This is a genomic window from Paenibacillus tyrphae (assembly GCF_000722545.1).
GTDB lineage: Bacteria > Bacillota > Bacilli > Paenibacillales > NBRC-103111 > Paenibacillus_G > Paenibacillus_G tyrfis.
Genome location: NZ_JNVM01000005.1, coordinates 115,344 through 230,686, shown reverse-complemented (window position 1 = coordinate 230,686; position 115,343 = coordinate 115,344). Strand labels below are relative to the sequence as shown.

Here is a 115,343-nt window from a genome sequence, read left to right as displayed (position 1 = left end):
GGGTCATGCCGCACCGCCGTTCCCGATACCGGAAACGCCTCCCGCCTCGGGTCAACCTGCCGGTTCACGGCATTCAACGCTTCGCTCATATGCTCGCCGTACGGCTCGCTGGAATAAAAATGTGTCACTCTCCGCCCGCCAAGCAGGCCGAGGATATAATCCTCCTGCGCCTTCTTGATCTCCGGCGTATAGCCCGTTTCCGTCGGCCCGTCCCAAGCCTCGATCACCTCGACCTCGGGATACAGGGCGCGAATCCAGTCCGCCCGCACCGTCAGCGGAATGTCCGTTGTTTCGGGACAATCGTAGATGACGACGATTATGTGATCCGTCTCCGCGAGAGCCGTTTCGATCATATATTGGTGCCCCCGATGCAGGGGCGCGAATTTGCCGAGCGTCAGCCCGACCGTTAATCGCTTGTCGCTCATAAGCCCACCCCCATGCGGCCCGACCGCTTCGCCGACCGATATTCGCTGCGCCACTGGATCAGTCCGCTTGTTGCGATCCCGAGGAAAATAACGTACAACAACGCAAAAGTATACAGCTCTTTATACGCATACATCCCGATCGACAGCACGTCGACCACAATCCAGAAATGCCAGTTTTCCAGCACCTTGTTCGACAGCAGCAGCTGCGCGAGAATGCTCAGCGTCGCAATAAACGCGTCCACATAAGGGATCGACGCGTCCGTGAAGCGGGCGAGCACGTAGCCCCAGCCAGCCGTCACGATGACGAGCATCAGCGCCAGCCCCAAGCCGAGCTGCGGCGTCATCCGCCGTGTCGGCCGCACCTTCGCCTGACCGCGTTTGGTCAGCCAGACGATCCATCCTTGAATGCTCAAGACGAAAAACACGACCTGCAGCGTCATATCCGCATACAGCTTCGCATCGTAGAACGTGACGAAAAAGCACGCCACGTTCACCAGCCCGACGGGAAAGCACCAAATGTTTTGCCGCGCCGTCAGCCATACGCTGAGCAGTCCGCTCGTGGTCGCCGCAATCTCCAGCGGCGTCGATGATGTGAAATAAGCGACCAGCAGCATGCAGGCGAGCAGCCCGACCATCGTATACCATCTGTCCATGAATCTCATCCTCCCGATGTGGTTCTACGTTGACAACACAATTTCAATACTTTCAAAACGACTATATTGGAACCTAAAAAAATTAGCTGTACAACGACAGCTTCGGCAGATTGCCGGTAAAACGGTACAACTGTGCGGCGCGCTGCGAGTAGCGGTTCGATTTCTTCGGTTCCCCGTTCACGTCGCGAATCTCCTCCAATACTCCGCTGCGGCTCTGGGTCGATTTCATTTTGCGGATGAAATTCGCTTCCTCGAAGTCCGGCACCACCGTCCGGATGACCTGATACAGCTCGCCGAGCGTGAACTCATCCGGCAGAAACTCTCCGGCAATCGGGGTGACCAGCATGCTCTGCTTGACCCGCTCCAGCGCATCCGAGAGAATCCGCCTGTGGTCGAAGGCCAGCTCCAGCCGGGTCAGCGCCTCGGACACCGGGAACAGCGCCACCTCCGCCGCATCGTCGGCGGCAGCCCGCGCGGCCAAATATTTCTCATGCACCAGCGCGAAAAAAGCATGGGAGATAATCCATCCCCGCGGGTCCCGGCCCGGGCCGCTGTAGACGTTGAAGTATTCCATATGAACGCCGTCCACGCCGGTCTCCTCCTGCAGTTCGCGCCTCGCGGTCTCGTACATCGACTCCGTCTCCCGGGAGAAGCCTCCGGGCAGCGCCCACATGCCTTCGTACGGCCATACCTTCCGCTTGATGAGCAGCACCTGCAGCTCCCGCTTCGGCAGCGATTTCGTCGCCGTCGGCTGCGGCTCGGACGTAATGGTGAAGATGACGATATCCGCCGGCGCCCCGTCCGGCGTCCGGTATTTGCTTGCCGTATAGTTCGAACCGTTTTCCATAGTCATGCCGCCGCTCCTCCTTTTATTTTCCGTTTCAATAATATCATTATGACATTTTTGATTCATTTGTCAAGACCGAACAAAAAAACTGCCGCTCGCAAAGGAACGGCAGGAACAACATTGGAAATCCGCTTATTCGATTTAACACGATCCGTCAGATCAAATCCATCGTCGGCAGCTCGCTCAAAGTCGTCTTCGTCATGTCTTGAACGTGCAGGCCGTTGGCGCGAACCAAGGTGTAATATTCGTAGTTTCGGATCACCGTGAAGTCGTCTTCCATCACGCCGGGATAGGCGCGGTTCACCGAGTAAACCTGGCTCCGGTAAGCCTGCAGAGCCCGCCCCTTGTGCTGACGGTAGTCGCTGATATCGACCCGCGCCGTAATCGGGCACGTATCCTTCGGTCCCGAATCTTGGCAGTGATCGTAATAATGAGGAATCGAGGTGTAATAAAAAGATGGCCGTCGCCCCTCCGGGTACTGCGCCTCCGCCAGTACGACTGCCTTCTCCGTCGCTTCGGAAATCGCGATATGATCGGGATGCCCCGTTACCCCGTCCGGCGGGAACGTAAGAACCGCATCCGGCTTCAGCTCCACAATGGTCGAGCGAATCCGCTCCGCCAACGCTTCCGGATCGATCGACTTTAATTCGCCGTCCCGATAACGGTACAGAATCAGCTCGGCAACGCCGAGCACGGAGCACGCGCTGCGCAGCTCCTCTTCCCGGTGCCGGGCCAGCTCTTCGCGGGTGGCGAATTGAAACTCGCCCGACTTCCCCTTGCATCCCGATGTGGCGCACGCCAGAACGACCTCGTGGCCCGTACTGCTAAGCTTGGCGATCGTCCCGCCGGCTGCAAAGGATTCGTCGTCGGGATGGGCGAAAACGAATAACCATCTTTTCTTCATTCCCCTTCAGCCCCCTGTTGTTCGTATTTCACTACGCCTCTGTAGACGTTTTCGTTTGCAAATAGGAGAGCCCCATGGCCGTTACGCCGTAAATCGGCTCCTTCCGGGCCTCGTCCAGTTGAACCTGCGGAGCGTACGCTTTGATCTTGCGCATCAGCAGTTCCCGAACGTGCCCTTCGTTCTGCAGCACGCCGCCCTGCAGTATCATTGTAAACGGTTTGTCTAGGAACGACAAGTGCCGGACGACCGCAGCGACGCCGATAAACAACTCGTGGGCGGCCGCCTCCAGAATCCGCTGCGCTTCCCGATCCCCGGCCGAAGCCGCCTGGCCGACCACACGGGACAGCTCGCTCAATTTCTCGACCGAGTAGTCCGGACCGTACATCCAGTTGAACAAGTCCTCTTCCTGATCCATGCCCAAATGCGGCAGCACCCATTCTCCAATCCGGGTGCCCTCCTCCCTGCCGTCATAGGCCTTGAGAATCGCCATGACCGCCTGCTTGCCGATCCAGTAGCCGCTGCCTTCGTCTCCGACGCGGTGACCCCAGCCTCCGGCTCTGGCCGTCTGCCCCCGCTCGTTGACCCCGAAGATGATGGAGCCCGTGCCGGCAATGGCCAGAATTCCCGGCTGGCCGCCGGTGGCGCCGAGCAATGCGGCGTAGCCGTCATTTTCCACGATCAGATGTTGGACCCTAATCGGCAGCCGCTCCAGCACCTCCTGCACCAGCCCGGTAATCACGCGTCGGTCGTATTCCGTATCCAGCCCCGCAAGGGCGAACACGGCGCACTCCACCTCGATTTCCGCCTGCGGCAGAGCGCTATCGTCCTTTTGTCGCAAGTCCGCAATCGCTTCTTCGATACCGAACACCAATTCTCGGATCACACCGTCTTTCCCGATGCCCTGGTAATTGGACGAACCGCCTTTTCCTTGCCCGAGTACGTTGCCCTGCCGATCCATGAAGACGACATGGCATTTGGTCCCTCCGCCGTCAATCGCCAGCAGAGGGATGCTGCATTTTGCCATCAGGAACCACTCCACTCCGTCATGACTTGGTCCAGATGCTCCAGCGCCCGCTGAATTTTGCCCTGCGCTTGTCCCAGCCAATTCAGATGTGCTTGGTGCTGATACATTCGGAGGTCGACTATGCGGTTGATTTCCTTCGGACTCGGTCCTCCCGGCAGCGAGCGGATTTCCACAAAATGCACGGGGTCGAGCGCCTGACGCAGCGTTTCTTCGGTAAGCGACGTATCCCGCCCGATGTGGCGGCGTGCGCTTTCGTTAACGATGGACAGCGTAATTTCGTTGGCCGCCAAGCCTTGCGCCAAAGACAGCTTAACGACATCGCTGACGATATGATGGGCTTTTCTGAACGATAAGCCGTCCGTCCGCACGAGCGTGTCCGCCAGTTCGGTCACCGTGGCGAAGCTTCCCTTCGTCCGTTCGCGCAGCACCTCTTTATTCACTTCCATCGTGCCGACAACGGCGGCGAACAAACGGTACATTTTGTCCATAATGTCGAGGCTTCTCCAGGCATAAGGCTGCATATCGTCCTCGGTGTCCACAATGTCCCCGAACGGCGTATTGTGAATCATCGACAGCACCGTGTTCGTATTGCCTACGCAGCTCGACAGCAAGGCGCGCATGTGCTCGAACGAGACGGGATTGCGCTTCTGCGGCATGATCGAGCTAATCTGTACATACGGAGCCGCCACCTTCAGCGCACCGAACTCCTGCGTGCACCACAGCAGCATGTCTTGCACGACCCGGCCCAGGTTGATCGCCGCCAATTGCACGGCCGTCGCCACTTCGCCCAAGTAATCGGCCCCGCCGATCGCGTCGTACGAATTGTCGATCAGCTCGTCGAAGGCAAGCAGCTCCATCATGTGCTCCCGGCTGATTGCAAAGCCCGATGTCGTGAGCGCCGCCGCCCCCATGCTGCTCCGGTTGCAGTTCGCATAAGACGCCATAATCCGGCGGATATCCCGGTTGAGCGAATCGACGACCGCCATAAAATAATGCGCAAGCGTCGTCGGCTGAGCCTGCTGCGTATGCGTGTAACCGATCATCAGCGTATCGGCGTGGTCTCTGGCGAACAGCAGCAACTGCTCATTGAGCTTCAGCGCGGAGGTCAGCGTCACGATCAGCTTCTCCCGCAGCACCATCCGGTAGATGGAAATGCCCATGTCGTTGCGGCTCCGCGCCAGATGCAAATTGCCGGCGATATCGCCCGCATGCTCCAGCATTTGATGCTCGACCTGGAAGAACAAATCCTCGAACTGCCCTGTGTAGCTCGCTTGGCGGAGCGCCTCCGGGTCGATTGATCGGATCGCTTTGGCAATCTGCTTCGCTTCGTCGGTCGTCACCAGCTTTTGCTTCTCCAGCATGATCAAGTGAGCCTTGTTGATCGCCATCATCGGGCCTAGCAAATGGGTCTTGGCTTCGTTAAAAGCCGGCTCCAGCACAACCTCCGTATACGTTTTGCCGGGAAACGTCGTCCCTTCGGTCTCCATCCATTGTTCGCGATATCCCATAGCGTTACTTGGCCTCCCTATTGTTTCCTTTTCTCATATCCAGCCATTCTTTAATGAGCAAGTTCATATTGCGGCTTGCTTCTTCGACGATACTCTGTCCCGCCTCCAAGGAGCACTGCCGGATGCGGCCCGTATAGCCGTCCCAGCCTTGGGGGGTTCCTTCCACCAATACGTAAGGCAAAGGAGATAAAGGAGGACATGAATCTAATTCCAAGTCCGATTCCTGCACGATCACCATTTCCGGGCGAAACGCCTTCACGGCCGACATCTCGTACGGACCGCCGTGTCCTCTTCCCGCCATCCCTTGGAACAGCCCCAACCGCTGCGTAAAATCGACGGTCGCCATCTGCCACCAGTTGATCAGCAGAAAGCTGGCGTCGGGATAGCTGCCGGTCACCGCCTCGGCGACGGTCCGGGACGGGCCCATATTGGCGTCGTGGGCGTTCAGCAGCACGATATTGCGGATGCCGAGCCGGCAGATCCCTTCGACCACATCGGTGAGATAGTCGATAAAAATCGAGGGCCGGATCGAGATCGTTCCGGGATAATGCTGCGTTTTGCCCGGGCAGGCCGAGTACGGAACCGTCGGATAGATCAAAGGATGCAGCGAGGCATCGATCCGTTCGGCGAAGCCGTCCGCCAAGATCGTATCGGTCCCGAGTGGGGAATGCAGACCGTGGTATTCCACCGAACCCAGAGGGACGACGGCGAATTGCGCGCGCTCCGTCACTTGACCGATTTCCCGCCCGTGAACTCCGATTACATTCATATGCTCCTTAAACCTCCGCTTCTTCATCGTATGGGGGAGGGACCCCGAAGGGTCCCCGCCCACTGCTGTAATGTTTGCTTGCGCGACGCAATTATTGCTTTTGACTTATCATATTCACAAACATGCGGATCGAGCCCGGAACCAGAGCCGGAATCTCGCGGTACCACACTAACGAGCTGTAAGTATATACCCCTTTGCCGTAATGCGCAGTGAGGAATGTGCCGGTAAACTCCTTCTCGCCCGGGTCCCCGTTCGAAATGAGCTCCGTATACTCCTTGCCCCATTCCGACGGATTGTAGGCGGAGCGGTCTTGAATCCAGTTGTTCCAATCCTGGTCCGTAATCTTGTTCGGCGAATTGAACATCGGATGATCCGGAGCCAGCATCGTGACTTTGGAATTCTCGTCCGTTACGCGCCACTGGATAAGCGGGGAGCCGATTTTGATCGGGTACGGAGCAAGCTCCGGCGACCATTTGTCTTCCGGCTTATGATATTGGACGACGAGATTGCCGCCATTTTGAACGTAATTCAGCAAGCGCTGGTTGCTCGGAATCAATTCCGGACGGAACGCGTAAGCGCGAATGCCCAGCACGATCGTGTCATATTGGGAAAGATCCCCGTATTGGATGTCCTTCGCTTCCAGCTTCACGACATCGACACCCACCTGACGCAAGTATTGATCGATGTTGTCGAAGCCGCTGGAGACGTAGCCTACCTTCAATTTATCCGGAACCTTCAGGTCGAAGGCCTGGATTTTGAGCTCGGCCGGCTGAACCATGTACGTCTTGCCGATATGCGGATACTCGATGACCTGCGCGCCCTGCGTGCTCTGCACATCGCCATTCTTTGCAACGGCCGTCACGGTGAATTTACCTGGTACGACGTTTGAAGCGGCCTTGACCGTGAACGCCACGGACTTCGTCTCGCCTTTGATCGCAAAGTTCAGCTCTTCGGCTGCCGGCTCCGCCGTCCAGCCCTCCGGCACGTTCAGCGACACCGTCGCTTTGGAAGCGCCTGGCGTGTAGTTGCGCACGGTGACCTTCACCGGAATCGGCTCTTGCGACTTGAGCGTATTCAGAATCGTTGCGCTCGGGCTGAGCGACATCGAATACGGAGGCAGCACGGCTACGGCGTTTTGCGGCGTGACCTTCAGCGTCGTTGCCGTATCGTACGCCTGGTATTCCACCTTCGCGTTGAACACCGAAGGATCGTAAGGCTTGAACAGCTGTGCGTCTGCCGGAATCGTCACCTCGAAGGTGGCCGATGCCGTCTCGTTGTAGCCTAACTGCTCGAAGCTGGTCGCTCCGGCCGGCTTCGCCGTCCAACCATTGGGCACGTTCAGGCTCAGGTTGATTTTGTTCAATTTGACGGAACCGCCGTTGAAGGCCGACACGGTGACCTTCGTTGTCTGACCGGCAACCAGCTCGCTTGCAGCCGGCTTGACCTTCGCTACGACGGACGCCGATTCCATGCTCGCTTTATTCAACTGCTCCTCTTTGAGATGGAGCCGGTGGAGCAGATCCTCCTTGGTCGCCGCCTCCAGTCCAGATGCTTTGACATCGGCCAGCGTCGTCTGGACATCCGCTTTCATGGCATGGACTTCCTTCAGCACCTTGGCAAAGCTCGGGTAAGCGGCAACGACTTCGTCCGCATCCTTTTGCAGATCGCGCAGATGCTTGACGATCTTGTTGTCTTTGCCCTTCGCGTCGATTTCTTTTGCCAAATCCTCGAAGGTAAAGGCAATGCCGTCGAAGAAGTCTTTTTCTTTGTCCGCCGATTTCACCGTGCTTTGATCCAGCTTGTAGTAATTGCTGAACAAATCGCCTTGTACGGGGCCTTCGTCATATACCTTCCCCATGCCCTGGCTCTTGTGCATAAAGCGGGATTCTTCCCCAAGCTGGAGATAAGACGCCCCATAGATTTCGTTGTAATCCCCGATCGGCGCGTTCACCGTGTAATCCTTGGAGCTGGCTGGCAGATACAGCTTCTTGATCTGCCAAGGCTGAAGCCCTTGTTTCAGATGTTCAGGGAAAATCTCCGGATTCGCGGCATCTTTGAACGCCCGAACGGTAAGGACGTTGATCGTTCTGTGATGCCCGTGCGTGGAGGCTTCGTTCAAAAACGAAGGAATGATTACATCCGGACGCAGCTCGCGAATTTTGCGGATCAATCGTTCGTAAGCGACCGAGTCGCCCCATTTCTCCAGCGTTTCCTCAACGCTCTTGGAAAACCCGAAATCGTAGATTGGATCGTCCAGCTGCTCGCCCAGCATGCCCAACGTCACATTGGTGATTTTGGACGCTTCCTGCAGCTCGCGAGTCCGAATGATGCCGAGGGCTTGCCCCAGCTCGCTCCCGATTTCGTTCTGTCCCCCTTCTCCCCGGACAGCGATAACGCTGGAGGTGTTAACCCCTCTCCCCAAGGAAAGATACGCCAAGGTCGCGCTGTGTTCATCGTCCGGGTGAGCCCCTGTGTTCATCGCGCTGGCAATCGTGGTCAGCGGTTTAATCGACTTCCACAAATCGACGACGCCCCGGTCCGCATATGCGGGCTGAGCTTGAGCGGGCAGCAGTATGCCGCCCACCAGTATGGCGCTCATGACAATGGAACAAAACTTTGAGGTCGACTTACCCTTGATCATCTAACTCCTCCTCTGATGGTGGAATGTTCCTCAGCCGGAAATGGCCATTTTCCCGCTGTATATCATAACGTGGATGATGAACTTTGAAGTCCGGTGAATCATAGACGCTGCGTGAGCGGATCATTCTTCCGATCGGCTGTTGTCCCCGGATTCTTTGATTATTTAACCCATTAAGTGGTGAGTATCCGGGGACAAAGGCGACCGCTTACGCTTCTCCAGAACGATTCCGCTCCCTCCGCTTCAAAATTCACCGAACTTTCAGGTGTTCCCCCACGAGATGACCGTCATTTATACGGCTGTGCTGTCGCCCGTCATTTTGCGCGAAACGAACAGCACGATAATGATCAAAGTAATTTGCAGCACGCCGTATGCGCACGCCGTACCGAATTCAAACGAGTACATCCGCTGGAAAATCTCCACGGAAAGCGGCGTGCTTTTTGCGGTGAAGAGCAGAATGGAGGAAACGAATTCCCCGATGCCCTGCACGAACGCGAGCAATGTGCCCGCAAGTATCCCGCTCAGCGCCATCGGAAAGACGACCCGCCTGAAGCTGTACCACCAGGAGGCGCCCAAGTTGCGCGCCGCTTCTTCGACCGAAGCATCCATCTGGACCAGCGTCGCCGACGTAGAGCGGAACACAAGCGGCAAATGGCGGACGAAATACGCCAAAGGCAAAATCCAGAAGCTGCCGATCAGCACTTGATTGAAGCTGAATACGGTAGGCTCGCTGAAAGCGGCGATCAGGTTGACCGCGACGACCGTTCCCGGCAGCGCCCACGGCAGCATGATCAGCACGTCCAGCAGCGTTTTGCCTTTGAATCTCAAGCGGACCATCGCATACGCTGCCGCCACGCCGAAGATGATATTGCCGATCGTCGCCACGAAGCTCATCTGGAAGCTGTTCGCAATCGGCCGCCACGTTTTGCTGTCGGTAAACAGCTTCACATAGTGCTTCGCCGTATATTCTGGAGGAAGAATCTGCGTCGTCCACGTGCCGTCCGTCGAGAACGAAATCAAGACCAGCACGAGAATCGGAAGCAGCAGGATGATGACGCCGATAATCGACAGAATCATCGCGATATACTTGCCTGCGGCGCTCTTCACTTCCGTACGATGCACGCTGACGCCTTTGCTCATATTCTGGTAATTGCGCAGCCCTTGGTACCAGCGCATCACGAGCAGGAACAGGATGGACACGACGGACAGGATCGTGGACTGTGCCGCAGCCATATCCAGATTGCCGTTCGTCCGGGACAAATAAATCTGCATCGTCATCGTCCGCTCGATTCCGAAGATGAGCGGAGCCGTATAGGACGCCATCGCGATCATGAAGACGAGCAGCGAAGAAGCGACCAGCGCCGGCGTCAGCATCGGCAGAATGACGCGCCGCCATATATAGAGCCGTCCTGCGCCGAGACTCGCCGCCGCCTCTTCCAGCGACGGATCGAGACCGCGGATCGCCGAGGAGGCTGTCATGTAAAAGTAAGTGTACATCGTGAACGTATGCACCACGAGCACGCCCCAAATGCCCTTCAAAGAAAACGGCACCTGGTCGAGATGAAGCAGCGCTTTAAGCGCCCTTGGGATAATGCCGCTTTCACCGTACAAGAATGTAAACGACAGCACGCCGACAAGGGGCGGCAAAGCCATCGGCACGAGCACAAGGACGGCCAAAATTTTCCGGCCGGGGAACTCGTAGCGCTCCAGCAGGAACGCCATGGCGACGCCGACGATTGCGCAGGTGATGACGCTTAAGACGGAAATATAAATGCTGGTCCAGAGTGCCTCCAGGTTGGACGTATGCTCCAGGCTGAAAAACTTGGCATAGTTTTTCAGCGACATCTGATCCTCTACCCGGATACTTTGCACGAACGTCTGGAACAACGGATACACGACATAAGCCAGGAGCACCAAAAACAGGGGCGCGACCAGGACATAGACGAAATAAGGCGAGTGCGTGAAGGAGCCCAGCTTGGATGAACTTGTTCCCGGTTTAGATCTCATAGATTCATCCCCTCGCTATCCCAAGAAATAGATGCTTTCTTTTGGAATGAACAGGGCGATCTCTTCCCCGCGTCCGCGCACCCGGTGCCCTTGATTGACAAACATCGCTTTCAATTGCTGGCCCGCCACTTGCGATACGTAGTTCACGCTGACTCCCGTAAATTCGGAAATGACCACGTTTCCTTTGACCACATTGTCCTGCTGCTCCCCTTGCAGCGCTTCGCGGACCGCTTCCGGACGGATGGACATCGTCACGGTCTTGCCCGCTTCCAGCTTGCAGTCCGGCGAAGCGTTGGCGGTCAAGCCTCTCAGGCTGAGGCCCGGAGCGAAACGTACGACCGCTTCGCCGCCCTCGACTCGCTCCACGGTTCCTTCCCACAGATTGGACTCTCCGATAAAGGAAGCGACAAACCGGTTGACCGGGCGGTTATATATTTCTTCTGGACTTCCGATCTGCTGGACGACTCCGCCCTGCATGACCATAATCCGGTCGGACATCGCCATCGCCTCGGCCTGATCGTGCGTGACGTAGATCGTCGTAATTCCCAGCTCCAGTTGAAGTCTCTTGATTTCGATTCTCGTTTCTTCTCTAAGCTTCGCATCGAGGTTCGATAACGGCTCATCCAAGAGCAAAATTTGCGGCTCGATGACAAGCGCGCGAGCCAAGGCAACCCGCTGCTGCTGGCCGCCGGACAATTGATCGATACGGCGGTTGCCGTAGCCTTCCAAATGAACTTGCTTCTGTGCGCGTTCGACGCGCTGAACGATTTCGGATTTCGAAACCTTTCTTACTTGCAGACCGAATGCGATATTCTCAAACACCGTCATGTGCGGAAACAAAGCATAGTTTTGGAACACCATTCCCGTGTTTCTTTTGTTTGGGGGAAGGTTCGTGACATCTTGATCGCCGAATACGATACGGCCCTCGCTCGGATAGTAAAACCCTGCAATCATCCGCAACGTCGTTGTTTTGCCGCAGCCGCTCGGCCCGAGAAAGGTGAAGAACTCCCCCGGTTGAATCCGAATATTGACATCTGTAACTCCCTTAACGTTTCCGAATTGTTTGCTTACGTGATCCAGTACGACCTCTATCAAGCAGGTTTCCTCCTTTGGTAAAATGATCAGGCGGAGGAGCTCCTCCGCCCGAATGCATTATTTGGAACCTTTCCCTTTGATGTTCTCATCCCAATGCTGCATCCATTCTTTCTCTTTTTGCGCCATGACGGCCCAATCGATATTAAGCGGTTTCAGTTCCAGCCCTTTTAACCATGCCGGAAGCGTATCTTTGTTAATGTCCGTACGCGTTGGAATCTGGTACAGCTTCTCCGCAAGCTCAACACGCAGCTTCGAATCGAAGAGGAACTCGTAAAATTTCTTCGCCGCTTCCATGTTTTTCGCGCCTTTGACCACCCCGACACCGTCAACCAGAATCGGCGCTCCGCTCGCAGGGTAAATGAAGTCGAACGGCTGCTTTTGCAGCTCCTTCTGGATCATAATATCCTGCAGGTTCCACAGCGACAGCGAGCCTTCCTCGCGCGCCAGCTTCAGGTACAGGTTGGTCGGATCCTGAGCGTATTCCTTCGTATTGGCGTCAAGCTTTTTCAGCCAGTCGTACCCTTTCTTCGGATCGTTCGCGTCTTGACGGAAAATCAAGGAAGAGTAGATCGTTCTCATCGTTCCGGAAGCAAGCACGCCGCGAATGATGATTTTGCCCTTGTACTTGGCATCCAGCAGGTCGTCCCAATCTTTGGGAGCGTCTTCTTTTTTCAGCGCTTTGGAGTTGTACATGATGACTTCCGGCAGCAGCATTTCACCGTACCAGCGATCTTTGCTGTCTTTGTACATCGCCGGGATTTTGTCGGCGAAGCTCGGCTTGACGCTTTCGAGCAGGCCTTCGTCCGCCGCCGTCATCAGCGCCGATTGCGTGCCGCCCCACCAGAAGTCGGCCTGCGGGTTCGCCTTCTCCCCGCGCACGCGCTCCAGCACCTGCTGCGCCCCCATGGTAAGAACCTCGACGTCCATCCCCGGGTTTTGCTCTTTGAATTTCGGGATAATTTCTTCGACGACGTTTTTGTCCCTGGCCGTATAAATGACCAGCTTCTGCTTCTCGCCAGGCTTCGAGGCGTCGGATGACTTGTCTCCCGGCTTCTGAGCACCGTCGGAAGCGCTTCCTCCGCAGGCCGTCACCGTCAGCATCGCCATGCTGAGCACGGCCCCCGTCAACCAGGTTGTTGCTTTTTTCTTTGTCATGTTTTGACCTCCTGTACTTTATGTATAATGTAAGCGTCTTCACTTGAGCCAAACAGCATCGGTAGCGACAAAGCCGCTTACCGCTGCAGTTTGGAAGTGGACGGAAAAGCCTCCAGCGCGCAATGAATGGCTCCGATGAGTCCCGCCTGATCGCCGAGCGAAGCCATCTCGATTCGGGGAACGGACGGAACCCAGTCGGTTAACCATTGTTGTATTTTATGAACCCCTTCGTCCCCGATATGCAGCATTTCTCCGCTGAGGATCAGAAGCGCCGGGTCCATCACGCTCGTTAGATTGGCGATGCCGTAGGTCCAGTGCCGGCAGATGTCGTCGAGAAGCGTCTGCGCCGCTTCGGCCCCGCTTTTCGCTTGATCGACGATTTGCTTGACAATACTCTCGCCATCGTCCATCGAAGGGAGGACGGCTTTGGCCTTCTCGCGAATGGCCCGTACGGAATAGTTGCGCTCGAATACGCCGTATTCTCCCTTGGTCTGGTTCCCGACCGGACCGATGACCATATAGCCGATCTCCCCGCTCGCCTCTTTGGCTCCGCGGTATAATTGCCCGTCGATCATAATGCCGGCGCCGATCCCCGTTCCCGCATACATATATACCAGATTAGAATGCCCGACGCCGATGCCCTTGTGAAATTCGCCGAGCGTCATCAAGTTAACGTCATTTTCGATGACCACAGGCAGCCCTAAGGCCGCTTCGATCTCCTTCCGCACGGGCAGTCCCATCCACCCCGTACTGGGGGCGTAGCTGACCGTACCTTCGCTGCGCTGGGTAATCCCCGGCAAGCCGAGCCCCATGCCAAGCAGCCTTGCTTTATCGAATCCGCTTTCATCCAGCAGCGCCGCGAGCCCTTGCTCGATGCTCTGAATGGCCGTCTCTCCGTTCATCGGATGCGGCAGGCACGTCGTGCGCTGAACCAGCAGCTCCCCCTTCAGGTTGGCGATGGCCAGCTGCAAGGTACTACCTTCGAATACCGCGCCGATGACGCCATAGGCTTGAAAATTATATTCCAGAAGGATGGGCTTCCTGCCGCCCTTCGATTCTCCGAACCCGACTTCGCTGATCAAGCCTTCCACGATCATCTCGTCCACCAAGGCCGATACGCACGGACGGCTGAGCTCCGTTAATTTCGCCAAATCGGCTCTCGATACCCGGGGGTTTTCTCTCAATTGATGAAGAATGCCTTCGCGGTTAATGTGCTTCACCAGCTTGGCGTTTCCCGTTTGGCCTCTGCCAATCAATATGCTGTCCCCCTTTCCGATTAAGTTAGTTAAGATGACTAACAAAGTTTTCTTGTCATCATTTTATTGTATTCGCTTACAAATTGTCAACTACAAATTTCTACATTTTTCTACATCTTTTCATCGTCATGAAAACCACCGTGGACACCGCTTTTTACCGCTAGCCTTGCGCTTTCGCGGATTTTGGTACCGACCCTCCCCTGCTAACTTGGCCATTAAGCGTTTCCAAAAAATTCTTTATAAAAATTTTCGAAATTTGGTGTAGAACAACACAGAAATCCCTGACATTATCCATTATTATTAGATACATGGTAAGCGATGATTTCGAATCTGTATCTGGGCACTTGGATTCGACGGAGCTAGTAGTGCAACCGGACCACCCTTCAGTTGGAGGGTGTTTTTTGCCGTTCCAACAAAAACTGATGGAGGTGGTAAATAGGTAATGGCAAAGAAGAAAATCAGTACGCTGCTCGTTGCTCTATTGATCATGATGCAGTGGCTGTATGCATTCGGCTTATCGCCGCAAGTCAACGCAGCCCCGATTTCCAGCAGCATTATCGATAGCGTAACGATGGCGGTGTACGACAAGTCCGGGAACGTGGTAACGGATGACGTTTATGAGCCGGGCTCGAAGGTGAAATTGGACTACACTTGGTCCCTGCCTAACGGCCACGGTTACAAGAACGGAGATACTTACACGTTCAAGCTTCCGGAGCAATTCAAGCTTTACAACGATATCCCTGATCAACCGCTTATCTCAGGCGGCGAAGCGATTGGGAAATTCAAGGTCTACAGGGATAGCCACGAGGTTGTCATGACCTTGGAGACGATCGAGAACCTGTCGGATGTCAGAGGAACTTTGACTTTCCAGACGGCGTTCGATATGCAGGTGATCAATGGCAGCACGACGCAGATTATTAAAATTCCGGTGAAAGGCGGCGAGCAGGTCTTTACGCTGCACTTTAAGCCGAACGTGACTTCAACCATCGGGAAAAGCGGCGTGGCGAAAGGCTACAATGCAAAAAGCATCGACTGGACGGTAGATGTGAACAAAGAGCTGGCCGCTGTGCAGAACGCGGTCGTGACCGATCCGATTCCAGCCGGGCTGGGCGCTCCGGTCACCGTCGCCGTATACGAGCTAAGCGTAAGCTTGGACGGCAACGTCGTTCAGGGTGCGCCGGTGGACGGCAGCAAGTACAGCATGAGCACGAACGGCAATGTATTGAAGCTCAGCTTTAATGAAAGTCCTATTCGGACGGCATACCGAATTCAGTACACGACGCCGGTTACCAACGAGGACCAAACTTCCTTCGTGAACAAGGCGACATTTGAAGGAAGCAACAAGCCGCCGGCCAGCGCTACGGCTACTGTTACGGTACAGCGCGGCACGGCTCTGGACAAATCGTCGACGAAGTACGATCCCAACACGCAAACGATCGACTGGGAAATCAAGTACAATTACAACGAGAAGACGATCGCCCAAGCCAATGCTTTCTTGACGGATTTGTTCAACGATACGCAGGATTTGGTAGCGGGCTCCCTCCATGTCTATCAAGTGACGATCGACTCGAAGGGAAGCGAGATCCTCGGAGCTGAGCTGCCTGCAGCAAGCTACAAGGTAACCCCGGAGACTGCGACCAAAAGCAACGGCTTTAAACTGCAGTTCCTGCAGGACATCTCGTCCGCTTACAAAATCAAATATCAAACCAAAGCCAATCATCGCGTGTTCGACGGCGCTACGATTACGAATAAGGTGACTTCCGGCAGCGGTGATAGCAAAACGGCTACGCGCGGCATCAATCAGGTGATTATTACCAAAGGTGTCGGGGCGGTGAATTACCAAGCCAAAACGGCAGACTGGAGCATCACGCTAAACAAGGACAGCGAGCCGATGACCAACGTGGTCGTGACGGACAGCTTCCCTAACAAGGGTATGCGTCTCATCCCGGGATCGCTGACCGTTAAGGAAAGCAACAAGCCGATGGACGCAGCGGATTACACCGTGGACGCTTCCGTACCGGCGGATCAAGGCTTTAAAATTACGTTTAACCGGGCGTTGTACGGACAGGTGACGATTACTTACAGCACCGAGTTCAACATGGATTGGCTCGGAAACAACGCGACGAATTTTCTGAACCAAGCTTCGATCGCATGGGTCGACGGCAATTCCAAGGCGCAGACGAAGACGGTATCCGCCACGTTCGATCCACGGATCGAAGTAAAGAACAACGGGTTTAAGAACGGCGTCTATGACGCTTCGCTGAAGCAGATTACATGGACGGTCGGCGTGAACTATAACGGCAAGACGCTTGCCGGGGCAGTCGTTCAAGATACGCTCGAGTCCGGCCAGAAGCTTGTCGACAATTCGCTTGCCGTATACAACATGAACATCGCGGCCAACGGCACTCCGTCGCTGGGGAGCGTTGTGGACAGCACGTATTACAACTATACGGTTGACAAAGATAACAAGCTAACCGTGACGTTCCTGAAGCCTATTTCGGCTCCGTACACGATTGTCTTTAAAACCAGCCTCGAAGGAAAGCTGATTGACAATAAAGTAAACAACACGGCAACCCTCTTCGATGGAACAACGCCGGTATCGAAAAATTTGACGGCTTCCGTCAACATTCCTTTCGGTGGCGAATACTTGAACAAGAGTGGTACCCAAAACGGCGATAAAATCAATTGGGCGATTCTCATCAACCGCGGACAATCCACGGTAACCAATGCCAAAATCGTCGATACGCCGTCCGAAAACCAGCTTCTGCTGCCAGGTACGTTCAAATTGTTTACGACTAAAGTAGACGCTGGCGGTAAGGTCTCCAAGGGAACCGAACTGGTCAAGGACGTGGATTATTCACTGGAAATCAAGACCGACGACGACGGGAAACAGAGCTTTGAATTAAGCTTCCTGAAAAAACTGTCTACCGCCGCAATTCTGGAGTATCAATCTTTAATCGTTGCGAAAGATCAGGATAAGGTCTCTAACAAAATCGCATTTACAGGCAATAACGAAACTACGGTAACCAAGGATACATCCACCAGCATCGTCGTTGGAGTCAGCAGCGGCTCTGGTACGATCGGCGGGGTCAGAGGATCGCTTACCGTCGTGAAAGTGGACGCAGCGGACAATAAGACCCGTCTTGGCGGGGCAACCTTTGAGCTTTACCGGAAATCCGGCTCGGATAAGGTGCTTGTCGGCACGCTGACAACCGATGCGAGCGGGACTGCATTATTCAAGAAATTGCTCGCCGGGGAATACTACGTGAAGGAAACGGCGGCTCCGGACGGCTATGTGCTCGATTCCAAAGAATATCCGGTCTCGATCAATAGCGCAGACGGCTTTCAATTAACCGTCGCCAACGCCAAGCCTGTCACACCGAAGCCTCCGGTCATCAAAGGCTCGTTGACGGTGAAAAAAGTAGATTCGGCGAAAACCGATCTGCTGCTCAGCGGCGCAACCTTCGAGCTGTATGAGAAAAAAGGCGCGAGCCTGACGCTCATCGGCACGAAAACGACGGATGTAAGCGGAACGGTTTCTTTCGATAAGCTGCCCGTAGGAGACTACGTGGTGAAGGAAACATCGGCTCCGGACGGTTATGTGCTTGATACCAAAGAGCATCCGGTCTCGATTCAAACCGCAGACAACGTGAAGCTCACCGTCACAAACAATAAAGTTACGCCTAAGCCGCCAATTCCGCCGGTCATTCAAGGCTCGCTGACGGTGAAAAAGGTAGATTCGGTGCAAAACGATTTGCTGCTCAGCGGCGCAACCTTCGAGCTGTATGAGAAAAAAGGCGCGAGCTTGACGCTGATCGACACGAAAACGACGGATGCGAGCGGAACGGTCGTTTTCGATAAGCTGCCCGCAGGAGACTACGTCGTGCAGGAAACGGCGGCTCCGACAGGCTATGTGCTCGATTCCAAAGAGCGTCCGGTCTCGATTGTGACCGCAGACAACGTGAAGCTCACCGTCACAAACGATAAGGCTAGCACGCCTAAGCCGCCAATTCCGCCGGTCATCCAAGGTTCGTTGACGGTGAAAAAGGTAGATTCGGCGCAAAACGATCTGCTGCTCAGCGGCGCGACCTTCGAGCTGTACGAGAAGAAAGGCGCAAGCTTGAACCTGATTGGCACGAAAACGACAGACGCGAGCGGAACAGTCGTTTTCGATAAGCTGCCCGCAGGAGATTATGTCGTGAAAGAAACGGCGGCTCCGACAGGCTATGTGCTCGATTCCAAGGAGCGTCCGGTTTCGATTGCAACCGCGGAAGGCTTTTCGTTAACGGTAACTAACGCGAAATCGTCGTCTTCGTCGGATTCTTCGGATTCGTCGGGTTCTACATCGCCGACGACACCAGCAACACCAACAACGCCGACGACAAACACATCGACAACGACGCCGAATAATCCGGCACCCGGGGGAGTTCAACCGGATGGCAACAAACCGAACGGCCAAGAAACGATCGATAGCGACACCAAGGTGCCATTAGGCCCGCCGACGGTTGACCGGCCGGAGAATGGGGATAAAACAACCCCGCCGGATCAGTCGAAAAATCCGGAAAAACCGGACGGTAACGAAACGATCGACCTTGTCAATCGGGAAGTGCCGCTAGGCAACCCGCCGAGCGACAAAACCAAAAAAGAAACGCTGCCGAAAACGGGAGAATCCAGCCCTGTTTACATTCAACTGGCTGGTGCTGCCTTGATCCTTCTTGGATTTATGCTGCGTCGGAAATTTATGAAGAACACCTAATAAAAACTCATCCTAACGCGCGCCTCTCCCGGCGCGCGTTAGGCCGCTTGCTAGGTCGAAGGAGGGAGCTCGGATGATCAAAAGAACGCTGCCGATCCTGTGTATTTTACTGGGAATCGCGATTTTTCTTTACCCTGCGGTCATGGATCGCTATGAGATCTACCGGCAGCAGCAAATGATGGACCAGTGGACGGAAGCCTTGAAGCGTATCGATCAAGCGACCGAAACCGCGGTTCCAAAGCAGAATACGCTGAATCCCGTTCCGGTATCGGCAGTCGTCGCTCCCGATCCCGCTCCTGCGGATAGTCCTCCGCAGCCTTCGAATGCTGACCCGGACCCTTTGGAGGGAAAACCCATCGAGGGAATTTTAATCATCGACAAGATTAAACTGAAGCTGCCGATTATAACGGACGCTACCGTGAACAATCTGAAGCTTTCCGTTGCGAGCATCGCAGGTACCGCGAAGGCCGGCGCCGTGGGGAATTATGCCATTGCCGGACATCGCAACTTCACGTACGGGAAAAATTTCAACCGGCTGGATGAGGTCGACAAAGGAGATATCATCGAAGTCGATACGGGAAAACAGCAGTACCGGTACCAGGTTCAAGAGAAGCAGTACGTTCTCCCCGAGGACGTCTGGGTGTTGAAAGGCAACGGCAAAGACAAGGAAATTACGTTAATCACCTGTCATCCTATGGAAAACCCGACACACCGTCTCATTGTGAAAGGGAAATTGATAGAGAAACAATAATATGGTATGCTAGAGACATAAGAAAAGCTTTTTATCGAAGTCTTTTCGAAGAAGATACATTCGTGTTTAAGCGGTAGCTTTTCTTGAAATGATAGAATGGTTCAGCTCCGCTGAAAACTTATACATTCTATCATTATAAAATAAAAAAATATTTTCGGTGCTTTCAACCGATAAAGGCAAACCTAACGAAAGTTGGGGACGCAAAGCTACAGGGCCTTCCTTAGTTAACTAAGATGGCAGCCAGTTACCGAAAGGAGAGCTTTTTTATGTTCAAAAAGCTTTTGGCGATGACATTCATCACAACTTTGCTGCTCACAGCACCAAAAGGAACATACGCCGCAACCGAAAACTACCAAATCGACCGAACCGCTCTGGATAAAGGTCTCATCGCGGTGAATTATACTCCAGATACCGATACGAAAACGATTGTTCGAATCTCGAAGGGCAATGATAACTACGACTATACCCTGACGAACGGGGCGCACTATCCGCTGCAGCGAGGCAATGGCACGTACAGCGTCCTGATCGCGCAGTTAATGAGCGATAATAAATATAAAGTCGTTTCGAAAGAAAGCATCGAGCTGAAATTGGATAACGAAAATGCGGTTTTTGTTCAATCGATTCCGCTTATTAACTGGAACAGCAATACGAAAGCCGTCGTCCAAATGAACAAGCTGACGAACGCCGCCATGACGGATATGGAAAAAACGGCCGCCATTTATGCTTACATCACGAAAAACATCCAATACGATTACGAGAAGGCTCAATCGGTCAAAGCCGGATATATTCCTAACCTGGACGCCATTTACGATTCGTCGAAAGGCATTTGCTACGATTACGCGGCATTGTTTGCGGCGATGGCCAGAAGCCAAAATATCCCGACCCGTCTGATGATGGGATATGAAGCCTCGGCTCCGACGACGTACCATGCGTGGAATCAAGTTTTCTTAAATGGGCAATGGGTCACGATCGACACGACGTACGACGCAGTCCGCGTGCAAAACGGCGAGAACACCCCGATGATCAAAAATGCGGCCGATTACACGATTACTCAGGTCTATTAGTTCGTTATTAAGAACAAAATTGAACGCTATTACGAACGATAACCGTATTCACTTGAATACGGTTTTTCTTTTTTTATTTTTGTAAACCGATATTGACAGCGATAACCCGAGGAGGTATGATCCAAATACAAGTTTTTCTATTGGAATTAACAACATAGAGGAGGCTTTTCGCCATGCATCGTTCCGTTAACAAAAAGAAAAGGTTATTCCCGCTCGCAGCCCTCAGCTTATCGGCGGCTCTGCTCTACTCCGGACTGTACGGCGGTACCGCGGTTCGTGCGGAAGCGGCCACCGCTCCTGCGGCATCGTCTTCCGCGAATGCCTATAAAGCCTTTTTGCAGAGCCAGTACAAGATCGAGCTGCCGACTGCGCCTACGAAGGGTGAATTTATCCAGGACGTGGCGAAGGCACTGAAGCTCGGAGGCACCTCTGCCGGGGAGAACCGGTTTAACGATCTGAAGCCCGAAGACCCTGCGTATGCAGCTGCTCAGGCTTTGGCCGAGAAAGGCGTTTTGTCCGGCGGAACGCTGCAGGCGGCGGCTCCCCTCACGGAAGATGCGGCGGTCTATATTGCGTTGAAAGCCGCCGATTTGAAGGAGCTCGCCTATACATACCCCGAAGCGAAAATCAAACCGGCGCTGCGCAAGCTCGGCATCAACTACCCGGGCAATCCGAAGCTGTCGCAGCAAGCGGCACAGGAGCTGGCGGCGGCCGTGGATACGGGCCTACTCCCTGCCGCATGGCACAGCTCGTTCGGACTCGGCGACGCGGCATCCGGCGATTTTGCCGCCGACCTGCTCGGCAGCGTCCTGTCGTTCAAAGGCGCTTACAAGCACACGATCGGCTCCATGGCCGACGCGGATATTTTCGCCAAGCTGTACCAAGCGTATCAAACGCAGGATTTGATTCAAGTGAAAGAGCTGCAAGCCGTCGTCGACGAAGCGCTGAAGCAGAACTTGATCACCGGCTACAATCTGAAGGACTCCCGCTACAGCGCGAACTTCGATCCGAAGCTGTCGCTCACCTACGGGCACGACGATATTACGCACGCCGTGCAGCTGATCGGACTGCTGCGCAGCGAGGGCTTGAACGCCAAAGTGCAGCTGGAGCCGAAAACGTCGGCCTTCGTCTACTTGAAGGAGTGGGGCGAGCCGAAGCAAACGGACAGCTACAAGGTCGTGCAGATCGAGAACGACAACTACATCGCCTATGCGAAGGAATATGACATTGCCTTCGAATTCGACACGGCGGAGCAAAAAGCGAAGTTTCAGGACGTAATTTCCCAATACGCCAAAAAGAACAGCGAAGACGCCAAAGGCCTGATCGCCAGCTCTTGGTGGCAGCCGCTCTACTATTCGCTCACCCCGATTGACGCGTACAAGGAAATCTCGAACAATAAGCTGACCGAAGGCCACTATTATGCGCAGACGTTCTCCTTGTCGGACAAAACCGCAGAGATCGCATCCGGCCTGCAAAAGATCCGTCCCGACGCCAAAGTGGAGTCTTATCGCTTCTGGGTCGACGAGCCGTTCTACAACTATTTGCTCGGCGGCTATAAATAAATCAGTGTTAATCGCGCTTTAGAGGAAGGGGCATGAAGGGCTTCGCAGCCCCGCCATGCCCCTACGCTTTACCTGTTCCCGGTCGCCTGTGGCTTCGAGCCGTCTTCGTGCGGCAGCCCCTCTTCCCGCCAGCGGATATACCCGCCGCTCAAGTTGATCACATCTTTGATCCCGCCGGCCTGCAGCACGCTTGCGGCGATGGCCGAACGCGCGCCTGAACGGCATTGCAGCAAGACCGGCTTATCCCGCGGAATTTCGCTCAGGCGGCCGGGCAAAGTGCCCAGCATGAGATGCTGCGCACCGGGAATGCGTCCCTCCTGCCATTCGCTTAAGCTTCGCACATCCACCAGATGCACGTCCCCCGCTTCCACCTTCCCGGCCATCTCGGACGGGGTCGCTTCGGCATACGACTCCAGGTGCGAGGAACCGTCCGCACGAAGCTTGCCTGCATCCATATAGCCAGCCACGTTGTCGATGCCGATGGATCGAAGCGCGGTCAAGATGTCCGGCCACTGGTCCGGCTTCGCCAATACCGCCAGCGGGCGCTCGTAATCGACTAGCCAGCCGGCCCAGTTCGGGAACGATTTGTTATAGGGTATATTGATCGTCCCTTCCAGGTGTCCTTTCGCGAACTCCTGGGCAGGACGGGTGTCGATCACCGCTGCGCCCGCCTCACGCAAGGCGGTTAACGCTTCCAGCGATCCCAATTCCGCCACCGCCGCGAGGCGGATCAGCAGCTCCGGCCCCTTCCGGTTCACCTGCTTCATCACGGCAAAATAGCGCGGCGGTTCGGGCTGTCCGTCCAGCAGCGCCTGAACGAACGCCTCTTCGTCCGTATAGGACAGCGCCGGGTTAAACCGCTTCTCGTAGCCGACGGTCGAGGACGGCACCGCGCCGAGCGACTTGCCGCACGCGCTGCCTGCCCCGTGAGCCGGCCATACCTGCAGGTAATCGGGCAGCCGCTTGAATTGCTGGAGAGAGCGGAACATCGCCCGGGCTCCGGCCTCGGACGTGCCACGAAGTCCGGCCGCTTTTTCCAGCAGGTCCGGCCTGCCGACATCGCCCACAAAGACGAAATCCCCCGTGAAAATGCCCATCGGTTCGTCGGCGCCCCCGCCGAGATCCGTCAGCAGCAGCGAGATACTCTCCGGGGTATGGCCCGGCGTATGCAGAACCTCGAACGACAGGTTGCCGACCGTAAACCGGTCCCCGTGCTTTACAAGCCGGCAATCCGTCTCTTCCGCGTATCGGTAACGCCAGTCGTCGCCGCCCTCGTCCGACAGATAAAGCTTTGCTCCATGCGCAACGCCGAGCTCACGGGCCCCCGAGACGAAGTCGGCGTGAATATGAGTTTCCGTAGCGGCCACAATGCGCAGCCCTTCCGCTTCGGCGGTTCGCAAGTAAGGCGCCGGATGGCGGCCGGGGTCGATCACGATCGCTTCGCCCGTCCGTTGGCAGCCGACCAGATAAGAGGCGTGAGCCAGTTTTTCATCGTAAAAATACCGCAGCAGCATATTTCTTCCCCCTTTGAAAATTTGCTTATTGGGATTTGCCTCGCTACATCCGTCCTTTTAGCATGCCGTTCCAGTACATGACGGGCAGCAGATTTTTTTTCAACAAGTACATGCTGAGCCGCTCCTTCGATTGATCGAACGGGAACGTTTCCTGCGGCGTCAGGCTATAATCGAACTCGGCCAGCACCAGCCGGTTGTACCCGGTGACCAGCGGGCAGGACGTGTAGCCGTCGTAGCTCGCGGCCAGCGGCTCGCCTTGCAGGAACGCCAGCACGTTCCGCTCGACGACCGGAGCCTGCTTGCGGATGGCGGCGCCGGTTTTGGACGTCGGCAAATTCGAGCAATCCCCCAGGCCGAACACATTCGGATACGCCTTATGCTGCAAAGTGGAAGGATCGACGTCGACCCAGCCTCCCTTGTCGGCGAGTGGGCTTTCGCGGATAAACGCCGGCGCTTGCATCGGCGGCGTAACGTGAATCATGTCGTAGGAGAGGACTTCCTGCTCCTTCGTCCCCAAATGCTCGAACACCGCTTGCTTGGCCCCCGGACGCAGCTCGATCAGATGGGTCCGGTACTTCGTCTCGATCTTTTTCCGCCGGATGACTTGGTCCAGCGTACGCGCGTATTTGGGAACGTCGAAGATAACGTCCTTGGCCGAGGCGAATATCACGTTCGACCGGTCGCGCACCCCCGATTTGCGGAAATAGTCGTCCGCCAAATACATGATTTTTTGCGGCGCGCCGCCGCACTTGACCGGCGTATTCGGATGCGTGAAGATCGCGGTCCCGCCTTGAAAATTCCGGATCGCGTCCCACGTGCTATCTACCGTCTCATATGCATAGTTGCTGCATACGCCGTCAAGGCCCAACGCTTCCTTCAAGCCTTTGATCCGCCCCCAGTCGATTTCCAGACCTACCGCCACCACGAGGCAATCGTAGCTGATAGCCCTTCCCGGCTGCGTCAGCAGCCGGTTGTCCTCCGGGGCAAACGACACGACCGCCTCTTGAATCCAGTCGACGCCGTCCGGAATTAGCGAGGCCATATCCCGCTCCGTTTCTTCCTTTTTCGCCGCGCCTGCACCGACCAAAGTCCACAAAGGCTGGTAATAATGCTTCGCCGCCGGATCGATCAGCGCGATTCGTCCCCGGAGCGCCCGGGAAGCCCGGGCTAAGCGCGCCGCCACGGAAATACCGGCGGTACCGCCCCCTGCGATCACAACGGAATAATGCTCTGGAGCTGTCATAATCATCCTCCCGCTTACGTGTTAGGGTTGCCCCCGAATGCCGAATGCTGTTCTTGCGGTGCGATTTCCGTCAACGCCAGTGTACTGCCGGGCCGCTCCTTGCGCCATAGGGGAACTCCCCTACGGACGCCGTTCAAAGCGCCAACTCCAAATAGTTGTTTTTGATCGCATATTGGATTAATTCGTGCTTCGTATCCAGCTCCAGCTTTTGCATGATGTTCGTTTTGTGGTTTTCCACCGTTTTGACGCTGATGGACAATTGCTCGGCGATTTCTTTGTTGGCGTAGCCCAGAACGGTCAGGCGGACGATCTGCTTCTGGCGGGTCGTAAGAGGAGACGGCTGCCGCTCCTCATCGGCATTGATCCACTGCCTGATGATATCGTCCGAAACGGAGGTTTTATAAAAGCGTTTGCCCTGAACGACTTCGACAATCGCCTGATGCAGCAGTTCGCCGTGACTGTTCTTCAAAATGTAACCGTCGGCCTCCACCTGAACGGACTGCCGGACGAAAATCTCTTCGTCATGCATGGTCAGAATGACCGTCTTGACGGAAGGATGCCGCCTGCGGATTTCCCGGCAAGCGGCGAAGCCGTCCAGCCCGCTGGGCATCGACAAATCCATTACGACGACATCCGGCTGCAGCCGGCCCATCATGTCGACGGCTTCATAGCCGTCTTGGCTTTCGCCGACGATTTCCAGCTCAGGGTAGCCTTCCAGCAGCATGCGAAGTCCCTTGCGGACCATCGTGTGGTCGTCGACCAACAGTACGCGTATCATGCTCCTCCGCCTCCTTATACGGTACTCTCACTTGGATGGCGGTCCCTTCCCCGGGGAGGGACCGGATGTGCAGCCGCCCTTCCATTTGGCCGGCCCGCTCTTCCATATGCTTCAGTCCGAGTCCTTCCTCCACCCGATCGCGGATAAATCCGAGGCCGTTATCCTGTACGGTTAAGACGAGATCGGCCCCTTCGCGGTACAAAATCACTTCCATGAGTGCGGCTTGCGAATACTTCAAAGCATTGTGCAGCGCCTCTTGAATGATCCGGTATAGATGGATTTCCAGAGCCGGCTTCAGCCGGGGGCCAACTTGGCTGCGGCTGAACGTCAGCTGCCGGTCGGGATGCGCTTTGTTCAAGGTGAAGACGAGATGGTTCACCGTCGGAATGAGGCCGAGCCGGTCCAGACTGTGGGGACGAAGCTGGAGCGAATAGAGCTTGACGTCCCGGATGACCTTTTCCAATTCGTCCACGATCTCCTGCATATAGCTCCCCCATGCCTCCTCCTGGTGCTTCGTTCGAGAGCGGATCGCCTGTAGGCCCACCGACACGGAATACAACGATTGCCCGACGCCGTCGTGCAGCTCCTGAGCGAGCCGTTTGCGCTCGTTTTCCTGGGCTTCCAGCGTCTTTTGCAGCACCATTTTGGAAATTCTCGCTTCTTCCTCCTTCCGTTTGGCGGTCAAGTCCTTCAGAACCAGCAGCACTTCCTGCCGCTTCTGCGCCGCATTCTCATAAATGACGGCCGTGCTCATTTCCATTTCCACCAGACCGCCTTCATACGTCGGCATCGAGGACAGAAAGTACGGGACCTCCCGTTTGGCCAACAGATAACAGCGTTCTTCCCCCGGCTCAAGCGCTCTGGTTTGACAATAGGAGCAGTACGGCACGTGCCCGCCTTCGCTCCAGCCGGTAATTCGTTCGGCCGACGGATTCATCATCACAATCCTTCGCTCTTGATCCATCACAATGATCCCGTCCTGCAAATGCGTGTAAATTTGCTTTAAATAATCGTTTTGATCCATCAGAGCAACCTCGCAAAATATGGAAATAATATTATTTATTTTCCTTTTTTATGTGCGATGCGTCAAATTGGCGGCAAAAAAAAAGCAGCAAGCCTTTCCCAGAGACGTTCTCTTGAGAAAGACTTGCTGCATAAAGACAAGCGGTAAATTTTGGGGTCAGGTCATTCTGGCAAAGCGAGCTTGCCCATGACGGCCGGTCGCGAAGCGCCGGTCGCGGACGGCAGTTGGTTCGGAATCCCGTGCAGGAAATTGTTCGCAAACAAGGCGAACGCGATCGCTTCCTTGGCATCGCCGGAGATGCCGAACGCATCCGACGTAAGCACCCGCTGCTCCGGCAGCAGCTCGGCCAGCATGCGCAGCAGCGTGCGATTGTGCGCCCCGCCGCCGGACACGATCACTTCGTCCGCTCGGCAGGCGGGGAAGACGAAGTCGCGGTAGCCTGCGGCAATGGAACGCGCGGTGAAGGCCGTGAACGTGGCGACGATGTCCGCGTCCGCGAGCCCCAACCGCCGAGCTTCGCCGATCCACTCTGCCGCGTACGGCTTGCCGAACATTTCGCGGCCCGTCGTCTTCACGGGCTTCAGCGTGAAATACGGATGGCTCAGCATCCGGTCTACGAGCGAGTCGTCCGCCCGCCCTCGTGCCGCCCAAGCGCCTCCATCGTCATAGCTCTTCGCCCCGCCGGACAGCTGATACACAGCTTCGTCGATCAGCATGTTGCCCGGCCCCGTATCGAAAGCGATGACGTCCTCCGGCAGACCGCCCGCCGGGATGGCGGTGCAGTTGCCGATGCCGCCGATATTTTGCGTAATGCGGCCCTTGTCCGCATCCCGGAACAGGATGAAATCGGCGTACGGCACGAGCGGCGCGCCTTGCCCGCCGACCGCCATATCGGCGGTCCGGTAGTCGCCGACGACCGGCTTTCCGGTATGTTTGGCGATCACCGACAGATCGCCGATTTGCAACGTCGAACGGACCTGGTGCCACTCGCTCGGATCGGCTTCGGGAATATGCCACACCGTCTGGCCGTGCGAGCTGACGAGGTCGATCTCGTCCATCGGCAGTCCCGCTTCTGCAGCAGCTAGCCATACCGCCTCCGCGAAGATGCGGCCGAGATAAAAGTTCATGCCGCACACCATCGCCACGTTCGACCGGTCCAGGCTGCACAGCTCCTTCAGCTTCTCGCGGAGCGTATCGTCGTAAGGAACCGCGGTGTAATGAACGAGCTCGACCTTCGTATCGAGCCCCTGCCCCTCGATGCGGACGATCGCGGCATCGACACCGTCGAGCGACGTGCCGGACATCAGGCCGACGACCAGTCGCTGCGGTTTGCGGAAATAGGACGCTAGCATGACCTGTCCGCCCCCCATCCCGCCGGATAAGCTTCGCTGATCGTAACCGGCAGCCTGCCCTGCATCGGAATCGCGCCGGTCAGTCCCTTGGCCGCGCTCTCCAGCGCATGCGGCCTCGATTCGTACACAGCCGCATAGGTCGATACGTCCGGGAATTCGCGCAAATCGTACGGATTGCGCAGCGCGACCACTACCGGACGCTTGCCCAGCGATTGCAGCGCTTCGATCAATCGGACCTGCCCGGGATAAAAGGACGCGTTGTATGTGCCCACGACGACCTGCCCGAACGGCTCGGCCTGCGCCAGCAGCGCTTGCAGCGCCTCGTCGTCTGGAGACACGGGAACGATCCGTTCGATAACGTCCAGCCCTTGCGCGGCCAGCGCTTTTCCGAACGTATGCGGCATATCGACGGCTTCGTCAGCAATCGAGGTCGCGACAGCCGACGTATGGATCACCAGCGTCGGAACGCGCCGCAGGGGCAGCAGCCGCTCCTCGTCCTTGACCAGCGTCACGCTGGCCTCGCTGATCCGCTGGGCCGTCTGCCGGTGCGCCTCGCAGCCGACGAGGCGGAGCGCCGCATCATGCGGCTCCGTCCCGGCGGCCAGCCGCTTCCGCTTCAGCGCAAGCAGCCTGCGGACCGACGCGTCGATCCGCTCCTCGCTGATCCGCCCGGAGCGAACCGCCTCCAGCAGGGCGTCGAGGGCGCCTTCCTGCAACTCGCGGCTGTGGCTGATCAAGACGATGTCCGCGCCCGCCTCCACGGCCATGACTGCCGCCTGCACCGTGCCGTAATGGGCGGCAATCGCCTGCATCTCCATGCAATCCGTCACGATGACGCCGTCGAAGCCAAGCTCCTCCCGCAACAGTCCCGTCAGCACGCGGCGGGATAAGGTCGCGGGCAGCCGCTCCGGCTCGAACGCCGGAAACACGATGTGCGACGACATGACCGCATCGACGCCTTCGGCAACGGCGCGCCGGAACGGCACCAGCTCGACCGTTTCGATGCGCTCGCGCGAATGCAGGATCGTCGGCAGATCGAGATGGGAATCCGTCGCAGTGTCGCCATGGCCCGGAAAATGCTTCGCCGTCGCCGACACGCCCGCGACCTGAAAGCCGCGGATCGAAGCCGCTCCGTACTCCGCCACGGCCTCCGGGGCTTCGCCAAAGGACCGCACCCCGATCACCGGATTGGCCGGATTGTTGTTGATATCCAGGTCCGGCGCAAAATTCATGTTGACGCCAAGCGCCCGCAGCTCTCGGCCCGCAACCTGAGCCGCTTCGTAAGCCGCCTCCACCGAGCCCCCGGCGGCAATCGCCATCGCTCCCGGCATCAGCGCGACGCCTTCCGTTATACGCGCCACCATGCCGCCTTCCTGATCGATGGAAACCCACAGCGGAGCCGTCCCCGCCCGCTGCGCCGCCTCCTGCAGCTTCCCGGTCAAAGCCGCCACCTGCGCCGGGTCCTGCACATTGCGCGCGAACAATATCACGCCGCCGATCCGCCGCCGTTCGATCAGGTCCAAAATATGCCCGTCCGGCTCCAAACTGTGGAAGCCTGCCTGGATAAGCTGTCCGACCTTTTCCTCCAACGTCATGCCTGCAAGCTCCATCATGCTTCCCCTCCGTACAACAAATAAGGCCGCCTCGCGTCGTTCCATGCCTTCGCTTGCGCGTCCCATAACGATAAAATCCGGTTCAGCCCCGTCTCCGTATGAATCGAAGTCCGGACCAGATCGCTGCCAGACAAATAGTCGATAAAAGGCTTCTGCCCTTCCTTAAACGGCGGTGTCCATTGAAACTGTGCCGGGTAAAGCGCCGCAACCGTATGCAGCAGATGCAGCGCCGTCGCCACGGAGCGGTATGCCGTCGGATCGGTCACGAACAGCTGCACGCCGCTGCACAGCTCGCCCTGATACTTCGAGAACGTCGGCGTAAAATGAACCGGCTGCGCGTGCACGCCCGGCAGCCCCAAGCGGTTCACCGCTTCGCCGACCGCGCGTCCGTCCATCCAGGGCGCGCCAAACAGCTCGAACGGCCGCGTCGTCCCCCGTCCTTCGGACACATTCGTGCCTTCGAACAGGCAGTTTCCCGCATATACCCGCACCGTGTCCATCGTCGGTATATTGGGCGAAGGCATGATCCATGGCAGTCCCGTCGCGAGATATTCCATGTCCCGTTTCCAGCCGAGCAGCGGCACGACCTGCAAACTGCACCGCACAGGCATGTGGCTGTTCACGTACTCTGCAAACTCGCCGATGGTCAGCCCCGTGCGGAACGGCACCGCCCACACGCCGACCATCGATTCGTAGCCCGCCTCCAGCATTCCGCCCTCGCTGACGATCCCGCCTAGCGGATTCGGCCGGTCGAGCACGATCAGCCGTTTTCCGTAGGCCGCGCACGCTTCCATCATGTAAACCAGCGTACTTAAATAGGTGTAAAAGCGTACGCCCAAGTCCTGAATGTCGAAAACGACGGCATCCACACCGTCCATCATCTCTTCCGTGGGCCGCTTGTGGTCCCCATATAAACTAAAGACGGGGATCCCCGTCTTGTCGTCCTTCTCGTCGCCGAAGCGTATCCCCGCCTGCCGCTCGCCGCGAATGCCGTGCTCGCAGGCGAACAGCGCCGTCAAAACCGCCGACTTGAACCCGGCGCACCCGTCGATCACGGATTCGAACCGCCGGTTGATGCCCGTCGGGTTCGTCAGCAGCCCGAAGCGCTGTCCGCGAAGCTCAGATTCCAGCAGCGAAAGACGGTCTGCTCCGGTCTGTACCATCCTCTCCATCGCTCAGCTCTCCCTGCCTGCAAGATGAAAGTCGCCGGATACGGCGGTCGATTTCGTCCGCCCCGCGACCGGACGGGGATGCCTCCTCATCCTTCCGCAGCACGTTCGCCGTCACCAGATTCGCAAAAAATCCGATCATGCCCATATACAAGCAGGCAAAGCCGACGACCGTCACGCCCAGCAGAACGGCGAAGCACAACATCTGGAAGCAAGCGCCGATCGTATACATCGGACGGGCGACGAACAGTTTAACGCTGCGGCCCATGGCGCTGAAGATGCCGAGCCGTTCCTGAACGACCAGAGACAGCGTATACGTCTGCGATATGAAAAAGAGCGCCACGAAGTAGGTCTGAAACACAGCCAGCGCCAAAGACATCATTCCGCTCCGGCTGCCGTAGTACCACCAAGAGGAGACAAGGATCAGCACGAACAAGGCGCAGACGAGCCCGAAGACGAGGGAAGAGCCGTAATGGGCCAGCGTTCCCTTGAGCATGGTCCGAACGCTCCCCTTCTCCCCCTGCAGGATGCGGTGACACGCGTAGAGCGTGCCCGCCGCCAAAGGCACGTACAGCAGCACCAGCAGTATCAGGGCCAGCGGCACAGGCAGGAAGAGCAGCACCGGAAACAAGACGAGCGAGCTGACGATGCTGAATAAGGCGACATGAATGATTTCGCGGTACGTTTGCAATCCCGCCCGCACCATGATTTCACTAAGCTTCCGCATCGGACATACCTCCTTTTTGTGGAAAAGTCCGGTGAATAGCAGGCGCTGCGCATCCGAAACGCTCTTCCGATCGCTCTTGTTCCCGGATTTCATTATCATACTACCCCTTAAAAGGTTGAAATCCGGAAACAAAGGCGAACACTTCGTTTCTACAGAGCGCTTTCGGCTGCTCCGCTCATATTCACCGGACTGCTTCTTTTATGCCTATGCCTCCAGCGCGATGCGCTCTTCCGTAGCCGGATCGAAGAAATTCAGCTTGCCGCCGTCGAAGGCGAACAGCTTTGACTGCCCCACCTGCGCCATCGTCTCCGGATGGACGCGGGCCGTCACCATCCGCTGGCCAACTCGGAAGTAGACGAGGTTCTCCGCTCCCAGATTTTCCACGACCTGCACGACGGCATTCAGCCGGTACGCCGATGCGGCCGGCGGCGCGAACTCCTCACCGTATATATGCTCCGGGCGCACGCCCAGAATGATGCTTTTGCCCTCGTACGCCTTCAGTCCCCGAACCGCGGCGTCCGTCAAGGCGAAGGAGGCCCCTTCCACATGCACGTGTCCCCGCTCGATGCGCGCGTCCATAAAGTTCATGGCCGGCGACCCGATAAATCCGGCGACAAACATATTGCTCGGCCGGTTATACAGCTCCGTCGGCGACGCAATCTGCTGGATGCGCCCCTGGTTCATGACGACGATCCGTTCACCGAGCGTCATCGCTTCGACCTGATCGTGGGTTACGTAGACGATGGTCGCGCCGAGCCGCTTGTGCAGCTCCGCCAGCTCCACCCGCATCTGAATGCGCAGCTTCGCGTCGAGGTTCGAGAGCGGCTCGTCGAACAGGAACACCTGCGGATCGCGCACGATCGCGCGTCCGACCGCCACCCGCTGGCGCTGCCCGCCGCTGAGCTCCCGCGGCTTGCGGTCCAGCATGTTGGTCAGCCCCAGAATCGCCGACGCCTCCTTTACCTTGCGCTGGATTTCCTCCTTCGGGCGCTTCAGGTTTTTGAGGCCGAAGGACAAGTTCTCTTCAATGGTCATGTGCGGGTACAAGGCATAATCCTGAAACACCATTGCAATATCGCGGTCCTTCGGGTGCATCTGATTGACGAGACGGTCTCCGATGTAAATATCGCCGCTTGACTGCCGCTCCAGCCCCGCGATCATGCGCAGGGAGGTCGTTTTGCCGCAGCCCGAGGGACCGACGAACACGACGAATTCCCGGTCTTCGATCACAAAATTGGAGTTTTCGACCGCGGTGAAGGTCCCTTTTTTGTCGTCCACATACTCTTTGCGTATATTTTGAAACGCCACGCGTGCCATCGCTTCGCTTCCTCCTTCTAGCCTTTCACGGCTCCTATGGTGATCCCTTGCAGGAAATATTTTTGCAGCGAGAAGAACAGGATGATCATCGGCAGAGCCCCGATGGTCGCTCCCGCCATAATCGCGCCGTAGTCGGTGGACTCGGCAAATTTGAAGCTTGCGAGACCGACCTGGATCGTCCGCATCTCACTCGAGCGCGTCACGAGGAACGGCCAGAAAAAATCGTTCCAGTTCGCCACGAACGTAAAGATCGCCAGAACGGCGAGGCCGGGCTTGGCCATCGGCAGGATGATTTTATAAAAAATGCCGAATTCGCTGCAGGCATCGATGCGTGCGGCATGAATAAGCGATGTCGGTAACGTGGACATATACTGCTTCATGAGAAAAATATTCCCGACGCTGACCAACGTTGGCACGATCATCGCCGTATACGTATCCGCCAGGTCGAAGACGTTGATCACCAGCACGTACAGCGGGATCAGTGTAACCTGCGCCGGAATCATCATCGTGCCGAGCAGCACCCAGAAGATCGAATTGCTCCCGGGAAATTTGAGCTTCGCGAACGCATAGCCCGCCATGGAAGCGAAAAGCAGGTTCGTGACGGTCAGCACGGAAGAGACGAACAGCGAGTTCAACAGCCATTGGACGGCGTTGTTTTTCGCGAAAAAGCGCTCGTACGGCGCGACGGACCAAATGTCCGGAATCATCTGCGGCCTGAAGACGGCCGAGGCCAGCGAATCTTGGAACGAGCCGATAATCATCCAGTACAAAGGGATGACCGTGATGACCGCCCAGAAAGCAAGAATGATCGCTGCAACGCCGATGAAGATTACTTTCGATTGGTTGCTCAACGCGTTCACCCCTTAATATTCGATGTCCGATGAGAAATATTTGAATTGAATGATCGAGATGAGAATAATGACGATAGCGAGTACGAACGATTGCGCGGAGGCCAGGCCGAAATCGTAAAATACGAACGCCGTCTGGTAAATGAGATAAGCGATCGTCGTCGTTGCGAAGTTCGGGCCGCCCTGTGTCATCAGATATACGCTGATGAACACCTGAAACGAGGTGATGACCCCCGTCACCAGCAAGTACAGCGTCGTCGGCTTAAGCAGCGGCCACGTAATTTTCGTAAACTTCGTCCAGCCGCTCGCATGGTCGATGTCCGCCGCTTCGTACAGCGATTTCGGAACGCCGCCCATCGCCGCAAGGTACAGGATGATGCCGCCCCCGTGCGAGCCGAGATACGTCATCAGCATCAGCGAGAACAACGCACTGTTGGATTTGCCGAGCCAGATGACGGGATCGATGCCAAACCAGCCGAGCACCGTGTTCATCGGTCCCCAAGGGGTCGGATCGAAGATCGCCAGCCAGACGAGCGAGATTGTCACGCCTGAGACAACGCCCGGCAAGTACAAGGCCGCTTTAAAAAACGTCTGCCACGATTGGCGCATCTGAAAGATGAGAAAAGCGAGCACGAACGTCAAAATAATGTTGACCGGCACGGTGCCGATGGTGAAAATGACGGTATTTTTCATCGACTTCCAGAACACTTCGTCCTGAAACATAAACTTGTAGTTATCCAGGCCGATCCAGTCCGTTTTCATGACGGTGTACTTCTGAAAGCTCATCAGAAACGCCGAGATAACCGGATACAGGGTGAACACCAGAAAGAGCAGCACCGGAACGAGGATAAACAAGTACGACCAGCCGTAATCCCGAATGAACTGCTTGACGGAAGTGTTCGCCTTCCTTTGCCGGATGGCTGGGCCCGGCACACCCGGCCCGTTGTGTAAATTGTCCATGGCGATCCTCCTTCATCATGCCTATGCCGGCGAGTCCGAAAAAAAAGGCCCTATATGACTCCATACAGGGCACCTTTTCGCGCGGCTTGTTGCTGCATTACTGGCCGAACATTTGCTTGCCTTTGGTTTTGAATTCTTCGGCGATTTTCTCCGGCGTTTTCTCCCCGGCGAACAGCGCCTGGATGGCCGGCTTCTGCACTTGCTCCTGGAACTGCTTCAGCTTCGTCGACTTGTCGACGTCCAGATTGCTCTCGACCGATCTCGTGGTGCTCTTCATGAAATTTTGTGCGGCTTCCCAGTTGTACTTCTGGGCTTTACCTTTGCCTTCGTACATTTTCGCCTGGGAGTTGCGGACGAACGGCAGGTTCAGCTCGTTGGAGGAGTTCCCCGCTTTCGCACCGCTCAGCGCTTCCATCACGAGGAAAGCGTTCTTCGCGTGCTGCTCGCCCTTATCGTTCTTCTGCTTGAACATAACATAGCCTTCGCCCATCACGTACGTCTTGCCCGGCGCATTCTCATGATGCGGAACCGGCAGCAGGACGAATTCGATTTTCTCGCCCTTCACTTTGCCCGCGTCGATATCTTTGTTGCGGTTGGCGATAATCGTATCGTAATAAGGCAGCGCTTTGCTGATGACGGCGGCTTTGCTATCGTAGAACATTTGCGTTCTTTGCTGCGGGTTGAGCCCACCCGTTTCCTTCGGCATCACGCCATCCTTCATCAGACCGTCGATGAATTTGAGGGAGTCGAGAATTTTGTCGTCGTTCCAAATGAACTTGCCCTTCTCGTCCAATACGTCGACTAGACCGGCGTTTTGCGCAATCAACTGGCTGAAATCGAGGCTGGTGCCGTCCGTCGCGAGACCGTACTGCATCGAGCCATCAGGCAGCTTCTTGGTCATCTTCTTGGCGATGTCGCTGAATTCGGACCAGGTCCAGCCCTTCTCCTGAATCTTCTTCCAATCGACACCCGCTTCTTCCAAAATGCGCTTGTTGCCGCCCCAATTCCATTGTCCCGCGGTCAGCGGCAGCCCGTATTGCTTGCCTTGAATTTTGCCCAGATCAAGCATACCCGGCAAGTAATCGTCCTTGATTTCCGGGGTCAGGAACTGGTCGAGCTGGATGGCAAGCCCCGTGTTGACATAGTGCCCCGACACCGCATGGTAATACAAATCCGGCGGGTCGCCCGCGTTCAGAGCAATGTCGAATTTCTTCGGACCTTCGGCCCAGGACAGCACTTCGTACTCTACTTTAATATGCGGGTACTGCTTGTTAAAATCGGCGATCAGTTCCTTGATGTCTTTCTCGTAATCCCCATGAACCGGGTAGGCCCATACCCTGACGGTATCGGGCTTCTTGTCGTCTTTCGCAGCTTCACCGGCCGGGGCGTTGGCTCCCCCTTCTTTTTTAGAGCAGGCGGAAACAAATACGAGACTTAAAGCTACCGTCATGGCAAGCAGTTTGCTGACCTTCATACATCCATCCCCCTAGTTAGCTTTTATGATTAAGTTTGGCCATGCCGTTCTCAAGTTCCCGGATCGCCTGACGGCTCCGGTCGAGGTACATGACGGACTGCTCGTAGTTGTTTCTGGCGACCCCGAGATATAAAATATCGATCACATTAAGCTGGGTAATCCTGGACGACATCGCTCCGCTTCGGATCTCGTTCTCCGTCGAGGAGATGCAGAGCGGAATGTCCGTGTACTGGGCGAGCGTCGTGCTGCCGTACTTCGTAATGCCGATGGTCACGGCGCCGTTCTGCTGAGCAGCCTTCAGGGCGGCGATGACTTCCTTCGTTTCGCCGGAGTACGAGATGCCGACGGCGACGTCCTCCTCGGTCAAGCTAACTGCCGACGCAAGCTGCACATGCGGATCGGCAAAGCAGAAGCACGTCCGGTTGATGCGCAAAAACTTCTGCTGCGCGTCCTGGCCGATCAGATTGGAAGCGCCGATGCCGAAGAAATAAATCCGCTTCGCCTGATGAAGCGCCTCCACCGCCTTGGACACCTGCTCCAAATCGAGAATTTTCACCGTATCGTGGATTGCTTGAATATTATTGTTGGAAACGTGCTGCACGATCGTCGCAATCGAATCCTGCGGCCGGATTTCCTGGTAGCCTTGCACGCCCCCCGTTTCCCGGAGGTCTCCCGCCACCTTCAGCTTCAAATCCTGGTAGCCCTTCACGCCCATCGATTTGCACAACCGGATGATGGCGGCTTGACTGGCTCCGCTCGCTTCGGCCAACTGGGCGACGGACAGCTCGATCATCCGCTCGGGATGCGCGAGCACGTACTCCGCAACCTTTTTCTCCGAAGGGTTCAGCCCTTCTAAAATCTCTCTTAACCGAACCAAACCTCCATGCATTGCGCTCACCCCCTCTTATATGTAAGTTATTATTACATAAAATGTTATTAAATAAAACACAACGGCGTTATTGATACCGTTTCCAACGATTGAAATCATTATATCGCATTTGAAATTTTAAATCAATATTATTTTTATAACGTGAAATTTTGTTTTACAAACCAAGCCTCGTTGTCTTATACTCGAATTATGCAAAGAGGGTGATAAGGATGGACTATATCGTTGGAATCGACGGCGGCGGAACCAAAACGGAAGCAGTCGTCATCGATACTTCGGGCAATCGGCTTTTCAGCTGTACGGGCGAATCGACAAATTCGAAGGCGATCGGCTTCGAGCCGGCCTCCCGTCATCTGGAAGCCGTATTGGACGAAGTGCTTCAGCATGAAGCCTGCGCAAGCGGGCGCTGTCTGGCCGTCTGCATCGGTATGGCCGGCACCGATACGCCGGAGGAAAAGCAAGCGGTCGAAGCCGTCCTGCGTGCCTATCAAGTCCGCATCAGCGCTTCATTCGAGGTTTTCGTGCGCAACGATGCGGAAATCGTCCTCATGGCTTCGCTTCGCCGCGAGTACGGCATCGCCGTCGTCTCCGGCACCGGCTCGATCGTTTTCGGCTGCACGCCGGAAGGCCGGCGTTACCGGGTTGGCGGCTGGGGCCATCTGCTGGGCGATGAAGGAAGCGGTTACCAAATCGGACTTCACGCGCTGCAAGCCGTGATGCGCAGTCATGACGGAATCTCCCCGGCAACGGCATTAACAGATATGATCCGGCACACGTATAGCTTTGACTCGATTACCGAACTGAAAACGTACATCTACGGACCGGACATTCGCAAAAAAGACGTCGCCGCCTTCGCCGAGCTGTGCATCAACGCAAGCAAGCAAGGGGATGCCGTTGCCGTGCGCATTATCGAAGGCGCGGCTGCGGAGCTTGCCGTCGCAGTGTCAGCCTTGGTCCGCAAGGACGCCTGGTTCCCGGATTCGGACCTTGTGACGACGGGCTCGGTATTCAAGCATTCCCCTTTGTTCGCCGATGCGTTCCGGCAGACGATCTCCGAAACGTTCCCCGGGCTGCACCTGCACCCGGCTTCCGAGCAGCCCGCCGCTTACGGCGCCGCGTTGCTCGGCTTCGAGCTCTTCCAAAGAACGTGATAAAAGGAGCAATCCCTATGTATAACCTGCTGAACGAATTAACTACCGAACAGCGCAATCCGAATACGACGCAAATCGACCGGCTCAGTTCCGAGGAAATCGTCCGGCTCATCCACACGGAGGACCGTCTGGTCACCGAAGCAGTCGGCCGCATTCTCCCGCAAGTCGCGCAGGCCGTCGACCGGATCGTCGCCGCTTTTCAGCGTCAGGGCCGGCTGTTCTACATCGGTGCCGGCACCAGCGGGCGGCTCGGCATTCTCGATGCGTCCGAATGTCCGCCGACCTATGGGACGGACCCGTCCATGGTGCAGGGCATCATTGCGGGAGGCTTTCAAGCGGTCAAGGACCCGGTCGAAGGCGCGGAAGACAGCGAGGAGCTTGGCGCGAAGGATATCGACGAGCATGGCGTCACGGACCGCGACGTAGTCGTCGGCATCGCCGCCAGCGGCCGTACCCCGTATGTGCTCGGCGCCATGAAGCGCGCCAAGGAAAAGCAAGCGACCGTGATCGGTCTATGTAATAACGAGCACACCCCGATGGCCGGCATCGCCGATCTGATGCTGGAAGCCGTTGCCGGACCGGAGGTCGTGCTCGGCTCGACCCGGATGAAATCGGGTACCGCGCAGAAGCTGATCCTGAACATGCTGACGACCGCCTCCATGATCCGCATCGGCAAAGTATATGAGAATCTCATGGTCGACGTCCTGCCTTCCAACGAGAAGCTCGTCTACCGCGCTAAACGGATTATCGGCATGGCGACCGGTGCGCCGGAGGATGTGATCAGCGAAGCGTACACCGCGTCCGGAAGACACGTCAAAACCGCCATCGTCATGATTTTGGCGAAAACGGACCGGGACGGCGCGCGCGAGCTGCTGGAGCGTTCGGGCGGTTTTGTACGCCAGGCGGTGACGCTGGCGAACGACGGAAATTAACACGGGATCGAGGAACAAGGAGGAGAATTTACGGTGGCAGACATACGGCTCGTCCGTCCGGACGAGATGGCCGAAGCGGTCACGCTTTCGGACTCGATTTTTCGCGAAGCGCAGCAGATTTCGATGAAGCCTGCGTTTCCCGACGTGTTTTCAACGGCCTTGGGCCAGTCTTATGGAGCGTTCGAGGACGGCAAGCTGGTCTCGTTCATGGGACTCGTGCCGGTCACGATCCGCATCGGCAAGGCGGCGATCGGCACGTATCAGCTCGGCTCTGTCGGCACCGATCCGGATGCCCGGGGCAAAGGCTATGCCAGCCTGATTTTACAGCGTATTTTTGAACATATCGACAAAGCCGGAGCGTCCCTGCTGCTCATTTCGGGCGGCCGTTCCTTGTACACGCGGGTCAATTGTCTGCCGTTCGGCGTTGTCCGGAGGTATACGGTGGATGCCGCTGCGGCGCAGGCCCTGCAAAGCCGGCACGCTTCCGAAGGAGTGCAGGTGCGCGATCTGGAGCCGACCGATTGGCTGTATATGCGGGAGCTGGCGGGCGCAAGATTGGCCCGCTTCGAGCACAGCGTCACCGACCTGGCGAATCTGGTCCAAAACGAGGCGCTCGTCAGCTGCATTAAGATGAAGCACCGCGTTCTCGTCGCCGATCGGGACGGGAAGCCTGTGGCGTTTCTCGTGGCCGCCGTACCGAATCCGCCGCTCGTCCCGAAGCGGGTTCCGTTCCTGATCGAAGCCGCCGGGGACGGCCCAGCCGTTGCGCTGCTGGCCGCGCATGCGCTCAAGCGGCTGGAGCTGGAACAGATCCAGCTCCCGGTTTCCGTGCACGAAAACGATTGGCTGGAGGCGCTCGAATCGGTGCCGTACCAGGAAGAGCCGAATCAAGGCACCGTCTACGTGATTCGGCCCGAGCGCTTGATCGAGCAGCTCCGGCCGTTCTGGGCGGAAGCGGCTCCGGGCCGTCATGAAGCGCTTCGCGTGCAATCCGCAGGCGACGGACGGGTCAAGCTCGAGTACGACGGCTTGTCGGCAGATTTGGACCCGCAGGCGTTCATCTCGCTCGTCTTCGGCGGAGATGAAGGCATGGCGGAGCACTCCGCGCTTCGCAGCGCGCTGAAAGAGCTGTTCCCGGTGCCGTTTCCGTTTACGGCGGGGTTGAATTATGTATGAGCGGGCGTTAGCCTACTGAAAGATAATAAAAAATGACTAGACAAGCTAAACTCGATAATGAGCAGAGAAATACTGCTCATTTTTTTATTGCTTTCCATGGTCAAAGCGCTCATTCGTAGTTGTCGACTTTAAAAATATGTTATACTTCTTTTGAGGTGATGATTATGCTTAAAGACGAAGTAAAACAAATCATTGACAATTTGCCTGACGATTGCTCACTTGAGGATATTCAATATACATTATATGTTCGCAAGAAGATCCAAAAAGGACTTGATGATATAGACAAAGGCGACGTTATATCTCATGAAGAAATGGAGAAGCGGATGTCTAAATGGCGAAATCAGTAATATGGACAAAAACCGCAAGTTATGACTTAGAACGAGCAGTAGAATATATACATCAAGATTCACCAGGATACGCTCTTTCATTTTTATATGATGCAATGGAAAGAGCCAAAACGTTGAAGCTTTTCCCCAACAGAGGAAGGATTGTACCTGAGATCAATAACCCGGATATAAGAGAAATTTTTTTACACCGATATAGGATGATCTACAAAATCGAAGAAGATCAAGTCATTATTTTAAGCTTCATACATGGAGCTACGAACTGGAATGGCCGCTAACTCACCCACATTTGATGTGGGTGTTATTTTTTTATCTCAACACTCTAAGCGGGCTTCGGCCCGCTTTTTTTACGTTGACAAACGTTCGCAGCAGATTTATATTACTTTATAGTAATATTACTTTAAAGTAATATACCTGTGTGAAGGAGCGGTTGTCTTGTCCACTCTCGTTATCGTCATTCAAATTATACTGGCCGGGATGTTCTCGCTTTCTTCCTTGATGAAGCTCAAACGGTCGCCGTCGATGGTTCGACATTGGAACGAATACCGGTACCCGATGTGGTTTTTGACCCTTACTGGCCTCGGAGAGCTTGCAGGCGTCGTCACGCTTCTTGCGGGCTTCCGGTTTCCCACGCTGCTGCCGTACGTCGGCATGTTCCTTATCGCTTTGATGCTGGGGGCGATTCACGCGCATCTGTTCCGGGCGAAGCACCGGCCGGTGATGACCGTTAACGCCGTATTAATGCTTGTGCTGTCCGTGATCATGATCGCCGCCACCCGGTGAACTCCTCCGCTTTCTCGGAACAAAAATAGACCGCCCATCCCACTGGGGACGGAGCGGTCTATTTTTAAGTTCATTCATTTCAATTATTGCACATCGTCCGTCATGCTGCTCTTCCAAGCTTCGCTTCCGTCAGCGTTCCTTACAGATTCGTGTGAAACGGTAGCTTCCTGCACGTCACCGAAGCCCCAATGGCTTTCTGCGACATCCGGGAACTGAGGGGCAACCCCCTTCAGCGGACCGCGATACAGCATCCGGTTAATCATTGTCACCGCTTCGACCCTGCGGATGCTGTCCGCAGGCTTGAAGGTTCCGTCCTCGTAACCGGCAAGAAACTTGCCGCGGTACAGCTCTTCAATCGCATTCCCTGCCCAATGTCCGCTGACATCCTTAAAATGATTCTCGCCGGATGTGCTAACATTCAGGCTCAGGAAACGCGCCATAACGGAGGCCAGCTCACCTCTGGATACCTTCGCTTCCGGGCGGAAGCTGCCGTCTTCGAAGCCGTTAAAGTAGCCGTATTTCGTTGCAATCTTGATGTAATTCGCCGCCCAATGGCTCTCTTGAACATCGTTATACGTAAGAGCGTCGGTTACCTTTGCATTTTCCTTCATTCTCGCAACAATCGCTGCCAGCTCCGCACGGGTCAGAGCGTTCTCCGGGTGAAACTTGCCATCCGGATATCCTAAAATATAACGCTGATGCTTCAGATTTCCGAAGCGGTCGGAAAACACTTTAATCTTGACCGCAGAGTCGGCCTTCGCAGAGCTCGATGTATTTCCTTCCACCGTGAACTTTCCTTGAATGCCGAATTCCGCATCCGCTGCGGCGACCGTTTTCCATTTCAGCTTGAGCTTGTAGCTTCCCGCTTGGCCGGCCGACAGCTTGCCGACTTTCCATGTAACCGTATTTCCGTTGACGGTACCGCCGTCCGCATCAATCACTTCCGCTCCTGCCGGGATCGTAACGGTGACGACTCCAGCATCGATCGAGAAGACGGACTGATTCTTATAGTCGACCGTAATCGTCGATTGCTCGCCTTCTTTTACAAGGTTCTTATCCACAGACAGATTCAAAGTAACATCGGACGTTGCAGATCCGTAATAAAATCCGCCGCCGTACGAAGTAGACGATGAAGTGTTATTCGCCGGAATTTGCCGGATCTTGAAATCGAAGGCTACGATATCCTGTCCGACGTGAATAATGCCGTCTTTAATGTAGCTGTCCGAGCCATCTGCCGCAGGCATGTTCGGTTTCGCTGTAAGCGTGCTGTAATCGTAGTACCCTGCTTTCGTCGCGACAATATAATAGTCTGCATTCGGATACACCATCCAGGCGTACTGCCCAGCAGTGTCCGACAGCTGCGGGTTGTGATTCTTATTCGGCGCAAAGGCGGCCAATTCAGGCAGTTCGACAGGCGTATGCGGCGTACGGCCGTTTTGTTTATTCAGCTCCGTATCCGCCCAATACAGCTTCACGCTAACTCCGTCAACCGGCTTACCGGAAGCTTCGTCGGTAATCGTGCCGTAAGGATCGATCAAGGAGTAGACAACGCCCAATTCTCCGTTTTGCTTCACGTTCACGATTGCCGACGGTCCGGCCAACACGGCGCCATTCGGTGCTTTAATCTGGTACGAAATTTTGTATTGGCCGCCTGGTACCTTCTCCAATTCGAAGCTTCCATCGGCTTTTAGCGCCAGGGTCGATTGGAAAACGGTCCCGTTGATGCCTTGGATGACGGCGCTGACGTTGCCGCTTCCGAACAAGCTTTCCGGCGTCTGCTGCACATTCGAAGCGGAAGGCGCGATAAACAGTTGACCGCTGATTTTGTTCGCGGAATCAATTTTTTGGCCTGCCGCATTCAATTGGCCTACGACTGCCGTTTGCGTGCTGTTTAAGGTTACCGTCCGGTTTCCGAGCTGTACCGGCGTTTGAATATTCATCGTATACGCGAAGTTGCCCCGAGGCACTCCGATTTGGTAAGAACCGTCTTGTGCGGTCGTTACGGTAGAAATGAAATCGACGATTCCGTCCCCGTTAAAATCGGCGGAAATCGAAACCGTGGCTCCTGCCGCCGGCTTTCCTGTTACCTGATCGATCACGATCCCTCGAACGGCTGCAGGCATGTAAGTCACTTCTACGCTTTGCTGCTTCGACAATCCCGATACCGTGATCACTTCGTTCAGAGGCGCAAGGCCCTGAAGCACCGGTGCGGTGTACTCGATGGAAGCAATCCCTTGCTCATTCGTAATTGCCGTTACATCGTTTTTCGTATTTCCGAAGTGGAACGTGACCGGCACACCGGCAACCGGATTTCCGTCCGCCGACACGACGCCCGCGCTCAACGTCACTTTGGAGCTGCCGTCTCCCGGCACGGAATTAGGCGTTTTGTTCAACGTTAAGTTGAACGGCGGCACCTGCTCTTGAACTACGATGGTTTCCGTCGCGGTTTTACCATCGTAGGTTACGGTAATGACGGCCGTTCCCGGAGCTTTGGCCGTGATCACGCCATTCGCATCGACCGAAACGATATCGGGATTCGAGGAAACGTAGGTTGCTTGTTTCGTTACGTCTTTAATGCTTTCGTCCAAATAAACTGCTGTCGCCTGCGTCTGATGAGTGGCACCCGGTACAAGCGTATAGTTGGCCGGAGTTACCACCAGATCGCGCAGTGTCGTTGTCGTGGCTCCCGTTGCGCCGGAAGCCGGCGATTCGATCCCGTTGCTTACAGCGCTTACCGTAAAGTTGTGATTCGTTCCCGGTTTAAGTCCCGTCACCGTATAACGAGTATCAGTTACGCCGGAGGCAATCAATTTCCCATTGTCGTAAATGTTATAGGACTGAGCGCCCGGAACCGCATTCCAGCTCACCGTTGCGCTTGTGGATGTCACATTGTCCGTTGTAACCCCTGTAGGAGCTGCAATCGACACTGTAATCGAGGCTTGCAATGTTGTTCCGTTATAAACGGCATAGATCACCGTCGTTCCTGCACCGACAGCCGTAACGAGTCCGCTCGGACTGATGGTGACTACGTTGTTGTTGGCCGAGCTGAACGCGGATTGGTTCGTTACTTCGACTTTGGTTCCGTTCGAGTACACGGAGGAAACGACCGTTTGATGCGTGGAGCCGACCGGCAGCGTGTAACGGGTGCTATCCAACGTAAGGACTCCCGAAGTCGGAAGCGTCACGCTGTTGGACGGTGCGGATTCCATCACGCCGTTCTCGCCTTTGACTACCGCCGTCACGGTGAATGTCGCAAACTCTCCCGGCGCAAGATCGGTTACCTGGTAAGTGGCGCTGCTGACATTCGTCGCGTACAACGCTCCGTCTTTATACAGATTGTAATACGTGGCGCCAGTCACGGTATTCCAGGTCAGCTTGTTAGCCGTCTCCGGCGTCGTTCCCGCTTTCAGGTTCGTCGGCGAAGGCGGAATTGCCACGGTAGCATAAGCGCCCCCGACCATCACCTTGGCCGTCACTTCGCCCGAAGGCGGGTTGCTTCCGAAATCCAGCACCGTCGTTCCCCGGCCGCTGCCGTCCGAAACCGCGTCCTTGTTCGTCAGGGTGCCTTGTGTCGATGCAAAGCTAATTGGAGCGTTTGAAACCGGATTTCCGTCGACATCATAAAGCGTGGCAATGACTTGGAATTGTCCAGGCTGCCCTGTCGGCACGGCATTGACGGTTACGTTCGTCGGAGCCTGCTTGTATTGATATTTCGTCGTATCGATCGGAGCCAGCTCGTTTGTGAAATACCACGAAATGATATCGTGTCTCTCGAAAGCGCCGCCCGTTGCCGCAGTAAATCCTGCGTAAACCCCCGGCTTCCCTTTGAAGATGTTGGCCAAATCGATATTGTTGGCATTGAGCACAGGAGTCGTCGGCCGAGCTTCCGTGCTGCTGATATAAACTTTGACGTTATTGGCGGATCCGTCATAATCGATCCACGAATAATAGTCTGTGCCGCTTGAAAGATTTATGCCTTGTGAATTAAGCTCGTTCGCCGCTGTAAACCATCCGGGGGTCGAGTTTTTAACATCCCCGTTTACGGCCAGCCCGATGTAATTGTTCGACGGGTCGGACATATCGGCGTTTTTATACGTATCGTATTTCACCGCAAAGCTTGGCTTGATTCCGCCGTACCCGATGCCTACTCCTACCGATCCCGCAGTGTTGGATTCAGCTTGAATCGTAAAGGTAATGCCGTCGGCCGGATTACCTAACTTATTCTCATTCAGCCGGAATTTAAAAAACGTGCTGAACGAATAATTGTCGCCCGGCGCAATGAGCTTTTTGTTAAAAGCCGTGCCGAACTTGTTGGTTAATGCCTCGGTTAAACGCAACACCTTGCGGTCTTTATTATCCGTTTCCACTTTGGCAGAGCCGTTCAACGAGAACAGCGCGAGTTGTTTCTCGTTGGAAAAATCGTCATTCTTGTAAGTAACCCACTTCACGCTATCTTCCGCCGCATGGGCCTGCAAAGCCGGCTGCAGCAGGGTTACCACCATGGAAATCATGAGCAGCCATGACATCCATTTCGATCGATGCACTTTCATCGTTCCCGCTCCTTTTTCATCTTCTCTCTCCTGAAATAGCAATTCTACTTTCTGTTTTTTCTATCCGCACCTCGCCTTCCTTCGTTTTAAAGAACATTTTTCGTTCACTTTACCAATCGCTTCTGAACAAAATCTGAACACCTTTCGACTACAAAACCAGCGACTCAGGTCCGTACCGGCGCAAAACTTGCTGAAAACAGGCGAAAGAGCAGAAAATAGCATCATTTTCCCAATTCATCCAGATTTTAATTTTGTGAAATAATTAACATTTTTTCGTTTTAAAATGCCTAAGTGGACGAAATTTTGATATGATCATTAATAGGAAAACGGCGGTTTTAAGCCGTTCGTTGGAACGAACAATTTTGCCGGGTAAACAAGCTTTTTAATAATAGATTACTTTTGCATACAGAAAGAGGAGGGCGCGAATTTGGCCACTCAACTACACGACAATGGGGTCGGGTTTGCACGGTATGGGCAAAGCGAGGTGCGCCGATGATTCGGATCATTCTTGCAGACGACGAAGCGCTGGGTTTGTTCAGCTTGCAAAAGCAGCTCGAGAAGCTGAACGGCTGCGTCATTGTCGGCGCCTATCAGAATGGGGCGGAAGCCGTCGAGGCGGTGCTGCGCGAGAAGCCGGAAGCTGTCTTTTTGGACATCGACATGCCGGAGCTGAGCGGTTTGGAAGCGGCCGAGATTATCATGTCGCACTTACCGGAAACCGAGATTATCTTCGCGACGGCTTACGAGGAATATGCGCTCAAGGCTTTCGAACTGGCGGCGATCGACTATTTGCTGAAGCCTGTCTCCACGCAAAGGCTTGCCAAAACATTAGCCCGGCTGTCGCAGGCCAAGGCTGCCAAAATCGAACCGGACCACCCCGCGGGGCCGTCTAGGACGAAGGAGCAGGTTACAATCCGCTGCTTTCAGACGCTGGAGGTTGACACCGGCGAATCCGGGCCCGTGCATTGGCGAACGAACAAAGCGCAGGAGCTGTTCGCCTACTTCGTTCATCTTCGAGACCAGCACGTGCGCAAAGATGCGCTGCTGGAGATGTTTTGGCCCGATATCGACCCGAAGAAAGGCTACACGCAGCTCTACACGACCATTTACCAAATCCGCAAAACCGCAAGCGCCGTCCATCCCGGCATCCGGATCGTCAGCGGCGATAAAGGGTACCGGCTCGAGCTGAACGGCGTCGTCGTTGACGCGGTTACCTGGGAAGAGGGACTGCAGACGGCCCCGCCGCTCAGCGAGCATACGCTCGCGCGGCATTTGCAGCTGCTGGAGCTGTATCGAGGCGACTATCTGGAGGATTGCGGCTATTGGTGGGCGGAGAACGAGCGGGAGCGGCTGCGTATGCTGTGGTACCGGCATGCGATGCGTGTCGCAGCTTTTCTGGAATCGCGGGACAATGCGGCAGAAGCTTTCCAGCTCTATTTCCTCGTCCAACGCCGGTTCCCGTTCACGGAAGAGGTATATTGGGCACTGATCAAGCTCTTTACGTATATCGGAGACCGGGTGTCTGTGGAACGGCAGTACGATACGCTGTCGCAAATGCTGCATGACGAATTCGGTACGAAGCCGGCGAGAACGCTTGAACAGTGGTATCGGGAGCGCGTTGTTTAAAAAATGTTCAGAATCTTCGTCTATACTCAGGAGACGATTTCTTCGCGTGCGGTGCAGACACGTGCAAGAAACGTAGTTTCTTGAGGCGGTGATACATTTGGCCAAAATTATGGTCGTAGACGATGCCGCATTTATGCGGATGTTTATGAAGGATATATTGGAGTCTGCGGGGCACCAAGTCATATGCGAAGCGTCCAACGGAAGGGAAGCGATTGAAAAGTATGCCACCTTTCGCCCGGACCTCGTCACGATGGACATTACCATGCCCGATATGGACGGCATCGAAGCGTTGAAATTGATTATGGAGCGGGACCCTGCGGCGCAAGTCATCATGTGCTCGGCAATGGGGCACCGGGAGATGATTCTTGAAGCGATTCGAAGCGGAGCGAAGGATTTTGTCGTCAAGCCGCTTCAAGGCTCTCGGGTGCTGGACGCTGTCGACAGACTGCTTGAGGTTTAAGAAGAAGCTATGTAAAATTCAAAACCCACCGACGATAAAGGTCGGTGGGTTTTGTGGATCTATGGGGTCCTTGCGAAATTGTGGAGATCCAGCATCCAGCATCCGGCAAGCCTTGCTCCGCCTAAAACTCGCGTAACCGCTCAAGGCAAAGCCGGAAGCCGGACGGTAAACGTCGTTCCCGCGCCGGGAGCGCTCTGTACGGCGACGGAGCCTGTATGCATCTCAACGATCCGCTTGACGATCGCAAGCCCGAGCCCGCTCCCTCCCGTGCTTCGGTTGCGGGACCTATCCGCCTTGTAGAACCGCTCGAAAATATGCGCCACATCGTTCTCGGGAATGCCGATCCCGGTGTCGGTGACGAAGACGACCGCCTGCTGCCCGTTGCGCTTAAGCCGAACGCCGATCGTCCCGCCGGCCGGGGTGAATTTGATGCTGTTGTGCAGAAGATTGAACCACACTTGGCTCAGCAAATCTTCGTCAGCCTCGATGCTGACGTCTTCCAACGATACGTCCATGTCGATTCCTTTCTCGTGCCACTGCGGCTCGCACGCCAGAATCACGTTGCGCAGCTGCTTGTCGAGCCGGTACCGCCTCCGCTCGAACGGATGATGGTCGGATTCGAGGGAGGTCAGCTTCAGCAGGTTTTCGCTCAGCTTGGATAGCCGAGCGCTTTCCTTTTCGATGATGCCGAGATAATGCATCCGTTCCTCCCGGCTGAGCTCGTCGCTTTGCAGAATGCGGGCAAAGCCGCCGATCGACGTCAGCGGCGACTGGATTTCATGGGAGACGTTGGAGATGAACTCCTGGCGCATTTTTTCCATCTGATTGAGCTCGATGGCCATGTGGTTGATGCTTTCGACGAGCTCGCCGAACTGGCCCGGGACGCGTTCGTCCGGAGGAATGCTGACCGTGAAGTCGCCTTTGGCGATCCGCCTCATCGCATCGATCATCGGCCGGAACATTTCCATGCGCTTGTCGCGAAAAATAACACCGATCGTCCCCATAATCCCCATGCTGGTAATAAAGGCGACCAATTGGGTAAATAGCTGGCCGACGTAATCGGAAGGCCGGCTTCCAAGCGCATTCAGCAAATAACGGATGAAGAAATAAGCGGCCGACCAGCTCGCCAGCGAAAATAAAAGTAATAGGCAAATCCCGCAAACGCTTTTAAAAAATCTCCATCCGCGAGCCGCTTTCCGGTTCACCTGATGCTGTACTTCCACTCCCGTCCCTCCTTATCCGCGATAGGTTACACCTGCTGCTCTTGAATGCGAAGCTGCTGTGCGGCGAATTCGCGGTACAGCGCATGCGTTTGGAACAACTGCTCGTGCGTGCCGATGCCCGTTACTTTGCCTTTCTCAAGAAAAACGATCTGGTCCGCATCCACCACAGTCGACAGCCGGTGCGCAATAACCAGCGTCGTCCGTCCCTGCATTAAATTGTTCAGCGCCTGCTGCACGACGATTTCCGACTTGCTGTCCAGACTGGAGGTTGCCTCGTCCAGCATCAGAATTTGCGGGTTGCGCAGCAGCGCCCGCGCAATCGCAATCCGCTGCCGCTGCCCTCCGGACAGCTTGACGCCCCGTTCTCCGACTTCCGTTTCGTAGCCGTTCGGAAGCTCGTGAATAAACGTATCGGCGTAGGCCATGCGCGCCGCCTGCTCCAGCTCTTGGTCTGTCACATCGTGCGGCAAGCCGTAACAGATGTTGTCGCGGATCGTCCCGGCGATGAGCGGGCTTTCCTGGGAGACATAGCCGATGCGGCTGCGCCACGACGGCAGCGAGTACTCTTCGATCGGCTCGTCCCCGAGCTTGATCGAGCCCCCGGTCGGCGGGTAGAACTGCTCGAGCAGCGCAAACAGCGTCGTTTTTCCGCTGCCGCTCGGTCCGACGATGGCTGTAACTTTGCCGGGCTGCATGGTGAAGCTGACATCGTCCAGTATCGTTTCGCCAGCTTTATAGGCGAACGTCACGCGTTCGAGCGTCAACGGCCGACCTGCGTTATCAAGGGGCTTGCCGGAGGCATGATCTTCTTCCCCGAGCTCCAGCAGCGCTGCAATTCGTTCCGTCGCCCCGACCGCCTTTTGAAACTGCGTGAAGAAGGTCGTAATTTGCGTAATCGGCAGCACGAATTGGAACAAATACAGGATGAACGCCACCAGATCTCCCGCCGTCAGCGTACCGGAAGCGACCCGCGCGCCGCCGTAGCCGATAATGACCACAAGCAGCAGCATCAGGATGAAAAAGATAAGCGGCCCGACCCAAGCCGAAACGATGCCTTCCTTCAAGCCAAGCCGGAACAGCTTCTCGATGCCCGTCCGTCCGTTCCGGTATTCAACCGTCTCCGCATTCGAAGCTTTCACAAGCCGGATCTCCGACAATACCCGGCTGATCACCGCCGTGAAGCCGGCCGTTTCATCCTGAAGGCCAACCGAAATTTTATGCATCTGCCTACCGAGCGGGGCCAAAATCAAGATGGCCAGCGGCACGACGATCAGCATCATTAGCGTCATTTTCCAATCGAGATACAGCAGCACCGCAATGGACCCGACTACGCCCAGAATGCCGGTGAAGAAGCCGGTCAAGTGCTCGCTGATCAAGCCTTTGACGACGCCGGTATCGTTGGTCATCCGGCTGATCGTTTCCCCCGTCTCATGATTGTCGTAGTAGGAGACCGGCAGCACGAGCAGCTTATTCCACAGCCGGTCCCGCAGGGACGCAACGACCTTCTGCCCCGCCCGGTTGAGCAAATAAACGCCGACGCCGCCCGCAATCGCTTGAACGATAAAAGCTACTCCCATCAGCACGATCTGCGTCAGGCTTAAGGAAGTCAGCGAAAAGCTGTCGACCATATTTTTCGTAAACAGCGGAATCGCCAATCCGACCAAGGTCGAGATGATGCTTAGAAACAGCGCGGCGGCAAGCAGACCCTTGGAAGGCTTCGTTTCCCGGACCAGCCGGATCAATTGCCGCCAATTCGCCGATGTTTTCGGTTTTGACATGTGTGTTCCAACTCCCATTCTATTTTCCTATATCTCTCTTCCGTTTGACAATCTGTACTTTACGATACTTTTTTAAACGGAATATTAACGGAAAAGATTGGAACACATGGGAATGAAAAAAAGCCTTCATCCGCCAAAAGCATCGGATCAAGGCCGGCTGCGCAGCCGCTCCAGAAAGTTCAAACAGCCGCTTCTTTCGTGGAACGTCTCCTGATCTCGCTTACCGTTTCTTCCGGGGTCAACTCGGACGTATCGAGCCAAAGGCCGATTTTCGGCGTTTCGTTATGCAAAATGTCGTTCAACCCAGCAACCGTCCACAATCCGTAGCCATTCTTCGCCCGGGCCGCCTCTCTGGCGGCAACCGCCTCGCTGCTGGGCGACAGCACAACAACATAAAGCGGACGATGCCGGACGAAAGAGACGAACTCTTCCAGCATCGGACCGATGACGACGTCCTGCACGACGACGGTGAAGCCGGCATCGGCATATGTATCGGCCGCAGCGGCAGCCAGTCGGTACCGCAAAAGCAGCTGACGGTTCGCCTCCTCGGAAGCGTCGGGAAGCAGCTCTTCCCGGCCTGTGACGATCATCCTGCGGAACGCGTCGCCGCGCAAATGAACCCCCCGGCCGAATTGCTCGGCCAGCAGCTGCGCAACCGTCGATTTGCCGCTCGCCATCACCCCAGTGATTAGATAAATAGCAGTTTCTTCATCGTATTTCATGCGAATGCCCCTCTCCCGCGAACTTCGTGTTACCTTCAGTGTAACATTCGCGCGAAACCATCATTAGGGACCGTTTGGATAAAACGGTTTTCTCCTCCGGTCCGAGGGCAGAACAGCTTCGGTAAGCTGCTATTTGACTATGGCGACGCTATTTTCCGGGTACATGCGCACCCATCCCTCTTTCGCATAACGCCCCTCCGTTCGAAGGCGCTCCAGCCAAGCTTTCGCTTCCCGCTCCCCGGCTCCATGCACGGTCCGGTATGCTTTTTGCAATGCCGACTCCACCTCCAGGGACATCTGAGCGTCATCCCCGCAGACGTAGATGCGTCCTCCCCGATCAAGGATGTCCATCAAATTCGAGGCATGGCGTTCCAGCAAATGCTGTACATGGATGCTGCTTTTCCCTTCCGCACGGGAAAACGCTTGATGAAGCGTAACGACATCCTCCCTATCGTAGTGCTCAAGCTCCTCGCGATAAATCGAATCCGATTCGTTCCGGCATCCGATATAAAGATGCGCCTCGCCCAGCACGACTCCCTTCTCCCGGAAAGCGGCCCGCGCCTGCAAAAAGCCCCGGAAAGGCGCTGCTCCCGTCCCGGTCCCCACCATAATGATCGGCGTCGCCGGATTTTCCGGGAGCCGCAATCCGGCTTCGGACGTACGGATGAAGAGCAAGACTACTTCTCCGGGCCTGCATTCGGCCAAGTGATTCGAAGACGTCCCGCGGTATTCGCCGCGCCCGCTCCAAGCCGGGTTCTGCACCACGTCTACGGCAATGCTGACCTGCTGGGGACTGGCCTGCGGAGAGCTGGATATGAAATAATATCTCGGCTGGAGAGAAGGCAGCAGCTCAATGAACCTTTCGAACGGCAGCTGGCAGGCTTCATATTTTTCAAGCAGGTCGAGCAGAGTAATACGCTGCTTCAGGATCTGCTCCTCGTAGACGCTCTCCTCAGCCATCGCTTCCAATTCATGCTTGTGCGGAGGACACACCGTATAGGCCGCAAGCTCACGAAGCTGCTCGCGGGTAACGGCTTCCTGCAGCTCTACGCACCGGCTCAGCAGCTCGTGGATACCGACCGGGCGATCCAGCGGGAGATGCGCGAGGCGGTTACCGTTGGCCGTGACAATCAATTGATCGCTCCCCTTCAAGCCGTACCGCCGCATAATCCGGCCGACGTTCGCCAGGCTGTTGCTTGGCAGCACGCCGAGAAGATCGCCCTCCCGGTAGGTAACCCCATCCGGCAGCGCAAGATCCAGATGCCGTGTGCTCCGGCCGCTACCAGCCATCCGGAGCTCGCGGTTATCCGTCACCGAAGCGTAGAAAGCGTCGTAGGCTCGGGCAAGCGGAATGGTTTCCAAGCCGCTGACCATTCGGACATGAAGACTGCTTTTCGCCTTCTCCGCGTCGCCTCGTCCCAGTCCGAAAGCATGCATAAGATCGGACCATAGACGAATCCGCCATTCGTCGAGCTGCTTCTCGAAGTCGCCGCCGGCATCCGCCTCGCCGCGCACCGAAAGTCTCGTCGCTCCCTTTCTGGCCAGCTGCTCGTCAATCCACCTCGGCACGTCCTGATACGTATTGGACCAGCTGCGGTCCCCGCACCCGAATACGGCATAGCGAACCCCTTGAAGCTCGCCCGGCTGCACGCCTTCAAGCCATTTCACGAACTCGCGCGCATTGCCCGGAGGCTTGCCGTTATAAGACGCGGTGACGATAAGCACCGCCCCATCCTTGGGCAATCTTCCGACCCAATCGTTCAGCGGCGCAGCTTCGCTTCGGAAGCCCCGCGCCCGCGCGGCATCCGACAGCTCGCGGGCAATCCCTTCCGCCGTGCCCAAATTGGAACCGTAAAGCACGAGCAGAGACGTCTTTTCCGCCCCTGCAAGCGGACGGTTCGCCTGCGCCTGCCTTTGATCCGCCGCAGCGGCTTTGGCATGGCCTGCTTCCGGTTCTTGAACCGCCGGGCTTGCCGTCTTATGCCGCAGCCGCACGCGGATATGAAAATCGCCCGGCTTCAGCGTCAAGGTTTGCTTCACGTCCAACTGGTAGTTCGTATGATCCACCAGCTCAAAATGCCGGACAATCATGCTGAGAACGAGCGTCGCTTCGTGAAGTGCAAACTGCATACCGATGCAAGCCCGCTGCCCGTTGCCAAACGGCTTGTAGGCATGATTCGGAATTTTGCCGGGAGCTTCGAAGCGTTCGGGGCGGAATTCGTCCGCGTCGGCGCCCCAGGCGGCTTTATCCCGATGAAGCTGTGGCAGGATCACCCCGATGCCTTCCCCCTTGCGAATGCGGTACTTGCCGCCGATAACCGTATCTTCCTTCGCATAGAGCTCGAATCCCGGGGCCGTCGGCCATAAGCGCAGCGATTCGTTTAAAATCATCCGAATGTAATGGAGCTGCAGCACCTGCGAATACGACGGAAACGAATCCGTCAGCACCCGGTCCGCTTCCAGATAAGCCTTCTGCAGCACATCCGGATGCTTCAGCAAAAAGTATAAGGCAAACGATAACAAGCCGCTTGTCGTCTCATGTCCGGCGATCAAGAACGTGATGATCTGATACCGGATATTTTCGTCATCCAGCGTCTCGTCTGTCTCCGGGTCCTTCCCATTCAGCATCCGGGCGAGCAGGTCGATTTCCCCCCGGTCCCCGCCTGCCTTTCGTTCCTCGATCATTTTGTCCACCAAGGAAAACATCGTTTGAATATCTTCGTTAAATTGCTGTCTCGTTCGCACCATGAACAGGTTTTGGATCTTCAGGCGACTGCTTTGCAGCATCGCTTCGTTCAGAGCGCGGACCATGCTGTTAATAAAAGGGCTTGGCGTTTCGCGATAAAAACTGTTAAAGCGGTAATTGAAGCCGCATAGTCCGATCGTGTCCAGCGTAAGCCGGGTCATGTCTTCCGCGACATCGATGCTTTCGTTGGGGTTGAGACGGGCCCATTTTTGAATCAGCTGCGAAGCGATGTCGACCATCATCGCATGGTACCCTTTCATCGCCTGCTGGCTGAAGGTGGGGAGAAGAATCCGATGGGCTTTTTGCCAATTCGGTTCATCTGTGCGGCTTGTAAACAACCCGTCCCCGCCAAAAGCGCGCACGTTTTCCAGGTCGCCCTTTATGCTTTTATCGAAGCGCGATTCATCGCAAACCTCCGCCACCAATTCATGTCCGGACACCATAATGCTGGAATAACCCGGAAGCGTGACCCGGTATATAGGGCCGTACTCTTCTGCAAGTTTACAAAGTGAAAGGGTCGGTTTCTTGCTGTCGATCAAAGGTAAATTTCCAAGGGGACCATAAGTTTTGGGCTGAGGAATGACTCCCGCTTCACTCATAACAACCATCCTCCCGAATCCATTTGCCTTGCCGAGCCTCTTTAAACTTGCTTTACGGCTTGCTTGCTTTAAACCCGTGGTACAGCGTCTCCAGAACTAACGCCGCCGCCGCTTTTTTGGCAACGTGGCCTTCATGAACCTGCTGCCAGGTGACAAAGAGGAGCGAATACAGCACGTTCAGAATCCATTCGCTGCTCATATCTTGCCGGAAATGGCCTTTGCGCTGCAGCAATTGGATCATGTGGCGTATCGGTTCCTTCAGCTTCTCCTCGGCCGCGGACATCTCGGGGTTGTAATTCAGCGAGGTTTCATGAGCGAGAAAATAAATTTTGTCCCCAAGCGGAATCAGCGCCTCCACCAGCTGTGATATATAGGTTTCGCTCGATTCCTCGTCCAACGGGATACGGCTCATCGTCTCTTCCACCACCTGAGCTGCTCTTAACCCCAGCTGCAGCATCAGCTGCTCCCTGCTCGCCACATACCGGTGAAGGGTAGCAATGCCGATGCCCGCATATTCGGCAATCTCGTTCAGAGATGCCGTAGGCTTTTCGACCAGCAGCTCCGTAGCCGCATCGAGTATGGCACGAAGCCTGAGCTCCTTTGTTGCCGATCTGGCCGTCCCCATCTCTCTGCCTCGCTTTCGATAAATTTGATAGATTAATCTATCATTTTATTCCATTATAAACCAGTACATACATAAATTCAAATAAAAAAAGCCGTGCTGCTCACGGCTGAAATCATGCTCCGGATATGGGATTTGCCCGCCTTCGCTCCAAACCGGCCTTTTTTCGGGAGTAACAAACTAGTGAAATCGCCGCCGGGTCATGCTATGATATGAAAATGCATTACTACTAAACCATTTGATGGACAGCGAGGTCCCGATGAATCCGTACTCCCTCTATTATGAATTCGATCGTCAGGCATGGTCCGGACTGCCGGCTACCGCGCCCCTTCGCATTACGATGGAAGAGTTCGAGCAGCTCAAAGGCCTGAACGATAAAGTTCCGTTTCGAGAGGTCGAAGAAATTTACCTTCCCTTGACGCGTTTTCTCGATCTGCTGGTGGAGAACGCCAGGACGCTTCACCGCACGTCCGCTTCGTTCCTGCAGAACGGCGCCGAACCGGTTCCGTTCATTATCGGCATCGCCGGGAGCGTGGCCGTAGGCAAAAGCACGACGGCCAGACTGCTGCAGCTGCTGCTGTCGCGATGTTCGGAGTACCGGAACGTGGAGCTGATTACGACGGACGGCTTCTTGTTCCCGAACCGCGTGCTGGAGGAGCGAGGGCTTATGAAGCGCAAAGGCTTCCCGGAAAGCTACGACATCAAGAAGCTGCTCCGGTTTATCCGCGATATTAAAGCGGGCAAGCCCGTGGTGCATGCGCCGGTCTACTCCCACTTGTCGTACGATATCGTGCCGGACGAAGTGGAGACGATCCGCCAGCCCGATATTTTGATCGTGGAAGGCATCAACGTCCTGCAAGTCGGAAAACAGTCGCAAGTATTCGTCAGCGACTTTTTCGATTATTCGATTTATGTCGATGCGAAGGAAGAAGATATCGAGCAGTGGTACGTCGAACGGTTCCGGATGCTCCGCGAAACGGCGTTTCTCAATCCGAAGTCGTACTTCCATCGTTTTGCCGAGCTTCATGGCGAAGAGCTCGTCACAACTGCTTCCGGTATCTGGAAGGACATCAACGCGGTCAACCTGCACGAGAACATTTTGCCGACCAAAGGACGCGCGAAGATGATTTTGGAAAAAGGGGCGAGCCATGCCGTGCAGCGGGTATTCGTGCGGAAGTGACACGCCAAAAAGCCGCCCCTTCCCTGCAGCGACGCGAGCTTCAATGCCGGAGCGGCATTGGTGCGGCTGCCAAGGAAGCGGACGGCTAAGCGGTTCATAGATCCGCTGCGGTTAAAACTCGCTCGCGTTTGCGAGATGTCCGCCATCCACCGTGATCGTGGAACCGGTTACGTAGCTGGCCTCGTCGGACGCGAGAAACAGGAAGACGTTCGCCACTTCGTCGATCGTGGCCGACCTACGCATCGGCGTTCGCTCGGAAAAGGCCGGCAGCCCTTCCCGGATGCGCAGCTCGCGGTCGAGCGGCGTCTCCACGAAGCCCGGCGCGACGACGTTCACGCGGATGCCGTACGGGGCCAGCTCGACAGCCATCGATTGCGACAGCAGGATGACGCCGGCTTTCGAAGCGTTGTAATGCGCCAGCATCGAGCTGCCCGCGAGGCCGTTCTTGGAGCTCATATTGACGATGCTTCCGCCCGTCCCCTGCCGGATCATCCGTTCGGCGGCCAACTGGCCCAGCCGGAACACGGCGCGCACGTTGATGTCCATCACCGCGTCCCAATGGGCCAGCGGGATGTCCAGAAACGGCTCCCGGTACGCAATGCCCGCATTGTTGATCACAATGTCGATCCCCTGCCACCGGTCGAAAGCCTCTCCCGCCGCCTGCTCGAGCTGCTCCAGGTTGCGCAGGTCGCACACCGACAAGGCAAGCCTCTCCGCATGCCCCGCAAACTCCTCCCGCAATGCCTCCAGCTCGGCTTCGTTCTGGTCCAGCGCAATCACGCCTGCCCCCTCCGCCAAAAAACGTCCGACGATGCCCTTGCCAATGCCCCGGGCGCCGCCGGTGACAAGCGCGCGTTTGCCGCCAAGCCTCATTATGCCTCTCCTCCTTTGCTTCGTTGCTCCGGCGTCTGGTTACAGCACGCCGTATTTGTCGTACACTTCCCGCAGCGTGCGGCCCGCCTTCAGCTCGTCGCGGGTATGATTTTCGCGAGTCACTTTGTCCGTAGCGAGCCGGACCACCTCATCGACGACCGCGGCGGGAATGACGACGACGCCATCCCGGTCGCCAAATATAACGTCGCCCGGATGGACCAGCACGTCGCCGCACAACACCGGCACGTCGTATTCGATGACCAAGCCGCGGCCGCGGGAATCGACCGGCTTCGTGCCCGTCGCGAAAACTGGAAAATCCAGCTCCAAAATCTTTTTCGAATCGCGGATCAGACCGTCCACGACCGCACCGCGGGCACCGCGAGCTTGGGATGCGGTCGAGAGCAGCTCGCCCCACAGCCCGTTCTGACGGGAACGGTTCGTGCAGCCGATCACGATCTCTCCCGGCCGGATGCTGTCTACGGCGGCGATTTCCTGCGCATACGGATCTTCCGGCAGATGATGCACGTCAACGGACAGCATCGTTTTCGCCCGCCCCGCAATGACCCAATCGGCGGATAACGGCGTCAGGTCCTCTCTCATCACCTGATGACGGTACCCCAGTTCGTCTAACGTATCGGATATGACCGCAGAATACAAGCTTTCGCACATGAAATCAAACAATGGCTTATCGTTGTCGTACATCGATTTTCCTCCTCTATTAGGGTTCGCGGCTTCAGCCTTTCACAGCGCCCGCGGACAACCCTTTCACGAAATAACCTTGAAAAGCGAAAAACAACGCCAGAATCGGCACCAGCGTAAGCGTAATGCCTCCGAATAACAAGCTCAAATCCGACATGCCCTTCGCTCCGAAAAATTTGTACAGGCTGACGCTGACGGTCGGAAAATCCCGCGTATTGACCAGCACGAGCGGAAGCAGCAGATCGTTCCAGATGTAGATGAACTGCAGGATGACCAGCGTTGCCGTCGCAGGCTTGAGCAGCGGAAAAATGATCTGAAAAAACGTCCGTACCGGCGAGCATCCGTCCATATAGGCCGACTCCTCCAGCTCGAACGGGATGCCGCGGACGAAGCCCGCACACATGAAGATACAGAACGGCGACAGCACCGCGACGTAGACGAGCGAAATGCCGTAGACCGTTCCCTGCAGCTGAAGGCTTTTCAGCAAAAACACGAGCGGAATCAGCGCCGACTGTACGGGAATCATGATGCACGAGACGTAAAACCAATACAGCGACCGGAATACCGGATGCGGGATGCGGGCCACGGCATAGGCGGCCAGCGCCGAGAAGACGATGCAGCAGACGAGCGACATCGCACCGATCCCGATCGTAATGCCGTAGGAGCGCAGGATGTCCATCCGTTCCACGGCCGCCAGCACATTCTTCAAGCCGTAAGACCAGTCGGGCAAGGACAGCGGGCTGGTCACGATCTGCTCGTGCGACTTGAACGTATTGATGGCAATCAGATACAGCGGTACCGAAATCAAGAGCGCAAGGCCGACGGCCAGCGCTTCGGTGGCGAATCGTGCGGATTTTCGCTTCATGCTCCGTGCGCCCCCTGTTCGTATTTTCTGGAGAGTGCGACGAAAAAGCAGGTGACAACCAGCACGACCATCGTCATGACGAACGAAGCGGCCATGCCGTATGCCATATCCGATGATTGGAACGCATACCGGTAGATGCGGATGGCGAGCGTCTCGCTGGCGTTGGCGGGTCCGCCGCCCGTCAGGGCGAACGGCAGATCGAACAGGCGGATGCCGTTCGCAAGTCCGATCAGCACGTTCACCGTAATGCCCGGCGCAATCATCGGCAGCACGATGGATACGAAGCGCCGCGGCCTCGACGCGCCGTCGAGCATCCCCGCTTCCAGCAGCTCGCCCGGCACGCCCTGCAGCGCCGCGAGATAAATAATGATGATCGGCCCCATCATCTGCCAGACGGTAATCAGGACGATCGTCGGAACGACATAATCCGGCGAATCGACCCAGGCGGTGGTGACAGGACGGCCGGCGAGCGCGGACAGCCATTGGTTGGCCAAGCCGCTGTTCGCGTCCAGAATGTACCGCCAGACGAAAGCCGCAACGACGATCGGGATGACGTTCGGGATATAATAGAGCGCCCGGAGCGCTTTTTTCGTCCGAAGCGGCTGATCGAGCAGTACGGCGAAGAACAGCCCGAGCACGTTGGACAGGACGGCCGCCGATAGGCCGATCGCGAGCGTACGCCACAGCGAATGCACGAACACGTCTTCTTTGAAAATATCCGCATAATTTTTAAAGCCGATGAAGCTGTAGGCTCCCACGCCTTTCCAGTCGGTCAGGCTGTAATAAAACGACTGCGCGATCGGAAAAAGGAGAAACGTCAGCAAAATCAGCGTAATCGGCGTAACGAAGAGAAGTCCGGTCATAACATATTTTTTCTGCATGGCTACCCCTTCCGGCGAAGATTGGCGGCAAGGAAGCGCAGAGCGGCGGCAACCGGCGGTCTTCCGCCCTGCGCTCTTCTCCTGTCAAAGCAGAGCTGCCGGGCCTGTTATTTGGACTTGGCTTTGTCGTACTCTTTAACGAACCGTTCGGCGGCTTTATTGGCATCGCCGCCATACGTATACTCCTGCGCGGCCTGTCCCAAGGCGATCCAAGCCGGTCCCGGAACCGGTCCGGTGTTGGCGAAGGAGATAATGCGTCCGGTTTCCAGCCACTTCGGCACGTCCGCATACGCCGGGTCCAGCTCTCCGACGCCCGGCATGGCGGGGAAGTTGCCTTTGACCTTCAAGATTTCACCGTACGTTTCCTTCGAGAACAGCCAGTTTGCGAACTTGGCGGCTTCCTCTACGTTCTTGGACTTCGCATTCAGCGCAAGCCCGTCCTCCGGCACGAAGATGACTCCGTTCTCGCGATCCGGCGCGTAAGGGAGATTGGCGAAGCCCCATTCCAGATTCGGGTTCAGTTTCCGGATCGCGCCCGCTTCCCAAGTGCCTCCGAGCAGCATGGCGGCCTCTCCGTTCGCGAACGCCTGCTGGGCAATCGCGTATTCGTTCGTAAAGCTGCCCTGGCGGACGTACTGGTTCAGCTCCTTAAACCGCTCGAAGCCTTCGCCCAGCAGCGCCTTGTTCTCCGGCTTGCTCCAATCGACGCTTCCGGACAAATACGCTTTTTTGAACTCCTCATGCTTCAAAGCGTAATTCCCGAACGTCCAGTGGAACACATTGGCGATGGATGTCTCCCATTTGGAAGCGTATACAATTAAGTCTTTGCCTTTAGCCTTCAGCTTCTTCCCGGCGTCCATGAACTCTTCCCACGTCTTGGGCGGGGCCGCATATCCGATATCGGCCAGCATCTTCTTGTTGTAATTGAGGCCAAGCACGCCGACGCCCAGCGTAAACGCCGCGTATTTGCCGTTATACATCGACGCTTGGCGGATCGATTCCGTGTAGTTCCGGGTAGAGCTGAGCGGGCTCAGATCGTACAAGTATCCGCTCTCGTCCGCAAGCTTCGTCGTGACGTGTCCGATGTTGATCTGATACAGATCAGGCACGTCGCCGGTCGATATTTTCGTCCTCAGCGAGTCGAAAATATTGCCGTCGGGCATCACTTCCGCCTTGATCGTCACGCCCGGATTCTGGGACTCGTATTTCTTGACGAACTCGTCCACCTTGCCGTTGAACAGCGATTCGGCAACCAGCATGTACAGCGTGACGGACTTCTTGCCGTCCGCCTCGCCGCCCTTCGCCGGCTGCCCTTCGTTTGAGCAAGCGCTTACCATGGAAACCAGCAGAACGGCAGCCAGCCCGCCGGTCATCGCTTTTTTTGTCCCCTTCATCTTCATCGTCGGTGCCCCCTGTACGCTCAAATGTGTAACGCCAATCCGTCCGCTCAGGCTGGCCTGTAGAGGCCGGGAAACCCCGGCCCCCTACTTCCGCAGCTCCTTCGGGACGAGGAAGTCAAAGTCGCACCCTTTGTCCGCCTGCATGACGCGTTCAATATACAGCAGCCCGTAGCCCCGGTCGTAATGCGGCGCGGGCGCGGTCCACTGCTCCCGGCGGCGCGCCAGCTCGTCGGCTTCCACCTCGAGATGCAACCGCCGGGCGGCGATATCCAGCTCAATCATGTCCCCGTCCTGCACGAGCGCCAACGGACCGCCGACCGCCGCTTCCGGGGCGGCGTGGACGATCAGCGCGCCGTAAGACGTGCCGCTGATCCGGGCGTCGGAGATGCGGACCATGTCGCGGACGCCGCGCAGCAGCAGCTTTTTCGGAATCGGGATTTGCCCGATTTCCGGCATCGCCGGAGCACCTTTGGGCCCGGCATTCTTGAGCACCAGTACGCTGCTTTCATCCACGTCCAGCTCCGGATCGTCGATGCGCCGTTCGAGATCGGCCGGCGATTCGAACACGACCGCCCGCCCCCGGTGCTTCTTCAGATGCGGCGAGACCGCCGTCTGCTTGATCAGCGCGCCGTCCGGCGCCAGATTGCCGCGCAGCACGGCGATGCCGCCTTGCGGATCGAGCGGCTGGTCCAGCGGGTAGATTACGCTGCGGTCCAGCACCTCCACGCCGCGCAGATTTTCGCTGACGGAACGTCCAGTCACGGTCAGGCAGTCGCCGTGCAGCAGCCCTTCCAGCTCCTTCATCAGCGCCGGGACACCACCGGCCTCGAAATATTCCTCCATCTGGTATTGGCCGGAAGGCCGCAGATTGAGCAGGAACGGCGTCGCCGCGGCAATGTCGTCGAACTTCTCCAGCGGGAGCCGGATGCCGAGGCGACCGGCAATCGCCACTAGGTGGATGATCGCATTCGTCGACCCGCCGCTGGCCATCGTCACGCGGATCGCATTTTCCAGCGCCGCCTCCGTCATGATCTCCCGCGGCCGAATGTCCGCCTTCACGAGGTTGACGATCTGCCTGCCGGTGCGTTCCGCCATATGCCGCCTGCGGCTGTCCGGCGCGGGAATGGCCGCGCAGCCCGGCAGCGCCATGCCGAGCGCTTCGGCGATGGAAGCCATCGTGCTGGCCGTTCCCATCACCATGCAGTGACCGTCGCTGCGGCAGATCGCGTTCTCCGCTGTTGCGAGCTGCTCATCGTTGAGATTGCCCGCCTTATGCTCCAGCGTAAATTGGTAGCAATCCGTGCATGCGCCCAAACTGCGGCCGTTCAGCCGCCCGTTCAGCATCGGCCCGCCCGTCAGCACGATGGCCGGAATGTTGGCGCTGGCGGCGGCCATCAGTTGGGCCGGCACCGTTTTGTCACAGCCGCCGATCAGCACGACGCCGTCGATCGGGTGCGCCTTCAGCATTTCCTCCGTATCCATCGCCATCAGATTGCGCAGCAGCATCGTCGTCGGCTTGACGTAAGGCTCGCCGATGGAGATTGTCGGAAACTCCATCGGGAGTCCTCCGGCCTGCCAGACGCCCCGCTTCACATAATCGACCAGCTCGTTGAAATGGGAATGGCATTTGTTCAGCTCGCTGAACGTGTTGCAGATGCCGATGACCGGCTTGGCGAGATCCTCTTCCGTATATCCCATCGATTTGGTAAACGAGCGGTGGATGAACCCCCACAGCCCTTCGTCGGCAAAATAGGCTTCGCCCCTGCGTTTTCCGTTGTCCGATTGTTCCGCCATTGCGCTTCCGTCTCCTTCATGCGTGCCCCGCACGCGTTTCGTCCTTCGTCCGGATCCATGCTCCGCAGCGTTTCAAAAAGCCTTGCCGCAGCTTCTATACAAGTCCAAGCAGCTCCGGCGTATTCCGATGCAAAATATCTTCAATGACCTGCTCCGGCACCTGCGGAAGCGAGGTGCCTTCGGTGAACCGGTTGATGTTCCGCAGCGCGTCGATCATCTGCTGCGTCGTAAAGAACGGATAATCCGATCCGAACAAGATTTTATGCGTTACGCCGTACTCGCAAGCCGACACCAGCGCATTGTAAAACTGCCACGGACGGGAGCCCAACGCCGACAGATCCATGTACAGGTTCGGGTTTTTGCGGACAACGGCGATGCATTCGTCCACCCAAGGATGCCCCATGTGGGCGATCACCATTTTTAAATTCGGGAACGCCCGGGCGATCGGATCGAGCGCTGCCGGACGGGAAGCGTCGAGGTACCCTTCCGGCACGAACGACGTGCCCTGATGCCACAGAATCGGCACGCCCAGCTCGTCCGCCTTCGCATAGAGCGGGAAATGCTCCTTCGCCTCCGGGTAAAAGTTTTGGTAGATCGGACCGAGCTTCAAGCCCTGCAGCCCGAGCTCCTTCACCGCCGATTCCAGCAGGCTGGCCGCATTCAGCCGGTTCGGATCGACGCTGGCGAAGCCGAACAGCTTGCCGGGATGCTTGGCTACGTAGTCCGCGACGTACTCGTTCGGCACGTTGAGCCCGGTGGCCGGGGCGTCGAAGGCCAGCACGATCGCACCGGCGATATCCTTGAACAGCTCCCAGTGTCCTTCCGGCGTCACGAGCATTTCCTGTCCGTCTCCCCAAGCCCGCTTGGCCGCGGCCAGCGTAGCTCCGCCGAACTGGCCCGGACCGAATACGTGCGTATGGCAATCGAAGATCATCTCGTGTGCTTCCTCCCCACATCGTTTGTCCATATTATAACCCGCCCGTTCATCTGCGCGCTTCCCTGCCTCACAGCTTTCCTTCGCCGCGCAGCTCCTTCAGCACGTCTTCGATGCACTGAAGCGTATGGTCGATATCTTGCTCGGTATGGCTGAAGCTGACATGATTGCGCTTGATGTTCATCGGCATTTTGAAGATGCCCCGCTCCATCAGCTTCCGACGGTACGACACGTACAATTCGGCGTCGTTGTCCTTCAGATCGGTGTAATTCAGCGGCTCGCGGTCCATGAAATATGTCGTCCAGACGGACCCGAAGCCGGCGACATACGCCCGAATGCCCATCCGCTCGTGGATATCGCGAATCCCTTGCCGCATTCGTTCGCCCAAGCGGAAAATGTGCTCATGCACGCCGGCCGTCTCCATCAGCCCGATCGTCGCAATCGAGGCCGCCGTGCCGACGGCATGGCCGTTGTACGTTCCCGCGAACCAGACGTCCCCGCCCGGATTCGTATTAAAGCGCATCATCAGCTCGTTTTTGCCGGCCACCGCCGCGATCGGAAAGCCGTTAGCCATCGCTTTGCCCATTGTCGTCAGATCCGGCGTCACCCCGCATACCTTCTGGTAGCCGCCGATGTCGTGCCGGAAGCCGGTAATGACCTCGTCGAAAATCAGCACCGCGCCGTACCGCAAGCACAGCTCCCGCAGCCCCTGCAGGAACCCCGGCTGCGGCATCACGCAGCCGATGTTGTGCGGCACCGGCTCCACGATCAGCGCCGCAACCTCGCCCGGATTCGCTTCGAACGTCCGCTGCACGTCGTCCAGATCGTTGAACGTGCAGATCAGCGTATGGTCGACCGCTTCGTCCATCATCCCGGCGGAGCCCGGATCGCGCTTGCCGATCATGTCCCATGCGCTGAGCATATTGCGAGCGACATAATCATGCCAGCCGTGATAGCAGCCTTGGAACTTGATCAGCTTCACCCGTCCGGTCACCGCCCGCGACAGCCGGATGGCATGGTAGGTCGCTTCCGAGCCGGAGTTGCAAAACAGCACCGATTCCGCCGACGGGACATGTTTGCAAATTTTCTCCGCCAGCTCGATCTCCAGATCCGTCGTACCGACGCCATAAAGATCGGTGCGCTCCAGCGCCTCTACGACCCGTTGGGTGACGTAAGGGTGACGGTGTCCGAGGACGAACGGCCCGAAGGCCGCTTGGTAATCGATGTAGCGGTTGCCGTCCGCATCGTAGATGTAAGCGCCTTCCGCTTCCGTAAAAATAAGATGCGGCGCCACATTGCGAATCGACGTATGTACGCCGCCGGGGGTGTAGCGCAGCGCCCGTTCGTACAGTGCTCGCGAGGCGTCCGTTTGTAATCCGTTCATGGAATCACTCCTCATTTCTTGAATATCGTTTAATATGCAAAACACTATTTAATTAAAAAGTAAACGCTTCCCGTTTGTTTGTCAATACGGTATTTTAAAGGCATAACGATCCTGCTCCACTACGGAGTTAACGGCATAAACCGCATGTTCTCTATGCGTCTTCGCCAAAATCCCGGTACTTGTCCATGGATCATAGCAGCGCTTGACGTAAGGAGCCGCCTTTTTGTATTATAAATATTGTTTAAAATAAATCAGTAAGGCGGAACGATCATGGCTACGGATAAAAAATATAACGTCCCCGCATTGGAGAAGGCGATTGCCATCATCGAAACGCTGTCCCAGCGCGAGGAGCCTGTCGGCGTCAGCGACTTGTGCAAGCTCGTAGACATCCCGAAAACGAGCGTTTTCTTCATTCTCAATACGCTGGAGCAGCATCAATATATCATCAAGAGCCCCGACGGCAAGTACAGCCTCGGCTCCAAATTCATCAATATCGGCTTGTCCACGCTGAACCGGATCGATATCCGCACCGCGGCCCGGGTGTCCATGGAGCGGCTGCTCGAAGAAACGGGCTTTACCGTACACCTCGCCGTCCTCGACAACCTCGAGCCGATGTACATTGAGAAGGTGGAGAGCCAGGCGTTTGTCAAGTTCGCCACCTATATCGGGCAGCGGCAGCCGCTTCACGCCTCGGGCGTCGGCAAGGCGCTGGCCGCCTTCATGCCGCAGGACCTGCTGGAGCAGGCGATCCGCGAGAAAGGACTGCCGGAGAAAACGGAGAAGACGATCACGAACGTCCACGATTTCACGGCCGAAATCGAGGCGATTCGCAGGCAGGGATATGCCGTGGAGGACGAGGAAGGCGAGGCAGGAGTACGCTGCATCGGGGCCCCGGTATTCGATCATTACGGGCAGCTCAAGGCGGCGGTCAGCATCACCGCTTTGCGGACGGAGCTTCCGATCCACGACATCCCTGCCATCGGCGAGAAAGTCAAGCGTGCCGCGCTGGATATTTCGAGGCAGCTCGGGTATGTCCAGACGCCGGAGCCGGAACCGAAATAAGCGGCAGCCGCATAAGCTTTCCGGGTCATGTTCCCCTTGCGCATAGTGAAATCCGCATCATCCCGTGCTATGATATGGGAAGCCATGACAACAACCGTGGGAATACGACCTTGAGGTGAATCCGGTGCGCACTCCGGCCAAATCCAAATTTATCAAAATAACCCCGCCGCGCGTATTGGCGGGGGGCTTTGCTCTCATTATTATCATCGGCTCTCTTCTGCTAACCCTGCCGGCCGCATCTGCGGACGGGCAGTCCATGAAGTATATCGACGCTTTGTTTACGGCAACGTCGGCCACCTGCGTCACCGGGCTGATTATTGTCGATACCGGCGTTCATTTTTCATTGTTCGGGCAGATCGTTATGCTGCTGATGGTGCAGTTGGGCGGTCTCGGCTTCATGACGATGGCCACTTGGTTCACGCTGGCGTTGAAGCGCCGGGTCTCGCTGCGGGACCGTCTTTTATTGAAGGAATCGATGAACCACGCCAACATTGACGGCATCGTCCGACTGATCATCCGGGTATTCCTGTATTCGATAACGATCGAAGGGATCGCGGCGCTCTATTTCATGCTGCGCTGGTCGCAGGAGATGCCGCTCGGGAGGGCCGCCTATTTCGGCCTCTTCCATTCCGTGTCGATCTTCAACAACGCGGGCTTCGAATTGTTCGGCGGATTCCGCAGCTTAACGCCCTACGTCAACGATCTCGGCATCAATCTCGTTTCCATGATGCTCATCTTTTTCGGCGGAATCGGGTTTGTCGTCATCTCGGAGCTGATCGAATTTCCCAAGACCCGCAAGCTGTCCTTGCACAGCAAGGTCGTCTTGTCGACGAACGGCATTCTGGTGCTGACGGGCGCCGTGCTCATTCTGATCTTCGAATTCACCAATGCGAAGACGCTGGGCAGCATGCCTTGGGACACGAAACTCGTCGCCTCCTTCTTCCAGTCGATGACTTTGCGTTCCGCCGGCGTCAACACGCTTGACATCGCCGAGCTTCGGACCGCGACGCAGTTTCTGATGATCGTCATGATGTTCATCGGCGCGGCTCCCGGCTCCACCGGAGGGGGCATCCGGCTCACGACGTTCGCCATCCTGGTCGGGGCTTTCGTTGCGATGCTGCGCGGCAAGGAAGATGTTGTGCTGTTCCGCCATCGTCTGCCCGCGAAGGACATCTACAAAGCCGTCACGTTCACGCTGACCGCCGTATTGTTCCTCGCCTTCGCGACGATGCTGCTGTCCACCTTCCAGGACCAAGATTTTCTGAAAATCTTGTTCGAGACGACCTCGGCCTTCGGTACGGTGGGCCTCAGCATGGGGTTGACCGCCGACTTGACGTTTGCCGGCAAAATTTTGCTGATCTGCGTCATGTTTATCGGCAGGGTGGGACTGGTAACGCTGGCGTTCGCCTTGCAGCCGAATCCGAAAAAAGAGCTGTACCGATACCCGGAAGGGAAAATCATTATCGGATGAAGACAGGCAGCGCCTTCCGCTACGATTTCAGCAGTTCGACGGCTCTCGCCAGCACCGGGTCGTTCCCGGCTTGAATATCTTCCTTGCGGATCAGCACTTCTTCATCCGGCTTCAATCCGATCCGCTCGTAGACTTTGCCGTCGGCAGCCATATATTGTTCGGCGCTGAGAAAGAGGATCCACTCGTTCGGCAAAATGTTCATCATGGCATCGGAATGAATGCCTCTCGTCGTTTCGCCGATCACGGTCACCCGGTCGATCTCTCTCAAGGACATCGTTGCGATCTCCGCGGCGCTGGCGGTGACCTGGCTGGTCATGACGACGATCTTGTCGGCCGGGATGCTCTCCCCCTGCGGCTTGATATAAATCGGCGTCGGCGCGAAAAATTGCTCATAGCCGCCGCTCCGCGCATGCTTCGAGAACGCCAGCTGCTTCTTGTCGGCAAACCGGTTCGCAACAGCCAGAGCGAAGGCGTCCGTCCCGCCGCCGTTAAAGCGCAAATCGATGACGATCCCGCGATTCCCGGCAAGATCCTTGGCTGCATCCGCCAGAGCCCTATCGATCTCCTTCATGTCGAACTCACCAAACCCGTTCAGGGCAATATAACCGATGCCATCTTCCGTTTTTCCGTATTGAATCCGTTCATTCAACCGGCTCTGCAGCGGCCCCCGAAGGTAGTCGAGGATGTTCTTCCGCATTGGCTTTGCGTTGTCGGCATAAAGCTTCTCCCGCTCTCCTTTCTCCCGCGAAAGCGTGCTTGTTAAGCCGGAAAAAATCATCGTGTGTCCGTCGTTCAGCTTTCCGATCATTTCTTTAAACAGGAGACGAAGCTCCTCCTCGGACGTCTGTTTCGTGACTTTAGGCCGGTATTCGTCGTACACCTGCTTCCAATCTACTTGTGCGATCCCGAACAAACTGAATCGTTCGTCGAAAATTTGCCAGAACGTTTCGAAGTTTTGGACCGGGTCTTTCGTAAACGCGTTGACTTTTACTTTGGGCAGCTCGGCGATTTTCTTATACCGTTTCACGTCCCCGGTCTCTTCCGTCAAAGTCCCGTTCTGAAACTGACCCATCGGCGCCGTTTTCCAGAGCATGATATTCAGCAGCGGGTTGCCGTGAAGCTTATCGATATAAATGATCCCGTCCTTATCGATTCGCCCGTAGCCAAAGGGGAGCAGGCTATCCTTCGTGTAGTTATAAACGATGACATCCTTGCCGTCCATTTCAAGAATGTAATTGTACCCTTCCGATTGCCAGAGCTCGCGCTTCGACGCATCGATGTGCGGAGGAGCTCCCGCATGGATCTGTAAATAGACAAGCGCACCTCCAACGCATAGAACGACAAGGATGCTGACCGAAACCGCCACTTTTTTCCACATGGTTTGTCCTCCTTTTTTTTCGATTTCCAATCTGCTTGGAATCGTTAGCCGGTTCGGACCTAAGCGCAGCGCTCCACCAGCTAAAGTCCATATTATTCCATTTTATGATAAATATACCTGTTTGGCGACCGATCCCCATAACAAAAAAACTCCCAGGATCGAATCATCCGATTCTCTGGGAGAAGGAATTGCCAAGCTATCGGTATAACGTGACGATCGGCTCGATCATCGCAAGGACGGCCAGATGAGCAGACGCTTCATTGTAGCTTTTCAAATCTCTCGTATGCCTGTACCTCATTACGATGCCATAGGCATAGATCGGAAAGGCGATTCGGCCGATTACTCTCCATATCGCCTGATCTTCAAAGAAAACGGCGCCGATGTGATCCGTCAGCATCGTGATCACGGCGATAAGCTGCATAGAATCCTCCGTTCGTGCTCATTTTATATCAAAGTACACCGCGCTGTTGGAAACCGCAAGATTTTGTTAAGATTAAACGTACAGGCAACCTGTCTGCGGAAAGCACGCAATGACAGGATCGATCGGTTATTCGGTGTTACGATAAGGTACGAAGGAGGCGAATGCAGTTGGATTGGCTGATCCGGATGAAAGAAGCGCTTGATCTTATGGAAAAGCGGTTGGACGGAAGGCTGGATATCGAGGAAATTGCCAAAGCCGCTTACGTGTCCCCGTTCCATTTTCAACGCATGTTTCACATGTTGACCGGAATGACCGTGGCCGAGTATATGCGGAAGCGCAAATTGACCTTGGCCGCGCAAGAGCTGGCCACGACTTCCGCCAAGGTGTTGGACGTCGCGCTGAAATACGGCTACGACTCTCCGGAGTCGTTCTCCAAAGCGTTCCGCAAAATCCACGGCATATCGCCGTCGGAGGCCCGCAATCCGGGCGTCAGCCTTAAAGCGTTTCCCCGCATCTCCTTCCATCTATCACTGAAGGGAGACAAAGATATGGATTACCGCATTGCGGAAAAAGAGGCTTTTACGGTTGTCGGCAAGTCCATTGAAGTAACGTGTCAGAACGGAGAACAATCGCAACACATCCATAAACTGTGGCAGGAATGTCATCGTGACGGTACGATAACCAAGCTTGCTTCCCTGGGAGCGGACGAGAATTTGCTGGGCGTCGTCGAGATGCAGCCGGACAACGAGACCATGACTTATACGATTGCAGGCATAGCCGGCCCCGAAGCCGCAACGGAAGGATTCTCCGTAAAAACAATCCCTGCTTCCACCTGGGCGATCTTCACCTCGGTCGGACCGCTCCCCGGAGCGATCCAGAACGTATTTGGCCGCATTTTTCAAGAATGGTTTCCGGCAACGGGCTATGAAATTTCCGGAGCGCCGGAGCTGGAAATCTATCCGCCGGGCGATACGACGGCAGAGGACTACCGGTGCGAGGCTTGGGTACCGATTGTGAAGAAGTAATTATCGAAGAGCTTGCCAAGTGGCGGGCTCTCTTTTTTTTGTTAAAAAGTAATCAAATGTATATGGAAAGTAATAAGTTGTCTATTTGAATGGAAAAACCGGCCTTTTAATATAAAAGAAGAGGTGCTTTTTCCAAAAACGCACAAGGAGGAGAACATGAAAAGGAAAACGCTTTCTAGTTTGTTGTCACTGGTGCTTCTCTCCACGCTTTTCCCCGCTGGCCTGCCGCATGCAGCCGCTGAAGCGGGGCGGACAGGCGACGTTTCTCCGACGCTTCCCGTTACCCGGTCTGTTTATGAAACCGTTTATGGTGGCAGGGCCATGCCCGCGAATGTTGTCAGTACCCCAGTCGGCGTTAATTTGGCGGTACATCAAGCGGTGTACGCTTCGGGGAACGAAGTGGACTGGCTTGGGCCGGCCAATGCCGTTGACGGCAACGGCAGCACGCGATGGTCGTCCGCCCTGCAAGACGATCAGTGGTTCTATGTGGACCTCGGCGAGGAGTTCACCATAAACCGGGTGACCATAAAATGGCAGACCCCCGCCAGCAAGTACAAGCTGTTGGTTTCCAACGATGCGCAGCATTGGACGAACGTGCTCGGCCATGACGGCGAAATTGCATGCAGAGGCGGGACGGAATCGACCGATTTTGACGATGTGAAAGCAAGGTACGTGAAATTTCAAGGCGTGCAGCGGGCTCCGGTGGACGGCGTCTTTTACGGGTATTCCTTCTTCGAATTCGAGGTGTACAACGCCGGCGAACTGCCCAAAATCGTGAAGGGGATTACCCAAATCCCGCCTATTGCCAAGGGACAGACGGAGATCGTTCTGCCTCACGTACCTGAAGGCTACAAGGTTTCCGTATACGGCAGCGACAGACTGCCCGTGATCGATCAAGCGGGGAAAATCCACACGCCTCTTGTGGACACGAAAGTGAATCTCCTGTTTCAAGTCGAACATACGGACACCGGTCAGAAGGCAATCACCGGAAACGTGCTTGCTGCGGTACCGGGGCAGTATACGCAAACGGACGATTTGAACAAGGAGCCGAAGGTCATCCCGTCGCTGCGCGAATGGCATGGCCGGACTGGAAATTTTACCCTTACGCCAACCTCGCGAATCGTGGTCAATCCGGCCCATAAGACGGCTTTACAAAAAGCCGCGGAGCAAACGAAGGAAGATCTGCGGGATATTGCCGACGTCAACGCGAACATCATTTACGGCGCCCCACGGGCGGGCGACCTTTATTTGTCCATCGACGATTCCTTAGCTTGGCTCGGAAAAGAAGGCTACCTCTTCGACGTTAATGATTATGTCGCGATTACATCGGCCGATGTGACGGGCGTCTTTTTCGGGACGAGATCGGCGCTGCAAATTTTGAAGCAGGATGAAGCTCATGCCCAGATCCCCAAAGGGACGGCAAGGGATTATCCGAAATACGAAACGCGTGGGCTCATGATCGACGTTGCCAGAAAGTTTTATACGATTGAATTTTTGAGGGATTATGTAAAGCTGTTATCCTGGTACAAGATGAACCAATTTCAAATTCATTTAAACGACGATGTGGGGACGCCGTTCCAAGACGGCACGACTGCGGCATATCGTCTGCAGAGTACGAAGTACCCCGGGCTTGCAAGCAAAAACGGCTTTTACACCAAAGAGGAGTTTCGCGATCTTCAACGGCTCGGCATGGACTACGGCGTGAATGTCATCCCGGAGATTGATACGCCGGGGCATTCCAGAGCTTTTACCAGCTTCGATCCTTCTCTGGGAACCGGACCTCATCTTGACATTACGAAGCCGAAAACGGTCGATTTCGTCAAAAGTCTGTTCGACGAATATATCGATGGCGACAACCCGACTTTTATCGGTCCTGACGTCCATGTCGGGACGGACGAATATTGGGGCAATACCGAGGTTTTTCGCGGGTATATGGATACGCTCGTCAAGCATATCAACGGCAAAGGCAAGCATCCCCATATTTGGGGCGGCATGAGGGAGTACAACGGGGTCACCCCGGTAAGCACCGAGGCCACGATGGATGTGTGGCACGTGCCTTACGGAGATGCCCGGCAAGCGATCGATCTTGGATACGATATCCTGAACACGGAGAACAGCTATATGTATCTCGTGCCAAGATTGTACAAAGACCGGATCGACCCCAAATATATGTATAAAATGTGGGAACCGAACGTATTTAGCGATACGACGCTGCCCTATGGCCATCCGAAGCTGAAAGGCGCCATGCTGGGGCTGTGGAACGACATTTCGGATTCCGTCGGATTATCGATGGACGATTCCCATGATCGTCTGTTCCCCGGCGTGCAGGTGCTGTCCGAAAAAATGTGGACGGGAAGACGGGAAGACGGCGACTACAACGCTTATGCAGCCGCAGCGGAACGGATCGGCGAAGCGCCGAACGCCAACATCTCCCATAAGCTGCAAGTCCCGAATAAAGACGGCAACGTCATCAAGTATTCGTTCGAAAACGGCTTCGCCGACGCTTCCGGCAACGGCTACAACGGCAGCGGCAAAAATGTAGCGGCAGCGGACGGCAAATACGGCAAAGGCGTACGGTTCGGCGGAGGCGAAAGCTACATCAAGACGCCGCTGCAAGCGTTAGGATTCGGCTGGACCGTTTCCATGTGGATCAAGCCCGATGCCGACAACCCGGACGATGCGGTGCTGCTGGAATCGCCTGTCGGCCAAGTGAAGCTCAAGGAAGGAAAGACCGGATTGTTAGGCTTTTCCAAAGAACACTATCACAGCACGTTCCAATACAAAGTTCCAGCTGGACAATGGACGCACTTGCTGCTGACTGGGGACAACAAAGGCGTATCCCTCTATGTCAATGGCAACGAGTATGTGGAAAAATTATGGGTAACGAACGGCGCGTCGCCTCGGATCGATACCTTGGTGCTGCCGCTTGAGAAAATCGGAAGCTCCGCCAATTCCTTTAAAGGCGTCATCGACAATCTGATCGTTTACAATAAAGCAGTCAGCTTCGACGGGATGAACTTGGCGTTAAACAAGCATGCGGAAGCATCGACCAGTGAGGCTCCTCATTTGTCGCCGGATCAAGCTGTCGACGGAAATACGGGCACGAGATGGTCGAGTTCTTTTGCAGACGATAACTGGTTCAGCGTAGATCTCGGCGAACAACAGGATATCGACAGCGTCGTGATCAAATGGGAAGGTGCTTACGCCAAGAAGTACAAAATACTCGTTTCCGGCGACGGCCAGCAGTGGCAAAATGTAAAAGCAGGCGATGCGGTGATCGACGGCAAAGGCGGAGTCGAAACGATCAAGTTTGACACCGCCGTCAAGGCCAGATATGTCAAGCTTCAAGGCATCGAAAGAGCCACGATATACGGCTATTCCATTCTTGAATTCGAAGTGTACGGACCGGGGGTGTTGAACAGCTATTTGGAGCTGGTGAAGCAAGCGGAAGGCTTGCTGGCCTTGGGCAAAGGAGACAACGGGCTGAGAAGCCAACTGCAGGGGATGCTCAACCATTTCCCGTACGACTATGAAAGCTCGATCAGCCCGCTTCAGGAGCTGATTGCGCGGTTGAAGGAATCGATCGAATGGGAAAACGATAAAACGCCGCCGGTGACAACGGCTAACGTTTCGCCTTCCCGCCCGGACGGGCAGCATGGATGGTATGTCCATCTGGTAACCGTCACCTTGTCCGCGCAAGACGAACAGTCCGACATCGCCAGAACGGAATACAGCCTGGTCGGAGGTAAAGGCTGGCAACCGTACTCGGAACCGATCCAGCTCAGCACAGACGGAACGTACGGGCTACGGTACCGCTCCGCAGACAAAGCCGGCAATGTGGAAGAAGCGAGGCTCCTCCTCCTCAAAGTCGATACAACGGCTCCGACCCTGGCTGCAACGGCGAACGGCTCCCCCTTGACGGACGGGACCGAATTTACAGACAGCGAGACGCTTGCGCTGGACGTGCAGGCCACCGATCCTGTGTCGGGGATTGCCGGGAAAACGATCACCGTGGACGGGAAGCCGTATGCACCCGGCACGCCACTGCGTTTGGCGGGCCAATTGGGAGCCCACACGGTCCAAATCACAGCGACGGATCGGGCGGGCAACGTATCGCAGGCGGCGATTTCGATTGTCGTTAAGACTAACATCGCTTCTATGCAGCGGCTGCTGGAATCTTATCATGCTGCCGGAGAGTTAAGCGGACCACTCAAGAATAAGCTCTCCGCGAGCTTGAAGACCGCCCAGAAGCATGAAAATAAAGGCAAGCTGAAACAAGCCGCCAAAGCGATGAACGATTTTAAGAAGAAAATCAGCAAAACGAGTGGGAAAGATGTTATTTCCGAAGCGGCAAAAGCGGCACTGATCGCCGATGCCAACGCGTTAATCCAAGCGTGGACCGGGAACTCCTACGATCTGGAGTCAACGGACAGCACCGACGATCAGCTCGAAGTCGGCGACGATTCACCGGATAGCGAGGACGTGGCAGCGTAAGAAAAGCATCAGGGCGTCGAGAATGTGTTTTTCTCGCTACTAAGCGCCTTCAAAATTAAAATTTCCTGCAGACCCGGAGGCCCCGCAAGAAAAAAATAACTCCTGAACCCTAGAGCTCAGGAGTTATTTTCGTCTATTCGCCTACACCAACGTCTACATAAGCTGTCGCAGGCTGTTGATTCGGCGATGGTGTTGGAGTCGCCACAATCCCTAATGCCAGAAGAAAAGCTAACGAAAAAAATACATTTCTCATTCGTTTTTCACTCCCAGTAACTGTTTTTATCGCTCAACATTCATATTTTTTTGGTTCGCTGCTTGGATCGCAGACAGCATAACCGGGAGGGTACGATGGGGGTACTCCTCCAAATATTCACTAAAGCGGATAGTACATCTATATTCCCCGTTTCAAGTTCTAGTAAAAGCATATTGGCTTTGCAATAGCCCGAAATTTATCGACCTCCTTTTTCCCGTCATTGTTCGAAGAAAATAAAGTTGTAGACTGGCCGCTGTTGTGGTTAACATTCAACTATCGTAATCCGTTAACATAATGGTCTATGATCTTTGTTTTACGTTTCTCATTACAAATTGGTCTAATAAAAGATTTTTGTATTGGTTATATATCATATACCAATAAGCCAATATAATTTATTTATACTAACCTTTGTTACTCTTATTATGATTGAAAGGATGATCTAAAATCGCAGGAATATCGAATAAACAAATCTCGATTGACATTGTGCCACTGAGAGTAGAAGACCGTAACCGCTGGAACATCTTGGCTCGAGGTTATAAAACCTTTTACGAGACTGAACTCCCCGACTCAACATATGATGAGGTGTGGCACCGATTGCTGAACGCCGATGGTATATATGGTTTTGGCGCGCACCTACAAGGAAATTTGGTAGGTATAGCTCACTACCTATTCCATCGCGCTATCTGGATGGAAGATGCCTGCTACCTGCAAGATCTATTCGTCGACGAAGCTGCCCGGGGGCATGGGGTAGCTCGCGCGCTCATAGAGCGGGTCGCGAAATCGGCGCGCGAACATAACGCTTCTCGATTCTACTGGCAAACTCGTCAAGACAATACCACAGCTCGTTTGCTCTATGACAAGGTCGCCAATCACAAGGGGTTCATTCGCTATGATTATCCGCTAGAGTGAAATATACCTCTACTTTGTAAGCTCAGATAAGGTTGTTCCTAAATATTACTTCCAGTTAGCTTAATGGCGTCCATGAGTCTAGTACTTTATTTTCCAGTCTAAAGCTATATTTTCTAATTACAGTTATCTCTTGAACCATCCGAGAGTTGCGTCGCATCGAATTTGCGAAAAAATCTCATCTTTTTTGAAAAAACAAAAGAGCCCCTGACCACTGGCCGGGAATCTTTTGTTTCTGGTATTTAGCCACCAACACCATGATCGTCAAGGGCAGATAACTGTGGTATAGGTGGATTCTGAGGCGTTACGGGTGGTTGTTGTACTAAATTAATTCCGCTCAACAAAACAAGCCCCATCACCAATGAAAAAATTACCTTCTTCATAAATCAACAGCTCCTTCAAAGATGTTTTGGTATTCCATTCTTTGTGTCGAGGAAGCATGGTCAATATACTTCCAGAACAATGAGACGTAATACGTTTCTTCCAGATACGATTCGTTCGGCAAATTGTCCTGATCATGCTTATGCGGCGGGTAGCTGGACCAATGCCCGTTCGGCGTAAATACCTCAACCACCAGCAAGCTGTCCGCAGGCGACTGCTCCGGCAAAATGTTATGGATGCGCCGCTCGATATTCCCATAGCCTCTCGTTTCCACTCCGATCTGATCGGGAGCGATCAGTCTCGCCGGATGACTTCCGTAGCCCGGCGCCGCACATACGGCCAGCTCCAGCTCCGTCGTCGCCGTCACTTCGAAGAAGTCGCCGTTCGGGACATAGACGCTGTACGGAGAGATTTGTTCAAAGACGTTCATGCGCTGCCCGATGTTGTCCAGCTTAAGCTCGGAGGTCGCCACATTCGCCTTGCCCGACAGCAGCACCAGGCATACCTCTTGATCGCCCGTTTCCTTCTTCATGCGCTGTCCCGGACTCAGCCGGTACACTTCGAACCCGACATACGTCCAGCACAAATGAGTAAGCGCTTTATTAATTTTAAAATAACGGATTCCCCCTCGATTTTCAATCCTTTTGTGCACGTCTTATTGTGATCTGAACATCCCCACTTGATGAAGGAGCGACCTGTTATGACGACGAATGAACCCGCTCAATTCGAAATGTTCCGCGATCCGTTCAAAATGCTGATCGTGCTGCTGAACCTTGTCGCCGAGCAGCAAGGCATGGAACTGGACTATGAGAAGGTGCCTTCGTTTGAGAACGAGACGTTTTTGATCCGCCATGCGAATGACGGCGACATCTCCGACGAGCGTATCCCTAATTTTATTTACAAAAAGGACGGGACCGAAATTACCTGGTATCAATATTTAGGCCGGGATATTTACTGCAGCAAAGACTTGTCCCGCGAGGAGTACAACAAGATGTTCGTCGACTGCATGGCTTCGTTATATCAATTGAATGGGTAATTTTATGGACCGGCGGCTGGCGCTCTGATATCACGTGCGTCAGCCTGTTTGTTTTTCGGGGTATGCCAGCAATCTCATCATGAAGCAGCACTCCTTTATATGATGCGTAAGCAAAAATATCCCCGCCACCCTTAGCAGCGGAGAAGAAAATTAAAAACGTATCTCTATATCACTGAAACATTAAAAGCACCGACCGCACCGGCCGCAGCGGAACCCACAACGGAAACCACCGCAGCGGAAACCACCGCAACCAAAGCAGCGGAAACAGCCACCGCAGCCGCAACCACCGCAGCGGAAACCACCGCAACCACCGCAACCAAAGCAGCCGAAACCGAAACCGAAACAGGTGAAGAAGCATAGACGAGCTTCACTAGGTTGGCCTTGAAAGTGAAGTGGCACCTGCGGGCCTGCTTGAAAATCAGAAACGCTCAATCCCTGAAGCTCTCGTTTGAAATCGTCCATTTTTTAGCCTCCATTTTATAAACCTCAATAGATCATGCTTTAATTTATGAATTAGAATCCGCTCTTGTTACGATTGGCAAGCTTCTTTTTTTCAAAAAGCGAAAAACCATCAATCCCGATACGCCTTTTCCTCTCCCCTGCCCGTGGATTTCATCCTTTACACTCCGTTTATTTTCGATTTATAAATCTCCCTTATGCTAAGCAGCATCGACAAACCGAAGCTAAAGGAGAAATCACCATGACGAACGAAAAAACGAATGTGACTTTGGTCATCGTCGGCCTGCTGCTTGGCATGCTGATCAGCGCTCTCGACCAGACAATTATGGCGACGGCGATGCCTACCGTAGTGCAAGAATTGGGCGGACTGTCTTTGTACAGCTGGATTTTCTCGATCTATATGCTGACATCAACCGTCAGCATGCCCATTTACGGCAAGCTTGCCGACTTGTATGGCCGAAAAAAGCTCTACATTGCTGGGATGACGCTGTTCATGCTCGGCTCGGTGCTTTGCAGCTTATCGGGGGGCATGATGGAATTGATCGTTTTCCGCGGCTTGCAAGGGCTCGGCGCCGGGGCGCTGATGCCGCTTGCCGTGACGATCATCGGCGATCTTGTCCCGCTGGAGAAGCGGGGCAGAATGCAGGGAATGTTCGCCGGCGTCATGACGCTGGCAAGCGTCATCGGCCCTGCCATCGGCGGAATGTTCGTGGAATTTTTGAGCTGGCAGTGGGTGTTTTATATTAACCTCCCCATCGGCCTTGCCGCGATCCTCATTCTCATCCCGGCGCTGAAGGAAACTAAAAATCAGGGCAAGGCGTCCATTGATTGGTTCGGCGCGCTAGCGATGTGCGGGTCGGTCGTCGCAATCCTACTTGCTCTCGTCTTGGGCGGAGGGGAATCCGGCCTTGGCTCCGGGCAGCACAATTCCTGGAGCTCGCCGCAGGTAGTAGGCCTATTTCTGCTCGGGGCTGTGCTGCTCGCTTTGTTCCTGTGGATCGAAACGAAGGCAAAAGAACCGATCATTCCTTTGCCACTGTTCCGCAACCGCATCATTTCCGTCACCTCTGTCGTCGCTTTTCTGATGAGTGCCGGCATGTTCGGCGCGGTGACCTATATTCCGCTCTACGTCCAGGGCGTCATCGGGGTAAGCCCTTTACTCGCCGGCTACATTTTGACTCCGTTGATGCTGGCGGTCGCCGCTGCCGTGACGCTCGGCGGACGTCTAATGCATCGATTCGCTTACCGCACGTTCAACGTCCTCGGCATGGTATTAATGGGACTCGGCTTCAGCCTGTTCGCCACGATGGATGCGGACACCACAAAGCTGCAGGTCATTATCTATATGATTGTCGCCGGGTTCGGGATCGGTTTGATCATCCCGACGCTCAACACTTCGGTCATCGGTGCGATCGGCAGAGAACGGCGCGGTACCGCCACGTCGCTGGTGCAGTTTTTCCGGTCGATCGGCGGAACGATCGGGGTCAGCGTCTTGGGTGTCCTGATGACCGGCCGGATGACTTCCGGCATGTCGGGATTGGGCGAACGTTTCGCTTCCCTCCCTGCGGATCAACTCGACAAGTTCGCCGATCCGCAGGCGCTGCTTGATCCGGCAGTCCGCACGCTGCTTCCGGCCGATCTGCTCGCCGAACTGCAGAACGTGTTCACCCATGCGGTCGATGGCGTATTCCTTGCAGGAACGGTCATCGCCGCCATCGGGCTCGTTGCCGCGCTCATGATGGGTAACGCGAGAATGATCCAACCGGCCAGTCCCCCTGCGGCCTCGACAGCAGCCGACGCGAAACAAACGTAAGCTCGCTTGAACGAAACCGTGCAGCCCGCCGCCGCGTCTGCTGTATAATAGAGGCAAGATACGAAAAGGAGGCCGCGGCTCAATGGCAAAAATTCTCGTTGTGGACGACGATCCGCATATCCGCAGGCTGATCAAGATGATCATGCGGGGCGAAGGCTTCGAGGTGCTCGAAGCCGCCGACGGCGCCAAAGCGATGCGAACGCTCGAAGCGGCAAAAGCAGACTTGGTCATTCTGGACATCATGATGCCGGGGATGGACGGCTGGGAGCTGTGCCGCGAGCTGCGGGAGCATTACGACCTTCCCCTGCTCATGCTTACCGCTCTGGGCGATACAGAGCAAAAAGTGAAGGGCTTCGACCTCGGCACCGACGACTACCTCGTGAAACCATTCGAGTCCCGCGAGCTCGTCGCACGGGTAAAAGCGCTGCTCAAGCGGTACCGGATCGCTGCTTCCCAAATCGTGCAGGTCGGACGGGTGCAGTTGAACCAAAAAGCGTATGAGGTGACAGAGGACGGCATCGGGCAGACCTTGCCGCTCAAGGAGTTCGAGCTGCTGTTCAGGCTGGCGAGCTATCCGGGGCAGACGTTCTCGCGGGAGCAGCTCATCGAGCTCATCTGGGGCTGCAATTTCGAAGGCAACGAACGGACGGTCGACGTGCATGTGAACCGGCTGCGGGATCGTTTTCCCCCGGAGCGCTGCGGCTTCCGCATCCGTACGCTCCGCGGGCTCGGCTACCGGCTAGAGGTGTTGCCATGATGCTCTGGCCGAAAGCGTGGCGGGTCGCCGCATTCGCGCTCTCCATCGTATTTTTCTGGAGCATCGGCTTTGCGGTCGCATCGGGGCTGGAGAGTAGCTATGCCAAGCGGCATACCTTGGAGCGAATGCTCGAAAGTGGCGCAGCGACCATAGCGCTTATGGCGAAGGACCCAGCCCGGGCAGACGATGTGCTGCGCCAGCTCGCTCTGCTTCTTCCGGCGCGCGTCGTTCTGGTGGAGGCGGACGGACGGCATATCGCCTATGGCGAGCAGGCTGAGCCGTTCTCCGGGGAGATTGGCCGGGAGGCCGCATCGAAGGTGTTCAACGGCGGTACGCTCCGTTCGTTCGAACGTTTGAGCGTGCTCGGTCCCGGTGAAGCGACGACGGGGCAGCTGTATTCCGCGAACGGCAGGGAGGCGGCTTTGTTTATCCGCACCGAGACGCCGTCGCTGCTCCTTCATTACGGCTGGCAGCTCTTCGCGCTGCTCGTCGGCGGTCTGCTGCAAGTGGCGGCTTTGCTCGCCTTCATCCGCCTCGGACGGACGTCGCGCCGGGAATTTTTCCACCTCATGGTCGGTACTCTGAACCGGATGGCTAAAGGGGATTTCAATATAAAGCTGGACGCGGATCCGAAACGGATCGGCCCGTACGAGCCGCTGGCGTCCGGCATTAACCGGATGGCCGGCGAGCTCGGTCAGATAGAGCGGATGCGGCAGGAGTTTATCGCCAACGTCTCTCACGAAATCCAGTCGCCGCTGACGTCGATCAGCGGTTTCTCGCGTGAGCTTCAGAACGATAACGTCAGCAAGGAAGAGCGGATAGAAATACTAGGGATTATCGAGACGGAAAGCAGGCGGCTATCCAAGCTGAGCGATAACTTGCTCAAGCTGACGTCGCTCGAATCCGACCATCATCCGTTCGAACCGAAGCGCTACCGGCTGGACAATCAGCTGCGGAAGATCGTTCTCGCCTGCGAGCCGCAATGGGTCGCGAAAAATCTGGAGATGGACGTCGAATTGGATTACGTCACCGTAACGGCCGACGAAGACACCATGAGCCAAGTGTGGCTCAACCTGCTGAACAACGACATCAAGTTTACCCCGGAAGGCGGCGTGATTGCCATTCGGCTGCAGCAGTTGGATGGACACGCCGTAGTTACCGTCCGGGACAACGGCTGCGGTATCGCGGAGGAGGATCTCCCTTTCGTCTTCGACCGGTTTTTCAAAGCCGACAAATCGCGCAGCCGCTTGAGCGGCGGCAGCGGACTCGGATTATCCATCGTCAAAAAGATCGTCGATATGCATCAAGGCACGATAACTGTGCACAGCGAACCCGGCAAAGGCGCGACCTTCACCGTCTCGCTGCCGCTCTCCTAGAGCCGATGCCGGATTAAAGCTTATCCGATTTCAAAAAAGGAATGATTTGAGCGGCAAGATGGGTGAGGGTATGCCCGGCGTCGGGAAGAATGTTAATTTGGGCATGTGGTAGCAAGCTGCCCAGACGCTTGGCCGTCTTGGCGGAATGAAGCATGATATCCTTTGCGCCCACGAACAAAACGACAGGCATCGTTAGCCGCTTTAATTCGTCGTCGGCGAACAAAGGAATCTGCTCGCGGCGGTAATTAAAGCTTTTACCGATCAGCTTCTGATACTTTAGCATGGCTTCCGGAATCGCACGGTTTCCATTGACTTTAACATACAATTTATCCTTTCCCCGCTCCCCGAGCAGCATATGAAAGGCAGCGGTAAAAAGGAAAGATACTTTCTGCGGACCGATGCCGGAAGGACATAGCAGCGCAAGCTTATCCACTTTGTCCGGAAAGCTTACGCTGAATTTAACCGCCAGCCATGCCCCCAAGGAGATGCCAATCAGGCTCGCTTGGCGAATATCCAAGGCCTGAAAAACATCGTACAGCCAATCGGCATAAGCGCTGCCCTTTAACGGCAGTTGGCGCTCGTCGCTTCTCCCCGGATCGCCCGGGATATCTACGGCATATACCCGGAAACTGCGGGAATACTCCCGCGCCTCCCCGAGCCACATAGCCGAATTCATCCCGGTGCCGTGAAGCAACAGCAGGGGCGGGGCGGTCTTTTCGCCGCTGGCTATCACAAACGTATCTCCATAGCGAGTGGGAACGTACCATGTTTCATGCGGCGACGCCCACTGCTTGAGCAGTGAATCGTACATGCCGTGGACCTCGTCTTTCCCTTCTGCGGATTTAAACGCAACGTTAACTTTCATTGGACTGCACCTCATTTCGTTACAAGTCTAGAAGCCACGCTTCCGCTTCCCCGACGCTGCCGAATACTCTGAAATCATTTCCTTTGTTGGCTTCGGCCAGCAGCTCTTTAAATCTCCCCTTCACAACCTGTTCGTTCGTTATGATAAGGGCTGCTTTTACGCGATAGTTTATGAATTTTTGCAGCATTTCTCCTGCCAGACCCGTTCTAAGATTGAAGAAATCGTCGGAGAGGGCTTCCGCGTGAAGCACTAATTGATTGGTGTCATGTTCAAAGCATGCCGCAATAAGATCCAACGCATCTTGTCCTGTGCGCAGCGGCGTTTCGGCAGATGCGCATTCCACGTATTTTTTCATACCTCTTTCAACGACTTGGACTTTCATTTGATTTGCCTCCTTCTCTATGGGAATACGCAATTCACTGCGCAGCTTTTGAATCCATTCCCATTCGCGCTTGTAGAAATCGATTAAATTGTCGTAGATCATATCCCATAAGTAGATTTCCCTGGTAGTTCTACCGGGAGAAAACGGGCCTCTGAGCTTTTGCTCCTGCTGCAATAAAATCTGCGTCCGGACTTCCTCTTCATATTTTGTGAGCAGGGCGTTCAATTCGTCTGTGTTCAGTTGATCCGCCCAAGCAAGCTGAATCAGAAACGACTTCTTCAAATCCGGTGGTTCGGGCGTGGAAAGCACCCAATCCTTCAGCTCGGCCACCCCTTCTTCCGTGATCGTATAAATCTTCTTCGAGGGCGAGCTTTCCTGATGCTGAACTTCGCAGGTCACAAAGCCTTCGTCCAGCAGTTGCACCAGCGATTTGTAAATCTGATTGTTGTTGGCCGACCAGTACATGAAGGGGGATTCTTGGATGATTTTTTTCAAATCGTAGCCCGTGACAGACTTCCAGCTTAATATCCCCAGAATGGCGTGCGTTATAGACATGACAGTTACTCCTTGATCAGTATCATATGTTAACAGTAACATATGATACTTGATATTGCAACATTCGGTGTGGAATGAATCTGCCTCTCCGGTATCAAGCAAAACAAAAAAAGCCCATCATTTCAGAGGGCTTCCGGAACATATCTGTATTCGTTTGTTGTCTACGACAATCCGTTTCCTTAAAAAAGTTCTCGCAAATAGTCTCTTCGGCCATGCAGAATCCGGTGGATGATGACTTCGTTATTTATGATTCTGTAGAAAACCAGATATGGCGAAACGACAATAAAACGATACCCGCGCTGTATTAACGTATAGTCATCCTCTGACAATACAGACCCCATATGGGAAAAATCAGCAAGGCCCCCGATTTCGCGGTTCAACTTCTCCAGCATCTTTTCAGCGTTCTGCCAGTTATCTTGGGTTATATACGAGAAAATTTCATCCAGATCATCTACCGCTGCCGGTGTATATCTCACTCTACTCTTTGGAGGCATTCACTTTCCTCCGCAGGTTTGCCATGACTTGATCATGATCCAGTAGTTCAGCACCTTCGGCAACTTGCTTCTCGGCAACCAGAAGCTTGGTCTGCAATTTGATACGGGCCTCCATACGGCGGAAAGCTTCATGGCTCATCACCACCAAATCGGCTTCTCCATTGCGTGTCAGCACAACGGGTTCGTCAATCTCATGGCAAAATTTCGAAAACCCGTTGTAATCCTGACGGATGCTCGTAGACGGCTTTATATGCATCGTTTCACGCCCTTTCCCATACCATTAATCTGACTATATTGTATCATTATTATTATATCCAAGTCATCCTGTTTTAGTGGGTGGTGTGCTCTCCGACTGACAACTTAACGATAAAGACTCACTCGAAAACAACCCTTGTCGTATGATCATCGGCGTTGGCGTTAACGATATCCATCAATCCGATCCCCGCAGCCTGCATTAAAATATGAGCGGCTTTGTCCAGCCCCATTGCCTCATGAAAATATCTTCTCGCTTGATCGGTATCGTCTAGAGCTTCGCACATCCTTCGCATGGTATGAAGCCGTCGATGCTCTTCATAAACTTCAATGCAAGCCTTGATGATGATTTTCTTTTGTTCCGTATCCTTGCGAAGTATCGAATGTAAAGCTACCGCCACGTGCTTAAAGCCGTCACTAACCCCGCTGGCATACATTTTTTCATTCTCGTCTTCCCAAGCCTTCCCCTCTGCTTCCCAAACCATATGGATATCTTGAAAATCTTTCAGCAGTTTTCTCAGTGCTTTACTCATCGTTCCCTCCTTAGCAGTTAAGCTTCACTTGCTGGATTAAATAAATTGCATGCTAGTCATTTTGATCAACTTGTTGGTTATAATGTATAACAAAATTATCATCAAGTCAATTATAATAATCAACTTTTTGATCATTTTCATTAACTTTGATATCATTAAGTTGACAGAGGGAGGGAGAAAGTTTTGATCATCAATAAATTAAGCGAAATCATGGGGCGTAAACGTCTGAAGATATCCGACGTAGTGGATGGTACGGGTCTTGCCCGTAATACGGTTACGGAGCTTTATCACGGCCGCGCAAAAAGAATTGACCTTGAGACATTAGACAAGCTCTGCTCATATTTGGATGTTAGTGTCGGCGAGATATTTGAGCATGAGGGCGAAAAAAAGAGTCCTTGACGCGGATTTAAGCGGGCAGGGACTCTTACTCGTACAAACATACGATCAACAGCTTATACTTCTTCTGGTCTAGCATGGGAAATTTCCGTCGTCATCGGCCCGCTCGCTTTCACACAACTCAAAAGCAACATATTTCCGAAGTACCGTATGTAAAGCGATTGCTGCATACTTGAAGCCATGACTCATTCCGTCTGCGTACATTTTTCCACTTTCATCCTCTCGCATTTTTGACTCGGTACTCCAGTAAGTTTGAAGATCGTGTAAATCTTCGAGCAACCGGTTTAGTTCATCAACCATAGCATCCTCCCAATGATTAAGGCCTGCCAGCCAATTTGGTAAGCTGGTGCGGTATTTTGACGATACTTCCCCAATCAAAACAGCATACTCTCACGAATAAGAACATTTTGTTCTCATTTTATGCGCGGGAATGCGGAAAAATCCGCAGCCTGCTCAATGTTCAATCCATTCGTAAAGATCTTCCATTTTGCAACCCAACAACTTGGATGCGGTATACAAATCTTCTGGAAGCATAACGCGTGTATCGTTGCAAAAGTGGGAAATAACTCGTTTGGATCGACCGGAACGGCGGGAATACTCGGCTTGGGACAATCCCAATTTTTCCAACCAGTCCGGGAGCAAGCATCTCCCTCGGGAGTATGCCACTGAAACCCGGGTCTCCTTCCATCAAAAATGAACGCTACTAAAATTATAGCATCAAAATGAGAGCTAATGCCGAGCAAGTTGTAGAGTTTAGACTTTAAATTTTTTAAATCTATACTTCATGGTTCTGCTTTGAGCGAATGCCTCGCTTAGGTTACATCCTCTCTGCGCGATAGAGGCGGGGCTGAAATAAAGTTGTTTAGACTAACGTCCCTGTTCAATCGAAAAACGGCAGCTGGATCAATTAGGTCGGTTGCCGTTCCTGTATTTATTGAGCTAGTATATTTCCCTCTTTGTGTCCAATATAGAACCGTCCCCATTTTTGTATTCATGGAATATATTTGCAACAGTTAGTATAATGAGTTGAATTCCGATGTAATCTTTATTATGTAAAGGGGCATAGTCATACATGAAAATGGTTTTATTGAGAATATTGCTTTTAGTTACAATTTCGATGGGGCTATATTCGACTTCTGCAAAAGCACAGGATACGTCGATAAGTGTCCAATTACCAAATTATAAGATTTCGGTCAGCGGTGTAACTATCGATAATGAAAACAGCCTGTACCCCTTCCTCAACTATAATAATGTCACATACCTTCCGTTAACTTGGCATTATAAGCAGTCCCTTTGCATTGATACAAACTGGAATAATAAATCAGAATACATGTTAAGACGAGACTGTGAATATCCGAAATCATTAGTTCAGGATTTAGCCGGTCAAAACAACATGGGTTCACGTTACGAAGTCACTATTCCCGCTATTTCGGTCAGAGTAAACGAAAAAGTTATTGATAATACAAAAGAAGAATACCCATTGTTTGTTTTTCGGGATATTACCTATATGCCTGTTAATTATCAATATGCGATTGAATCGTTGCAGTTGGAAGTAGTATGGGATGAGAACAGGGGTCTAGGCATCGGGCAGACGGAAAATATTAAGCTTCCTGGTAATGAGAATAATAATATAACAGGAAAAATCAAAGGGAAGGTCACTTGGCAGCCTAAGACTTCGGATATTCGCCAATCGGATGAAGGCAGCAAGGTTTTTATAATTCCGGTTAACTTTAACAAAAAGAGTCTAAACAGTAGTGAAGCATTCCATTTCGCAATCTCAGGCGAGGTGCCAAAGGATAGCGGACTGTTTGTGACTGATGTAAATAAAGATGGTGAATATGAAGCTGAGATACCGCCTGGGGAATATGTTATGGTTATCTCTTCCAACCATGCGAATCGTAAATTTAATACACCCATTGATGAAAGGGCTACACAATTGCTTGAACCACTGGTCCCTGATTATGTATTCTTTTGTACTTCCTACCTAGACATGAACTTGCATGATGTTAAAGTGCTAGAAGTTCAGGACAATCAAACTTCGGAAAGAAATGTCCACTTTGTCAGTGTTAAATAAAGTCTGGTGAATAAAGTAGACTAACTCCAAAATGGAAGCAGCGGCAGCCCAGATTGAAAATAAAGTCTAGACTGCCGCTGTTTTATTGCTAACGCAACACAATCTCCTACATTAAACAATTGTTGCACAGTAGCCCGTTTTTTTACCTTTTTCAATTGCCTGGATATACCCATCAAAGTAATATGGTATCTCATCTTCTTTTCCATTTTGAATTCTGCTTCTAACTTTTTCGAATGCCAATATTGAAATTGAAAATTCCGGTTCACCGGTAACTAAAACAGGTTGTTCTCTTTCTTGTATCCAGTAATACTTTCCGCCATAATTCCTTCTTGCAACTTCGAAAATATAACATCCAGCCATAGAAGAGACAGAATCCAAAATATCATCATCTAATTCAAAGTCACCTAATTCTCCAAGAATATCGTCTACGTTTCGTAGGCTATCTACACTAAAATCAAAATTTCCTTTATCCGAAAAGTTCTTTGTGAAGTTTTCCGCCGTTAAAATAATATCTTGTTCTAAACTACTTTGCATAAGTCTCACCCTGCTTTACGTTCATTTGTTAGTTAATATTCGTCTTGTTAAGCCTAATGGTGTCATCGGGAAACAGTAATTACATCAATTCGTCCAGTTCTGACGGACGACGGAAAAATGTTGCCTGCTCAAAACTATAGGCAATGCTGATAAGTGTAGGCTCGCTGAAAGCCCTCCCGGAAAAGACAACGCCAAATGGCCCCTGCGTCGAATCACCATCCGCATCAATTGTTCCTTTTGCTGAATAACCGGCGGGTACCGTAATAAGAGGATATCCTAACCGGGCAGCAATGTACATACCATCAATGTCACCGGGTAACATTAATGCATCTAAGCCGTGTTGATCGAGTGCATAGTCAATCCCTTGCGTTACAGCCGGATGGTTATATTCTAGACGTTTAAGCTGATAGGTTGCCTCGTTTAGCGCATTTTGCTCCGAGCGAATCAGATTGTCTTGGCCAAACTTCAATGCGGAAGCAGCATGTTTCTGATTATAAGCAATCAGTTCTTGAAGAGAATGCACGGGCATATCCGAGTTCAACTTCGATAAATAACGGTTCAGGCCTGTTTTGAATTCGTAGCAGATAACATCATTGTTCCATGGATGCTGTTCCAAATAGAGATCCACAGGATCGATAACTGTAGCACCTTGCTCACGCAGAACATCAATGGCGGATTCCATGATGGAAAGTCTTTCTTTATCCAACGACCGATAATAATGCCTAGGGATCCCAATACGAGCTTTACGCAGAAAGTCTCGGTCGAGATAAGTTGTATAGTCATGAAAAGTACGATACGGGCTAGTCCATGTTGCCTTATCGTTTTCATCAATCCCGACGATTGCCCCGAGTAGAATCGCTGCATCAGTGACTGTCTTGGAAATTGGTCCCGGTGTATCCTGACTTATGGAGATCGGAAGACCATCGGCGGTCCCTTCTCTCTTGGATTCCATCCTTGTTCGATGGCTTGAGAAATAATCGTCGCGACTTCTTTTGGCGTTACAATCTTCAAGTTCAAGCCGTCCACATATGGAAACTCCACCCAATAATCATTAATATCCGATTTGATGTGTACATGAAGCCTCCGACCTTTTTCTTCCTGGTGTTCCGCTATGAGCACAAGATATCCTTTTGAAGCTGCGGAGATGATCCAGCGGTATGGCTCGTTTCCTACAATAATTTTCCGGGAGCCTTTGTTTCTTAACGTCACCTGATTACCCCGCTCACCTGAACTTTAATTCATCGATAAGAAAATCGCCTTGTTCGATTTTCATCGTTTGCTTCTCTTGGGCAAAGTCCCATCCCTGCTCAATGGCATATTGAATCAAGCTGGCGCACGTATGCGGCCGATGCAGGTTGATGTACCATGTGCCCTTCCACGAAAACCGCATTTCAAAAAAGGAAGTTTTTGAAGAATACACTCTAAAGCCGACATCTTCATCACGGGGAAATTGATTAATCACACAATGAAACAAACAACCGTTTACCGTAATCTTTTTCATGTCTTTGCCGAACGATTTCATGAACCTCTCACCCCTATCACACAAAAAGGCCGCTCTCCGGCAGCCTTTCGTGCATTCCAACCTCTAAATTAAAAACTGCACATCCTTCATCTATGCGAGGGTCATCTCAGAAAACGACTAAAAATCAGTCAATAATATCAATTCCCGGTATTACCATTAATAGCGAACGTACTTCACTCAAAGGCAAGCCGCTTTCCTTAGCCAGCACACTGGCATCACCAATCATAGCGACACATTCCCGATCCTCATCCGTATAAATATCCAAAATCAGGCCGATCTTTTTCGGCCATGATTGTGAGTTCACAAAATCCCGTGCTTCCGCCGGATTAGATAAGCAAAAGCATGGCCATTTGGGAATATGAATCCCCTTCATGTCACAATTTAACAAACGGCACTCGTGCATTCGCGCAGATGAAAAATCACACTCTGATACGGATGATCTGTTTATGTCATCCCAATCGCCAAAATCGCAGCCCAAATAATTGCCCATAAACCTGACACGCGAGAAATGTGCGCCCTGAAAGTGAAAGTCCTTCAAAGCTCGCTTTTGATGGAAAATCCCTCCGTGCATCCTCAGTCCGACAAAAGTCATGCCTTTCCCATCAGCCTCCGAAATTACGGTGCAATCGTGCATCTCCAGGTTCGGACCCAAAATACTTACCCGATTTCGCTCAAGCTCAATTGTTTGGCTTGAAAGCACTTGAATATCCATTTTCTCACCTTTGTCCCCAATACCTCTAAATTAATACAACCGCTTCGTGTAGCTCTCCTGCAGCATTTGATCTACTTGATCCGCCGTAATCTCTATTTTGCCCTTGACATGGGCGGCGAGGATCTGCGCAGGGGACGGCCGATCGCCCTCCGGCAGCCAGGAGTCCGGCTTCCACAGCCCGGACCGCTTGAACGCTTTGGCACAGTGCATGAAGCATTCCTCCACCTCGACGCCGATGCCGATCAGAGGTTCCCGTCCATTCACGGCGGTCAGCTTGAGCAGCTCCGGGTCGCGGGTGACACAGGCTTTGCCGTTCACACGAAACGTTTCTTCCAAGCCAGGGATGATGAAAATCAGGCCGATGTGCGTATTGGCGATGATGTTATGAATGGTGTCCATCCGGCGGTTGCCGGGGCGCTCCGGGATGAACAAATGCCGGTCGTCCAGCACATGCACGAACCCCGGGGCATCGCCGCGCGGCGAGACGTCGCAATGTCCCTCGGCGTCGGCCGTCGCGACAGCGACAAACGGCGCTTTGGCGATAAACGCTTTGCCGTGCGCATCAAGCGCGTGGATGACTTTGTCCACCACCAGCTTACTCGGTGCTCCTCCCAAGACCGGAAGCAAGGCTTCCAGCTGCTCTTCCGTTGTGATCCGTTCCCGAAATACTTGCTCCATACCGATCACCCTCGTTTCCAGAAATGTAAGCTCATTGTAACACGTTCCGGCAAACGAGGGCGAACCTTCCGGTGATACTCAGCCGGTCGTAAATCCGACCCGGGACGATTTTTGATCGGAATGCCACAGCTGGGTGCGGCCTTTGCCAAGCTCCGTATTCATCTCGCGCACAAGCTGCTCCACATCAACGGTATGCTCGTAATGCTTGCGCAGCGCCGCCGACACATACAGCTCGCCGAGCTGCGCGAAGGTGAATCCTTCCGTCGCTCTCGCCGCCACCGCCACCGCTTCGTCGTCGAGAAGCTCGTGCAGCCGCTTCAGCAGCAGATAGCTGCGGCGCTGCTCTTCGTCCGGCAGCTTGATTTCGTAGGCCCGGTCGAAACGGCCCGCACGGTTCATCAGCGCCGGGTCGATTTTCTCCGGATAGTTCGTCGTTCCGATCAGGAAAATGCCTTCCTTCGAGGTCGCCCCGTCGAGCGTGTTCAGAAAATACGACCGTGCCGACTCCGGCATGGAATCGATATCTTCGATCACGAGTACCATCGGGGCCATGCGGACAGCCGCTTCGAACACCTCCTGAATCGAATCGCTTGTCGTGTACTCGGTAATGTGCCAATAAGCAACTGGCGCGTCCACGCTGCCCGCGATCGATTTGACCAAGGTCGTCTTGCCGTTGCCCGGCTTGCCGTACAGCAGAATGCCCCGTTTGTAGGGGAGACCGTACGTTTGGAAAAAGTGCCGGTCCTGCGCGAAAAACTCGTCGATGGAACGGTAAATTTCCGTTTTCACGCCTTCGTTCATCACCACTTCGTCACGCCTTACCCCGCGCGTCAACGATTCGCGCTCGCGGTCCAGCCCATCGCGGGTATCCTTAAATACGGTCACCTGCTCCCGGTCGTACTGCCGCTGCCGGCGGGACATATCGGTCAGGAACTCAGCCAAGCCCGCATCGGATTCCGCCCAGATGAAATCCTCGCAGGAAATGCCATGCTGCCGGAACATCGGTACCCGCGCCATGGCCACCCGGAAGCGCGGGTAGACGAACACGTTGTTGCGCAGCGACGGGAACATGCGCGGTACTTCCCCTTCCATCGCGTCTCCGAACGTGAAAGTGCGCGCCTCCACCGTATCGAAGACGGCACAAAGCCGCTCGACGTCGGGGTTCGACGCCTGTATGTCGCGCTCCAGTTGGTCCCAAAGATCTTGCCCGTAATCTTCTTGGACATATAGCTGAAAACGGGTCCGGTACTGTCCCTCCAGCCGGGCTTGGATCGACTGAATAACGAAGGCGTAATCGCCGTATTCGACGAGCTCGAGGCCCGGTAAGCCGTCGCCGGAAGCGGTAATGATCGGCTGGGGATGATTTGCTTTTTCATTTATTTTAATAACAGAACTCATAGTAGAACTATTTCCTCGTTTCATTGTTTTTGGATTAATTCGATATTAAACGCCCTTGATGCTCGCCAGCGGCTTGCATTTGGCGACGACGGACGCCAGTCCGGCTCCGACCACGCTTTCGATAATCTGATCGACGTCCTTGTACGCCTGCGGCGATTCGTCGATGATTGACTCGAGCATACGCTGGTTGACGACGATTTCGTCCGCCGTTCCGACGCGCAGTGACGATTCGAACTGATCGACGGTTACAAGCCGCTTCGTCGCGCTGCGCGAGCGAATCCGGCCGGCGCCGTGGCAGATCGAGTAATAGTTGCGTTCCCCGCCGGGCTGGCCGACCATCAAATACGACGAGGTGCCCATGGAACCGGGGATCAGGGCCGGGTGGCCGGTCGCCAGATATGGCTCCGGATTGTCCGGATGCTGCGCCGGCAGCGCCCTCGTCGCCCCTTTGCGATGCACGAATAAAGGCGTGTCGCCATGCGTCTCTTCCCAAGCGTAATTGTGCATCAGATCGTACAACGTCGTCATTTCGAACTTCGAGCCACAGACATCCCGGAACGCTTCCCGGATGGCGTATGCGATCAGGTGACGGTTCGTCACGGCATAATTCAGCGCGGAGTACATCAGATGGACGTAAGCCGCAGCCGCTTCGCTATCCAGCGGGGCAAAAATCAGCCGCGGATCGGCCGTTCCCGTCCCCATGCGGCGCATCCATTTGCCGATCTCGGAGCCGCCGTATTGGCTGACCGCACCACCCCAAGCCCTCGAACCGGAGTGGATCATGACGATGATCTGACCGTCGCGCAGTCCCCATTTTTCGGCAATGGCGCGGTTGTCCTCGTGAATCTCAATCGCCTGGATTTCGGCAAAATGGTTCCCGCTCCCGAGCGTCCCAAGCTGCCGGTGGGACCGGTGCCAGTACATCTCGGGCAGGCGGTCCAAGTGCGACTCGTCAAAAGCAAACTTGCTGTTCTCGACATGCGTGAGCGACGTCGCTTTTTTCGGCGTGTAGCCGTCCGGGATGTATTTTTTGGGGAGACCGTGCAGTCCTTTGCGCAGCACGTGCTCCAGCCGGATGTCTGAGAAGTGCCCGCGGGCATGCTCTTCGGAAGGCAGTACCTTCTCGATCGCCTTGACCAGCTTGCGCCGCAGCTTCACCTCCTGCAGATCGTCCCGGTGCAGATTCGTCAGGTGAACGCGCATCCCGCAGCCGATATCGCTGCCGACAATCGACGGGGAGACGTAGCCGTTCGCGGCTTCCCACACCGCCGTCGTGCCTATGCACGTGCCGACGCCTACGTGCACGTCCGGCGTATAGCTCATGTAGAGCCGGTTCGGAATTTGCAGATTGTTATTGGCCATGTCGAACACTTTGTAATCCAGCGCTTCGAACAGCCTGTCTCCGGCAAAAACGTGCAGATCGCCCGCCGGCAGCTGCACCTTGCGGTAATATTTTTCGTTTAATGGTTGATCGTTGTAAGTAAACATAAATGATGACAAACTTCCTTCCTGTTTCTCTTATTCCGGTAAAAATGAATGCAAAAAGACCGTAAGCCATAAGCCTACGGTCGTCATGTCACGCGTCTATGCGTACGATAGCATGGAGCAAGCTCACAGCTCACTGCGCTGCTCTTCATGCCGTTGTATCGATGCAAACGAAGGACCCTGCCGGAACGTACATGAAATGAACGTGCCGGGGGTTGCTCTCGCTTACGTCGGGCCCGTAGAGGCCGATGGAACGAATTCCGGTATGCGATTGTCGCTCAAACGGTCGGACAACAAAACATCATGGCGGATCATGTGGATCGGCCTCCTTTCTCCATTCAAGATACGGTTATCATAAACGCGGAAGGGAAACTTTGTCAATCATAAAACAAAAACTATTTTTTCGTTTATATTTGTTTTTTCTATTGCATGCCGGTTGTCGCTACTTTCGCAAATGATAAGGCACCGTCGTAATGACGACGTCTTTGTTCCTGAAAAACCAGGAACGGAGAAGCAGCGCGCTTTGATTGTGCAGCATGTTGTGCCACCACCGTCTCGGAATAAACTGGGGCAGGATCAAATGAATACGGTCCGGATGGCCTTCCTTGTCCTCCAGCTTGCCGATATATTGGGAAATCGGAGAGAGCAGGGAGCGAAACTCTCCCCGGAGCGTAACCAATGGGAAAGGATTGCCCCACTCCTCCCATTTTTGCTTCATCCTCTCAATCGATTCCTCGTCAAATCCGACGAACAGCGCCGTGACATCGGTATTCAAGCTTTTGGCGAAAGAAACGGTGTGGTAGACGACGCGGTGCACGCCGGAAACCAGAACGATTGTCCGCACGCGGTGAGCTTCCGGCTTCATCCGGGAAGGATCAATTCGCAGCTCCTCTGCGACCTGGTTATAATGACGGCGAACGGCGACGGAAAACAAAATAATCGTGGGAAGCACGATTAACACGATCCAAGCCCCGTCCACAAATTTCGTGACGGCGAAAATTATGGCGACAATCGCGGTAACGACTGTCCCGACCCCATTGACCGCAAGCTTTGTTTTCCACAGCCGCCCTTTGACCTTCATCCAACGCATACATAGCCCGATTTGCGCAATCGTAAACGATAGAAATACCCCGATGGCATATAGAGGAATCAAGGCGTTGGTCTGCGCATGGAAAATTTCGATCAAAATAATGGCGACCCCGGCCAGCAAAATAATGCCGTTCGAGTAGCCCAGCCGGTCTCCGCGGTTCGTTAGCGCCCGGGGTAAAAAGCCGTCGCTTGCCACAAGCGCCGACAGCTGCGGAAAACCCGTAAACGTGGAATTCGCGGCCAGAATCAGGACGATAAACGTCGACCAGATGATGATTTGGTACAGCGGTCCTTTACCGAAATAGCTTTGAGCAAGCTGCGACAGCATCGTATTGGTGGGGTTTACCGTAATCCCCTTCACATATAGATGATACGCAAAGCCCAGCAGCGTAACTCCCGTTATCGCCCCCAAGGCCAGATACGTTTTGACGGCGCTTCTTTGTTTCGGGTCCCGGAAGATGGGCACCGCATTGGAAATGGTTTCGATCCCCGTCAAGGCGGAGCAAGCGGAGCTGAACGCTTTGAGCACCAGCAGCAGCGTCAGCCCTTGGGGAACGGTGCCGAGGCTCGGCGTCTGGGGCTGGACGAAGCCATGGCGGAATTCGTCGAGGAACCCCGCGGCAATCAGCCAAAGCATGCATCCCATAAAAAAGAACGTCGGCCAAGCGAAAATCGTCGCGGATTCCGCCACTCCCCGCAAATTCACCAACAGAAGCATAACAACGCATAAAACGGCAAGCGCCGTCTTATAAGGCCCGATGGCGGGATACGCCGAGGCTACGGCTTGGACGGCAGCGGAGACAGACACGGCGACGGTCAAAATATAATCGACCAGCAAGGAGGCGGAGGCAACGAGAGAAGGCAGCGGCCTTTTAAAATTATCCTTGGCGATCGCGTAAGCGCCGCCTCCGTTCGGATAAGCGAGAACTCCCATAATATACGAAACGATCAAAATGGCGAGCAAAATGACCGTCGAGGCCGTAATCGGGAGAATCACCCATTTGGCATCCGGTCCGAGTCCGGCAAGCTCCGTCATTCCGGATTCCGGGCCGTACGATACGGACGAATATAAATCGGCGGAAAGGATCGGCAGCGCCATGATCCAAAACAGCTTGTTGTGCTGGGCATTCAGCTCCTTCAGGCGCATCGGGCGGCCGATAATAATCCGTTTGATGCTGATGAAGTTCGAGACGGAATACCACATGGTTACGATCACAATGGCGATAATGACCGCTTCGATGGCCAGAGAATGATGAATCATGCTGCCCCACCTTTTGTGCGAATGATTTCCACTGTCCCGTTTATTTTCCCCGTTCGCCATTTTTTTACTACAAAAACCTATTTCCCCTGTCATGTGGTAGCAAAAAAAGACATCGTCCTCATTCGGGAACGATGTCTTGGGTAAGCACGGCGTCTGTCGACGGTCCGCTTCGCGCGGGCCGCCGCATCAAATACGGATACAGCAGAATCAAGCCGCCTGCATACAGCAGGAAGGCGAAGTACGCGGGAAGCAGATGCACGAAATCGGTGTAGCCGATTTGAAAATGCACGCTGAGGCCCGCTAAAAAGCCGGGCAAACCGCCCAGCATGAGCGTCCACCATACCCAGCGCTGGCCTTGGCCGATCCCCCACAAAGCGATGATCAGCACGGCGAGGGCGTTCGAGAACAGAGCGCCGCCGAAGCCCGCCCGGTCGTGCGCGATCAGCGGGATCAAGCGCTCGTTGATGTCCGTGAGCATCTCCGCCGAAGCGCATAAATAAGCGAGGTCCGTCGGGACGAAGACGAAGGTGATTCCGACGCCTGCGATCACGACGCCGCCGACGGCTAGCGCGAAGCCGAGCGTAACGAACAGAAGCTGGCCCCATTGGGCTTGCCGCCAGATCCGGTCGTTCGCCACATTCGGCGGATCGTATGAAGGCCGGTCGGCCCGCGTCCGCATGGACAGAATGAACATCGGCAGCAGCACCGCCGCCACCAGCGCATGCAGCGGGTCGAAATACCCGTACCCGAGGTACAGGAAAAAGCTGCTGAAGCCGACCAGACCGGAGGTCGTCAAGGCGGTTTTCGTCCAGTGCAGCCCTTTTCTCAGCCCGTGCCGGGCCAATTGGTAATACAAGATGCCGATGGAGATCATCGTTCCCGCCAGCGTGACCCGGTCGTGCGACATAAAGCCGAGCAGCCAGCGGTTCGCCTGTCCGAGCATCGTCTGATCCATGCCGAGATACAGCACATCGTACGGCAGCATGACCGACGTCGCCGCGATCATCCAAGCCAAAATGCCGCCGATGACCATGCCGAGGCCGAGCAGGCACATCCAGCCCCAGTCCCGCCAAAAGGACGCTTCCGGCGGACTCTCCGCTTCCCGCACCTTCTCGTAGATCAGCGCTTCGTTGATCCGCTTCGGCAGCCCCGGCCCGGAGTAGACGAGCCCGCTGTGAAGCTGCACGCCATCCGCTCCCGCTTCCACCGCCAGCAGCGCGTCCCGGGGCTCGTGGATGCCCCCGGCCAAAACGATCGTCAGCTCCGGTCCGGCAAGCTGCCGAAGCTGCTTCACCCGTTCCACGCCCGGCGCAAGGGCCTCCCGTCCGATGACGAAGCCCTCGGGCGTCCGCACGGCATCGCCCACAACGATGCCCTCCCATGCCGCCGCATCGAGCAGCGCTTTCAGCCGTTCCGCCGGGTCATCCGGCGCCACGTACAGCAGCAGCGGCTTCCCCGGGGCTACCTCCCGGGACGCCTGCCGGACCGCGCTTAGATACGCTGCCGTCTCTTCCGGCGGCCAGCCCGTATCGACGCTGTCGATGTAGAACGCGGCGGCCCAAGGGGCAAGCCGCTCCATCATCCGCCGCAGCTCCGTCTGCGCCTGTTCCGGTGAAGCGCCCGGCATCGGCCGCAGCCGGAACATCAGCGGCAGCCGGTGCCCCTGCTTGCGCTGCATGCACCGGACGAGCTTTTCCAGCCCTTCGTTCACGCCGACGTTCGGATACAGCAGCGCTTCGCGGGACACCTCTCTCCGAATGGGACGATCGTCCGTTACTTCCCGGACCGTCACCGGGCCGATCTCAATAAAGCCGAACCCGAATTGAGCCAGCGCCCGATGCGCCGTGCCGTGAACATCCAGTCCGCCGCTGAGACCGACGGGATATTTCAGGCGCAGTCCCCCGCACGCCTCGCTTTCCAGAATCGGGTGCGACTCCATATGCCCGAGCGTCTTAATGACCAGCGTTCCCCCGGGCAGTCTGCTGAGCAGGCCCATAGCGCCTAGCGTGAAATCCCTGGCCGTCTTGGCGGGCAGTTCGAACAACAACGGGCGAAACAACGTCTGATACGACCAATCCGGCATCCTCTCACTCCCGTACTCCGTCATCCATATGCTGCCATTGTATCACGCGCCGGGGTTGTTTTGTCCATAGCGGGACATGATCGTCAAACATCGGGCCTAACGGCCGTTAACCGCGCCCTGCTCCCATCGACAAACGCTGCCGGAACTCCGTCGGCGTCTGCATGAATTTTTTGCGGAACACCTGCGTAAAATGCCGCATGTCCTGGTAGCCGATCCGCTCGGCTACGTCGGCGAGCCTCAGCTGCGGGTCCTGCAGCAATTCCTTAGCCCGTTCCATCCGCAGGTGGATGACGTATTCCTTATACCCCTGACCGGTCTTTTGCTTGAAAAGCTGGCTGAAATAGACCGGGTTCAAGTACACAACGGACGCCACCTTCTCCAAGGACAGGTCGCTGTGGAAATACATGCGGATATATTGCAGCGCCACCTCGACAGGGCTGTCTCCGCAGGACTCGCGTTCGGACGCAGCCGCGGGCGCCGCCGTCCGGGACCGCAGCCGCCTTACCTGCTCCGGCACCGACCGGATATCCGTCACCGGCCCGCTGTGAACGATCTGGAACGGTACCTTCACATAGCGCTTCAAGTGGGCATGAAGCTCCTCGTGGAACGCTTCGACCGCCGTACCCGGACGCAGCGCCGCAAGCCCGAGCAGATGATGGCTGTCCAGACTGGCGGCGAATCCGTCCCCCCGCATCTCGATCAGCTCGGATAGCACGTTGTCGACGATAAAATGCTCCAGATGCGCTTTTCCCGGACTGCCCAGCGCGACCAAAACCAAGTGAAATTCGGGATAACTCCGTTCGAAAGCCGACATGTCGAAGCGGCCGATATCGAGCCCCGCCGCCCAGCGCTGGAATACCGCCTCGCGCAAATACTTCAGGTTTTGCTTCAAAAGCTGGCTTTCCGCCGAGACGGCATGCTCTTCGCGCAGCTCTTCCCGCAGCGTATGAATGAGCTCGACCAGCCGCTCTTTGCCGATCGGCTTCAGCAAGTAATCCCGGGCTCCGAGCCGGACTGCTTCCTGCGCATACGCAAATTCCGAGTGCGCGGAGATGACGACCCATTTCACCTGCGGGTGCCTGCGGCGGGTAAGCCGCATCAATTCCAGTCCGGTCATTCCCGGCATCAAAATATCCGTCAACACGACGTCGATCCGGCAGGAGGCGAGCGTCTCTACCGCTTCCTCCGGTGAGGCGGCCAAATGCACTTCCGCGTCCGGAAACGCGCCCCGCACCGTGCGTTTGATCCCTTCCCGAATCACCTTTTCGTCATCCACAATGAGCAGCTTCATGCTTCCGTTCCCCCTTCCCCGGGCAGCGGCATCGAGATCGTCACCGTCGTTCCAGTCCCCGGCGAGCTATCGATTTGCAGCCCATACGCTTCTCCGAACATCAGCCCCAGCCGGCGGTGCACGTTCTGCAGACCGATCCCGCCGCGCCGCGATTCCCCGGCCTTCACCGCCGCAGCCTCTTCTCCCATCGGCACGGCATTCGTTCCGAGCGAACGCCGCAGCCGGTCGAGCACATGCGGCTCCATGCCGCTGCCGTTATCTTCCACATACAGCCGGAGCCGTCGGTCGTCCGCCTTCGCGTAGACACGCAGTACGCCGGGGCGATCAAGTCGCTCAAGTCCGTGCTTGACCGCGTTCTCGATTACCGGCTGCAGCGTCATCTTCGGCAACCGGATGTTTTCCCACCGGGGATCGACGTCCATCTCGACGGAGACCCTTCCTTCAAGCCGCGCTTCGATGATCGTCAGATAGTCCCGGATCTGCTCCAGCTCGTCGCGCAGCCGAACCTCGGAAGAGCCTTCCCAATGACTGCTGTAGCGGAACATATGTGAAAGCGATAACACAACTTTGCCGAGCCGTTCGTTCCCTTTTTCGTCAAGCATCCAATAGATCATGTCGAGCGTGTTATACAGAAAATGCGGGTTCACCTGCGATTGGAGCGCCAGCAGTTGGGCATTTTTTTCGCTGATGGACACCGCTTTGACTCTTTCGATCAATTCGTCCATCCGGTTGACCATCTGGTTGAAGGACGCTACCAGGATGTTGATTTCTTCATACGACTTAACGTGCAGCAGACCGCGGAAATTGCCGCGCTCCACCTGCCTCATCTGCTGAATGAGCCGCTTGAGCGGAGACGAAATCGTCCGCGATACAAACGTCGCCAGCGCCGTTGAGACGACGACGAGCACGGAGATGACCAGCAGCAAAAAGCGCTTCATCTGATCCTGCTCCACGTTCAGATCGGCATCCGGCGTCGAGCTGACGACCTGCCAATCCGCCATGGACGGCTTGGACGCGACGATCAGACGCCCCGCCTGCGGATCGACCCGGACCTCGCCGTCGCCGAGCGCATCGCTCCAATAGTCCGCGACGGAAAGCTCCTTCGGCGTCTGTGCGGACACGGCCATCACCTGCCTCGCCTTCGACAGGATATAGACCTCGCTCCGCGGGCTCAGGCTCAGGTTCGCAAGCCCCGACAAGATCGGCTTCGGGTCCGTCTCAATGAGCACGATGCCGATCGGCCGATGCTCGTGCAGATCGTAAAGCGGCCGCCCGAAGGCGAACACGGGCCTTTTCTCCGCCTGATCGATGATCGAATGCTCTTTGACGCCGAACCATACCATTTCGCCGGACGATTCGCGTATGCTCCGGTACCACGAGGAGTTCGCGAAGCCGGGGTCAATGACGCTCATCGAGTTGCCGTAGCTGTAGATCGCACCCGAATTCGCCACGACATGAATGCCGATCATATCTTCCCGGGAGTAATAGATCGCCCCGATCAGATTCGTGATCGTCCGTTCGTTGATCATGCGCAGCGCGGAATCCTGCGTCGGCGGCACCTGCAGCAGCCGCTGCAAATCCGGGTTGCCGTTCAGCGACTTGGTCAGGCTGTCGTACCCTTTGAGCAGCAGGTCGAACAAGTCCATCGTTTGCGAAAAGTTTTTTTGCGCGATCTCCCCAATCTTCTGGTGTAGTTGATCCGTTGTCCGCTTGTAATACAGCGCGCTGACGATAAGCAGCAGCCCGAGCATGCAAAACAGGAACAGCAGAAACAGACGGGTATGAATGGAATGAAGACCTCGCTTCAACCGGAAACTCCCCTTTCCGTATCCTTACTGTTCCTATCATATCACGCGAGATTGGAGGGCGAATATGGGGTTTATCCTCCGCCCGCTTCCGCTTCCTACCCTTTTACCGCTCCCGCCACCATGCCTTTCGTAATCCGCTCCGATAATGCAAAATAGATGATGATGACCGGCAGCGCCCCAAGCACGAGAAGCGCCCCGATTGCGCCATAATTGACCGAATATTGGCCGATGAAGCTGTTGACCCCGAATGGCAGCGTCTTAAGCTTCTCCGACGAAATGAACGTCGCCGCCAAAATGTACTCGTTCCAGATCGAGATAAAGGTCAGGATGCACACCGTCATGATCGGCGGAACCGAGACCGGCATAATGATGTTGCGGAACGTCCGGTACACGCTGGCCCCGTCCATGATGGCGGATTCTTCGATTTCATACGGGATCGATTTCATGAATCCGCTCAAGACGAACACCGCAATCGGAGTCGAGAACGTAATGTAGGGCAAAATCAAAGCCAAATGCGTATTGAGAATGCCGATGTTTTTGAAAATGATCATGAGGGGTAGCAGCGTGGCTTGAAGCGGAATCATGATGCCGATCAGAAACACCGTCATGACCAGCGTGCCGTAGCGCCAGCGAAATCGCGTGATCGCATAAGCGACCATCGCGCTTAGGATGATGACCAGCGCCACCGTTACTGAGGTAACGAGCAGGCTGTTGAACAAATATTGCAGGTAATGCCCCCCCTCGTAGGCATCCTTGTAGTTCTGCCACCGCAGCTCGCGGGGCAAGGAAAAGAAGCTGCCATCCAATATTTCTTCGTTCGTTTTGAACGAATACAGCACCAGCCAGACGAGCGGATACAATTGCGTGACGAACAGGACGGACAGGAACGGCAGCACCGCCGCCTTTTTCCACTTGAACGTCTTGCTCCGCAGGCGTATGGAAGTTCGCTGCACGGCCGCATTCGGAGATGAATTTATCGAAATTGGAACATCCCTCCCGTCCTTAAGATAGCTTGCTCTCGATCCGCCGGAATACCGCATTCAGCAGCAGCGTGGCGGCCAGACACTCGATGACCAGAAACACCGCCATCGCGCTGCCGTAGCCGTACCGCATCGACAGGAACGACATGTTGTACATGTGGGTGGACGTCACGTCCGTTGCATGGGCCGGACCGCCTCCGGTCATGACCATGATCATGTCGAACGCTTGCAGCGAGCCGATGATGGCGAGCACCAGTGAGATTTTGAAAATCGGGATGACCATCGGGAACGTAATGTAGCGGTCCGCCGTAAAGCCCTCCGCCCCGTCAATCCGCGCCGCTTCGTAGATTTCGGACGGAATGTTCTGGATACCCGTGAACTGGATCAGCACATGGTAACCGAGATACTGCCACAGCGCGACGAAATACAGCGCGATCATCGCCGTATTCGGATCGGTCAGCCACGGCTTCGCCCACGAATCCAAGCCGACCATCATCAGCAGTTGGTTCAGCATGCCTCCGAGCGAAGCGGGGTTGTAAACCGTTTTCCATAGCTGACCTACGACGACAACGGATAAAATGACCGGCAGAAAGTAGCTGGAAACGAGAAAATTAGGCTTGCGCACGTAACGGCTGATCAGGATGGCGACGAACAGCGCGATCGGAATCTCTGCCATGGAAAATACAGCGAACATCAGCGTGCGGCCTACGGACGGCCAAAACACCGCATCCTTCGTAAACAGCTCCTTGAAATTGTCCAGCCCGATAAACCGCGCTTCGCCGATGCCGTTCCAATCCAGCATGGCGCTGTAGAACGACACAAGGATCGGCACGAACACCAGACCGATATAGAGCAGCAGGCAGGGAAGAACGAAGACGGCGATCGTCCGCCGGGAAACCTTCATGGCATGCACGGCTCAAGGGCACCTCCTTTGGCAAAATGTGACTGGTAGTGTGTAGCATGAGATGATCGAAGCGAAACCTATTGATTTCGTTTTTTTGTTTGGGCAAGGGAACGCGCGCCTCTCCGGCGCGCGCTGCGGCAATATTGCTGGATTCCGATTCCGGCCCGTCGTTACTTGTTGTTCGTTTCGAAGGCGGTCTGATGCTCTTTGCCGACATCCTTCGGATCTTTTTTCTGAACGAACAAATTCTGGATGCTGGTCAAATGCGCCTGCGCCGTTCCCGGATTCATCGTGTTATCGAAGGCGAGATCGCCGCCCTGTATGTTTTTGAACAGCTCCAGGATATCCATGGCAAGCTGCGAATAGCCAGCCGCCTTGAAGTCGCCTTCCACCTTCTGCCCAATCCCGACGGCGTTCTTCATCTCGAAGGATACCTTCGGGAAGTTGACCATGAAGTAATTGAGGAATTCCTTTGTCTCCTTCAAATGCTTGCTCGTTGCCGATACGGCGAAGGCGCTGCCGGGAGCGATCATGTACTGATCGGGGTTGCCCTTGCCCCCCACGGTCGGGAACTTGAAGACGCCGATTTTGCCCTTTACCGACGAATCGTCGATCGCGCCGGTGGCCCAGGTTCCCATGATATACATCGCGCTTTTGCCCGTCTTGAACAGATTCTCTCCCGCATTGTAGTCGAACGAGGTCGCTCCTTCCTGGAACGCGCCCGCCTGCACTATATCCTGGAACTTGCTTGCCGCATCGGTAAATGCCGAATCGCCGAACGTCTTCTTCTTGTCCAGCACGTCCTTTAGGAAGCCGGGACCGTTATTCGTGCGAAGCAGCATGTTCATGAACAGGAACGACCCGGTCCAGCTGTCCTTTTCCCCGATGGCGATCGGCGTAATGCCTTTGGCTTTCAGCTTCTTGACGACTTCGATCATTTCTTCGAACGTCTTCGGCACTTCGACGCCCGCTTGACTGAACAGCTCTTTGTTATAGAAGACGAGCGCAATATTGTTGCCGTCCGGAAGCGCATACACGTTATTGTTAAACGAATAGTAGTCGAGGATGCCTTTTTGGAACGTATCCTTCAGCCCGTTCTGGTCAAGCATATCGTTCAGCGGCGCGAGCAGGCCCGCATCGACGAACGGCTTCATCTGCGCGGCGGGGTTCACAATCGTGATGTCCGGCACTTCTTTGGCTGCGGCTTGCGTTTTGAGCTTCAGCTTTTGCTGGTCGGTATTGAGGGAATCCAGCTCGATCTTAATATTCGGATGCGCTGCGGTATAATCCGCGACGATCTTTTTCATGATTTTATGATTCGGTGCGGTCGGGTCCGGATAAATGTTCTGGAACGTGATCGTTACCGCGCCCGACTTGTCCTTCTCCTTCGCCGCCTCTCCGCTTGACCCTGCGCCGCCGCTGCCTGCCGCCGATTTATTCGCGTCCGTTCCGCACGCGGCGAGACTTACGGCCAGCGACCCGGCCAAGGCGACCTGCGCCCACTTCATCACTTTTGCCATCGTTCTTTTCCCCCTCTAGTTTAATAAGCTCATTATGGCGGATACGGTTCAATCGAACAATGCATGAACTTCAGGAATGAGGTTTGATTTTTTCAGGTAGCGAGGGGCAGGGCCGAGACGGAAGAGGCGAGGATATGGCGGGATGTGTGGGGGGATATGATGGGATAAGGTGACTGGCTGGGGACACACGATAGGTGCTGGGCGGGGACTGGATTCAGGTGGACGGGATACGAATGAGACGGAGGTGGGATGCGGGCGGGATACGACGTAGCGGGGCATAAGCGGGACATGAGCGGAGTGTGTGAAACGACGCAGAAGGGAATAGCAGAATGGACACAGGTGTCATACCGCTAGAATGAGCAAATTGCGTGCAGGATTGAGCTGATATAACTGGACACGAGCGGAGGTTGAGCGGAGCGTAACAGGACGTAGGGCGGTAAGCATAATAAGTCTGGAATCCGGGTGAGGGACGCAAGCGAGACGGAACGCCATCTTCCAAATAGAGGAACCCACGTTCCTCTAAGCCGGTCAATTTAGCCGATCTGCGATAATTAGCGGAACTGTAGTGTTTCTATCGGGCCGAAATCCACGGCAACGAAAGTTTTTCGACACCGATAAAGCATCCTGCTTCCTCTATGTGCCGATAGCGTGCCAAAATCTAGAATTAGCGCATCAGAGTTCCTCTAGTTATACCGCCCTCCGAGTGTTACCTAGCGCTTCGACTCCACCGTTCTGCGGATTGTCGACTTCGCTGTTGCAACTGCAAGAATCCCCCAATCGAGCAAAAAAAGCGGCCGGGCAAAAACATCCTCTGCCCGACCGCTACCTTCAACCTTTTGCCTCAACCGTCGTACAATCTACTTCTTCGCATCCTTCCCCGCCTTCACGGCGAGCTCTTGCAAATTCCGTCCTTGCAGCGCGCCTTCGATCAGCTCGGGGAGCAGATCCGGCGTGCAGCCGAAGCATGGAATGCCGAGCTGCGCAAGCGACTTGGCGACCTGCTCGTCATACGATGGAACGCCGCTGTCCGATAGGGCCAGCAAGCAAAGCGCCTGCACGCCTGCCTGCCGCATTTCCCCCATCCGGCGAATCAACGCGGCCCGATTCCCGCCCTCGTACAGGTCGGAGATCAAAATAAACAGCGTCTTCTTCGGCTCGGTGATGAACTGCTCGCAGTAGGCGACCGACTTGTTAATGTCCGTCCCCCCTCCGAGCTGAATGCCGAACAACATATCGACGGGGTCGTCCGCGCACTGCTCCGTCAAATCGACAACCTCCGTATCGAAAACGACGACACGGGTGTCGAGCGCCGGCAGGCTGGCAAAAATCGAGCCGACCACGGAGGCGTAAATAACGGAGTCGGCCATCGATCCGCTCTGGTCGATATCCAAAATGACCGTCCATTCTTTGCTTCTACGGGCGCGGTCGAAGAAATAAAATCGCTCCGGGATCAGCCGCTTTGTTTCCGTATCGTAATGCTTCAGATTGGCGCGGATGGTCTTTTTCCAATCCATCCCCGATAAGGACGGAAGCGGCGAATGCTTCCGGCGGTTCAAAGCGCCGGTGACGGCCTGACGGATGTCGTGCTCCAGCCTCTTGGCGATTTCCTCCACCACGGCTTTCACGAGCTGCCGTGCCGTGTCCTTCGTCTTCTCGGGAATTTTGCCGCGCAGCGCCATGAGCGTCGCGACCATGCGGATATCCGGCTTCACCTGCGCCAGCGTTTCCGGTTCGAACAGCAGCTGCGTCAGCCCTTTGCGCTCGATGGCGTCGGCTTGAATAACCGAGACGATGTCCGAAGGAAAAAAGGTGCGGATATCCGCGAGCCACTTCGCCACCTTGGGCGATGAGGGGCCCCGCCCCGCAGAACGCGGCCCCGAGGAGGCGTCGGCTTCCAGCCCCGTGCCCCCGGTGCCGTCGTAGATGGCCGCCAGCGCTTCGTCCAATATTTTCGCCTCGCCGTCCAGCAAGCCGTCTCCTTGCGAGTATTCTGCGAGCTTTTCTTCGGACGCGTCTCCGAGAATCAGTCTCCAACGTTGCAACGCTTTATTTTGATCCGTCATCGTCTACAAATCTCCGAAATCAAAATCGTTAAGTTCATCCAGCTTCCCTCTTTCATCTTCGCTTAGCGGCTCCTGCAGCTGCTCCGCGGCCCCCTGCCCGTCGAGTCCCCATAGCACGCCCAACGTTTCAGCAATCGACGCTTTCTCTCTGGACTCGAACGAGCCGAACGCCCTGCGCAAAAAGACAAGCGAGCGTAGGAACGCCTCGTCCTCCAAGGACGCGATATATTCGTCGAGCTGCTGCCACAGCCCCGAGCGCGACAGCAGCGCATACCGGTTCCGCATCGACACGCCTTCGAACCAGCCCGCGCCCAACTCCGCCGGAATTCCCGGCGACAGCCGCCGCGATACCTCCTGCGAGCACTGGTCGGGGGAGATCAAATTCCGCTCCAGCAATATGGCAAAAGCAAACCCGGACAGCTTTGCGTTCCGGTCGTCCCGGGAAGCCAGCGCCCACAGCTCGGCAAGCCACCGCTCGTCGTCCACCTCTTCCGGATGCTCCTGCGAGATGCGGTGCATCTCGTTCATGCCGGTCACCATGCCGCCCGCCGCCTCATCGCTGCACACGGCCGCGTCCACAAGAAGCAGCGTCCCCCGCAAAAACAACTGCTGAAGCAGCGGCACAAAGGACGATGTATCCACCTTGCGAATATCCCCATATCGGATCAATATGGATAATTCGTTGGCCGCGGCGGCGATCTGCGCGAAATCTCCGGCAGCGACGGCCAGCCGCTGCAAGGTGAGCCTCGCTTCTTCCATCGCCTTGGGGAGTCCGCACTGGCAGGCCAGGCGGATGATCCGGGAAGCTTCCGAGAGATCCGCGCAACCTTCGAGCCGCTCATGCAGCACAAACGCGGCAGCAAGCTCCACCGTTTCCCCTTTGAGCGTCGATTCCACCGCTTGAATCTCCGCCTCGGGGGTCCACTGGAGCACCCAGTGCTCCGCCCAGGTCGCCGTGTCCTGCCGAATCTTCTGCTGCCGAGCAAAATTGATGCCGAGCAGCGCAAGCCGATGCAGAAAGACGGACCGGTGCAGATCGAGAAACGCCGCCTCTTCGCTTTTGACCCGCCGGTTCTCCCGCAAATCCAGCTCAAGATCGGCAGCGACAGCGGACTTGTACTTCTCCAGCTTCAGCCGCTTCAGATGCCGGTTCAGATCGTCTTGAATCGGCGTCTGGCTGACCCCCTCGGGCAGCGCGCCGATCGCCGTGCCGATATCCGCGCGGGCTAGCGCCTCGGCTACCGAAGCCAAATCCCCGAACCCGAGACAGACGACGGCCGCATCCCGCAAATCCCCCCAGGTCGGCATGCTGCCCCCGCGCAGCGAGGCGAGCGATTCAGCGAGCCGTACCCCTTCGATGACGGAAGCGGTGGAACGATGCGTCCCGCTCTCCCTCAAGGACGAAGCCACTTGCGACAAGTAAAGCGACGGCAGCCTCGCAGCATCCTGCAGGTTCAAGCAATCCCACAGCCGCTCGAAATAAGCCGGGGCCTGATTGCCCGCGCCGTAGCCGGATTGAACGGACAGCTTGTAGTACGAATACGGCATCAGCGTCAGCTTGGTGGACGAACGAGGCAGTGTGCGAACTTCCTCGTCCGACATCGCAGGCAGCGCCAAGTCCATCGCCGAGACGTGATGCGCCCCGGTCACAACCACGATGCGGTCCGATGGCCCGACGGTATCGAGCGCCTGCCGAATCTGCCGCCGCATGTAAGCTTCACGCACCGTGTTGTAAGACGCTTCCCGCGGGTCATGCGCCCGCTCTTCCTGCTCCAACAGTTCACGCATTTCCGCGGAAAAATGTTCGATCGCGTGACGATACGCTTCTTTGCTCGGACTATGTTCAAAATGCCGCTCCCAGTAGCTGTCGTAATCCGGCTCCCCGGCCAGCTCGGCAACCCGCTCATACAGCTCGTTCTGCCGCCGGTAAAAAGCTCTGCGTTCCGCCAGCGCATCCTGTCGGCCCGTTTGACCGCCCTCGCGGCCCGCCGGTCCATCCTCCCGGTCCGTTTCCTCCAGGCCCGCGCCTGCGCGTCTTGCCGCTTGCAGCGTCACCGCCGCATCGGAAGGAAGATCGATGAACTCGGCGCGAGCTCCGTTTTCCGTCGCCCACAGAAACGCTTGGTATTCGGGGGAATACGAAGCCAGAGGGAATACCAGCGTACGAACCGGAAGCTGGTCGGTATAAGCAAGAATCGCAATGGGCGGCACGACGCCGCGGGAAGCGATCTGCCCGATCAACTCCCCCGCATCCGAAGGTCCTTCCACCAGCACGACCTGCGGCCGGATTTCGTCCAGAAACGCCCGCAGGTGAAAGGCGCCCGCCGGCGACAAATGGCGGATGCCAAACACATGGACTCTCCCGTCGCCGGTGCTCAATCGTTCATCTCCCGGCATGCGTTGTACAGACTCCGCCATTCCGATCCCCGCTTTTTCATCACATTTTCCAAATATTCTTTCCAGGCAATACGGTCCTTCTCCTCATCCTTCACAATCGCGCCTTGTAGCGCGGCGGCCAAATCTTCCTCTTGGATTTGTCCGTTTCCGAAGCTGGCGGCAAGCGCCATGCTGTTCGTCAGGAGCGAGATCGCTTCCGCCGTCGAGATGACGCCGCTCGGCGATTTCAGCTTCTCCTTGCTGTCCAACGTTACCCCGGCGCGCAGCTCCCGGAAAATGGTGACGATCTTGCGCACCGCCTCTTCCTCCGGCAGCGCCGCCTGCAGCTCGTAGTTGGCGGCAATTTCGCCGACGCGTTTGCGCACGATCTCGACTTCCGTTTCCAGACCGGCCGGCGACGGCAGTACGAGAATGTTGAACCGGCGCTTAAGCGCGGCGGACATTTCGTTGACGCCCCGGTCCCGCGTGTTCGCCGTTGCGATGATCGAGAAGCCTCTGGCCGCCGATACCTCACGGCCCAGCTCGGGGATCGAGATCGTTTTTTCCGACAAAATGGAAATCAGCGCATCCTGCACCTCGGAGGCGCAGCGGGAAATTTCCTCGAAACGGGCAATTCCGCCGCCCTCCATCGCCCGGTAAATCGGGCTCTTGATCAGCGCTTCGTCCGACGGGCCGTGCGCCAGCAGCATCGCATAGTTCCACGAATACCGGACATGCTCCTCGCTCGTTCCGGCCGTACCCTGAATAACCTTGGACGAGTCGCCATGGATCGCAGCCGTCAAGTTCTCGGACAGCCACGATTTCGCCGTGCCCGGCTCCCCGATCAGCAGCAGCGCTCGGTCCGTCAGCAGCGTCGCGACGGCAATCTCCACCAGCCGCGTGTGGCCGATATATTTGGGCGTGATATTCACGCCTCCCGCCTGTCCCCCGGTAATGAACGTAAGCACGGACCGCGGCGACAGCTGCCAGCCCGCCGGTTTCGGGTCTTGATCCGCTTCCTTCAACGCTTCCAGTTCCTTGGCGTACAGCTGCTCCGCAGGCAGCCTCAATACATTTTGCTTTTGATCCATTCGATCCATCCCGCTCCTTTGCCCATTTCCGCTTCATCGCTCGTTTTCGTTTTAAGGCGCTCCACTACTTCAAGCACTTGCTGCTTCACGCTTTCGTAGGACAGCAGGTCCGCGAATTTCTCCAGCCTTTCGGCATAGCTCCCGGGAAGCAGCGACATCAAAGCCAATTTGTCCCAGTCCAAATAATAAAACTGTCTGCCTTTCGAGCCTTCGAGCGCCTGCATCAGCAGCTCAGAGGTTTCTTCATGCCCAATCTTGAACAAGGCGAAGAACAGCGAAACCGTTCTCGGCTTCATCTGCTGCGGCGCCACCTGCACCTTTTTCAGCAAGTAATCGGTGACTTTCGTGTCCGGCTCCCGGACGAAACGGCATACCAGCTCTTCTTCGTTGATATCCACGAACAAATGCACCCAGCGCGGGTCCCACGAAATCGCGGACGAATCCTCCGCATTGCGATACACGGTCAGGGCCAGCCGCTCGGTCAAATCGTACAGCGTATTCAGCAGCTCTTTGGCCTGCGCCTGCTGTTTGTGGCGAATCAGAGGAGCGAACTGGTCGTAAACCTCCTCCGGGGACAAGCAGCGGAGCGCCGCTTGAAAGCTGTACGAAATGTGCTTTCCGCCCCACTGCCTGTACAGCGACTCCACAAACCGGTAGCCTTCCGGCCGCTGCATGTCGAGCAAAAGTCCCGCCGCATATTCTTGAACAGCCGTCGTTTCTTTGACCATAAAAGCAGGCGAGGACAGCAGCTTTTCCAAAAATACGCGCACCGCCTCTTCGTTCTTCCCTTTTAGGCATTGCACCGCCGCCGACAGCTGCTCCACCGCTTCCGTCTTCACGGAGCTTCCGTCAAAAGCATTCAACCACGCTTCCGCCTGATCCAGTATCCGCTGGGTCAAAGTAGGATGGAAGTAAGCTTGAATCGGTTCCACCGCAAGCTCGCGGTCCTTGCCCGTCAGCGCTTCGAACAACCGATCGGCCGCACGCCCGGTCCCCAGCCGGGATAAAGCCGACAAGGCGGCCCGCCGTACTTCTTTTCTCCTCTCATACGACTGCTCCAGCACGACGTCCTCCAGCTCGGGGTAGTCCCCGAGAATGTCCACAGCCGCGATGCGGACTTCGGCTGCGCCTTCGCCGGCCGCCTGCAGGATCAGCTCGGCATTCACCGGACCCTGCAGATGATGGATCAAATACAGCTTGCGGGCGTCTCCTTTGCCACCCTGGAGGTTCAACTGCCGATGTAGTATCGGTACAACCGCCGTTCCGATCGACGGAATAACTTTATCGTATATAAACTCGGCGATTTCCGCGTACCCGTCTTCCAAAGCGGCGACCGCAGGCATATGCGTCCGAAAATCTTGAAACAACGAGTCTTCGTATCCTTCGCGGATCACTTCCAAGCGGCCGGGCCCGCGTTCCGTCAAAGCATCGATGAGAGCCCTCATTTTCCGGTACGGGATGGCTGTTACCCCGCGCGTATCCGTCACTTGAACCTCCTCCAGCGTCCCCTGCGCCTCGGTCCGTCCTTGGGTATACAGAATGGAGTGCAGCAGGGTGCCAAGCTCCAGCAGTTTGGCGGAGGCTTGCTCGGGCTTTGCTTCCGTGACGAGCTGTACGCCATCGGCCAGCCGGTTGAACACCGGCGCGTTCTCTCCGAGCTTGCGCAGCTGAGGCAGCAGCCGGGTTAGCCGCAGGTCGCTCGCGGCGACGGAACTGCCGGCGATAAACAGCCGGCGCACTTCTTGATGCAGATCGATAAGCACCTGTAAGCTCATGGATTCTCTCCTTGTTTTAGTAAATAAATCTGACGATTTCGCTTGACGTCACGAGAGCCAGCGGCTGAGCCAGCAGTCTTCCTTCGGCAAACTCGTGCTCGAACATGACCAGCATGGCCTGATCCCGCGTATCGCCGTGCTTCAGCAGCGGCAGCAGTTGCGTGCTCGGTTTGCCCAATGCCGGAATATCGCCGAGAACGATCCGTTTGCCCTGCTCGTCCTCCAGTACGTAGTCCTCCCCGATCCGGCCAAGTTTGGCATAGTGAAGCAGCATCACCGGATGTTTGTCGGACAGCGGGTTTTTCAATTGATTTTTGACCGTCTTGACCGCCTCAACATACGAACGCCGGGCATGGCTCCGGATCGTCCCGTAGTCCTCCGGCTTCATGTCGCGGACCGTCATGTCCTCCCATCGCGCCCGCGGATTCAAGTCTCCCGGGTAGACGAGCAGTTCCTTCGAGGCAACGACCGAGAAGAACGAATCCTCTTCCTTCAAATGCTTCGCCGCCCGGAACGGCCTGTAGCTGCGGACCGCGAATATGTCGCCGCTCTGCAGCTCCATCCAAAAGCCCTCATCGACGTATTCGCCTCTTGCCTCATCCGTATACGAACGGAACGTGAGCTGTGCCATTTCCGCCTGCTGTCGGGCTAATCCGTGCTCGCGCAGCTCGGCCAGCTGCCAAGCATGCCCGAGCCGTTCTTCCAAGCCGCTTTCCGTATCCGGCGGAAGCTCGGGATTTTGCTGTCTTTCCGTTAAATAGTCCCTGCTTTTCTTAATCAAAGACTGCAATACGGTTAAGCGGTCCATCGCTTCCGTGTACACGCGCTCACGGTCTTCAGACGTACGCAGGATAAAGAGCAATTCGCGAAACGCCGCCTGAACGCCGGGAATATAATAGTTTCCAAGCTGCTTCGCTTGGTCTTCCATCATCTTTGCCGTTTTCGCGTCGAGGCCTGCCAGCCCATTCTGCACGATCTGGTAAATCAGCTTTTCCAATAAGCCAATGCCTTCGAGCTGGGCGGCCCGTTTCTTAGCCAAGGCCGATTTGTTCGGCTTTCGTTTGACGGCCGTCTCCTCTCCGGTAGCCGCCGCTTCCTTCTTCTTCTCTTCCCGTTTCTCCGCTTTCTCCCGCTTGTCCGCGATGTCCTGAGGAATCGCATCCACCTGGAATTCTTTACCGAGAACGTAGGCGTACATCAAGCCTAAAATATGCTTACACGGAAATTGCCGGCTCGGGCAGCTGCAGCGAAATACGGGACTGTCCGGCTTGACGAAATCGACGGAGCACCGGTACGGTTCCTTGCCGCTTCCTTTGCACTCCCCGAAAATGATCGTTTCGTCCTCCGACCGGCACAGCTTCGGGAAGCTGTTTTTCTTGACAAGATCCCTACCGTTCTTGATCGCAGCGGCATTTAACGCAACGGAATCCACATAAGCTTCTGTCATCGTAGCTATCATCGCATGCTCCTTGGTAAAAATGAGGTGATCTTAGCTTTTTTCCACGCGCAGGAGCCTTTTTCCTTTTTTTAAATGGTAAAAAAATAACATTCCTGCTCCGATGGCGATGGTTAGCAGAAAAAAAAAGACCAAGCCCGCTCCAATCGGACTTGGTCTAACGTCGGTTGCTAGATAAACGAGATGGCTTTCAACAGCCGGTACAGCATGGTTGCCGCCTCGGCTCGGGAAGTCGAATCGGACGGCCGGAAGCGGCCTTGATTGTCACCCTCGATAATCCCGGCTTTGACCGCCTGACGCACCGCGTCGCCGGCCCATCTGGAAATGTTGGCGGAATCGCGGAACGATTCGCTGTCGCTGCGGATGTCCACGGGCTTCACCCCGACGTACTTAATCGCACGCGCCGTCATGGCCGCCAGCTCTTCCCGGGTGACGGTTTGATTCGGACGGAAGGTGCCGTCTTCGTACCCGTCGATCAGCTTCGCTTTATGCGCGGCACCGACTGCTGCGGCGAACCAATCGCCAGCTTTTACATCGCCGAACGGCGCTTGCTCTTTCGAGACGTTGAGCCCCAGCGAGCGAACCAGCAGGGCGGCCCATTCCGCCCGGGTAACGCGGCCTTCCGGCTCGTACGCGTCGGCCTTTCGCCCTTGCACGATCAGCTTGGACGCCAGCGATTCGATCGTCGCTTTCGCCCAATGTCCTTGCAGATCGCCGAACGAAACGGAGCGATCGAGCACCGTATACACGCTGAAGCCTTGTCGTTTCAGCTTCGCAACGGGCTTGCCGTCCCGGGTTTCAAACACGGTCGGGACAAAGCGGTATTCGCGCGTTTCGGGGTCCCACCATACGCCGGTAGCGGTCGCCGCATTCGCTTGTCCGTTTAGCGGCAG

94 protein-coding genes, 1 pseudogene and 2 riboswitches (2 of these 97 cut by a window edge) are annotated in these 115,343 nt (G+C 55.4%); of the genes and pseudogenes, 24 read left to right on the top strand and 71 right to left on the bottom strand.

Annotated features, from left to right (window positions below; all coding sequences use genetic code 11):
• The 12 genes from ET33_RS06725 to ET33_RS06670 form a co-directional block, all read right to left on the bottom strand.
• A protein-coding gene (locus tag ET33_RS06725; RefSeq protein WP_036678258.1) for an AAA family ATPase crosses the window boundary here: on the bottom strand, positions 1-425 show its 5' end (the start). 604 nt of this gene lie to the left of the window's left edge; only the first 425 of its 1,029 coding nucleotides appear in the window; its start codon is at positions 423-425; the stop codon falls past the left edge of the window.
• Entirely contained in the window at positions 422-1,078 is a 657-nt protein-coding gene (pnuC, locus tag ET33_RS06720) for a nicotinamide riboside transporter PnuC (protein ID WP_036678255.1), read from the bottom strand. Before pnuC ends, ET33_RS06725 begins: the two co-directional genes overlap by 4 nt.
• A gap of 82 nt (positions 1,079-1,160) precedes the next feature.
• A complete protein-coding gene (locus ET33_RS06715; RefSeq protein WP_036678251.1) occupies positions 1,161-1,931 on the bottom strand; it encodes an NUDIX domain-containing protein in 771 nt (256 codons plus the stop codon).
• 148 nt (positions 1,932-2,079) lie between these two features.
• Positions 2,080-2,829 (bottom strand): PIG-L deacetylase family protein, encoded by a 750-nt coding sequence (locus tag ET33_RS06710; RefSeq protein WP_036678247.1) that lies wholly within the window; start codon positions 2,827-2,829, stop codon positions 2,080-2,082.
• A 31-nt stretch (positions 2,830-2,860) separates the two neighbouring features.
• Complete coding sequence (locus tag ET33_RS06705) at positions 2,861-3,853, bottom strand: N-acetylglucosamine kinase (protein WP_036678244.1); 993 nt, start codon at positions 3,851-3,853, stop codon at positions 2,861-2,863.
• Complete coding sequence (gene argH / locus ET33_RS06700; protein WP_036678242.1) at positions 3,853-5,361, bottom strand: argininosuccinate lyase; 1,509 nt, start codon at positions 5,359-5,361, stop codon at positions 3,853-3,855. The genes ET33_RS06705 and argH overlap by 1 nt, the downstream gene beginning before the upstream one ends.
• Positions 5,362-5,365: 4 nt before the next feature.
• Positions 5,366-6,130, bottom strand: a complete 765-nt coding sequence (locus ET33_RS06695) for a creatininase family protein (protein ID WP_036678241.1) — start codon at positions 6,128-6,130, stop codon at positions 5,366-5,368.
• Positions 6,131-6,221: 91 nt separating this feature from the next.
• Complete coding sequence (locus ET33_RS06690) at positions 6,222-8,729, bottom strand: NEW3 domain-containing protein (RefSeq protein WP_407668084.1); 2,508 nt, start codon at positions 8,727-8,729, stop codon at positions 6,222-6,224.
• A gap of 330 nt (positions 8,730-9,059) precedes the next feature.
• Entirely contained in the window at positions 9,060-10,775 is a 1,716-nt protein-coding gene (locus ET33_RS06685; protein WP_036678235.1) for an ABC transporter permease, read from the bottom strand.
• A gap of 15 nt (positions 10,776-10,790) precedes the next feature.
• Positions 10,791-11,870, bottom strand: a complete 1,080-nt coding sequence (locus tag ET33_RS06680) for an ABC transporter ATP-binding protein (protein ID WP_036678232.1) — start codon at positions 11,868-11,870, stop codon at positions 10,791-10,793.
• A gap of 57 nt (positions 11,871-11,927) precedes the next feature.
• On the bottom strand, positions 11,928-13,025 hold the full coding sequence (locus tag ET33_RS06675; RefSeq protein WP_036678227.1) for an extracellular solute-binding protein: 1,098 nt from the start codon (positions 13,023-13,025) through the stop codon (positions 11,928-11,930).
• Positions 13,026-13,102: 77 nt separating this feature from the next.
• Positions 13,103-14,281 carry an ROK family transcriptional regulator gene (locus ET33_RS06670; protein WP_036678225.1) on the bottom strand — a complete coding sequence of 393 codons (1,179 nt, stop codon included), beginning with the start codon at positions 14,279-14,281 and terminating at the stop codon, positions 13,103-13,105.
• Between the two features lie 302 nt (positions 14,282-14,583).
• A riboswitch (cyclic di-GMP riboswitch) is annotated at positions 14,584-14,667 on the top strand.
• A gap of 56 nt (positions 14,668-14,723) precedes the next feature.
• Here ET33_RS06670 and ET33_RS06665 point away from each other — a divergent pair.
• The 4 genes from ET33_RS06665 (at position 14,724) to ET33_RS06650 (ending at position 22,414) form a co-directional block, all read left to right on the top strand.
• Positions 14,724-19,037 carry a SpaA isopeptide-forming pilin-related protein gene (locus ET33_RS06665; protein ID WP_051775139.1) on the top strand — a complete coding sequence of 1,438 codons (4,314 nt, stop codon included), beginning with the start codon at positions 14,724-14,726 and terminating at the stop codon, positions 19,035-19,037.
• 73 nt (positions 19,038-19,110) lie between these two features.
• Complete coding sequence (locus tag ET33_RS06660) at positions 19,111-19,788, top strand: class D sortase (protein WP_036678222.1); 678 nt, start codon at positions 19,111-19,113, stop codon at positions 19,786-19,788.
• 165 nt (positions 19,789-19,953) lie between these two features.
• Positions 19,954-20,040: riboswitch (cyclic di-GMP riboswitch) on the top strand.
• A gap of 14 nt (positions 20,041-20,054) precedes the next feature.
• Positions 20,055-20,852: a transglutaminase-like domain-containing protein gene (locus ET33_RS06655; RefSeq protein ID WP_036678217.1), complete on the top strand. Its 798-nt coding sequence runs from the start codon at positions 20,055-20,057 to the stop codon at positions 20,850-20,852.
• Positions 20,853-21,025: 173 nt separating this feature from the next.
• Positions 21,026-22,414 carry a hypothetical protein gene (locus ET33_RS06650; protein ID WP_036678212.1) on the top strand — a complete coding sequence of 463 codons (1,389 nt, stop codon included), beginning with the start codon at positions 21,026-21,028 and terminating at the stop codon, positions 22,412-22,414.
• Between the two features lie 68 nt (positions 22,415-22,482).
• Here the strand turns inward: ET33_RS06650 and ET33_RS06645 are convergent, their stop codons facing one another.
• The 13 genes from ET33_RS06645 to ET33_RS06585 form a co-directional block, all read right to left on the bottom strand.
• Positions 22,483-23,928, bottom strand: a complete 1,446-nt coding sequence (locus ET33_RS06645; RefSeq protein WP_036678209.1) for an MBL fold metallo-hydrolase — start codon at positions 23,926-23,928, stop codon at positions 22,483-22,485.
• 43 nt (positions 23,929-23,971) lie between these two features.
• A complete protein-coding gene (locus ET33_RS06640; RefSeq protein ID WP_036678206.1) occupies positions 23,972-25,171 on the bottom strand; it encodes an NAD(P)/FAD-dependent oxidoreductase in 1,200 nt (399 codons plus the stop codon).
• A 133-nt stretch (positions 25,172-25,304) separates the two neighbouring features.
• On the bottom strand, positions 25,305-25,949 hold the full coding sequence (locus tag ET33_RS06635) for a response regulator (RefSeq protein ID WP_036678203.1): 645 nt from the start codon (positions 25,947-25,949) through the stop codon (positions 25,305-25,307).
• On the bottom strand, positions 25,873-26,973 hold the full coding sequence (locus ET33_RS06630; RefSeq protein ID WP_036678201.1) for a PAS domain-containing sensor histidine kinase: 1,101 nt from the start codon (positions 26,971-26,973) through the stop codon (positions 25,873-25,875). Before ET33_RS06630 ends, ET33_RS06635 begins: the two co-directional genes overlap by 77 nt.
• Before the next feature lie 161 nt (positions 26,974-27,134).
• Positions 27,135-28,325, bottom strand: coding sequence for an anhydro-N-acetylmuramic acid kinase (locus tag ET33_RS06625; protein WP_036678197.1), 1,191 nt, complete (start codon positions 28,323-28,325; stop codon positions 27,135-27,137).
• Complete coding sequence (nagZ, locus tag ET33_RS06620) at positions 28,319-29,938, bottom strand: beta-N-acetylhexosaminidase (protein WP_036678193.1); 1,620 nt, start codon at positions 29,936-29,938, stop codon at positions 28,319-28,321. The genes ET33_RS06625 and nagZ overlap by 7 nt, the downstream gene beginning before the upstream one ends.
• Complete coding sequence (locus ET33_RS06615; protein ID WP_036678190.1) at positions 29,935-31,110, bottom strand: exo-beta-N-acetylmuramidase NamZ family protein; 1,176 nt, start codon at positions 31,108-31,110, stop codon at positions 29,935-29,937. Before ET33_RS06615 ends, nagZ begins: the two co-directional genes overlap by 4 nt.
• Complete coding sequence (locus tag ET33_RS06610; RefSeq protein WP_152570597.1) at positions 31,058-31,834, bottom strand: DUF2189 domain-containing protein; 777 nt, start codon at positions 31,832-31,834, stop codon at positions 31,058-31,060. Before ET33_RS06610 ends, ET33_RS06615 begins: the two co-directional genes overlap by 53 nt.
• 204 nt (positions 31,835-32,038) lie before the next feature.
• Positions 32,039-33,151, bottom strand: coding sequence for an ABC transporter ATP-binding protein (locus ET33_RS06605; protein WP_036678187.1), 1,113 nt, complete (start codon positions 33,149-33,151; stop codon positions 32,039-32,041).
• 17 nt (positions 33,152-33,168) lie between these two features.
• The gene (locus ET33_RS06600; RefSeq protein WP_036678184.1) at positions 33,169-34,002 is read right to left on the bottom strand and encodes a carbohydrate ABC transporter permease; all 834 of its coding nucleotides are present in this window, start codon (positions 34,000-34,002) and stop codon (positions 33,169-33,171) included.
• Positions 34,003-34,014: 12 nt separating this feature from the next.
• The gene (locus ET33_RS06595) at positions 34,015-34,959 is read right to left on the bottom strand and encodes a carbohydrate ABC transporter permease (protein WP_235206652.1); all 945 of its coding nucleotides are present in this window, start codon (positions 34,957-34,959) and stop codon (positions 34,015-34,017) included.
• A gap of 97 nt (positions 34,960-35,056) precedes the next feature.
• Positions 35,057-36,433, bottom strand: coding sequence for an ABC transporter substrate-binding protein (locus ET33_RS06590; RefSeq protein WP_036678181.1), 1,377 nt, complete (start codon positions 36,431-36,433; stop codon positions 35,057-35,059).
• A 16-nt stretch (positions 36,434-36,449) separates the two neighbouring features.
• Entirely contained in the window at positions 36,450-37,322 is an 873-nt protein-coding gene (locus ET33_RS06585; protein ID WP_036678177.1) for a MurR/RpiR family transcriptional regulator, read from the bottom strand.
• A 209-nt stretch (positions 37,323-37,531) separates the two neighbouring features.
• Here ET33_RS06585 and ET33_RS06580 point away from each other — a divergent pair, with 209 nt between their 5' ends.
• The 6 genes from ET33_RS06580 to ET33_RS06555 all read left to right on the top strand — a co-directional run bounded on the left by ET33_RS06580 (position 37,532) and on the right by ET33_RS06555 (position 41,705).
• Entirely contained in the window at positions 37,532-38,470 is a 939-nt protein-coding gene (locus tag ET33_RS06580) for a BadF/BadG/BcrA/BcrD ATPase family protein (protein WP_036678174.1), read from the top strand.
• A gap of 17 nt (positions 38,471-38,487) precedes the next feature.
• A complete protein-coding gene (gene murQ / locus ET33_RS06575) occupies positions 38,488-39,402 on the top strand; it encodes an N-acetylmuramic acid 6-phosphate etherase (RefSeq protein WP_036678171.1) in 915 nt (304 codons plus the stop codon).
• Positions 39,403-39,435: 33 nt separating this feature from the next.
• On the top strand, positions 39,436-40,578 hold the full coding sequence (locus ET33_RS06570) for a GNAT family N-acetyltransferase (protein ID WP_051775137.1): 1,143 nt from the start codon (positions 39,436-39,438) through the stop codon (positions 40,576-40,578).
• A 164-nt stretch (positions 40,579-40,742) separates the two neighbouring features.
• Positions 40,743-40,925 (top strand): hypothetical protein, encoded by a 183-nt coding sequence (locus ET33_RS06565; RefSeq protein WP_200879188.1) that lies wholly within the window; start codon positions 40,743-40,745, stop codon positions 40,923-40,925.
• Entirely contained in the window at positions 40,910-41,200 is a 291-nt protein-coding gene (locus ET33_RS06560; RefSeq protein ID WP_036678165.1) for a type II toxin-antitoxin system RelE/ParE family toxin, read from the top strand. The genes ET33_RS06565 and ET33_RS06560 overlap by 16 nt, the downstream gene beginning before the upstream one ends.
• Before the next feature lie 157 nt (positions 41,201-41,357).
• Entirely contained in the window at positions 41,358-41,705 is a 348-nt protein-coding gene (locus ET33_RS06555) for a DoxX family protein (protein ID WP_036678161.1), read from the top strand.
• Positions 41,706-41,788: 83 nt separating this feature from the next.
• Here the strand turns inward: ET33_RS06555 and ET33_RS06550 are convergent, their stop codons facing one another.
• Positions 41,789-46,255: an S-layer homology domain-containing protein gene (locus ET33_RS06550; RefSeq protein WP_036678159.1), complete on the bottom strand. Its 4,467-nt coding sequence runs from the start codon at positions 46,253-46,255 to the stop codon at positions 41,789-41,791.
• A gap of 492 nt (positions 46,256-46,747) precedes the next feature.
• Here ET33_RS06550 and ET33_RS06545 point away from each other — a divergent pair, with 492 nt between their 5' ends.
• Both ET33_RS06545 and ET33_RS06540 read left to right on the top strand, forming a co-directional pair.
• A complete protein-coding gene (locus tag ET33_RS06545; protein WP_051775136.1) occupies positions 46,748-47,881 on the top strand; it encodes a response regulator in 1,134 nt (377 codons plus the stop codon).
• Positions 47,882-47,978: 97 nt separating this feature from the next.
• A complete protein-coding gene (locus ET33_RS06540) occupies positions 47,979-48,341 on the top strand; it encodes a response regulator (protein WP_036678156.1) in 363 nt (120 codons plus the stop codon).
• Between the two features lie 140 nt (positions 48,342-48,481).
• Here the strand turns inward: ET33_RS06540 and ET33_RS06535 are convergent, their stop codons facing one another.
• The 5 genes from ET33_RS06535 to ET33_RS06515 all read right to left on the bottom strand — a co-directional run bounded on the left by ET33_RS06535 (position 48,482) and on the right by ET33_RS06515 (position 56,034).
• Positions 48,482-49,564 carry a sensor histidine kinase gene (locus tag ET33_RS06535; RefSeq protein ID WP_036678154.1) on the bottom strand — a complete coding sequence of 361 codons (1,083 nt, stop codon included), beginning with the start codon at positions 49,562-49,564 and terminating at the stop codon, positions 48,482-48,484.
• Between the two features lie 26 nt (positions 49,565-49,590).
• Complete coding sequence (locus ET33_RS06530; protein WP_036678151.1) at positions 49,591-51,342, bottom strand: ABC transporter ATP-binding protein; 1,752 nt, start codon at positions 51,340-51,342, stop codon at positions 49,591-49,593.
• Between the two features lie 179 nt (positions 51,343-51,521).
• Positions 51,522-52,064 (bottom strand): AAA family ATPase, encoded by a 543-nt coding sequence (locus ET33_RS06525; protein WP_036678148.1) that lies wholly within the window; start codon positions 52,062-52,064, stop codon positions 51,522-51,524.
• Positions 52,065-52,193: 129 nt separating this feature from the next.
• Positions 52,194-55,409 carry a bifunctional cytochrome P450/NADPH--P450 reductase gene (locus tag ET33_RS06520; protein WP_051775135.1) on the bottom strand — a complete coding sequence of 1,072 codons (3,216 nt, stop codon included), beginning with the start codon at positions 55,407-55,409 and terminating at the stop codon, positions 52,194-52,196.
• 52 nt (positions 55,410-55,461) lie between these two features.
• Positions 55,462-56,034 carry a TetR/AcrR family transcriptional regulator gene (locus tag ET33_RS06515; RefSeq protein ID WP_036678146.1) on the bottom strand — a complete coding sequence of 191 codons (573 nt, stop codon included), beginning with the start codon at positions 56,032-56,034 and terminating at the stop codon, positions 55,462-55,464.
• Positions 56,035-56,290: 256 nt separating this feature from the next.
• Between ET33_RS06515 and coaA the strand changes: the two genes are divergently transcribed.
• Positions 56,291-57,211, top strand: a complete 921-nt coding sequence (gene coaA, locus ET33_RS06510; protein WP_036678143.1) for a type I pantothenate kinase — start codon at positions 56,291-56,293, stop codon at positions 57,209-57,211.
• Positions 57,212-57,322: 111 nt separating this feature from the next.
• Here coaA and ET33_RS06505 read toward each other — a convergent pair whose 3' ends face one another.
• The 8 genes from ET33_RS06505 to ET33_RS06470 form a co-directional block, all read right to left on the bottom strand.
• A complete protein-coding gene (locus tag ET33_RS06505) occupies positions 57,323-58,084 on the bottom strand; it encodes an SDR family NAD(P)-dependent oxidoreductase (protein ID WP_036678140.1) in 762 nt (253 codons plus the stop codon).
• 39 nt (positions 58,085-58,123) lie between these two features.
• On the bottom strand, positions 58,124-58,786 hold the full coding sequence (locus tag ET33_RS06500) for an RraA family protein (protein WP_036678137.1): 663 nt from the start codon (positions 58,784-58,786) through the stop codon (positions 58,124-58,126).
• Between the two features lie 31 nt (positions 58,787-58,817).
• A complete protein-coding gene (locus ET33_RS06495; RefSeq protein ID WP_036678135.1) occupies positions 58,818-59,648 on the bottom strand; it encodes a carbohydrate ABC transporter permease in 831 nt (276 codons plus the stop codon).
• Positions 59,645-60,529 (bottom strand): carbohydrate ABC transporter permease, encoded by an 885-nt coding sequence (locus tag ET33_RS06490; protein ID WP_036678132.1) that lies wholly within the window; start codon positions 60,527-60,529, stop codon positions 59,645-59,647. Before ET33_RS06490 ends, ET33_RS06495 begins: the two co-directional genes overlap by 4 nt.
• A 107-nt stretch (positions 60,530-60,636) precedes the next feature.
• The gene (locus ET33_RS06485) at positions 60,637-61,929 is read right to left on the bottom strand and encodes an ABC transporter substrate-binding protein (RefSeq protein ID WP_036678129.1); all 1,293 of its coding nucleotides are present in this window, start codon (positions 61,927-61,929) and stop codon (positions 60,637-60,639) included.
• Between the two features lie 84 nt (positions 61,930-62,013).
• Positions 62,014-63,723 (bottom strand): IlvD/Edd family dehydratase, encoded by a 1,710-nt coding sequence (locus ET33_RS06480; protein WP_036678126.1) that lies wholly within the window; start codon positions 63,721-63,723, stop codon positions 62,014-62,016.
• Positions 63,724-63,817: 94 nt separating this feature from the next.
• Positions 63,818-64,690 carry an amidohydrolase family protein gene (locus ET33_RS06475; protein WP_235206651.1) on the bottom strand — a complete coding sequence of 291 codons (873 nt, stop codon included), beginning with the start codon at positions 64,688-64,690 and terminating at the stop codon, positions 63,818-63,820.
• A gap of 37 nt (positions 64,691-64,727) precedes the next feature.
• Complete coding sequence (locus tag ET33_RS06470; RefSeq protein ID WP_036678120.1) at positions 64,728-66,041, bottom strand: aspartate aminotransferase family protein; 1,314 nt, start codon at positions 66,039-66,041, stop codon at positions 64,728-64,730.
• Positions 66,042-66,311: 270 nt separating this feature from the next.
• On the opposite strand from ET33_RS06470, the gene ET33_RS06465 reads away from it, so the two are divergent.
• Both ET33_RS06465 and ET33_RS06460 read left to right on the top strand, forming a co-directional pair.
• A complete protein-coding gene (locus tag ET33_RS06465; protein WP_036678118.1) occupies positions 66,312-67,103 on the top strand; it encodes an IclR family transcriptional regulator in 792 nt (263 codons plus the stop codon).
• A 124-nt stretch (positions 67,104-67,227) separates the two neighbouring features.
• Positions 67,228-68,574, top strand: a complete 1,347-nt coding sequence (locus ET33_RS06460; RefSeq protein ID WP_036678458.1) for a TrkH family potassium uptake protein — start codon at positions 67,228-67,230, stop codon at positions 68,572-68,574.
• A gap of 19 nt (positions 68,575-68,593) precedes the next feature.
• Here ET33_RS06460 and ET33_RS06455 read toward each other — a convergent pair whose 3' ends face one another.
• Both ET33_RS06455 and ET33_RS06450 read right to left on the bottom strand, forming a co-directional pair.
• Positions 68,594-69,952: a S41 family peptidase gene (locus ET33_RS06455; RefSeq protein ID WP_036678115.1), complete on the bottom strand. Its 1,359-nt coding sequence runs from the start codon at positions 69,950-69,952 to the stop codon at positions 68,594-68,596.
• A 196-nt stretch (positions 69,953-70,148) separates the two neighbouring features.
• Positions 70,149-70,373 carry a TraX family protein gene (locus tag ET33_RS06450; protein WP_036678112.1) on the bottom strand — a complete coding sequence of 75 codons (225 nt, stop codon included), beginning with the start codon at positions 70,371-70,373 and terminating at the stop codon, positions 70,149-70,151.
• 161 nt (positions 70,374-70,534) lie between these two features.
• Here ET33_RS06450 and ET33_RS06445 point away from each other — a divergent pair, with 161 nt between their 5' ends.
• The 3 genes from ET33_RS06445 (at position 70,535) to ET33_RS06435 (ending at position 77,054) form a co-directional block, all read left to right on the top strand.
• On the top strand, positions 70,535-71,398 hold the full coding sequence (locus ET33_RS06445; protein WP_036678109.1) for an AraC family transcriptional regulator: 864 nt from the start codon (positions 70,535-70,537) through the stop codon (positions 71,396-71,398).
• Positions 71,399-71,554: 156 nt separating this feature from the next.
• On the top strand, positions 71,555-75,892 hold the full coding sequence (locus tag ET33_RS06440; RefSeq protein WP_036678107.1) for a discoidin domain-containing protein: 4,338 nt from the start codon (positions 71,555-71,557) through the stop codon (positions 75,890-75,892).
• A gap of 736 nt (positions 75,893-76,628) precedes the next feature.
• Positions 76,629-77,054, top strand: coding sequence for a GNAT family N-acetyltransferase (locus tag ET33_RS06435; RefSeq protein ID WP_268808310.1), 426 nt, complete (start codon positions 76,629-76,631; stop codon positions 77,052-77,054).
• A gap of 239 nt (positions 77,055-77,293) precedes the next feature.
• On the opposite strand, the gene ET33_RS39180 is transcribed toward ET33_RS06435, so the two are convergent.
• Together ET33_RS39180 and iolB are read right to left on the bottom strand one after the other, a co-directional pair.
• Positions 77,294-77,434: a hypothetical protein gene (locus tag ET33_RS39180; protein ID WP_167336421.1), complete on the bottom strand. Its 141-nt coding sequence runs from the start codon at positions 77,432-77,434 to the stop codon at positions 77,294-77,296.
• Positions 77,435-77,520: 86 nt separating this feature from the next.
• A pseudogene (gene iolB, locus ET33_RS06430) lies at positions 77,521-78,012 on the bottom strand (5-deoxy-glucuronate isomerase); the annotation flags it as partial.
• 120 nt (positions 78,013-78,132) lie between these two features.
• On the opposite strand from iolB, the gene ET33_RS06425 reads away from it, so the two are divergent.
• On the top strand, positions 78,133-78,468 hold the full coding sequence (locus ET33_RS06425) for a hypothetical protein (RefSeq protein WP_036678101.1): 336 nt from the start codon (positions 78,133-78,135) through the stop codon (positions 78,466-78,468).
• 164 nt (positions 78,469-78,632) lie between these two features.
• Here the strand turns inward: ET33_RS06425 and ET33_RS37255 are convergent, their stop codons facing one another.
• Positions 78,633-78,839 carry a hypothetical protein gene (locus tag ET33_RS37255; RefSeq protein WP_161783526.1) on the bottom strand — a complete coding sequence of 69 codons (207 nt, stop codon included), beginning with the start codon at positions 78,837-78,839 and terminating at the stop codon, positions 78,633-78,635.
• Positions 78,840-79,168: 329 nt separating this feature from the next.
• On the opposite strand from ET33_RS37255, the gene ET33_RS06415 reads away from it, so the two are divergent.
• The 3 genes from ET33_RS06415 (at position 79,169) to ET33_RS39645 (ending at position 82,873) form a co-directional block, all read left to right on the top strand.
• A complete protein-coding gene (locus ET33_RS06415) occupies positions 79,169-80,740 on the top strand; it encodes an MDR family MFS transporter (RefSeq protein WP_036678094.1) in 1,572 nt (523 codons plus the stop codon).
• Between the two features lie 82 nt (positions 80,741-80,822).
• Positions 80,823-81,497 carry a response regulator transcription factor gene (locus ET33_RS06410; protein ID WP_036678091.1) on the top strand — a complete coding sequence of 225 codons (675 nt, stop codon included), beginning with the start codon at positions 80,823-80,825 and terminating at the stop codon, positions 81,495-81,497.
• Positions 81,494-82,873: a sensor histidine kinase gene (locus ET33_RS39645; RefSeq protein WP_051775134.1), complete on the top strand. Its 1,380-nt coding sequence runs from the start codon at positions 81,494-81,496 to the stop codon at positions 82,871-82,873. Before ET33_RS06410 ends, ET33_RS39645 begins: the two co-directional genes overlap by 4 nt.
• 13 nt (positions 82,874-82,886) lie before the next feature.
• Here the strand turns inward: ET33_RS39645 and ET33_RS06400 are convergent, their stop codons facing one another.
• The 5 genes from ET33_RS06400 to ET33_RS39175 all read right to left on the bottom strand — a co-directional run bounded on the left by ET33_RS06400 (position 82,887) and on the right by ET33_RS39175 (position 85,954).
• Positions 82,887-83,738, bottom strand: coding sequence for an alpha/beta fold hydrolase (locus ET33_RS06400; protein ID WP_036678089.1), 852 nt, complete (start codon positions 83,736-83,738; stop codon positions 82,887-82,889).
• Between the two features lie 19 nt (positions 83,739-83,757).
• The gene (locus ET33_RS06395; RefSeq protein ID WP_036678086.1) at positions 83,758-84,675 is read right to left on the bottom strand and encodes a DUF4180 domain-containing protein; all 918 of its coding nucleotides are present in this window, start codon (positions 84,673-84,675) and stop codon (positions 83,758-83,760) included.
• A gap of 179 nt (positions 84,676-84,854) precedes the next feature.
• Complete coding sequence (locus ET33_RS06390; protein ID WP_036678083.1) at positions 84,855-85,169, bottom strand: type II toxin-antitoxin system RelE/ParE family toxin; 315 nt, start codon at positions 85,167-85,169, stop codon at positions 84,855-84,857.
• Positions 85,153-85,425 carry a type II toxin-antitoxin system Phd/YefM family antitoxin gene (locus tag ET33_RS06385; protein WP_036678081.1) on the bottom strand — a complete coding sequence of 91 codons (273 nt, stop codon included), beginning with the start codon at positions 85,423-85,425 and terminating at the stop codon, positions 85,153-85,155. The genes ET33_RS06390 and ET33_RS06385 overlap by 17 nt, the downstream gene beginning before the upstream one ends.
• 118 nt (positions 85,426-85,543) lie before the next feature.
• Positions 85,544-85,954: a hypothetical protein gene (locus tag ET33_RS39175; RefSeq protein WP_036678078.1), complete on the bottom strand. Its 411-nt coding sequence runs from the start codon at positions 85,952-85,954 to the stop codon at positions 85,544-85,546.
• 183 nt (positions 85,955-86,137) lie between these two features.
• On the opposite strand from ET33_RS39175, the gene ET33_RS06375 reads away from it, so the two are divergent.
• Complete coding sequence (locus ET33_RS06375; protein ID WP_036678076.1) at positions 86,138-86,353, top strand: helix-turn-helix domain-containing protein; 216 nt, start codon at positions 86,138-86,140, stop codon at positions 86,351-86,353.
• A 69-nt stretch (positions 86,354-86,422) separates the two neighbouring features.
• Here ET33_RS06375 and ET33_RS06370 read toward each other — a convergent pair whose 3' ends face one another.
• Together ET33_RS06370 and ET33_RS40570 are read right to left on the bottom strand one after the other, a co-directional pair.
• Entirely contained in the window at positions 86,423-86,728 is a 306-nt protein-coding gene (locus ET33_RS06370; protein WP_235206649.1) for a hypothetical protein, read from the bottom strand.
• Positions 86,729-86,803: 75 nt separating this feature from the next.
• Positions 86,804-87,016: a helix-turn-helix domain-containing protein gene (locus ET33_RS40570; protein ID WP_081890219.1), complete on the bottom strand. Its 213-nt coding sequence runs from the start codon at positions 87,014-87,016 to the stop codon at positions 86,804-86,806.
• 406 nt (positions 87,017-87,422) lie between these two features.
• Between ET33_RS40570 and ET33_RS06365 the strand changes: the two genes are divergently transcribed.
• The gene (locus ET33_RS06365; protein ID WP_036678072.1) at positions 87,423-88,424 is read left to right on the top strand and encodes a hypothetical protein; all 1,002 of its coding nucleotides are present in this window, start codon (positions 87,423-87,425) and stop codon (positions 88,422-88,424) included.
• 111 nt (positions 88,425-88,535) lie between these two features.
• On the opposite strand, the gene ET33_RS06360 is transcribed toward ET33_RS06365, so the two are convergent.
• From ET33_RS06360 to ET33_RS06265, 20 genes are all read right to left on the bottom strand, one after another.
• A complete protein-coding gene (locus ET33_RS06360) occupies positions 88,536-88,958 on the bottom strand; it encodes a hypothetical protein (protein ID WP_036678070.1) in 423 nt (140 codons plus the stop codon).
• 79 nt (positions 88,959-89,037) lie between these two features.
• Positions 89,038-90,003 carry an amidase family protein gene (locus ET33_RS06355; RefSeq protein ID WP_235206648.1) on the bottom strand — a complete coding sequence of 322 codons (966 nt, stop codon included), beginning with the start codon at positions 90,001-90,003 and terminating at the stop codon, positions 89,038-89,040.
• A gap of 177 nt (positions 90,004-90,180) precedes the next feature.
• Positions 90,181-90,480 carry a hypothetical protein gene (locus ET33_RS06350; protein ID WP_036678068.1) on the bottom strand — a complete coding sequence of 100 codons (300 nt, stop codon included), beginning with the start codon at positions 90,478-90,480 and terminating at the stop codon, positions 90,181-90,183.
• 124 nt (positions 90,481-90,604) lie between these two features.
• Positions 90,605-91,192 (bottom strand): pentapeptide repeat-containing protein, encoded by a 588-nt coding sequence (locus ET33_RS06345; protein WP_036678066.1) that lies wholly within the window; start codon positions 91,190-91,192, stop codon positions 90,605-90,607.
• A gap of 30 nt (positions 91,193-91,222) precedes the next feature.
• A complete protein-coding gene (locus ET33_RS06340) occupies positions 91,223-91,870 on the bottom strand; it encodes a pyridoxamine 5'-phosphate oxidase family protein (RefSeq protein WP_036678063.1) in 648 nt (215 codons plus the stop codon).
• 78 nt (positions 91,871-91,948) lie between these two features.
• Positions 91,949-93,268, bottom strand: a complete 1,320-nt coding sequence (locus ET33_RS06335) for an AAA family ATPase (RefSeq protein ID WP_036678060.1) — start codon at positions 93,266-93,268, stop codon at positions 91,949-91,951.
• Between the two features lie 45 nt (positions 93,269-93,313).
• Entirely contained in the window at positions 93,314-94,756 is a 1,443-nt protein-coding gene (locus tag ET33_RS06330) for an RtcB family protein (RefSeq protein WP_036678059.1), read from the bottom strand.
• Positions 94,757-95,195: 439 nt separating this feature from the next.
• The gene (locus tag ET33_RS06325) at positions 95,196-97,103 is read right to left on the bottom strand and encodes an APC family permease (RefSeq protein ID WP_036678056.1); all 1,908 of its coding nucleotides are present in this window, start codon (positions 97,101-97,103) and stop codon (positions 95,196-95,198) included.
• A gap of 118 nt (positions 97,104-97,221) precedes the next feature.
• Positions 97,222-99,186 carry a dihydroorotate dehydrogenase gene (locus ET33_RS06320; protein WP_036678052.1) on the bottom strand — a complete coding sequence of 655 codons (1,965 nt, stop codon included), beginning with the start codon at positions 99,184-99,186 and terminating at the stop codon, positions 97,222-97,224.
• Between the two features lie 106 nt (positions 99,187-99,292).
• Positions 99,293-100,477 carry a response regulator gene (locus ET33_RS06315; protein WP_036678049.1) on the bottom strand — a complete coding sequence of 395 codons (1,185 nt, stop codon included), beginning with the start codon at positions 100,475-100,477 and terminating at the stop codon, positions 99,293-99,295.
• Entirely contained in the window at positions 100,474-102,285 is a 1,812-nt protein-coding gene (locus ET33_RS06310; RefSeq protein ID WP_036678047.1) for a cache domain-containing sensor histidine kinase, read from the bottom strand. Before ET33_RS06310 ends, ET33_RS06315 begins: the two co-directional genes overlap by 4 nt.
• Before the next feature lie 95 nt (positions 102,286-102,380).
• Positions 102,381-103,268, bottom strand: a complete 888-nt coding sequence (locus tag ET33_RS06305; RefSeq protein ID WP_407668083.1) for a carbohydrate ABC transporter permease — start codon at positions 103,266-103,268, stop codon at positions 102,381-102,383.
• Positions 103,269-103,287: 19 nt separating this feature from the next.
• Entirely contained in the window at positions 103,288-104,169 is an 882-nt protein-coding gene (locus ET33_RS06300; protein ID WP_374701652.1) for a carbohydrate ABC transporter permease, read from the bottom strand.
• A gap of 170 nt (positions 104,170-104,339) precedes the next feature.
• Complete coding sequence (locus ET33_RS06295) at positions 104,340-105,689, bottom strand: extracellular solute-binding protein (RefSeq protein ID WP_036678039.1); 1,350 nt, start codon at positions 105,687-105,689, stop codon at positions 104,340-104,342.
• Between the two features lie 857 nt (positions 105,690-106,546).
• The gene (locus tag ET33_RS06290) at positions 106,547-107,752 is read right to left on the bottom strand and encodes a VWA domain-containing protein (protein ID WP_036678035.1); all 1,206 of its coding nucleotides are present in this window, start codon (positions 107,750-107,752) and stop codon (positions 106,547-106,549) included.
• 3 nt (positions 107,753-107,755) lie between these two features.
• Positions 107,756-110,131: a DUF5682 family protein gene (locus tag ET33_RS06285; RefSeq protein ID WP_036678032.1), complete on the bottom strand. Its 2,376-nt coding sequence runs from the start codon at positions 110,129-110,131 to the stop codon at positions 107,756-107,758.
• Positions 110,128-111,219, bottom strand: coding sequence for an ATP-binding protein (locus tag ET33_RS06280; protein WP_036678029.1), 1,092 nt, complete (start codon positions 111,217-111,219; stop codon positions 110,128-110,130). Before ET33_RS06280 ends, ET33_RS06285 begins: the two co-directional genes overlap by 4 nt.
• The gene (locus ET33_RS06275; RefSeq protein WP_051775132.1) at positions 111,195-112,994 is read right to left on the bottom strand and encodes a HEAT repeat domain-containing protein; all 1,800 of its coding nucleotides are present in this window, start codon (positions 112,992-112,994) and stop codon (positions 111,195-111,197) included. Before ET33_RS06275 ends, ET33_RS06280 begins: the two co-directional genes overlap by 25 nt.
• Positions 112,995-113,010: 16 nt before the next feature.
• Positions 113,011-114,450, bottom strand: a complete 1,440-nt coding sequence (locus ET33_RS06270; protein WP_036678444.1) for an SWIM zinc finger family protein — start codon at positions 114,448-114,450, stop codon at positions 113,011-113,013.
• A 170-nt stretch (positions 114,451-114,620) separates the two neighbouring features.
• Positions 114,621-115,343 carry the final stretch of a putative Ig domain-containing protein gene (locus ET33_RS06265; RefSeq protein ID WP_036678026.1) on the bottom strand. The gene runs 5,415 nt beyond the window's last position, so only the last 723 of its 6,138 coding nucleotides appear in the window; its start codon lies beyond the right edge, outside the window; it ends in the stop codon at positions 114,621-114,623.

Excerpts from the sequence above, each read along its gene's own strand:
- ET33_RS06350 (WP_036678068.1), bottom strand. The coding sequence starts at position 90,480 with ATGAAATCGTTCGGCAAAGACATGAAAAAGATTACGGTAAACGGTTGT.
- ET33_RS06500 (WP_036678137.1), bottom strand. The coding sequence starts at position 58,786 with ATGTACGACAACGATAAGCCATTGTTTGATTTCATGTGCGAAAGCTTG.
- ET33_RS06630 (WP_036678201.1), bottom strand. The coding sequence starts at position 26,973 with ATGGATCAAAACGATTATTTAAAGCAAATTTACACGCATTTGCAGGAC.
- nagZ (WP_036678193.1), bottom strand. The coding sequence starts at position 29,938 with ATGATGGAGCTTGCAGGCATGACGTTGGAGGAAAAGGTCGGACAGCTT.
- ET33_RS06450 (WP_036678112.1), bottom strand. The coding sequence starts at position 70,373 with ATGCAGCTTATCGCCGTGATCACGATGCTGACGGATCACATCGGCGCC.
- ET33_RS06530 (WP_036678151.1), bottom strand. The coding sequence starts at position 51,342 with ATGTCAAAACCGAAAACATCGGCGAATTGGCGGCAATTGATCCGGCTG.
- ET33_RS06545 (WP_051775136.1), top strand. The coding sequence starts at position 46,748 with ATGATTCGGATCATTCTTGCAGACGACGAAGCGCTGGGTTTGTTCAGC.
- ET33_RS06365 (WP_036678072.1), top strand. The coding sequence starts at position 87,423 with ATGAAAATGGTTTTATTGAGAATATTGCTTTTAGTTACAATTTCGATG.
- ET33_RS06345 (WP_036678066.1), bottom strand. The coding sequence starts at position 91,192 with ATGGATATTCAAGTGCTTTCAAGCCAAACAATTGAGCTTGAGCGAAAT.
- ET33_RS06475 (WP_235206651.1), bottom strand. The coding sequence starts at position 64,690 with ATGGACAAACGATGTGGGGAGGAAGCACACGAGATGATCTTCGATTGC.
- ET33_RS06610 (WP_152570597.1), bottom strand. The coding sequence starts at position 31,834 with ATGCGGAAGCTTAGTGAAATCATGGTGCGGGCGGGATTGCAAACGTAC.
- ET33_RS06525 (WP_036678148.1), bottom strand. The coding sequence starts at position 52,064 with ATGAAATACGATGAAGAAACTGCTATTTATCTAATCACTGGGGTGATG.
- ET33_RS06640 (WP_036678206.1), bottom strand. The coding sequence starts at position 25,171 with ATGACAGCTCCAGAGCATTATTCCGTTGTGATCGCAGGGGGCGGTACC.
- ET33_RS39180 (WP_167336421.1), bottom strand. The coding sequence starts at position 77,434 with ATGAAGAAGGTAATTTTTTCATTGGTGATGGGGCTTGTTTTGTTGAGC.
- ET33_RS06520 (WP_051775135.1), bottom strand. The coding sequence starts at position 55,409 with ATGAGTGAAGCGGGAGTCATTCCTCAGCCCAAAACTTATGGTCCCCTT.
- ET33_RS06290 (WP_036678035.1), bottom strand. The coding sequence starts at position 107,752 with ATGACGGATCAAAATAAAGCGTTGCAACGTTGGAGACTGATTCTCGGA.
- ET33_RS06550 (WP_036678159.1), bottom strand. The coding sequence starts at position 46,255 with ATGAAAGTGCATCGATCGAAATGGATGTCATGGCTGCTCATGATTTCC.
- ET33_RS06425 (WP_036678101.1), top strand. The coding sequence starts at position 78,133 with ATGACGACGAATGAACCCGCTCAATTCGAAATGTTCCGCGATCCGTTC.
- coaA (WP_036678143.1), top strand. The coding sequence starts at position 56,291 with ATGAATCCGTACTCCCTCTATTATGAATTCGATCGTCAGGCATGGTCC.
- ET33_RS06280 (WP_036678029.1), bottom strand. The coding sequence starts at position 111,219 with ATGGATCAAAAGCAAAATGTATTGAGGCTGCCTGCGGAGCAGCTGTAC.
- ET33_RS06300 (WP_374701652.1), bottom strand. The coding sequence starts at position 104,169 with ATGAAGGTTTCCCGGCGGACGATCGCCGTCTTCGTTCTTCCCTGCCTG.
- ET33_RS06580 (WP_036678174.1), top strand. The coding sequence starts at position 37,532 with ATGGACTATATCGTTGGAATCGACGGCGGCGGAACCAAAACGGAAGCA.
- ET33_RS06400 (WP_036678089.1), bottom strand. The coding sequence starts at position 83,738 with ATGAAAGTTAACGTTGCGTTTAAATCCGCAGAAGGGAAAGACGAGGTC.
- murQ (WP_036678171.1), top strand. The coding sequence starts at position 38,488 with ATGTATAACCTGCTGAACGAATTAACTACCGAACAGCGCAATCCGAAT.
- ET33_RS06705 (WP_036678244.1), bottom strand. The coding sequence starts at position 3,853 with ATGGCAAAATGCAGCATCCCTCTGCTGGCGATTGACGGCGGAGGGACC.
- ET33_RS06320 (WP_036678052.1), bottom strand. The coding sequence starts at position 99,186 with ATGCCGGATTGGTCGTATCAGACGTTGTTTCGCCCGTTGTTGTTCGAA.
- ET33_RS06560 (WP_036678165.1), top strand. The coding sequence starts at position 40,910 with ATGGCGAAATCAGTAATATGGACAAAAACCGCAAGTTATGACTTAGAA.
- ET33_RS06695 (WP_036678241.1), bottom strand. The coding sequence starts at position 6,130 with ATGAATGTAATCGGAGTTCACGGGCGGGAAATCGGTCAAGTGACGGAG.
- ET33_RS06660 (WP_036678222.1), top strand. The coding sequence starts at position 19,111 with ATGATCAAAAGAACGCTGCCGATCCTGTGTATTTTACTGGGAATCGCG.
- ET33_RS06340 (WP_036678063.1), bottom strand. The coding sequence starts at position 91,870 with ATGGAGCAAGTATTTCGGGAACGGATCACAACGGAAGAGCAGCTGGAA.
- ET33_RS06455 (WP_036678115.1), bottom strand. The coding sequence starts at position 69,952 with ATGTGGAAAAAAGTGGCGGTTTCGGTCAGCATCCTTGTCGTTCTATGC.
- pnuC (WP_036678255.1), bottom strand. The coding sequence starts at position 1,078 with ATGGACAGATGGTATACGATGGTCGGGCTGCTCGCCTGCATGCTGCTG.
- ET33_RS06605 (WP_036678187.1), bottom strand. The coding sequence starts at position 33,151 with ATGGCACGCGTGGCGTTTCAAAATATACGCAAAGAGTATGTGGACGAC.
- ET33_RS06595 (WP_235206652.1), bottom strand. The coding sequence starts at position 34,959 with ATGGACAATTTACACAACGGGCCGGGTGTGCCGGGCCCAGCCATCCGG.
- ET33_RS06650 (WP_036678212.1), top strand. The coding sequence starts at position 21,026 with ATGCATCGTTCCGTTAACAAAAAGAAAAGGTTATTCCCGCTCGCAGCC.
- ET33_RS06275 (WP_051775132.1), bottom strand. The coding sequence starts at position 112,994 with ATGAGCTTACAGGTGCTTATCGATCTGCATCAAGAAGTGCGCCGGCTG.
- ET33_RS06590 (WP_036678181.1), bottom strand. The coding sequence starts at position 36,433 with ATGAAGGTCAGCAAACTGCTTGCCATGACGGTAGCTTTAAGTCTCGTA.
- ET33_RS06470 (WP_036678120.1), bottom strand. The coding sequence starts at position 66,041 with ATGAACGGATTACAAACGGACGCCTCGCGAGCACTGTACGAACGGGCG.
- ET33_RS06685 (WP_036678235.1), bottom strand. The coding sequence starts at position 10,775 with ATGAGATCTAAACCGGGAACAAGTTCATCCAAGCTGGGCTCCTTCACG.
- ET33_RS06515 (WP_036678146.1), bottom strand. The coding sequence starts at position 56,034 with ATGGGGACGGCCAGATCGGCAACAAAGGAGCTCAGGCTTCGTGCCATA.
- ET33_RS06715 (WP_036678251.1), bottom strand. The coding sequence starts at position 1,931 with ATGACTATGGAAAACGGTTCGAACTATACGGCAAGCAAATACCGGACG.
- ET33_RS06645 (WP_036678209.1), bottom strand. The coding sequence starts at position 23,928 with ATGCTGCTGCGGTATTTTTACGATGAAAAACTGGCTCACGCCTCTTAT.
- ET33_RS06635 (WP_036678203.1), bottom strand. The coding sequence starts at position 25,949 with ATGATACGCGTACTGTTGGTCGACGACCACACGATGGTCCGCAAGGGA.
- ET33_RS39175 (WP_036678078.1), bottom strand. The coding sequence starts at position 85,954 with ATGAGTAAAGCACTGAGAAAACTGCTGAAAGATTTTCAAGATATCCAT.
- ET33_RS06480 (WP_036678126.1), bottom strand. The coding sequence starts at position 63,723 with ATGGCGGAACAATCGGACAACGGAAAACGCAGGGGCGAAGCCTATTTT.
- ET33_RS06385 (WP_036678081.1), bottom strand. The coding sequence starts at position 85,425 with ATGCATATAAAGCCGTCTACGAGCATCCGTCAGGATTACAACGGGTTT.
- ET33_RS06395 (WP_036678086.1), bottom strand. The coding sequence starts at position 84,675 with ATGTCTATAACGCACGCCATTCTGGGGATATTAAGCTGGAAGTCTGTC.
- ET33_RS06490 (WP_036678132.1), bottom strand. The coding sequence starts at position 60,529 with ATGCAGAAAAAATATGTTATGACCGGACTTCTCTTCGTTACGCCGATT.
- ET33_RS06485 (WP_036678129.1), bottom strand. The coding sequence starts at position 61,929 with ATGAAGATGAAGGGGACAAAAAAAGCGATGACCGGCGGGCTGGCTGCC.
- ET33_RS06585 (WP_036678177.1), bottom strand. The coding sequence starts at position 37,322 with ATGCATGGAGGTTTGGTTCGGTTAAGAGAGATTTTAGAAGGGCTGAAC.
- ET33_RS06565 (WP_200879188.1), top strand. The coding sequence starts at position 40,743 with ATGCTTAAAGACGAAGTAAAACAAATCATTGACAATTTGCCTGACGAT.
- ET33_RS06410 (WP_036678091.1), top strand. The coding sequence starts at position 80,823 with ATGGCAAAAATTCTCGTTGTGGACGACGATCCGCATATCCGCAGGCTG.
- ET33_RS06445 (WP_036678109.1), top strand. The coding sequence starts at position 70,535 with ATGCAGTTGGATTGGCTGATCCGGATGAAAGAAGCGCTTGATCTTATG.
- ET33_RS06295 (WP_036678039.1), bottom strand. The coding sequence starts at position 105,689 with ATGGCAAAAGTGATGAAGTGGGCGCAGGTCGCCTTGGCCGGGTCGCTG.
- ET33_RS06710 (WP_036678247.1), bottom strand. The coding sequence starts at position 2,829 with ATGAAGAAAAGATGGTTATTCGTTTTCGCCCATCCCGACGACGAATCC.
- ET33_RS06440 (WP_036678107.1), top strand. The coding sequence starts at position 71,555 with ATGAAAAGGAAAACGCTTTCTAGTTTGTTGTCACTGGTGCTTCTCTCC.
- ET33_RS06665 (WP_051775139.1), top strand. The coding sequence starts at position 14,724 with ATGGCAAAGAAGAAAATCAGTACGCTGCTCGTTGCTCTATTGATCATG.
- argH (WP_036678242.1), bottom strand. The coding sequence starts at position 5,361 with ATGGGATATCGCGAACAATGGATGGAGACCGAAGGGACGACGTTTCCC.
- ET33_RS06415 (WP_036678094.1), top strand. The coding sequence starts at position 79,169 with ATGACGAACGAAAAAACGAATGTGACTTTGGTCATCGTCGGCCTGCTG.
- ET33_RS06315 (WP_036678049.1), bottom strand. The coding sequence starts at position 100,477 with ATGAAGCTGCTCATTGTGGATGACGAAAAGGTGATTCGGGAAGGGATC.
- ET33_RS06675 (WP_036678227.1), bottom strand. The coding sequence starts at position 13,025 with ATGACAAAGAAAAAAGCAACAACCTGGTTGACGGGGGCCGTGCTCAGC.
- ET33_RS06465 (WP_036678118.1), top strand. The coding sequence starts at position 66,312 with ATGGCTACGGATAAAAAATATAACGTCCCCGCATTGGAGAAGGCGATT.
- ET33_RS06625 (WP_036678197.1), bottom strand. The coding sequence starts at position 28,325 with ATGCTAGCGTCCTATTTCCGCAAACCGCAGCGACTGGTCGTCGGCCTG.
- ET33_RS06330 (WP_036678059.1), bottom strand. The coding sequence starts at position 94,756 with ATGTTTACTTACAACGATCAACCATTAAACGAAAAATATTACCGCAAG.
- ET33_RS39645 (WP_051775134.1), top strand. The coding sequence starts at position 81,494 with ATGATGCTCTGGCCGAAAGCGTGGCGGGTCGCCGCATTCGCGCTCTCC.
- ET33_RS06655 (WP_036678217.1), top strand. The coding sequence starts at position 20,055 with ATGTTCAAAAAGCTTTTGGCGATGACATTCATCACAACTTTGCTGCTC.
- ET33_RS06505 (WP_036678140.1), bottom strand. The coding sequence starts at position 58,084 with ATGAGGCTTGGCGGCAAACGCGCGCTTGTCACCGGCGGCGCCCGGGGC.
- ET33_RS06690 (WP_407668084.1), bottom strand. The coding sequence starts at position 8,729 with ATGAGCGCCATACTGGTGGGCGGCATACTGCTGCCCGCTCAAGCTCAG.
- ET33_RS06325 (WP_036678056.1), bottom strand. The coding sequence starts at position 97,103 with ATGATTCATCATTCTCTGGCCATCGAAGCGGTCATTATCGCCATTGTG.
- ET33_RS06390 (WP_036678083.1), bottom strand. The coding sequence starts at position 85,169 with ATGCCTCCAAAGAGTAGAGTGAGATATACACCGGCAGCGGTAGATGAT.
- ET33_RS06360 (WP_036678070.1), bottom strand. The coding sequence starts at position 88,958 with ATGCAAAGTAGTTTAGAACAAGATATTATTTTAACGGCGGAAAACTTC.
- ET33_RS06335 (WP_036678060.1), bottom strand. The coding sequence starts at position 93,268 with ATGAGTTCTGTTATTAAAATAAATGAAAAAGCAAATCATCCCCAGCCG.
- ET33_RS06495 (WP_036678135.1), bottom strand. The coding sequence starts at position 59,648 with ATGAAGCGAAAATCCGCACGATTCGCCACCGAAGCGCTGGCCGTCGGC.
- ET33_RS06615 (WP_036678190.1), bottom strand. The coding sequence starts at position 31,110 with ATGGAGAGGATGGTACAGACCGGAGCAGACCGTCTTTCGCTGCTGGAA.